Genomic DNA, 115343 nt, shown 5'->3' on the forward strand with positions numbered 1-115343 from the left:
CGACACCGACACGCTCGCCTCGGCGCTCGCGGTTCCCGCATCGCCGAACAGCGACGCCCCCTCGCCTGCGCCGCGCCAGCTCACCGCCTCGGGCGGCACCCCGGCGGCGAGAAGCCCGCGCGCAGCGGCGCGCCATTCGGCAAAATCGCCGGGGGTCTCGAGCACCACCTCCCTCACAGGGCAAGCGCCAATTGTTCGGGCGGCGGCGCGAAACGCGCGCGCAGGTCGGCGCTGTCGGTCAGCATCCCCGGCCGCCAGTCGGGCGTCAGGATAAAGGGAAGCAATTTTTTAACCGATACGGTGATTTTTCCCAGATCGGCGAGGCGAAGTTTACCCAGCCGCCGCGCACCGATGATCCGATCCACCGCGCGTGTGCCCAGCCCCGGAACGCGCAGCAGCATTTCGCGCGGCGCGCAGTTGATATCGACCGGAAAAGCTTCGCGCCGCTGCAGCGCCCAGGCAAGCTTGGGGTCGATCGCCAGGTCGAGCATGCCGCCTTGCGCGCCCGCCATGATCTCGGCGCGCTCGAAGCCATAGAAGCGCAGCAACCAGTCGGCCTGGTACAGCCGATGTTCGCGCATCAGGGGCGGGCGGACCGGCGGCAGGTCGCTGCTCGCGTCGGGGATCGGGCTGTATGCCGAATAATAGACGCGGCGCAGGCGATAGCCCGAATAGAGGTTCGCCGCGCTTTTCAATATATCATCGTCGCGCGCCGCGTCGGCCCCGACGATCATCTGTGTCGATTGCCCCGCAGGCGCAAAACGCGGCGGCTTTGCCTTGCCGATCAACCGGCTTTTCGCGGCGTCGAGCACCTCGGCCTCGCGCGTGCGGACCGACGCCATCGTCTTGCGGATCGTCGCCGGCTTTTTCTCGGGCGCGAAATTGGCCAGCCCCGCCTCGGTCGGCAATTCGACATTGGTCGACAGCCGGTCGGCATAAATGCCCGCGAGTGCGATCAGCGCAGGATCCGCCCCCGCAATTGTCTTCAGATGGATATAGCCCTGAAAGCGATGCTCCTCGCGCAGCAGCCGCGCGACCTCGACCAGCTGTTCCATCGTATAATCTTCGGACCGGATGATCCCCGACGAAAGGAACAGCCCCTCGATATAATTGCGCTTGTAGAAATCGAGCGCGAGCCGCACGACCTCCTGCGGGTCGAAACGCGCACGCGGCACATTGCTCGACGCGCGATTGATACAGAAGCGGCAATCGTAAACGCAGAAATTGGTGAGCAATATCTTGAGGAGCGAGATGCAGCGCCCGTCGGGCGCATAGCTGTGGCAGATGCCCATGCCTTCGGTCGACCCGATGCCCCCGGTCGCGGTCGAGTCCCGCTTGATCGTTCCCGAAGAGGCGCAGGAGGCGTCATATTTGGCGGCATCCGCCAATATCGCGAGCTTGGACAAAAGATTCGGCTTGCTCATTCCTTGGCTTTAGCAGAGAGAACAAAAAAAGAACACTGTGTTTGAGGGTGACGATCCTATTCCAGCAAATTGCGCGACCCCCGGCGAAAGCCGGAGTCCAGAGCGGGACAGCGCTACGCAGCGAAACCCTTGGCCTTGCTCTCTATCTGTGGCCCTAGGGGACAGCGAGAGCCGATCGGCCCCTCACGCCTCCTGCCAGCGCGCAGGCAGGCTGATCTCGCACACCAGCCCCGTCGGCTCCCACCGCCGTTCGATCGTTCCGCCCAGATTGTTGCGGACGCTGCGTTCCATCAGCAAGGTGCCAAAGCTGGTGCGCTCTGGGGGGATCACTTCGCCTTCCCCGCCCGTCTCGGTCCAGCGCAGCCGGAACTGGCGCTGTTCGACATTTTCGTCATCCTGCGACCATTGAACATCGACGCGGCCATGTTCGGTCGACAAGGCGCCATGCTTGACCGCATTGGTCGCCAGCTCGTTGAAGAGCAGCGCCATGGAGACCAGGGCATTTTCCGGTAACAGTAGGTCAGGGCCTTCCCAGCGGATGCGCGGAAAGGCGGCCTCGACCTCGCGCAACAGCGCATGAATCGAGCCGGTGAGGAAATTGGCGCCCAGCAAGACATTTTGCGCACGGTTGAGCGCGTCGAGCCGGCTGCTGATCCGGTCGACATAGTCTTCGACGTCGCGCGAATTATGCCGGGTCAAGGAAATGATGGCGCCCACGGTGGCAAAAAGGTTCCGCATTCGGTGGTGCAATTCGCGCATCAGCAAATTGGCATTTTCCTGGCGGCTCTTCTGCTCGGTAATGTCGATGTTGATACCGGTCAGCACCGCTTCATTGCTGCGCACATCCCAATCCGCCCGCCCGGCAAGCCAGCGCACCCCGCGGTCGGGATGAAGGACGCGGAAATCGCTCGAATAAGGGACACCATTGCCGATGGCGTCGTCGAGCGCGGCGCGCACCTTGTCGCGGTCATCGGGATGAATACGTTCCATGGCCGCGTCCGCAGTCGTCAACCGCTCATAATCGCCGCCCCATAATTCGGCGGTGGCCCCGCGCCATTTCAATCCTCTTTTATCGGGATCAAGCTGCCAGATGGCCACGCTCGAAAAATCAAGCGCGCGCTCCAGCATATGGCGCGTTTCATCGCGCTGGAAAGCGGTGCGGCGCAATTCGGCCTCGGCCATGACAATCGCCGCAAAATCTTCCAGCCGCTGCATTCCCCGCGCATCGGGGGCTTCGCGCGCCTTGCGATCAATGATGCATAAAGTGCCGATGACCGCGTCATTGGGCGCACGAAGGGGAACCCCGGCGTAAAAACGGATGTGGGGATCATCCCTTACCAGGGGATTGTCGCGAAAACGCGGGTCTTCCAGGGCGTTCGAAACCACCACTGGCCGCTCTTCCACCACCACATGCTGGCAAAAGCTGATGTCCCGCGGGGTTTCCGGAACATCCAGCCCATGCACCGATTTAAACCATTGTCGGCGGTCATCGACCAGCACCACCAACGCGATCGGCACATCGAACAAATCGGCGACCAACGCAGTCACCCGGTCGAATGCCTGTTCGGGGGACGTGTCCAGCAGCCGATATTCACGCAGCGTTTCCAGCCGCTCCTGTTCGCGCATATCGTCTTGACGCTGGTTGCTGACTGCCAAATCCCGCCCCTCTTTATCCGTCGAGGCCGTCATATCCTTCTGCCTCTCGGATTGCTCTGCCATGAATCGGGTTCCCAAAAAAGCGTCTCGGACCGTCAATATGGAAAAGCGTTTCATTCCATTTGCTTATCACGGCCTCCTGGCGCCACTGAAGGATTCTACGCATTTCCTCCCTACAAGTTGCAGGAGACAAAGCGTCTTTTGAATTAAATGGGAACCGAAACGCTTCAGCGCGCGTATCTCGCTTTCATTGTGGGAGGCAATCAATGGGTTTGGGCGAAGAGATTCGTGGACATTTACCGTTTCTGCGCCGCTATGCGCGCGCATTGACAGGCAGCCAGCAGCATGGCGATAATTTTGTCCACACGACGCTTGAGGTGATCGTCGCTGCCCCTGAAGAGTTCAGCGCCGGGCATGGAAGCCGTATTGACCTTTACCGTCATTTCCATCGCATATGGGAAAGCGCCTTCCTCACCGATGGCGAAGGTGATGACACCGAGGAAGACCCGCTGGTGCGCGCCGCCAACCGCCGCCTTGCCATCATGACTCCGCTTGCGCGGCAAATCTTGCTGCTTACCGCTCTCGAAGGCTTTAGCGTCGCCGATACCGCCATTATCACGGGCACCGATGACAAAACGGTCGAGCGACTGCTTGAAGAGGCCGTTGCCGAAATCGACAGGGAATCGCGCACCTCGGTCTTGATCATCGAAGATGAACCGCTGATCGCCATGGAACTGGAACAGATTGTCCGCAGCTTGGGGCATGAAGTCGCGGGCATCGCCACCACCCATGACGATGCCGTCGCGGCTTTTGAACGCACCGAAGCCGGATTGGTGCTCGCCGATATTCAGCTTGCCGACGGGTCTTCGGGGATTGATGCAGTGCAGGACATATTGGCGCGCGCGCCCGTTCCTGCCATTTTCATCACCGCTTTTCCCGAACGCTTGCTCACCGGCAATTGCGTCGAGCCCACCTTCCTCATTTCCAAGCCTTTTCGGGAAAATACGGTGCGCGCGGCGATCAGCCAAAGCCTGCTTTTCACCCCCCAGCTTGCAGCCTGAGCAGCGGGCTGGGCCGGCCGTGGCCCGGGCCTTTCCACTTTCACTCACCCCAAGGGCGCTGAAACCATGTCGAAATTATATAATATTTTGATAAATAAAGACAATATCGAAATGTGGCGGCCGCCCCGACCTTACGCTCCATGACACTTTCGCCAACTTCCACACACGAAACGCACGACCGGAAATGGCGACTGCTTATTTACCCAGCACCCGCCCCGTCAGATCCTCTACCTTGTCCATGATCGCGGCAAAGGCTTCGCTCGGCAATATATCGCCGGCCTCCCGGCCGGGCATCATATTTCCTGTGCCGTCCAATATGGACTGCAGCGCACTGCGCGCGCGCGACACGCGGCTTTTCATCGTCCCTACCGCGCAGCCACAGATGGCAGCTCCTTCTTCATAGGAAAGCTGCCCCGCACCGATCAGGATCAGCGCCTCGCGCTGGTCGACTGGCAGCATCAGCAGCGCCCGCTGAACATCGGCAAGATGCAGGCAGTCATCCTGATTGTCAGGCGCGATCAGCAGGCGTTCGGCAGCGATTTCATCATATTCTGCGGTGAATTTACGGCGGCGCAGCTGCGACAGAAAACAATTGCGCAAAATGACGAAAGCCCAGCTTTTCATGCTTGCCGGACCGGGAATATAGGTGGCGCGCGCTTTCCACGCCTTCATCATCGTTTCCTGCACCAGATCGTCGGCCAGGTCTGCATTGCCGCACAGGCTGCGCCCGAAGGCGCGCAAATGCGGCAGCATCGCCGCAAGCTCGCGCTTGAAGCAGTCGTCGTCGAGTGGCTGGGATAAGGTGTCGCTGATAAGATGCCCTTTGTTAAGACGGAGGCTGCCCGAGACGAGCCATAACCGACCGCCGTCCGACACTAGACTAGCGGACCAAAGCGGCGGTGCAAAGCAAAGCGTTACACAATCCGCTGCAATTGCGGAGTGATAACCAGCCTTCTCGCTTGATCAGGCGCCTGGGGTCAGGCGCGAGGCCGGTTCCCCAGTGCCAGAAAATTGGTCATCATTCGCTCGTCTTCTCGGTCGAGCGTCCCGCGGGCGGCAAGCCGCTCCAAATCCTGCACATATTCGCCCTCAACATGATGAAAAAGCATCGACCAACCGGCAAAATCGCGCCGGTCCACTGGCCGCCGCCGCACCTCGACCATGCCCGAATGGCGCGGGTCCATACGAATGATTTGTAAACAGGCTTCGAGCTTTGCCTCCGGCCCTTCCAATATCTGGAAAAAATTGCGGCCGTTGAATAGCAAAGCCCCGGTCAGTCCTGCGCGCTCATTATTCCGCTGCGCTTGCGCCACAAGCCGGGAAATATCCTTTTCGCTGATCATGGGGTCCGCGACGCTGACATAGGCAATGGATAACAATGACGGCTCCTCTTTCGACCGGGTTGGATTCGCCATCATGGTCCGCAAGGAGCCGTGCCGGGAAGGCAAAGCCAAGGAACAATAGGGGCAGGGGTGATGCTCCCATTATGCGGGCTTTTCTTGCGAGGGGCTATGCAAAAATTGCGCAAAGCGCGGAACCAGCGCCGCGCTGCCTCGTTGCTCTACCATGGCTACACACGGCAACAACAGGATGAATGACAGGGCGCCCCCCAGCGGCTCGTCCGGCGCACAGGATTCGCCATCGGGCGGAAGCGCGGCCCATGGCGTAACCAAGGGCAGCTTTCCAGGGACCGACAGCGATCAATGGCACCGAACCCTGACGGGGCGCCAATCGCCCGAGCCTGTGACGGCAAAGCTTCGCATGATTTACGGCAATATTCTTGCCGAAAAGCTTCCCGACCAAATGCTCGACCTTCTGGCCGAGCTCGATCAAAAGAGTGCCAAACAATAATGGCCCATATCCAAGCCGCGCCGCAACCGACCAGTGACACGCGCCTGTCGGACCGTGAGTTCAAGGCTTTGCTCGCCGAGGTCATTCCGCATCTGCGCGCATATGGTCGCAGCCTGTCGGGAAATCCCGATCTCGCCGACGATCTGACGCAGGACACGATGGTCAAGGCCTGGGCCTCACGCGACCGCTTTGAGCGTGGCACCTCGATCAAGGCCTGGACATTCGTGATCCTGCGCAACACCTTCCTCTCGCAAATGCGCCGGAACAAGTTTCGCGGCGATTATGACGAAGCCGTAGTGGAGCGCACCCTCTCTTCACCCGCATCCCAAGAAGATACGGGCGAGATGGCCGATCTTCAGCGCGGACTGATGGAATTGCCGCAGGACCAACGCGAAGCGCTCATCCTCGTCGGCGCAGGCGGGCTTTCCTATGAGGAGGCTGCAGAGATTTGCAATTGTGCGCTTGGCACCATGAAAAGTCGCGTCTCTCGTGCACGCACCGCCCTCGAACAGATCATGGCGCGCGGCCAGTTTTCACAGCGGCGCGCCGATGCGGCCCCGGCGAGCGAAGCCATGGACGCAATCATGAACAGCGTTGAAGCCATCACCGCGCGGCGGAACGGCGCGCTGAGCTAAGGAATAGTTGCTTCAAATCGCTCGACTTCACAGCGGGGGCGCGTAAAACTTCATTCTTCCTTTCCAGCAAAGCGAGTTTTGAAGCGATGAGACGAATATCCGCCGTTGTCCTGCCAATCGCCGCCTTTGCTGCCGCCTGTTCGGCAGGCGCGCCCGACGGCAACGCCGCAGCAAGCAGCACAGTGAACAGCGCGATAGATGGCAATGGCGACCATCCCGCTGCGCCGCTTACGGAAGCGCCCTTTACGGTCACGGAAGTCGCAAGCTTCAACGAACCCTGGGCGATGACTTTCATCCCCGACACGCATTTGGCGCTCATCACTGAAAAATCTGGCCAACTCAAATTATGGCAAGAGGGCGGGGCCGTTCTCGACGTCGCAGGCGTGCCGCCGGTTGCCTATGGCGGGCAAGGCGGCTTTGGCGATGTGATCCTCGCGCCCGATTTCGCGACCAGCCGGATGATCTATCTCAGCTGGGTCGAAGCCGGACCGGAAAACAGCTATGGCGCGGTGGTTGGCCGGGCACGCCTTGCCAAGGGCGAAAGCCCCCGGCTGGAGGGGCTGGAACGCATCTGGGTCCAGCAGCCCAAGGTAACGGGCCGCGGCCATTATTCGCACCGCCTCGCCTTTTCGCCCGACGGCCAATATCTCTTCATCGGCTCTGGCGAGCGGCAGAAATTTGACCCCGCCCAGGATATGAAAGCCAATCTGGGTAAGATCGTCCGGATCAAGCCCGACGGCAGCGTGCCCGCCGACAACCCCTTTGCCGACCGGGGCGGGGTTACGGCGGAAATCTGGTCGCTGGGCCATCGCAATATATTGGGCCTTGCCTTCGACGGCGCAGGGCGCCTCTGGAATCAGGAGATGGGGCCCAAGGGCGGCGATGAAGTCAATCTGGTCGAACGGGGTTCCAACTATGGCTATCCCATTGTCTCCAACGGCGATCATTATAGCGGGGAGGACATCCCCGACCATCCGACCCGCCCCGAATTTGCCGCGCCCAAGCTGTGGTGGAATCCCGCTGTCTCCCCCGCCGGCCTCGCTTATTATGCGGGCGACCTTTATCCGGGCTGGCAAGACAGTCTGTTGATGGGCGCTTTGTCCGGCGAAGGGCTGGTGCGGATGAAGATCGTCGGCGACAAGCTCCACAAGGCGGATCGCTGGGGCTTTGGCGTGCGGATCCGTGAGGTCGAGGTGCGCGACGACGGCACTGTCTGGCTGCTTTCCGACGGGGCGGACGGCAAGCTGCTGAAGCTGGTTCCCAAAAGGTGACGAAGGCGCGCCGATCAAGGCGAGCGAAGGAGGGAGCGGGCCGCGATTTGGTTCTGCGCTCCCACCTTCCTATATGCCGCCGATGATCCGCGCCTTTCTCTCTCGCCGCGCCGAATGGCCCGTCCGCGTCCCCGATCCCGACGCGCCCCCACCACTCGGCCTTTTATGGCGCGAGGCGGCGTCGCTGCTGCGCGCCATGTCGGCGCGCGTGCGTCCCATGCCCCCCGAACCCAATCCTGACAGCGACCATCCCCCGGTGATCGTACTGCCGGGCTTTCTGTCGGGCGATTGGGCGACCAAGGGCTTGCGCGCCGATCTGCGCCGCGCGGGCTTTCGCTGCTATGGCTGGGGGCTGGGCTTCAATCGCGGGGCGACCCCTGACATCATGGAGCGCATCGACAGCCGCGTTCAGTGGGTGATCGACCGTACCGGGCGCGCACCTGCGCTGGTAGGATGGAGCCTTGGCGGCATTTATGCGCGCGAATATGCCAAGCGTCACCCCGACAAGGTTGCGCGGGTCGTCACCCTCGGCTCGCCCTTTTCGGGTAGCCGGCGTGCCAACCGCGCCTGGCGCCTCTATCATCTGATCGCGCGCCACCCTGTCGACAATCCCCCGGTCGATTTCCATCCCGCTCCGCGCCCGGAAATGCCGACCTTCGCCCTCTGGTCGAAACATGACGGGGTGATCGCCGTGAACAGCGCGCGCGGCCAGCCGCATGAAAGCGACCGGCAGATCGAGGTCGACTGCGGCCATATGGGCTTTGCCTATGCCCCCACATCGGTCGCGGCTATCGCCAAGGCGCTGACCGAAGAGGTGCACGAAGAGGCCGGGGCCATCGATGCCATCGTCAGCCGGGCGCGCGGCTGACATTTGGCGGGGGGGGGGGGCGCAGCGGCGCTCAGCACACATCGATCCGGTCCACCGGCGCGGGCAGCCAGGTCATCCGCATCCGTCCCGGCCTGCGTCCGGGGCGCCCCGTCACCGCAAAGCCGATACGGCGCAGCAAGGCGCGCGAGCGTCCATTGTCCGGGTGACATTCGGCGATGATCGTCGCGTCGGGCTGCCCCTCGGCGAGCGAGCGGACCAGCGCGCCAACGGCTTCGGTCGCAATCCCCTGCCCCCGCGCGCGCGCCGCGAACCAGTATCCGACCTCATATTCGCGCGACGCCAGGCGATGCACGCCGATGACGCCGATCAGCGCGCTGTCGGCATCGCGCACGGCGTGAAAGACATCGCCGCCGCCCGACCGCGCGATCAGCGCACAAGCATCGGCAAGGGTGAAGGGTGTCGGCAGGAAATGCACCTGCGACGTCACGCTATCGTCCGTGATCGCTGCCAGCGCCGCCGCATCATCGGCGTGCAGGGGCGCGATGCGGCACCGCGGGGTCGAAAGCGAAAGCAAAGTATCGGTCATGTCGCGTCTTCTTTCAAAAACGCACGCCGTAACCGTTGGGGGGTGGTATGATGATGACCATTCGCCTGTCCGGACACGGCGGCGATGGTCACAGGTTGATGCCATGCCGCTCCTAGATAAAGGAGCGCCAATACGCCTTGAATCGTTGGGTTCGGTCGTTGGTCATCGCCTGCTCCGCTATCAGGGCGCGTTGCAGCGATCAAGCGCATTTGCACCGCCCTGCCTCTGCGATGCAGTTAACAGGCCCGCAACCCTCTTCTGCCATAGGCCGCACATGGCCGCCGACACCGATCTCGACCGCCCGATCGTCGGCGCCGCGCAAAGCAGCCCCGAGGTCCCTGCCCCGCGCTGGAAGCTGGCCGCGCTCGCGGCGCTCCTTCTGATCCTCGTCGTTCAGCTTTTTCTCATGCTCCGTCCCGCCAGTCCCGAGGAACAGGTGCGCCGCGCGATGGAGGAGCTCCATCTGTCGGGCGCCACCATTGCCATAGGGAATGTCGGTGAAACGCGCCCACGCCTTGTCACCATCGACGCTGAGCCAGACGAATTCTACCGCTATTACAGCCTGTCGAAACCGATCACCGCTGCGCTGGTGCTCGATCAGGTGAGCAAGGGAAGATTGAGCCTCGACCAACAAATAGCAGGCGCCAGCGTCCGCCAGATCTTGCAACATCGCGGCGGCTGGGATCGGGAAATGGCAGGCGATCCGGTGCTGGAGCGCTCGGACCATAGCCCCTGCACCCGCCTGCCGCCTCCCACGGCCCGGCAGTTTGAACCCGGTACACGCTTTGTCTATTCGAACATCGGCTACTGCCTGCTGGGCGCGGCGGTAGAAAGGGCTTCGGGACAGGCTTATCCGGACCTGGCCCGCGCCATCCTCCCCGAAACCCGAGCCATGCGCTATGATCCATGGCTCGGTCCGGCGGGCGGCTGGTCGGGTGATGCCGCCACCTATTTCCGCTTCGCCGCGCGGCCCTTGCCCGCGATGACCGCAGCCCGGCCTGTCGGCGAAACAGCTACGGAATATTTCGGGCTTGGCTGGAAAGTCCATGCCGATGGCAGCCTGTCGCATTTCGGCGCCTATCGCACCGGCGATTATGCGCTGGTCCTGCGGCAGGGGACGCGCATCACCCTTGCCCTCTTTCATGGGAATCCACCCGATTATGAAGGCGCGCGCGACCATTTGCGCGGTCCGCTCACCGCCCTGTCCGATAGCATCGACTAGCTTTTCATCGCCGAAGCGCTTGACGACGCGCTATCATGTATTATTTAAAGTTACATGAAACGCGACAGCCGCCTTTCGGGCATATTGCATGTGCTGCTTCATATGGCCGAGGCCGGGCAGCCCCTGACGTCCGAACAGCTTGCGCAGGCGATGCAAAGCAATGCCGCCGTGGTGCGCCGTATTCTTGGTGGCTTGCGTAACAGAGAAATGGTGCGCAGCGAAAAGGGTCATGGCGGGGGCTGGACCCTCGCTTGCGACCTGTCGGCGATCACCCTGCGTGACATTTATGAGGCGATCGGCGCGCCGCGCCTGATGGCGATGAGCAACCGCACCGAAGCCCCCGGCTGCCTGGTCGAACAGGCGGTCAATGCCGCGCTCGACAGCAGTTTTTCTGAAGCGGAAACGCTTCTCCTTACGCGCTTCGAGCAAGTGACACTGGCCGCACTTGCGGCCGACTTTCATGCGCGCATGGCTGCGCGCTCCTCCACTCCGAAAAAGGAAACTCCCGATGGCTGACGGTGCCCGGCATTTTCTCCACATGTTCAAGGACACTGCGGCGGTTGCCCGCTATAATGACGGCCCACGCCGCTTCGTCCCCGGCCTTGATGGTCTGCAACGCATGACGACCCTTTTGCTCGCCGAACGCGTACCCGCCGACGCGCATATATTGGTGTTGGGCGCCGGTGGAGGCAGCGAGATGCGCGCCTTTGCCGATGCTCATCCCGGCTGGCGCTTCACCGGGGTCGATCCGGCCGGGCCGATGCTCGATCTGGCGGCGGAGGTGATGGGGCCGCATCGCGCGCGCGCGCAAATGGTCGAAGGGGTCATCGACGATGCACCCGTCGGCCCCTTCGATGGCGCCGCTTGCCTGCTCACGCTGCATTTCCTCGCCTATGCCGAGCGGGTGCGTACGCTCAAGGCGCTTCGCGCGCGGCTTCGGTGCGGCGCACCCTTTGTCGCCGCCCATGGCAGCTTCCCGCAGGAAGCGGACGCACGCGACCGCTGGCTCGACCGCTATGCCGCCTTTGCAATAGCGTCAGGGGGTGACCCCGAACAGGTTGCCAAGGGGCGACAGGCGGTCGCCGAGCATGTCGACATGCTCAGCCCCGAAGCGGATGAAGCCGCAATGCGCGAGGCGGGGTTCACCGGCATCGAGCAATTTTATCAGGGCTTCACCTGGCGCGGCTGGGTCGCCTATGGCTGAGATGGTTCGCCTTAACGGAAGGGCGGCTCGTTAAAGGCGCGCAATTTGCGGCTGTGCAGCTTGGCGCCTTCATCGCGCATCATTTCGCAGGCACGAATACCAATCTGCAGATGCGCGGCAATGGCTTCCTCGTAAAAGCGGTTCGCCTGCCCCGGCAGTTTGAGTTCGCCATGCAGCGGCTTGTCGCTGACGCAGAGCAACGTCCCATAGGGGACGCGAAAGCGATAGCCTTGCGCCGCAATCGTCGCGCTTTCCATGTCGATGCCGATGGCGCGCGATTGGGAAAAGCGCAGCGCGCTGTCGCTATAGCGCAATTCCCAGTTGCGGTCGTCAGTGGTGACGACCGTGCCGGTCCGCATCCGCTTTTTCAGATCCGCGCCGCTCGTCCCCGATACCGATTCCGCCGCGCTCGCCAGCGCCTGCTGTACCTCGGCAATGGGCGGAATGGGAATTTCGGGTGGCAAAAGCTGGTCGAGAATATGGTCGTCGCGCAAATAGGCGTGGGCGAGCACATAATCGCCGATCCGCTGGCTGGGGCGCAGCCCCCCGCAGTGGCCGATCATCAGCCAGGCTTCGGGGCGCAGCACCGCCAGATGGTCGCAGATCGTCTTGGCATTCGATGGCCCGACGCCGATGTTGACCAGCGTGATGCCCCCGCCATCGGGCGCAACCAGATGATAGGCCGGCATCTGGTGCCGTCGCCATGCGCTGTCCGCAACCAGTGCGCTGGCATTGGTGCCCGGCTGGTCGACATAAAGGCCGCCCGCTCCGGCGAGCGCCGTGTAAAATCCGTGCCCCACCTGCGCGCCGGCCCAGGCGACAAATTCATCGACATAGCGATGATAGTTGGTGAACAGGATATAGCGCTGAAAATGTTCGGGCGCGGTGCCGGTATAATGGCGCAGCCGCGCGAGGCTGAAATCGGTACGCAACGCATCGAACAGCGCCAGCGGTTGCGGCGCGCTGGGATCGAGGCCGAACAGGCCATCGGCCAGCTCATCGCCGATATCGGCAAGCTCGGTGGTCGGAAAATGGCGCGCCAGTTCCAGCGGCGTCACGCTTCCCATATCCGACCCGTCGCTGGCGTCGAGCACATAGGGAAAGGGGATTTGCTGCCCGGTGCGCGTAACCGACAGCGTCACGTCATAATGGCGAACCAGCAGGCTGAGCTGATCGCGCAGATAATCGGCGAACAAATCGGGGCGCGTCACCGTGGTTTCAAAAACCCCGGCGCGCTCGAAACGGCCAAAGGAAAGATTATGCCCCCGCTGCCCCTCGCGCGGCTCGCCCGTGGTGACAAGGCGCAGTGCGGGATAATCGAAAAGGCCCGTGGCAGCCGCATCGGCGGGGGGCAAGGTGCCATCGCGCACATAAGCGGCAATGGCTTTTTTGAGATTGCCTACCGATTCGCGAAAGGCGGCCTGCAATTCGTCGATGATGGCGTCGACGCGTGCGTTGATGTCGGAATTTTCTTGTGATGATGTGGATGTCATCGCGACGCTGTTGCACGAAATTATGACAAAAAGAAAGGGGACGGTCGCCCGCCCCCCTCCTTTTACGTCAAGATGGCGCCGGTCGGCGCCTCTCATATGTCGTGCTTACAGCTGTTCCAGCATATGATCAGCGCTCGACACCTTGAACTCACCGGGCGCCTCGACATTGAGCTGCTCGACGACGCCGTCGTTGACGACCATCGAGAAACGCTGGCCGCGCTTGCCCATGCCGAATGCCTTGCCATCCATGGTAAGACCAACGGCTTCGGCGAAATCGCCATTGCCGTCAGCAAGCATGGTGATCGCATCGGCATTGGCGCCCTTGCCCCACGCGCCCATGACAAAGGCGTCATTGACCGCGGTGCAGGCAATTTCGTCGATTCCCTTTGCTTTCAGTGCATCGGCCTTTTCGACGAAGCCCGGCAGATGCTTGGCCGAACAGGTCGGGGTAAAGGCGCCGGGGACCGAAAAAAGCGCAACCTTGCGCCCTTTGAAATAATCGGCGGTGCTCACCTGTTCGGGTCCATTTTCGGTCGCCTTGACCAAAGTCGTTTCAGGCAGCTTGTCTCCGGGTTTGATCGTCATCGCGGCATCCTTTTGCTAGAGGGGATAATGGTGGACGCAGACATTGGGTGAGCAAGGCGCTGAGTCAAGCGGTGGCATGTTGATGGACGCCCTTGCCCCGCCTGTGCGAGCAGAAAGAGGCGATTAACCATAAAGCAAGGCTTGGCTGAGTAATTTTGTCCAAGTCGCCGCTTTTCCCTTGCGGCGAGGCGACGGCGTTGCCACCTTAATTGTGTGGGGCGGCCCTCCCCGGCCGTCCCCCGCAAGGAGAATGACCCATGCCGTCCTTTTCGGAGAGCCTCGAAAAGACCCTGCACAATGCGCTGAAAGCCGCATCGGAACGTCATCATGAATATGCGACACTGGAACATTTGCTCCACGCGCTGATCGACGACGACCATGCTGCCGAAGTGATGCGCGCCTGCGGCGTCGCGCTGGTCGACCTGCAATCGGCGGTGGTGCATTATCTCGATACCGAACTCGACAGCCTGCGGGTCGAGGGGCATAGCGACCCTTCCCCCACCAGCGGATTTCAGCGTGTCGTGCAGCGCGCGATCCTGCACGTCCAGTCCTCGGGCAAGGATGAGGTGACGGGCGCCAACGTGCTGGTCGCCCTCTTTTCCGAACGCGAATCCTATGCCGTCTATTTCCTGCAGCAGCAGGACCTGACCCGTCTCGATGCCGTCTCCTATCTCAGCCACGGGGTCGGCAAGGGCGGCAAGCCCGCCGCGCAGGCCGAGGCAGAGGAAAAAGAAGAAACAAAGGACAAGGATGCGGCGAAGAACAAGAAGGAAACCGCGCTCGACCAGTTCACCGTCAACCTCAACGAAAAAGCGAAGGGCGGGAAAGTCGATCCGCTGATCGGCCGCAACGCCGAGGTGGATCGCACGATCCAGATCCTGTGCCGTCGCAGCAAGAACAACCCCCTCTATGTCGGTGACCCCGGCGTCGGCAAAACCGCGATTGCCGAGGGGCTGGCGCGCAAGATTATCGAGGGCGAAGTGCCCGACGTGCTCAAGGAAGCGGTCATTTATTCGCTCGACATGGGCGCGCTGCTCGCGGGCACCCGCTATCGCGGTGATTTTGAGGAACGGCTGAAGCAGGTCGTCACCGAACTGGAAGGCCTGCCGCACGCCATATTGTTCATCGACGAGATTCACACCGTCATCGGCGCGGGCGCGACGAGCGGCGGGGCGATGGATGCGTCCAACCTTCTGAAACCCGCGCTGTCGGGCGGCGTCATCCGTTGCATCGGGTCGACGACTTATAAAGAGTTTCGCAATCATTTCGAAAAGGACCGCGCGCTGCTGCGCCGGTTCCAGAAGATCGACGTGATCGAGCCGAGCCTGGAGGACACCAAGAAAATCCTCGCCGGTCTGCGCGACGCCTTTGAAAAGCATCATAGCGTCAAATATACTGCGGATGCGATCAACGCCGCGGTCGACCTGTCCGCGCGCTATATCAATGATCGCAAATTGCCTGACAAAGCGATCGACGTGATCGACGAGGTGGGCGCGATGCAGATGCTCGTCGCCCCGTCGAAGCGGCGCAAGACAATCACCGCCAAGGAGATCGAAGCCGTGATCGCGACCATGGCGCGCATCCCGCCCAAATCGGTATCGAGCGATGACAAGAAGCTGCTCGAAACGCTGGAAACCGATTTAAAGCGCGTGGTGTTCGGCCAGAACACCGCGATCGAAGTGCTATCTTCGGCGATCAAGCTCAGCCGTGCGGGCCTGCGCGATCCCGAAAAGCCGATCGGCAATTATCTGTTCAGCGGGCCGACCGGCGTCGGCAAGACCGAGGTCGCCAAACAATTGGCGTCAATCATGGGCATTCCGCTCCAGCGCTTTGACATGAGCGAATATATGGAGCGCCATTCGGTGAGCCGCCTGATCGGTGCGCCTCCGGGCTATGTCGGTTACGACCAGGGCGGACTGCTCACCGATGCGATCGACCAGAATCCGCATTGCGTTCTGCTGCTCGACGAGATTGAAAAGGCGCACCCGGACCTGTTCAACATCCTGCTGCAGGTGATGGACAATGGCCGCCTGACCGACCACCACGGCAAGACGGTCGATTTCCGCAATGTCATCCTGATCATGACGACCAATGCAGGCGCAAGCGACATGGCGCGCGAGTCGATCGGCTTTGGCAATGCGACGCGCGAGGATGTGCAGGAAGAGGCGGTGAAGAAGATGTTCACCCCCGAATTCCGCAACCGCCTCGATGCTATTGTCCCCTTCGGCTATCTGCCGCCGGAGGTCGTCGCGCGCGTGGTCGACAAGTTCATCCTGGAGCTCGAACTCCAGCTTGCCGACCGCAATGTCCATATCCAGCTCGACGAGGCGGCGCGCGAATGGCTGACCGCCAAGGGCTATGACAAGCTTTATGGCGCGCGCCCCATGGGCCGGTTGATCCAGGAAAAGATCAAGCAGCCGCTCGCCGAGGAACTGCTTTTCGGCAAGCTCGTCCATGGCGGTGAGGTCAAGGTGAAAATGAAGAAGGAAGAGGATGCCAAGGTCGGCAATCCGCTCGCCTTTGAAATCACCCCCACCCCGCCCAAGGGCGCCAAGGGCAAAGGCAAGGCCAAAACCCAGGACAGTGACACCGAAAAGACGGCGGACTGAGCCCATAGCCCCTCCCCAGTGGGGAGGGGCTTACTCCCCTCGCAATCGCCCCCCGTTTCGCCTATATCATTCCCATGTATAATTATGTCTCCGTAACCGCTGCCGAAGCGGGCGCCCCGACCGCCGTGCGCGACGGCACGATCAAGCTGCATGATGCGGCAGGTTTTGCCGGGATGCGCAAGGCCGGGCGGCTGTCGGCCGAAATCCTCGACGCGCTTGTTCCCTTTATCCAGCCCGGCGTGACCACCGCCGCCATCGACGCCAAGGTGCGCGAGATGATGCTGGCGGGCGGCGGCATCCCCGCAACGCTCGGCTATCGCGGCTTTACCCATAGCTGCTGCACCAGCATCAACCATGTCGTGTGCCACGGCATTCCCGACGACAAGCCGCTGCGCGATGGCGACATCATCAATGTCGACGTCACCAGCATCATCGACGGCTGGCACGGCGACACCAGCCGCATGTATCTGGTCGGCGACGTCGGTATCAAGGCGCGGCGGCTGGTCGAGGTGACGTATGAAAGCCTGATGCTGGGCATCGAACAGGCAAAGCCCGGCAACACCATCGGCGACATTGCCCATGCGATCCAGCAATATGCCGAAAAGCATCGCTATTCGGTGGTCCGCGACTTTTGCGGCCATGGGCTGGGGCAATTGTTCCACGATGCGCCCGAGGTCGTCCATGCCGGCCGCCCCGGCACCGGGCCGGAGCTTCGCCCCGGCATGTTCTTCACCATCGAACCGATGATCAACACGGGCAAATATGCGGTCAAGATGCTCCCCGACGGCTGGACCGCGGTAACCCGCGACCGCTCCTTGTCGGCGCAGTTCGAACATAGCATCGGCATTACCGAAGATGGCTGCGAGATCTTCACCGCCAGCCCCAAGGGGCTGAACGCGCCGCCTTGGCAGTAACGGGACACAGCGTCTCCTCAACACTGCCGGGAGCTGCGCTGACCGCTCCCGCCGCCCCTCACCCATCAAATGCCCATAAATTAGGCAGCCTCGCGCCATGCCTGCACAAGCCTTGGGCAGAGGCGCGGGCGGCGGAGTGAAAACTTCGCCAATGGCCGCGATTCGCCAATTGGCACGGCTCTTGATTGGTGCAAGATGGCGGGGACCGCACCGACTCATGGCGCAAGACCGGACCAGGCGGGCCTGATCCGGCCTTGGCTGCGAGCAGCAAAGACCGGCCCAAAGGGGAAGAGAAGCGTGAAGAAAATTGAGGCGATCATCAAACCGTTCAAGCTCGACGAGGTGAAGGAGGCGCTGCACGATGTCGGCGTCAGCGGCATCACCGTCACCGAGGCGAAGGGTTTTGGCCGTCAGAAGGGACATACCGAATTATATCGCGGCGCCGAATATGTCGTCGACTTCCTGCCCAAGGTGAAGCTGGAAGTGGTTGTCGAGGACGGGCTGGCCGAACGGGTGGTCGAGGCGATTGCCGCCGCCGCCCAGACGGGGCGCATCGGCGATGGCAAGATTTTCGTCATGCCCATCGAAGGCGCGCTGCGCATTCGCACCGGCGAACGCGACGAGGATGCGCTTTAAACCCCACCCCATAACCAACAGGTTCAACGTGGCCGGGACAGCCCGGACGATTACGGAAAGAAGGAAGACAAGATGGCGACCAAGCCCAAGGATATCATCGCGCGGATCAAGGAAAATGACATTGAGTGGGTCGACCTGCGCTTCACCGATCCCAAGGGCAAATGGCAGCATCTGACCATGTGCGCCGGCGTGATCGACGAAGATTCGCTGGAAGACGGGCTGATGTTCGACGGTTCGTCGATCGCCGGGTGGAAGGCGATCAACGAAAGCGACATGATCCTGAAGCCCGATCTCGATGCCGTTTATGACGATCCTTTTTCGGCGACGCCGATGCTCGTCATCTTCTGCGACATTGTCGAACCGTCGACCGGCGAAGGCTATACCCGCGACCCGCGCACCACGGCAAAGCGCGCCGAAGCTTATCTGGGCACCACCGGCATCGGCGACACCGTCTATGTCGGCCCCGAAGCCGAATTTTTCATGTTCGATGATGTCCGCTTCGAAACCGGCTATAACAAGTCGGGCTTTGAAATCGACGATATCGAGCTGCCGACCAATACGGGCCGTCGTTATGAAGGCGGCAACCTCGCCCATCGTCCGCGCGCCAAGGGCGGTTATTTCCCCGTCGCGCCGGTAGACAGCGCCGTCGACATCCGCGCCGAAATGGTCACGACGATGCTGGAACTGGGCCTGCCGTGCGACAAGCATCACCATGAAGTCGCCGCCGCGCAGCATGAGCTGGGCCTGACATTCGGCACGCTGACCCAGACCGCCGACCGGATGCAGATTTACAAATATGTCGTGCATCAGGTCGCCCATGCCTATGGCAAGACCGCGACCTTCATGCCCAAGCCGATCAAGGACGACAATGGCAGCGGCATGCACACCCATTTTTCGATCTGGGAAAAGGGCAAGCCCCTGTTCGCGGGCAATGGTTATGCCGGCCTCAGCGACATGTGCCTCTATTTCATCGGCGGCGTCGTGAAGCATGCCAAAGCCCTGAACGCCTTCACCAACCCGACGACGAACAGCTACAAGCGGCTCGTCCCCGGTTTTGAAGCGCCGGTGCTGCTTGCCTATTCGAGCCGCAACCGCTCGGCCTCGTGCCGCATCCCCTATGGCGCGGGCGCCAAGTCGAAGCGCGTCGAATTCCGCTTCCCCGACGCGATGGCCAACCCTTATCTCTGCTATGCCGCACTGCTGATGGCCGGCCTCGACGGCATTCAGAACAAGATCCATCCGGGCGACGCGATGGACAAGAATCTCTATGATCTGCCGCCCGAAGAGCTGAAGGAAGTGCCGACCGTTTGCGGTTCGCTGCGCGAAGCGCTCGACAGCCTGGCGGCCGATTATGACTTCCTGCTGAAAGGCGACGTGTTCACCAAGGACCAGATCGACGCCTATATCGAACTGAAATGGGAAGAGGTTTATGCCTTTGAGCAAACCCCCAGCCCCGTCGAGTTCGACATGTACTATAGCGCCTGATCGTTCGCGATCAGCTTGCGCTTTGGGGCGTCCGGTTCGGGGGGACCGGGCGCCCCTTTTCATGTGGGTAGGATGGTCGCCTCCTTCGCCGCAAGGCGGGCGGGGGACCGAAGTTTGCTTCTGCCTCGTCATCCCGGACTTGATCCGGGATCCACGACGACGGGGAGCCATGGATCCCGGATCAGGTCCGGGATGACGATGATGGTTTTGCCCTCCGCTCCGATATCGAGCCTTGCTGTCGGCAGCCCCCTGCCATCGCAAACCACAGAACGGACTTGGGAAGTCGAGCGGTCATGGCGCTGGCCGATGCGGTTTGGTCAAAAATAAACAGTTCAAGCCTCGATTATTTCAAGCGCGATTGATCGCGCGCGCGGCAGAGGCGATTTCAAAGTTCAGTAAAGTTCAGCCTTGTGCGCACCCCGTTTGCGCCAGCCCGGCGGATGGTCCCGCGGGGTTTGGCCCGCACCGGCAAGACTGGGTGGCGAAGAGTGATGGACAGGTTGAAAGAGCCGGGTTGAAAGCTGTTACAAAGGGATGATGTAGGACAGGCTTTTTTGGGCAGCGAGCGGCAGGGCGGGCGTGGACCAAAGTTTGCCGCCTTACCTCGTCATCCCGGACTTGATCCGGGATCTACGACGACGGTGAGCCATGGATCCCGGATCAAGTCCGGGATGACGATGATGGTTTTGCGCTCCGCCGCGATATCGAGCCTTGCTGTCGGCAGCCCCTGTCATCGCAAACCACAGGAGGTATCCGGGAAGCAGAGCGCTCCGGCTTCTCAGCAGGGCGGTTTGGTCGAAAATAAACAATTCAAGCCGGGATTGAGGAAAAGGTCATGACGTCTGCCTCACCGCCTTTTGCGGATCGGATGAGGCGGGGCGGATGGCGCGCATCTGGCACGCCTGCTCAAGGATAATCCCTATCCGGGCTGACCGCTTGCCTTGAGCGAGCGGCGGCGGCACAAGGGCGGGCGAAGGAGCCTGCTCAAGCCATGACCATGCCGCGCCGCGCCGTCCCTGCCCTCCGCCTGAAAAATCTTGTCCTTGCCGCTGCTTTTGCCTGTGGCCTTGTCGCGGCGCCGTCCGCCGGGGCGCAGCTTACGCCTGCTGAACAAGTGATGGCCGAAACGGTGACGGCGGAGCAGGAGCGCAATATCGCGCTGCTCGAAAAGCTGGTGAACCAGAATAGCGGGTCGCTGCATATCGAAGGCGTCGAGAAGGTCGGTGCGATGATGCGCGCCGAGCTGGAGCCGCTGGGGTTCAAAGTCATCTGGAAACCGATGCGCGAGACGGGGCGCGCAGGCCATCTGATTGCAACGCACAAGGGGCGCGAAGATGGCAAGCGCCTGTTGTTGATCGGTCATCTCGACACGGTGTTTGAGCCGGACTCGCCCTTTCAGCGCTTTGAGCGGATGGGCGACAAGGCGAAAGGCCCCGGCGTCGGCGATAACAAGGGCGGGATGACGGTGATCGTCGCCGCGCTGCGCGCAATGCAGGCGGCGGGGACGCTGAAGGACGCCAATATCGAAATTCACCTGACGGGCGATGAGGAGGATAGCGGCCATCCGCTGGAGGTGGCGCGCGCCGACCTGATCGCGGCGGGCAAGCGCAGCGATGTGGCGCTGGGCTTTGAAGGGCTGGTGCGCGACGGCGGCGCCGACATGAGCTCGATCGCGCGGCGGAGCTCCGAAAGCTGGCAGGTCACCGCCAGCGGCAAGAGCGGGCATAGTTCGGGCATTTTCAGCGCCCATGCGGGCGATGGCGCCATTTACGAACTCACCCGGATCCTTCACCGTTTCCGCACCGAATTGCCCGAGCCCAATCTGACCTTCAACGTCGGGCTGGTCGCCGGGGGGCAGGAGGTTTCGCTCGATGAGGGGAAGATCCGCGCGAGCGCGAGCGGCAAGACCAATATCATCGCAGGCACCGCCATTGCGCGCGGCGACCTGCGCACTTTGTCGGCCGAGCAGGCGGCGCGGGTAAAGGCGAAAATGGCGGCGATTGTCGCCGATCATGCGCCGGGAACCTCGGCGACCCTCGCCTTTGACCCCGGCGGCTATCCGGCGATGGCGCCGACCGAGGGCAATCGCGCGCTGCTTACCCGGCTGAATGCCGTGAACCGCGACCTGGGGCTCGCGGAAATGGCGCCGCTCGACCCGCTGAAACGCGGCGCGGCGGATATCAGCTTTGTCGCGCCCTTTGTCGACAGCCTCGCGGGGCTGGGCAGCTATTCGACCGGCGACCATGGGCCGCAGGAAACGGTCGACCTGCCGAGCATCGAGCGGCAGGCAACCCGCGCCGCGATTTTGATGTCGCGACTGGCGGCGGAGAAACGCTGAGCGGGGATGTCTTTTGAAACGGCACCGGCCCGCTCCCCCGCCCGGCGCCGCCAATCTTAAAGCGATTGCCCGTCGTCGACGGTAATGACGCTCCCCGTGACCCCCAGCGAGGCGTCGGAGCAAAGATAAAGCAGCGGCGCGTGCAGATCGGTTGCCGGACGCATGCGGCGGCGCGGGAAGCTGTCGACCATCTTGCGCCCCGCTTCGCTTTCGAACAGCGCAGCGGTCATTTCGGACTGGAAATAGCCGGGCTGGATGATGTTCACATTGATGCCGCGCCGTGCCCATTCGCGCGCCAGGCTCTTGCCCAGATGGCGCACCGCCGCCTTGGTCGCGCCATAGACGGAGGTGGCGGGGAACAGCTTGTCGGCGGTGATCGAGCCGATCAGGACAATGCGGCCATGCTGGCGCTCGCGGCTGCCCGCGGCATCGAGCCGCCGTGCGCCCTCGGTCGCGGTCAGAAAGACACCGCGGATATTGGCGGCGAGCAGCCCGTCGACATCCTCGACCGAGAGGCCCAGCGCCAGATTTTCGGTGGCGACCCCGGCATTGGCGACGATCGTGTCGACCGTGCCCCATGCCGCCTCCGCCGCGTCAAAGGCGGCGCGGGTCGATGCGGCATCGGTGACGTCGAGGCTGACCGCCATTGCTTCGCCGCCCGCGGCCTTGATCGCGGCAACCTGCTCGGCGAGCCGGTCCGCGCGGCGTGCGGCAAGCACCACCTTCGCCCCGGCGGCGGCGAGCGCCCTGGCAAAGCCCGCGCCCAGCCCCGATGACGCCCCGGTGACAAGCGCAATGCGCCCCGACAAATCGAAAATGGGGTCCTGTGCCATATCATCCTCTCCCTTTTGCGCCCGCCTTGGCGGCTCTTGACGTTTACGTCAACCTGAGGGCGGCCTTCGATGGCGGCGAGGCTTGACTTTGGGCCAGTGTTCTCCTATTGTTCTTTTTGTGCACACACAACCTCATCCCCCGTTGCGGCTGCCGGAGGCGGCGAACGGGGGATAAAGGTGGCCCCCTCCCCTCGCCTGAATTTTTCCTATAACCGGGGCGTGATGCGTCCGGTTGGGCGCGACTCGCGCTTGCGGGCGGCGCGGCTCTCGGCTCGCGCCGGTCAGCGCTGGACGTCGAGCGCCTGCTGCGAGGCCTGCGCCACCGCCGCGCGGCCAAAGGGGGCGAAGTCGCCGCGCAGCCCGTGCTTGAGCCGCGACAGCGCGAGGCCGCGCTGGACGGCGTTCAACCCCTCACCCTGCCACAGACCGTCGATGACCCCGGCGGCAAAGGCGTCGCCCGTGCCCACCCGGTCGACGATCGGCGCGATGATCGCGGGATCGGTCGTCGCGGAATCGACGCGGCTGTCCATGCGCGCGACAATATGATGCTCGCCCGTGCCGACGATATGGCGCGCGGTCGAGGCGACATGGTCGAGATTGGGGAAGCGGTCGAGCAGCGCGAGCGCGGCTTCGCGGCGGCGCCCCGTGCCATCGCCCGAAAATTGGCGGCCCAGCAGGAGGGTCGCGTCGCGGTGGTTGCCGAACAAGAGGCTCGCTTGCTCAATGATCTCGCACAAAATGGCGGCGGGGTCCGAATCCCATTTCTGCCACAGGCGGCCGCGCCAATTGCCGTCAAAGGAGATGCCGAGCCCCTGTTCGCGGGCGAAGCGCACGGCGGCGAGCACCGCCTTTGCCGCATCGGGGCCCAGCGCCGGGGTGACGCCCGAAACATGGAGCCAGTCGGCGCCATCGAACAATTCGGCCCAGTTCCAGTCGGTGGCCGGGGTCGCGGCGAACAGCGTGTCGCTGCGGTCGTAAATCACCTCGGCGGCCTGTCCCGCACCGCCCGCCAGATGATAATAAAGCCCCATGCGCCCCGCGCCCCGCGCGATGCCCGCGACATCGACGCCGTGCCGCCGCAGTTCGGACACCGCGGCCTCGCCAATGGCATCGCCCGGCAGCGCGCTGATCATGCGGCTGCGATGCCCCAGCGCGGCGAGCGCAACCGCGACATTCGCCTCGGCCCCGCCGACATGCACATCCATTTGCGGCACCTGCAAGGGGAAGCTGCCCGGCGGAACCGCGAGGCGCAGGATCACCTCGCCAAAACAGACGATATTGCGGCTTTTAACACTCATGCGATATCTTCACTTTCCGGAACGGCGATACAGTGGATGATGGCCTTGTCGCCGAAACGGGCGGTCGCCGATTGGCCGGGGTCGATGGGATGGACGCCGGTGATCGCGCCCGCCGAAATCCATTGGCCGGCGGCCAGGCGGATCTCGCCGCGAAAATGCAGCGCCATCAGGAAATGCAGCGCACCCCAGGGGCCGTCCAATATGTCGCAGGCGCGGCCCGTTCCGACCACCGCATCGGCGATCCGGGTTTCGACCATTAATTGCTCGCAGCCTTCAGGCTCTAGTTCGGGGCCGATCAGCAGGCCATTGTTGATGCCGACATCGGCGATAATGCCATAGGGTGCATGGTCATGCACATCGGGCGCGGGCGAGCTTGCGACTTCAAAACCCGCACAGATGCGGTCGACGCAGCCGCGCGTGTCATCGGGGGTCGCGGGCAGTTCGGGCGGAAGCTTCGCGAGGCGCAGCATCAGCTCAACCTCAATCGCCGCCGCGCCGCCGACAAAAATATGAGCCTGCCCGGGGGTTTCCCCTGTCAACTGGGCGCTGCGCAGCACGGGTCCGGCCAGCCGGTCGGTGCCGAGTTGGTCGATCAAGGGGACCGGAATACGCCCGACCTTCCAGCCAAGGACAGGCTGCCCCAGCGCGGCGGTCAGCCGGTGCTGGCACGCATAGGCATCGGCCAGTGTGCCGGGCACCGAACCCGGAAAATGGGGCAGCGCCGCCCCGGCGCGTCGTGCGTCAAGAAGGTGAGGCACTGGGTCGCCAGCGCATGTCAAAACCGTCATAGTAGCGACCCAGTCTCCCTTGTATCAGCCCAGCTTTGCGCTCAGCATATAACGTTCGCGGCTTTCAGCGGCGCGCTGTTGCAATTCGACCAACGCCCGCTGTTCGGTTTCGTCGAGCATCGATTCCAGCAAGCGGTGGAAATGACGCCGCATTGCCAATCGTGCGCCCGCGGCATCGCGGCGCCGCAAGGCTTCGACCACATCGGCATGTTCGGCCTGACGCGCCTTGCCATCCTTGCGGCAGACCATCGAATGGCTGGAGCGCACGTCGGGCAATTCCATCCGCATGCGCCACAGGCTGTCGATTACATGGATGATCGCCTTGTTGTTCGATGCCGCCGCAATGGTCATGTGAAATTCGCGGTCGACCGCGCTGATTTCATCCTCGCTGGCATTTTCGTCCGCCATTGCTTCGAGCAAGGCGTCGAGCTTTTCCAGCGTTTCGAGGGAAATGGTCGGCGCCGCGAGCGCCGCCGCCTCGCCTTCGAACAGCGAGCGCGCCTCGGTCAGTTCAAAGGCCCCGACATCGGGCAATATGCGGTGATCATAGGGCAATTCAGCGGCGACATACGCGCCGGCGCCGGTGCGTATGTGAATCCAGCCCATCGCCTGCAGCGCAATCTCTGCCTCCCGGATCGTTACCCGGCTGACCTCAAAGCGTTCCGACAATTCGCGCTCCCCCGGCAGGCGTGCGCCCGGTGGGAAGGTTCCATCAAGGATCAGCCGACGCAATTCGTCCGCAATTTCCTCGAAAAGACGGCGTTCAGCCATGTTCAAGCAACTCCCCAAAATATCTCGGGAGAGATCATACAATCCGGTCTGACAATTTTGAAGCCTGTCCGGCAAAAGGCGATTATTTTTTTATGGGGCATGAGATTGCTTCCAATAATCCCTGCCCGCACAAAAAGGCGACCGCCCGGCGGGATATATCGGCCCGCCATTCGGGGGAGAAGCGGCCATGGCCGCCGCCCGGCACGCGCACCATCTCTGCCGCCACACCCAGCGCATCGAGCCGCTGTTTCAGTGCCACCGACTGATCAAATGGCACCACGGGATCGGCATCGCCATGGACGATGAAGGTCGGCGGCGCATCGGAGGAGAGCCAGTGCAAGGGAGACATATGGCGTTCGAGCCGGGCCGCATCGGCGCCCTCGCCAATCCAGCGCGCGATCGTCGGGTGCCGCCCTGCGGCGGCAGGCCGCCACTGGGTAAGATTGGTGGGCCCGTAAAAGTCGATCAGCGCCGCCGCGCGCGGTGCGCCGCGGCATTCGGCGCTGTCGATATCATTGTCGGGGGGCAGATAGGCGGCCATGGCGGCGAGATGTCCGCCCGCCGACGTGCCGGTGACGATGATGCGCGCCGGGTCGAAGCCAAAGCGTTCGGCATGATCGGCGACCCATTTGAGCGCGCAGCGCGCATCCTGCACCGCCGCCGGCGCCCTGGCCTGCCCGGCCAGCCGATATTGCACCGTCACCAGCCCCATTCCGGCGTTCAGATAGGGGCGAAATCCGGTCCAGCTTTCGGGCCGCTGTCCCCGCGCCCACCCGCCGCCATGAAAATGGACAAGCACCGGCGCGGGACGCGAGGCGCCGGACGGGGGTTCATATACATCGAGCCGCAGCGCGATAGCGTCCACGTCGCGATAAACAATATCCCGCGCTTCGGCGCGCGGCGCCTTTGGCTCGCCCGGCATTGCGGCGGCGCTGGTCGAAACCAGCGCCGCCGCCAAGGCAAGGGGAAGAAGGCGGGCCAAAGGCCGCATCCGGGGTTAGATCCGCGCCCGCAGACCGATGAAATATTTTGCCCCATAATAATGATATTGGCGCGGGTTGCCGTAAACCGGCATGTAAGTTTCCTTGGGATCGTTGAAGATATTCACCGCCTCGACCCGCAGCGAAACGCCTTTCATCAGGGCCAGCGACGCGCGCAGATCGACCGTCTCGCTGGGACCCACATAGCGCAGCTGGTTATTGCCGCCGACAAAGTCCTGATAATAGCTCGACCGGTAGTTATAAATGGCCTGCAGCGACAAGGGGCCGGTTTCATAATAAGCCTGCGCCGACAGCACATGCTTGGAATAGCCCGACAAATTCGCCGGCTCGACAATCCCCGGCTCCACGCTGTCCGTGACCGGATTATAGGTATCGCCAAGGCGAATATCCTGGGTCACAAAATTGGAGTCGGCATAATTATAGCTGACCTTGGCGCCGAACCCGTCGAGCGGCTTGGGAAGGAAGCTGAAGCGCGTCGCCCCCGTCAGTTCAAGCCCATAGATGCGCGATTTGTCGGGGCTGTTGCGCGTCTGCGGAACCGGCACCACAACTTCTTCACCGCCGATGTTGAAGCTTTCATCGATGATGACCGGCTCAAAGCCGCCGTTGAACTGTTTGTAATAGACGGTGGCCGACAGCATGCTGTCCTTGTTCGGATACCATTCAAGCGCGGCATCGGCATTCCACGACATCAACGGTTTCAGACGCGGGCTGCCCGTGGCGATGATGCCGCCGATCGCATCCTCGATCGTATCGAAATCGCTGCCATCAGCCGGGGTGATGGTGCGGCCTGCCCCCAGCGCGCTGGGCGCGGGACGCGACATGGCGCGATAGCCCGCCAGGCGGAACTGGACGTCGGGCGCAACTTCGAAAATCGCATTGATGCTGGGCAGAACGCGGGTCGAAGAGCTTTTGATCGTGACCGTTTCAAATTCGCCCGTCGGGACCAGTTCGATGCCGTCGGTGGTCGTGACGACATCCAGCTCGCTGCGAAGACCATAAGAGGTCACCTGGGTATTGACGACCCGCACCCCGAAATTGCCGCGCACCGGCATATTGCCAAGGTTCGCATCATATTCGCCCATGATATAGCCCGCGAAAGTGCGTTCCATCACATCGCGGTTGGCAATTGCGCGCTTGTCCTCCAGCGGTCCCGGATCGACTGCCCCCACATATTCCTGGAACAAGCAGTCAAGGTCGAAGGTCGCCCAGCTGTGAATGCCATTGGCATCACCCGCTGCCGACAGAAAATCGCGCTGCGGAAAAGCAAGGTTGCGGCACAGATTGTTAATCCGCCGATCCTCTGACATCGCCGGATTATAATTTTCTTCCTTGCGGACGTCATAATCGCGGTAAACCAGCTTGGACCAGCGCCCGCCCGCCGAGATGGCGCTGAGGAAGCCGTCGGTTTCGTAACGGGCATCGGCGCGGCCCGCGAGGATGCGGTTATAGCGGCGGCTCTGATCGCGGCGGAAACGCGCATCGTCCCAGAACAGATCGTGATTGTTGAGGTCGAACCGCGGATCGATGGTGATCGTCGGGACAAAACTGCCCGGCTGCAGCTCATATTTATAGGGGATGCGCTGGTTGTTGATCGCGGTCCGGACGCCATTGACGTCAAAGGCGTCGGTCCGCAGCCGCGCATTGCGCTCATCTTCATAACGAATGGTGCGCGAATAGGAGCCATCGAGCGTGAGCGTCAGACGGTCGGTCGGCGTCCACTCGACCGACAGGCCGCCGCCCAGATATTCTTCAGAACGCGCCAGTTCGATGGTGTTTGATTCAATCGACGAACGCCCGTCAAAGCTGCGAAGCGCGCCATTTTCATCATAGACGGCATTGGTAATGCCATAACGCCCTTCCGACAGATTGAGGTCGGTGCGGTTTTCGACATAGGTACGATCCGAATATTGGACGTCCAGATTGACATTGATCCGGTCCGACGGCTGCCACTGGATGGCGCCGAAGATCGCATCGCGGCGGTCCGTCTCGCTGATCTGGCGGAAAGTGTAGGAATTGGGGGCAAGATAGAAGGGGCGATCTTCCCCATATTGGTCGCGCGTATATTCGGTGCAATTGCCATTGGGGACGATGATATCGGCGCGGCAAGCCGTCCAGGTCGTCGAAGCGGCAAAGGTTTCTTCGGGATTGTTCGTGTCGTTGCGCTGGACGCCAAGGGCGATGCCGATGGTGTCATTCGCAAATTGGTCGACATAGCTGAGCGTCCCGCGCCAGCCGATCCCGCCCTCGCCGACAATGCGGTTGCCATAGGGATTATATTGCGCCTTGATCTCGCCCTGAATGCGGCGCTTGCCGAAATCGAGCGGACGCAGCGTGCCAATTTCCACAGTCCCGGCAACGCCGCCTTCGATCAGGCTGGCCTGCTGCGTCTTGTAGATCTTGATATTGTTGACCAGTTCCGAGGGGAATTGGTTGAAGTTGACCGAGCGGTCGCCGCTGCCATTCGAAGCTTCACGGCCGTTGAAGGTCGAGTTGCTGAGGAAGGGGCCAAGGCCGCGCAGCGCGAGCTCCGACGCATCGCCCTTTTCGCGGTGGGTCGTCGCGCCGGTGATCGTCTGGATCGCCTGCCCCACGGACAGCGCGGGCAGGTCACCGATATCGTCGGCGGATAGCGCATCGACGATGGCCGTTTCCTGCCGCTTGACGTTGATCGAATCCTGAATCGACGCGCGCACACCGCTGACAACAATCGCGTCATCATCCTGCGCCGCGGCCTGATCCGCAACATCGCTTTGCGCCATCGCAGGCGCCGATGCGGCGATAGCGACCAATATCCCGGCGCTGCTCAGCATGGCCGCCCGCATAGCCCGAACGCGAGCCTGTTCCGATGAACTCATTATCCCTCTCCCTGGCGAGTGATTCTGTTATGACTGGTCTGGTCTTATAATATGACCATTATGTCAACCATTATGCATGCGCAAATGGTCATACCACTTTGATATTCGATTAGAGAAATTTTCATTCCATCTCTTGCCGCGCCCCTGAGTGGATCAGGGACGCGGCGAAGATGACTGATCGGCGCCGCGCCCCCTTTCGAAGAGGGCGCTCTCCTCAGCGCGATCGGTTCCCCCTGATCAGGAGAGGAACAGGCCCCCGTTAACGTCCAGATTGACCCCGGCGAGGAAGCTGGAGGCTGGCGAGGCGAGGAAGGTGATCACTTCCGCCACTTCGTCCGGATGGCCTTCGCGGCGCAGCGGCGTGTTGCCGGCAACGGCCGCGCGGCCTTCGGGCTTGGAGAAAATATCGTGGAAGCTGGTGCCGATCAGGCCGGGGCAGACCGCATTGACGCGAATGCCCTGTGGGCCCAGTTCCTTGGCCATCGAGCGGGTATAGGTCATCATCGCGCCCTTGGCCGTGGCATAGACCGATGCGCCCGGCCCACCGCCATCGCGGCCCGCCTGCGACGCGACGTTGATCACCGACGACCCTTCGCCCAGGAAGGGATAGGCCGCCTGCAGCACGAGGAAGGCCGATTTCATGTTCAGCGTCATGACATGATCGAAGAACTCTTCGTCCATTTCCGCCAGCGTCTTGCGCGCGACCATGCCGCCCGCGAGATTGACGAGAATGTCGAGACGGCCGCTGAACGCGACGCCGACTTCTTCCAGCATCGCCTTGACCGCCGCGCTGTCCGTCACATCGGCCTGCACGAGAAAGGCATCGCCGCCCGCATCCTTGATCGCGGCAAGCGTTTCCTCGGCAGCTTCGCGACCGCTCTTATAGTTGATCGCGACCCGCGCACCGGCGCGCGCCAGCGCGATCGAGACCGACCGGCCGATATCGCGTCCGCCGCCGGTTACAAGCGCGGTTTTTCCTTGGAGATTCATTTTACTCATTCCTTATTCTGAGCGTGGGGATGCCCGGTGACGACCGGTTCAACCCGGCCACCAATCAGGCGGAAAGCGAGGAAGGACAGCGGCACAATCGCCGCCGAAAGCGCGAAGATCGGCGCGTAGCTGGCCTTGGTAAGCAGCGGGACGAGCCAGGTGGTGATGAGCGTCCCCGCGACAGCGGCGGTCCCGCTGATCCCGGCGAGGCTACCGACCGCGCCGCCGCCGAAATAATCGCTGGGCAGCGTCTGGATATTGCCGATGGCAGTCTGAAAACCAAAGAGGATGCAGGCAATCAGCAGCACCGCCGACAAGGGATCATCGGCGCGGATCGTCAGCAAAAGCGCGGGCAACATGATCGCGCAGCCCAGCGCAATCGCCGTCGTGCGCGCCTTGTGGACGCTGCCGCCGCCGCCGATGATGCGCCCCGCGAGCCAGCCGCCGAACAGGCTTCCCATCATCGCGCCGACAAAGGGCACCCAGGCAAAAAGCCCGATCTGCTTCACGTCAAAGCCGAAGGTTTCAGCCAGATAGATGGGCAGCCACGACACGAACAGCCACCAGACCGGATCGAGGAAAAAGCGGGCGAGAATGACGCCCCAGCTTTGCCGGTGGCGCAGCAATTCGCCGAGCGGCATGCGGCGCGTTTCACTCTGCCCCGCCTCGGTACGGCCCGACAGAATATAGGCGCGCTCTTCGGCGCTGATATGCGGGTGGTTTTCGGGATCGGCCTTGTAGAACCAGAGCCATGGCACCAGCCAGATAAAGCCGAGAACACCGATCAGCAGAAAGGTGCCGTGCCAGCCGAACTGCACGAAGAGCAGCGCGATCAGCGGCGCCGAAATAATCCCGCCGAGTGATGCCCCGGCGTTGAAAATACCCTGCGCCAGCGCGCGTTCGCGCGAGGGAAACCAGAGCGCATTGGCCTTGGCCGCGCCCGGCCAGTTTCCGGCCTCGCTGACCCCCAGCGTCGCGCGCAACACCATGAGCAAGGGCATGGAACGCACCAGCGCATGCGCCGCGATGGACAGCGACCAGATGACGATCGACACGGTAAAGCCCATGCGCGTCCCGATGGCGTCAAAGATACGCCCGAACAGCGACTGGCCGAACGCATAGAAAATCATGAAAATGGTGACGAGAAGGGCATAATCCTCCTTCGTCGCGCCAATTTCCTTCGACACTTCGGGCCACATTACGGCAAGCGCGTTGCGGTCGATATAATTGATGACGGTGGCCAGGCCGATCAGACCGATGACGCACCAACGCAGACGCCCCTTCATTTGCGTGTCTCCCTTGGTAATTTGATGCGCGCCACAGGGCCGGTCCATTCAAGGCGGCGCCCCTCCAGCATCACGTTATGCCGCGCCGCCGGGGACGCATCATCCGCCACGGCAACCACGAAGCTCTCCCCATTGGCGAGGCTGATTTTCACAAGGTCCGCCGCATCGAGGCGGCGATGGTCAAAGGCGCGCAGACGCGAACTGCTGGCCACCACGGCCTCGGTCGAGGCGTCATAATCGCCATGCGGTTCAAGCAGGCTGACGAAGCTCGCATTTTTCTGCCCATCGGCGCGCTGGATCAGCACCGGTTCGCGGCGCAGGTTGAAATCGGGGTCATTGGCGCCGCTTTCGGCGAGGATGAAATTTGTCCCCGCAGGCGGCCGCATATGATAGCTGTAGAAACGCCGCCCCTTCATCCAGGTAAGGCGCGCGCCATCAGCCTTTTGCCCTTTGCCATCGACCCACAGATGCTGATAGCCATTGGCCGTTCCCAGCACCGAGCGCTCAGCCAGATTGCGGGAAAATTCCACGTCGCTGTCGATGATATGGCCGGAAAAATGCAGCGGCAGATCATAACGGTGCGCGGCGTCGCTGGTGGCGCGCAAGATGTCGAGCGTCAGCGGCTGTGCCAACCCCTCGACCTTGAGGAGGATGAGCGCCCGACGCAGCCCAACGCCGGGATAGGCGGTGTCGATAGCGGCGATCGAATATTGGAGCGGCGCATCGAGCCCCGCGGCTATCTGCTGCGCGGCATGTTCCTCGCCCTTTTTCCAGTCGCCGCCGAACTGATCTTGCTCATCGACGACGAGCATATTGTGCGCGACCGTCGCCTTGGCCCAGCTGTCATTTTCGGGCAGATAGCGCCCGCCTGCCTTCGCCTCGACATTGAGGAAGCGCGCCGCGCCATAATCGGTCACGACCGGGCCGGTTTCGTCATAATAAAGCCAGTTCAGCCGATCGAAATGGCCGTGCCCCATGCCCTGCACACCATTTTTGGCAACCAGCAGCGGCCCGTCGAAACCGGCATCCCCGCGCAGCAGGATCAAGGCGCCCGACTGGCCGTCGGGACCATCGCTCAAGGCACGCGAGGCAAAGGGCCAGGGCTGCGCCTTGCCGGCGGCCAGATCGGCGGCAACCGTCTCGCCTTCGGGGGTCAGGACGGTGCGGCCCTGCCATTTTGCTATCGACAGGAAGGCGGGATCCTGGGTGGCCGCATAAGCGATGGCGACCGCATGATATAATTCCTCGGTCTGCAGGCTCTTTTCGCGGATCGCATCATTGAGCGGAATGAAATAACCATCATGGGTGAGGTCGATGGTCGTCCGCACCGCTTTCAGCAAAATGCCGTCGCGATAATCGAAAATCTTTCGCTGCGGGTCATGCGCCGCAATGGCGGCGGCAAAGACCACAAAGGGCTGAAGCGCGTACCGCTGATAGTAGGGACCTTCGGCATAATAGCCGTCGGGTGAAAAGAGCAGGTCAAGCTGACGGAGGAAGCCCGCCTTGCCGCTTTTGTCGAGGCCGAGCAGCGCCTTGTCGACCAGGTCGCGGTCGTTCAGCAGATAGCCCGACAGGCCGACGCCCGCCGCCGCCCAGGTCGCATGATTATGGATGCGGTTGATCACCTGCGGCGAGCCATCCGAGAGGAAGCGCGCCATGGGACGGATCAATCCATTGTCGATATGGTCACGATCTGCCGCCGGGAGCGATGCGCGGATCTGGGCATAGCCCTGCACCGCATTCACCAGAAAAACGCTGTCGTTCAGGCTTTGCCAGAAAAGACGCCCCGGCACCTGATTGGAGGCGGCAGGATGCGGCCCAAGCCCCGGAAAGAGATCGGCATAGGCCTTAAGCAAGTCGCGCGCATGGTCGCGATAGCGGACATCGCCGGTCAGGCGGTAAAGCTGGCCCGCCTCAAAGATGATGCGGTAATTTTGCTTGTGCTTTTCATGGGTGAAACCGCCGCCCGGATCCCTGGGCACCGGCACCTGAATCCCTGCGCGGATCGACGCTTCGACATTGCGCGCGGCGCGCTCCATTTCGGCGGCAAAAAGCGGCGCCTGCTCGCGCGCGCCCGGCGCGCGCGGCGCGCTATCAGCGGCGATGGCAGCGGCCGGCAGGGCAACGCTGAGCGGCATCCCGCCCGCAAGGACTAGGGCAAGAAGCGGCCTCATGGACGCCCTTCCACCACATTATCCGCAAGGCGCCCGCGCTTCTCTCCCTTCCAGACAAGTTCAAGGACGCTGGGCGCGGGCGTGTTCACAAAGCGATTGGCGGTGATTTTCGTGTCGGGAGTTCCGACGCTGTGGATCACCTCCAGCCTCGCCGAGCGGGTGAAGATATTGCCTGTGATATCGACATGCTGCGCGCCCGAAACGCGGAGCGAGGGCGCGTCGCCGACGCCGCTTTCGACAACGCGCGAGCCGTGCATCGCAAACCAGGGGCCAAAGGTGCTTTCGTCTGTGCCCTTGCGCAACAGATCGGCCACCATCGCGACGCGGTTGAAATCGCTATTTTCAATCTCGAGCCGCTCGACCGGATACCAGCCCTTTGGCTCCTGCTCGCCCGTGCCGTCAACGACGATGCCCATGTTCGAAAAATGGCTGTTCGCAAGGCGCATCTGATCGGCGAAGGTCGAAGCCGCCGCGCGGATTCCGGCAAAGGCAGACGCCTTCCCCGGTCCGGTGACGCGCACCCCGTCGAACAGGAGTTCATAATTGGGGGCGACCCCGGCGGCGACCTTGACCAGCGTTCCGTCCGGGCTGGCGCCGGTCGCATCGACCGAAAGATTTTTAAGCTGCAAACCGCCGCCGCGCGCGACAAGGGCAAGGCCCTCGCCTTGCAGACGCACGACGGGCGCTGCCCCTTTGCCCCCAGCAAGCGTGATGCGGTGACGGATGACGAGCGGGGCCGAAAGCTGATGAATGCCCGCGCCCAGGATCAGCGTGTCGCCCGCACTGGTTGCCTGCAGCGCCTCTGCCAGCTGCTGCGGCTGGACAGCGACGGTCTTGCCGCTGCCAAAGGCGGCTTCCTGCGCGGCGGAACGATACCAGCTTGCCCCAACTTCTTCGCGGCGCACCGGCTGAAGGTCGCGCGGGGCGCCCACATCGGCAAGCGCCGGGTCGACCGGATAGAGGAGGCCGTTGGCGGCGCGCTCCAATGCGATGTCGCGATAGGCGATGCCGTCGGTGAAGCGCGGCTGCGCCACCGATGCCGCGACATTGCCGGCCATGGCGATCCCCGAAATATCGCCTTCGGCGCGCAGCGGGTCGCGCCCGTCCATCCCGCTGATCAGATTGCGCTCGAACCGCGTGTCGACAGGGGCCGCCGACCGTTCGGCATCGGCCCCGGCGGCCAAAGTGATCCGCGCGCTGTCGAGGATGCTATTGCCCTCGATCCGCGCATTGGCGACCTGATGATAGCGGTTGATCACCGAATTGGGGACGCCGTTCATCACGCTGATGGCGCTTTTGAAGGAGTTGCCAGCCAGACCTTCGAAATAATTGTCGCGCACGACCTGGTCGCGATTGATCACGCGCACGCCGCCGGTGTCGGCTATGCCATCGCCGAGGAAGATGTTGCGCTCGACCAGATTGCCATTGCCGTGACGCAGGACGAAGGCGCCCTGCGAGCGCAGGACAAGGTTTTCGCGCAAAATATTGCCGCCCGCCTTGACCGAAACAATCTCGACCTCGCCGCTCGCGCGGTCGAATATATTGCGTTCGATAACAGTCTTGCTGTCGGTCAGCGATTCATCGCTGGTGCCGATGCGAACCGTTTCCCCGCCATTCGATCCCAGCGGCGGGCGCGGGCCGAAATAATTATGGTCGATGCGGTGGTTGTTGGCCTGCGGCTGCCCCTTGGGACGGATGACCGCCAGGGTGACACCGGCATTGGTCTTGCCCTCGAAATGCGAATGATCGACGCGGTTATCGCTGCCATAAAGCGCGACCCAGATGTCCTCTGCCCGGCGGTCGGGGTTGCTGAAACCGTCGATGACAATTTCGGTCAGGCGCGAATGATGCGCGGGTTGCTTCGAATCGCGGCGAAAGGAAATGACTTCGCGCGTGGGGCTGTAGCCATCGCGAAAAACCAGCCCGCGCACGACCAGATGTTCGCCGCCCAGCCGCAGATTGGACTGGCCGGTCAAAAACACCTTGCCGCTGTTTTGCGCCGCGAGAGTGATCGGCCTTTTCGCGGTCCCCTTGCCGGTAAACACCGCCTGGAAATCGCGCCATTCGCCATCGGCGAGCAGGATAGCGTCGCCGGGCTGGGCGGCCTTCACCGCTGCTTTGAATTCGGTGGCATCCTTGACCAGAAGATCACGTGCCTGTGCCGTGCAGGATGCCGACACCATCAGCGTTACCGCCAGAAGCTTTTGAAATGTCACTGCCGCTCCCCACTTATGCTATTTTCATTTTGGCCTACACAAGCGGTAGGACAATATCAATGAATTCTTGCAGACAAAATGACCAGCCTGAAAATCAGCTTATGCATGGCCTGCGATGAAACGCTGTAGACGAAAGCGCCCGCAGCGGTTCCGGCAGCACAGTCTGGACGGAGACCGGCTGCCGGAGAGTCTGACGGCGCGCGCGACGGCGCGCCACCGTCAAGGTCAGAAGCGAAGTGATGCGCCAAAGGTTATGCGGCGGTCGGGCAGACCTTCGCCGCACAGCAAGGCGCCGTCATTGACGCAATATTGGGAGATTTTGGATTTGGTCAGATTGACCCCCTCCACCCCGATATTGAGAAAGTCTGTAACATCATAGTTGATGCTGGCGTTCAGCTGCCCGCGCGCCGAGGTGACGACGGGGAAACCGAAGGTGCTCGAAAGCGTCGCTCCGCCGACGGTGTCGAGGGTGCGGAAGGCGCTGCGCCAAGTGTAGCGCGCACGCGCCGACAGCCCGTATTTTTCATAATAAAGCGTCACATTATAAGCGTGCTTCGAAAAATCGAGCAGGCCCTGTTTCGCGGTTACGGGCACGAAATTGGCATTATTATAGATGCCGTTGATCGCGTTGAAGATATCGGTACCGCGCTCTGCCGATTCATTTACAGCTTCGCCGCCACCAAAATCCTGATAGGTATAGTTGGCGAGGACACCAAAGCCCGAAGCAAAGCCGAGCGTATCTTCAAATTGCGACAGGTCGTATTGAACGGCAACTTCGATGCCCGTCTGCGTGGTATTGCCCGTATCGTTGATTGTCGACAAAATCGGAACGCACATGCCCGATCCGCCAATGGGCGACAGCTGGTTGCGGAACGCGATGGGGTTATAGATCCCCCCGCCTTCACACGGCGGCGTGATGTCGCGATGGCCATTGGCATCGAGCGGAGCATCCTCCAGCTGCGTCACGAACAGATCGGTGCGCTTTTTGTGGAAGACGCCAACGCTGATCACCGAAGCCGGGGCGAAATACCAGTCGACCGACGCGTCATAGGAAGTGACGGTTTCGGGGCGCAAATTGGGATTGCCAAGCGAGACAGCGGCATTTTCGCTCGTCACGAATGATACCGAAGTGGAGAGAAGGTCGAAGTCCGGACGATTGATGTCACGGCCCCAGCTTGCTCGCAGCGCCAGATTGTCGCTGAGATCGGCGACCATATTCACGCGCGGCAATAATTTGCTGTAGCCGCCGCGATTGTTCGTCGGGACGACATTAGCGCCAGAGACCGAATAGCCCATGGAATTGAGCCTCGTGTCGAGCCAGCGCAAACCGACATTTCCTCGGATCGGGCCGGTTTCGAAATTGGCCTGACCATAGACGGCGTGCGTTTCCTCCTTGATCGTGTAAAAGCCTGCCCAATTGGGCTCGGCATCCTTGAGTATGCGATTGCCAGGAGCAGCGGCCAGCGCTTCCCGCAATTTTGCGATGGTTCCGGCGCGGTCGCTGAAAGCGCGATTGGGGTCGATGACCAGAAAATCCTTGAAAAACAGGTCGCGTCCGTCGCCGTCCCCGAAATTATTCGGACCCGGAACGAGCAGGTCAGCGAAATGGGTGCCCCGCGGGCTGTCGTTCAGACTGCTCAGGGTCAGCGTGGTCCCGACATCGTTAAAGCTGTTCACAGCCTTGTTGTAGCGATAGCCGATATCGAAGGAGGTGAAGAAGGGCGTAAGATCTTCTACATCGAGCGACATGTCGACGCGGAAGGCGTCTTCCTTGTTGCGGCTGCTGTCATCTCCGATCACCACCTGCTGCAACACGACATTATTGGGGTCGAGCAATTGATCGACGGTTGGCGCCAGCGGGGAATCGAAATTGATCCCGAAACGCAGTGACCCGCCCGACAGATCGTAACGGAAGGGCACCGCATTATCATTGCCCGTAAAGATCGGCGCATTGGGATTGAGGAAGTTTACCGTCGTGCTGAGGTCGGGGCTGGACGTATTGGCAATCGAGCGCGACGCCTCGACCCGGCCCCAGAAACGACCCGAATTAAATTCAGTGCCCAGCCGGTAAATCTCGCTTGTTGTCAGGCGCGCGCCGACATCGCTGGAAAAACGCATATTGGGATCGTCGCGATCAAAGGCGAGATCGGGTTCGAGAACGCCGGTCTCGGCCACCTGAATGCTGCCGAGCTTCACGCCATCGAGCGTCCCGAAATCAACCGTACGGAAGGAGGTGGGGACGCTGCGATTGACGAGCACGCTAACCCCGGAGCCCTGCACGCGCGAGCTGTCCTGCCGCCGTTCCTGGTCGTTATAGACGGTATCGAAATAGAATTTCAGATTGTCGCTGGGCGCCCATTCGATGGTGCCGGCGAAATTCTTGGTTTCATATTCGAAATTTTCCAGTTCCTGATTGAGAAACTGGATGCCGACAAAGTCAAAAGACTGTGCGGCAGGGCGATCAGCGGGACTTTCCGTTTTTCCGTCCCTGACAACAACCGCGTTTACATTTTCTACCAGGCCGCCGTCGAGGTCGACGCGCGGGCGGAAGGAGGTCGCCTCCTGCTTGGCATAGCTGCCGCTCAGCACGATACCGATTTCACCCATGCCGGTGGACCAGCGATTGCCCAGCGTCGCCGAAAAACGCGGCATCACGCTTTTTGACAATTCGCTATATTCGCCCTGGATGCGCCCGGCGATCAGCGGTTCCTTGAGGTCAAGCGGACGAATGGTGCGAAGGTTGATCGTACCACCCACCGATCCTTCGATTGTCTTGGCTTCGGGCGCCTTGATCACTTCGACCGAAGAAATGATCGAGGCGCTGACATCTTCAAAGCTGATGCCGCCGCGGCCCGACCCCGACCCGACGGTCGAGACGCCATTGATCTCGACGCGATTGTCATTGGTGCCGCGAATCTGGACGCCGGTGCCAACGCCGGCCTCACGCGTGATCTGAACCCCGGTGACATTTTCCAGGACCTCGGCGAGATTCTGGTCCGGAAGCTTGCCGATGTCCTCGGCCTGAATGACTTCGATCAGACTGTCGGCATTGCGCTTTTCGGAAAGCGCATTTTGAAGCGAACCCCGGATGCCCGTCACGACAATGGCGTCGTCCGCAACGGCCTCGGCAGGCCGCTCCTGCGCCAGCCCCGCACCGGGAACCAGCAGGGTCCCCAGGGCGGTGCCCATCAGCAGTTTCGGCAATAGACGAAAATTGGGCGCACCCGAACGGGCGCCGCCGACGCATATCGACATTCTCACTCTCCCTTGGTTGATTATTTTTGTCAGGCATAGTGGTATGACGATGATCGTCAAATGAAAATTTCACAAAAGCAAAATTGGTATAGATAATTTGGTATAGGCAAATGGTACGCATCCTTGGATTTGCGGATACAAGGCAGCTGGGCCTCCTGTCTGCAAGCCCTTTAAAATCCTGGATTTTTTTGACTATTGGGCATGGCCTAGCGCTCGCGATCCCCCGCTTGTGCTTCTCAGACGACGCGGCATATCGTTATGGAAAGCCACCCGCCTCGCCATTCGGCTCAAGGATCATCCACGGCTCGGCCTGATCGAAAATTACGAATCGCCGCTACCAACCATCAAAAAAATGCGACAGACAGGAATGGACTGGAAGATTCATATCACCCGTCTTAAACAGCCGCGCATGCGGATCGCTATTATCGACACCAGTGCAACGCGCGCGGCGATCATCTGCGAAGGCTTGCGTGAGGCTGGAATCGACGATCTGATCTTGATCGATACGGCGGAACCTCTGCTACGGCAGATTGAAGAGTCGCGGCCCGAAGTCGTCCTGGTCAATCTGGAAAACCCCAGCCGCGACATGCTCGAAGATTTCTTCGCCATGTCGCGCGCGCTTGCCCGGCCCATTGCCATGTTCGTTGATCAAAGCGATGCCGAAACAACAAGCGCGGCCATCGACGCCGGGGTTTCAGCCTATGTCATCGACGGCCTTTCAAAACAGCGGATCAAGCCGGTCATCGACCTTGCCATCCGTCGTTTTCAGGCCTTTTCGCGGCTGCAGCGCGAATTGGAGGAAGCGAAAAGCGCCCTTGCCGACCGCGCCGCGATCGACCGAGCCAAAGCGATTGTAATGAAGCGCCGCCAGATCGACGAGCCAGCGGCCTATGCCCTGCTGCGCGGGCAGGCGATGCGAACCAACCGCCGGATCGCCGATATTGCCGAAGCGATCATCACGAGCGAAGAATTGATGGGGGACCAGCCGTGAGCCGCGAAACTTTCCGTATCGGCTTTCTCCCTCTCGTCGACGCCGCGCTGCCCATCCTCGCGCGCGAACTCGGCTATGCGGCGGACGAAAACGTCGACATCCAGCTTGTACGGGACATGACGTGGGCGACGGTGCGCGACCGGCTTCTCTATGGGCACACCGATGCTGCGCATTTGATTGCCCCCCTCGCCATCGCCACCGCATTGGGCCGCGACCGCCCGCCGGTCGATCTGGCCGTCCCCTTCGTTCTCGGCCTCAATGGCAATGCCGTCACTTTTTCGACCGCGCTAGCAAAGGAAGTCGGCCTGGAGACCACTTTGGGCGACCCGGCGGCGATCGGCGAAGCGCTACGCACGGTTGCCCTCGCGCGAAAAACGTCGAGGCTGCTCCGCTTCGGCGTCGTTCACCGCTATTCGAGCCATAATTATATGCTTCGCTATTGGCTCGCGGGCGTGGGGATCCGGCCCGACGAAGATGTCGAGATCATCGTCACCAGCCCGCCCTTCGCCGCCGACGCGCTCGCAGCGGGTGAGGTCGACGGAATTTGCGTGGGCGAACCGTGGAACTCGGTCGCTGTTGACCGCGGCGTCGGCCATATCGCGCTTGCCACGGCGCAAATCTGGCGGCGCGGGGTCGAAAAGGTGCTTGCCATGCGGACCGCGGTCGCCGACGAACGCCGCGATGCCGTACTCGCGCTGATCCGCGCACTCCATAAGGCAGCGGCGCATTTCGTCGATCCCGATGCTGCCGAAGACTGCGCCGCGATCCTCGCGCGAAGCGAATATCTCGACGCGCCGAAGGATGCGGTGCTGCGCGCGATCACCGACCATATTCGCATCGTCCCGGGCGGCGAACCCGTTCATTACCCCGATTTCATGTTCCAGTATCGCGAGGCGGCTAATTTCCCGTGGCGCAGCCAGGCGGCGTGGCTCTATTCGCAGATGACGCGGTGGGACGGGCTTTCCTATTCGCCGGGCGATGCCAAGGCGGCGGCGGGCGTGTTCCGGCCGGACCTCTATCGCGCCGCGCTTGCCGGGTCGGGCGCGCCGCTACCGGGCGCAAGTTCAAAGCTTGAAGGGGGGCTTGAAGGCCCCACGGGTGCGGGGTCGACACAGGGGCGCCTGATGCTCGGCAGCGACCGCTTTTTCGACGGACGCGCCTTTGATCCTGACGATATTGAAGGCTATCTTGCGGAATTACCGTGACTAAATGCCCGTCTGAAATTTATGCTGCACCTGCGAAATAACCGCTTGCGACAAATCCGCGAATCAGGCAGGTTAAGCCCACTCGGCAAGGCTGCCGGGGCAGGATAAGGCGGAAGGGGCTCCAGCGTCGGGGCCGGTCCGCAGGCGGACGGGGAGCCTTTTCCCCGATTTCCCACAGGCAATGAAGCCGTCAGGATGCGCCCGCGTGGCCGCCGTCCTGGCGGCTTTTTTATTGCCCGTCGCAAAGGGGACGGACGATGGCAGACACGGGTGACAGTGCAACGGGTGGAAAGTCGAGCTTTTGGTCGAGTGGGCATTTGCCGACGCTGATTGCCGCCTTTCTCTATTTTGATCTCGCCTTCATGGTGTGGGTTGTGCTCGGCCCGCTCGCGCCGCAGATTTCGGAAAGCCTGGGGCTGACCCCCGCGCAAAAGGGGCTGATGGTGGCGGTTCCCACATTGGCGGGCGCCTTGCTGCGGGTCGTCAACGGCTTGCTCGTCGACCGCATCGGGCCGAAACGGTCGGGCGCGATCAGCCAGGCGATTGTTATAGCGGGCCTGTTCACCGCCTGGGTCATGGGGGTCAACAGCTTTGAAGGCACGCTGGCACTGGGCGTCATCCTCGGCTTTGCCGGGGCGAGCTTTGCCATCGCTCTGCCGCTCGCGAGCCGCTGGTATCCGCCCGAACATCAGGGCAAGGCGATGGGCCTCGCCGGTATGGGCAATTCGGGGACCGTGCTCGCCGCGCTTTTCGCGCCGGGTCTTGCGAAGATTTTCGGCTGGAATGCGGTGCTTGGCCTTGCCTGCATCCCGCTTTCCATCGTCTTTCTCCTCTATCTCTTCATGGCGAAAGACGCGCCGAACGCGCCCGCGCCCAAGAAGCTGGTCGATTATTTCCAGCCGCTCAAAAGCGCCGACGCCTGGTGGTTGATGGCCTTTTACGCGGTGACATTCGGGGGCTTTGTCGGCCTTGCCGCGTCGCTGACGATCTATTTCACCGACGAGTTCGGACTGACGCCGGTGCTGGCGGGCTATTGCACCGCAGGCTGCGTCTTTGCCGGATCGCTGGTACGTCCCTTGGGCGGCGCGCTCGCCGACCGGATCGGCGGGGTGAAGGCGCTGATGATGGTCTTTGTCGTCGCCGCGCTCGCGCTCGCCGGGGTGCCGCAGGCGGGTAGCCTGCCCGCAGCGCTCGGCCTGTTCGTGATTGCGATGCTCGCGCTCGGCACCGGAAACGGGTCGGTGTTCCAGCTCGTCCCGCAGCGTTTTTCGGCGGAAATCGGTGTGATGACGGGCCTTGTCGGCATGGCCGGCGGCGTCGGCGGTTTCTACCTCGCTTCCTCGCTCGGCTTTGCCAAACAGTGGAGCGGCAGCTTCGCGCCGGGCTTCTACATTTTTGCGGGGCTCGCGGTCGCGGCGCTTGTCGCGCTGATATTCGTCAAGGGCCAGTGGCGCGCGACCTGGGGCGCCGCCGAAGGCGTGCGGATCTGATCCATGAACCGCACGCTCATCCTGCTGCTGGCGCTCGCGCCGGCCGGGGCGGCTCACGCCCAGACTATCGGCCTCACACCGCTCGGCGAAGCGCGGCTGCGCTATGAAAATGTCGATCAGGTCGGCATCGCCGCCGACGCCGACGCGCTGACCCTGCGCCTTCGCGCCGGGGTCGAGGCGAAGGCCGGGCGCTGGTCGGCGCTGGTCGAGGGCCAGGGGAATATCGCGGTCGTTGACGATTATTTCGATGGCCTGCACGGCCCGGCGACCGAGCCGCTGGTCGCCGATCCCCAGAATATCGCCCTCACCCGCGCGCAGCTTCGCTATGCTTCGCCTGGCTTTGCGGTCACCGCCGGGCGGCAAAGGCTGGGCTTTGACGATGAACGCTTCGTCGGCGGCGTCGGCTTTCGACAAAATGGCCAAAGCTATGACGCGCTGCGCGCCGAGATCATGCCGGTAAAGGGCGTGAAGGCCGATATCGCCTATGCGTGGAGCGTCCGCACCATCTGGGGCATCGACGGCGCGGGGGCCCGGCAGCAAGCGGTGTCGGGCGACAATGTCTTCGCCAATCTGAGCGCGCAGACGCCCGCCGGGAAGGTCACGGGCTTCGCCTACCTCGTCGATCAGGACGAGGCGGCGGTTCAGGGCTTTCGCCTGTCGAGCCAAAGCTACGGCGTCCGGCTCGACGGCAGCCAGCCCATCGGCAAGGCGAAGATCGCCTATCAATTCAGCCATGCGCGCCAGTCCGACTGGCAGCGCAACCCCAATGATTATTCCGCCGACTATTGGCTCGCCGACGTTGCGCTCGACCTTGGCGGACCGCGCCTGGGCGTCGGCTATGAAATACTCGGCGCCGATGACGGCGCAGCGCTGACCAGCTTCCAGACCCCGCTTGCGACCGGGTTCAAATTTCAGGGCTGGGCCGACAAATTCCTCGTCACCCCGCCCGACGGGGTGCGCGACCTCTATGCGACCGCAGGCTGGAGCTGGAAGGCGGTCGGGCCTTTGAAAGCGGTGACGCTGCAGGCCGCCTATCACGACTATCGCAGCGACCGCGCACACAGCGCCTATGGCGACGAGATCGACCTGCTCGCGAGCGCGAAGCTGGGCAAGCTGACGGGTTCGGCGCGCTACGCCCGCTACCGCGCCGATGGCTTCGCCACCGACACCGACAAATATTGGCTGCAACTGGACTGGACACTCTGATGGAACATCGCCCGATCAAGGCGGATAGCGACACGCGCGAGCATCTCGTCGTGATCGGCAACGGCATGGCCGGCTGCCGCGCGGTCGAGGAATTGCTGGCGCGCGACCCGGCGCGTTACCGCGTCAAGATCTTCGGCGCCGAGCCGCGCGTCAATTATAACCGCATCATGCTCTCCCCCGTGCTCGCGGGGGAGAAAAGCTTCGACGATATCGTGATCAACGACGCCGACTGGTATGCGAAGAACGGCATAGCGCTGATCGCGGGCGACCCGGTGGTCGCCATCGACCGCGCGGCCAAGACGGTGACGACGCGCGGCGGGGTCAGCGAAAGCTATGACAAGCTGCTCATCGCGACCGGCTCCGACCCGTTCATCATCCCCGTGCCGGGCAAGGATTTGCCCGGCGTCATCGCTTTTCGCGACATGGACGATGTCGCCGCGATGCTGGACGCCGCCGAAAAGGGCGGCAGCGCGGTGGTGATCGGCGGGGGCCTGCTGGGCCTCGAAGCCGCGCACGGCCTGTCCTTGCGCGGGATGAAGGTCACCGTGCTGCACCTGATGCCGACGCTGATGGAACGCCAGCTCGACGAGGCGGCGGGCTGGCTGCTCAAGCAGGCGCTTGAAGCACGCGGCCAGACGATCCTGACCGGCGCCGACACCGCCGAAATCGTTGGCGACGGCAGGGTTGAGGGCGTCATTCTGAAGGACGGAACGCTGATCCCCGCCGACCTTGTCGTCATGGCGGTCGGCATCCGCCCCTCGACTGCGCTCGCGCGCGAGGCGGGGCTCGCGGTCGGGCGCGGCATTCAGGTCGACGACCATATGGTGACGAGCGATCCCGATGTGCTCGCCGTCGGCGAATGCGTCGAGCATGACGGGCAGGTATACGGCCTCGTCGCGCCGCTGTGGGACATGTGCCGCAGCCTCGCCGACGGGCTCGTCGAAAAACCGACCGGCTATCGCGGTTCGGTGACCTCGACCAAGCTCAAGGTGTCGGGCATCGACGTCTTTTCGGCGGGCGATTTTTCGGGCGGCGACGGGTGCGAGGATATCGTCCTGCGCGACGCGAGCCGCGGCGTCTACAAGCGCGTCATCGTCAAGGACGACCGCATCGTCGGCGCGGTGCTCTATGGCGATACCGCCGACGGCAATTGGTATTTCGACCTTTTGAAGAAGCAGGAGGATGTGTCCGACCTGCGCGACGTGCTGATCTTTGGCCAGGCCTTCGCCTCCGGGGGTGGGCAGGCGGACCCTAAGGCGGCCGTTGCGGCGCTTTCCGACGATGCGGAAATATGCGGCTGCAACGGCGTCACCAAGGGCCAGGTCGTCTCGTGCATCGCCAAGGGCGCGCACAGCCTCGACGCCGTGCGCGGAACTTGCAAGGCATCGGCGAGCTGCGGAAGCTGCACCGGGCTTGTCGAAAATCTGCTCGCACTCACACTGGGCGACGATGTGCAATCGGGCCCCAAGACGATGTGCAAATGCACAAGCTTCGGCCACGACGATGTGCGCCGCGAAATCGTCGCGCAAGAGATGCGCTCAATCCCCGAGGTGATGCAGAAGCTGCACTGGGCGACTCCCGACGGCTGTTCCTCGTGCCGCCCTGCGCTCAACTATTACCTCCTGTGCGCGCTGCCCGGCGACTATGTCGACGACCAGCAAAGCCGCTTCGTCAACGAGCGGCTCCACGCCAATATCCAGAAGGACGGCACCTATTCGGTGGTCCCGCGCATGTGGGGCGGGCTTACCAACCCCACCGAGCTGCGCGCGATTGCCGATGTAGTCGAGAAATACAATGCGCCGATGGTCAAGGTGACCGGCGGCCAGCGGCTCGACATTTTCGGGATCAGGAAGGAGGATCTGCCCGCGGTGTGGGCCGACCTCAATGCCGCGGGCATGGTGTCGGGCCACGCCTATGGCAAGGCGCTGCGCACGGTAAAGACCTGTGTCGGGTCCGAATGGTGCCGCTTTGGCACGCAGGATTCGACCGGGCTCGGCGTCAAGCTCGAGCGGATGAGCTGGGGCAGCTGGATGCCGCACAAGTTCAAGATCGCCGTATCGGGCTGCCCGCGCAACTGCGCCGAAGCGACGATCAAGGATTTCGGCGTCGTGTGTGTCGACAGCGGTTATGAACTGCACGTCGGCGGCAATGGCGGCATTCACGTCCGCGCGACCGACCTGCTGTGCAAGGTCGCGACCGAGCAGGAGGCGATGGATTACTGCGCCGCCTTCATCCAGCTTTACCGCGAGGAAGCGCGCTATCTGGAACGCACCGCGCCGTGGATCGAGCGCGTCGGGCTCGACCATATCAAGGCGCGCATCGTCGACGACGAGGCGGGCCGCGAGGCGCTCCGCGCGCGCTTCCTTTATTCGCAAAGCTTCAGCCAGGACGATCCCTGGGCACAGCGCGCCGAGGGCGCCGAGGCCGAACATCATGCGCCGATGGCGCGCTTTACCCCGCAAAAGGAAATCGCATGACCAGCACCGCCGAATGGCTCGACATCGGCTGGGTCGACCAGATCCCCGTGCGCGGCAGCCGCACCGTGCAGGTCGAGGGCGGCGATGATATCGCAGTCTTTCGCACCGCCGAGGGCAAGGTGTTCGCCCTCCTCGACCGCTGCCCGCACAAGCATGGCCGCTTGTCGCAGGGCATTGTCCACGGCGGCGCGGTCGCCTGCCCCTTGCACAATTGGCGGATCAGCCTGTCGACGGGCGAAGCGCTGGGCGATGACAAGGGCTGTACGCCGACCGTGCCGGTCAAGATCGACGGCGGGCGCGTGCTGATTTGCCGCGCGAGCACCTTGAAGGCCGCCGCCTGATGCCCGATGCGGTCCGCACCACCTGCGCCTATTGCGGCGTCGGCTGCGGCATCCGCGCGACGGTGACGGGCGAGCGGCGCGTCGACATCGCGGGCGACCCCGATCATCCCGCGAACCACGGCCGCCTCTGTTCCAAAGGCACGCATCTCGGCGAGACGGTCGGCCTCGAAGGCCGCCTGCTCCATCCGATGATCGGCAAGAAGCGCGCGAGCTGGGACAAGGCGCTCGACCTCGTTGCGAAAAAATTTCGCGACACGATCGCGCGTCACGGCCCGAACAGCGTCGCCTTTTACGTGTCGGGGCAGTTGCTGACGGAGGATTATTATGTCGCCAACAAGCTGATGAAGGGCTTCATCGGTTCGGCGAACATCGACACCAATTCGCGGCTGTGCATGTCGAGCGCGGTCGCCGCGCACACGCGCGCGTTCGGCGAGGATATCGTCCCCGCCACCTATGACGACCTCGACGCCGCCGACCTGATCGTCCTTGTCGGCAGCAACACCGCCTGGTGTCATCCGATCGTCTATCAGCGCATCCGCGCCCGCTGCGACGCGGGGGCGAAGCTTGTCGTCATCGACCCGCGCCGCACCGAGACCGCCGACGAGGCCGACCTGCATCTGGCGATCCGCCCCGGCAGCGACGTCGCGCTGATGAACGGGCTGCTCCGGCATTGCCGCGAGGCGGGCGCAGTCGACGAGGCCTATCTGGCGGCGCATGTCGCGGTGCCGGAGGATTTCTGGGATCAGCTTGGAGAGGGGAATGACCTGTGGTCGGTCGCACGCACCTGCGACGTGCCCGCCGCCGACCTCAGGCATTTCTATGACCTGTTCGCCGCGACGCCGCGCACCGTTACCCTGTTCAGCCAGGGAGTGAACCAGTCGACGAGCGGCACCGATCAAGGCAATGCGATCCTCAACCTGCACCTTGCGACGGGGCGCATCGGCAAGCCCGGTGCCGCGCCCTTCTCAATCACCGGCCAGCCCAATGCGATGGGCGGACGCGAGGTTGGCGGGCTCGCCTCGACGCTTGCCGCGCATATGGACTTCGCGCCCAAAAACCGCGCGCGCGTCGAACGCTTCTGGGCGGCACCTGCCGTCGCGGAAAAGCCGGGGTTGAAGGCGGTCGACCTGTTTCGCAGCATCGGCGAGGGGCGCGTCAAGGCGCTGTGGGTGATGGCGACCAATCCCGCCGTATCGATGCCCGATGCGGGCCGCGTGCGCGAGGCGCTCGCCGCCTGCCCCTTCGTCGTCGTCAGCGACGTGATGGAGGAAACCGATACCGGTTCTTTCGCCCACGTCCGGCTGCCCGCCGCCGCTTGGGGCGAAAAGGACGGCACGGTAACGAACAGCGACCGCACGGTGAGCCGCCAGCGCGCACTCTTTCCCTTGCCCGGCGAGGCGATGCCCGACTGGTGGATCGTCAAGGAGGTCGCGCGGCGGATGGGGTGGAAAAACGCCTTTGCCTATGATCGGCCCGCCGACATCTGGCGCGAACATTGCCGCCTTTCGACCTATGAGAATGAGGGCGCACGTTTTTTCGCTCTTCCCGGCGCGGCGCAGGGCGGCAACGCTGCCTATGACGCGATGACACCCTTTCGCTGGGGCGGCGAACGGATGTTTGCCGACGGGCGCTATCCGACCGAGGACGGGCGCGCGCGGTTGGTGCCCGTTGCGCAGAAGCCGCTACCCGAACCGCTGGAAAAATGGCCGCTCACGCTCAACACCGGGCGCTACCGCGACCAATGGCACAGTATGACGCGCACCGGCCTTGCCCCCAAGCTCGCGCGCCACCGCGAGGAGCCGCTGGTCGAGGTGCATCCGGGCGATGCTGAGCGGCTCGGTCTTACAGACGGCGGTCTGGCGCGCGTTTCGACGCCGCAGGGCGACAGCATCTTTCGCGTCGCGCTCCACGATGGACAGCGCCCCGGCGAACTCTTCGTGCCGATCCACTGGACCGACCGCACGTCGAGCGGCGGGCGCACCGGCCTCCTCCCCCGCCCGCTCGTCGATCCGATATCGGGCCAGCCGGGGTTCAAGCGCACTCCGGCCGCAATCGAGCCGGTCGCGGTGCGCTGGCGCGGTTTCATCCTCTCGACGGGCGAGCTCGCCGAACGCCCCCCGTGCCTGTGGGCAACGCGTGTCGCCGTGCCGTCGGGGGTGATGTGGGAGGTCGCTGGCAACGACGATCCCAAACGGATCGAGGCGCTTCTTCCCCCCGGACAGCGCGTCGAAGCGGTCGATGCGGGACGCGGGACGCGCCGCGTTGCAGTGATCGCCAAGGACCGGCTCGCCGCCGCGCTGTTCCTGACCGAAAGCGGCGAACTGCCGCCGCGTGACTGGCTGATCGCGCAGCTTTCGGCGCCCCAGGTCGCGCCGACTTTGCTCGCAGGCCGCGCGCCGGGCGTGCAGGCCGACCGCGGGCCGATTATCTGCGTCTGCTTCGACGTCGGGCTGAAAAGCATCGTCGCGGCGATCCGCGATCAAGGCCTTGCCGATGTCGCGGCGATCGGCGGAGCAATCGGCGCGGGCACCAACTGCGGATCGTGCCGCCCCGCGCTCGCGCGCATCCTGACCGAGGAGACGAGCAATGCAGCCTGATGAATTCGCCCCCGGCACCGTCTGGCTCGTCGGCGCAGGTCCGGGCGATCCCGACCTGCTGACGATGAAGGCGGTGCGGCTGATCGAGGCCGCCGATATCGTCTTTTACGACGCGCTGGTCGGCCCCGCCATCCTTGACCTCATCCCCGCATCCACGCGCCGGGTGAATGTGGGCAAAAGATCGGGTCGCCATTCGAAGGATCAGAAAAGCATCGACGCGCTGCTGGTCGAGGCCGCTGCGGCGGGATGCCGCGTCTTGCGGCTGAAAGGCGGAGACCCATCGCTTTTCGGACGCTCGGCAGAGGAGATGGCCGCGCTGAACAAGGCCGGACACCCCGTTTTCATCTGCCCCGGCATCACCGCCGCCAGCGCCGCCGCAGCCTCGGCAGGTGTCTCGCTCAGCTTGCGCGGCGCCGCGCGCGAGGTGCGCTTCATCACCGCGCACAGCCGGCGCGGCGCGGCGCTCGACCTTGACTGGGACGATCTCGCGCGCAGCGGAACGACGCTCGCCTTTTACATGGGCCGCGCGGCTGCGCCGCTTATCGCGAGCAAGCTGATCGCCGCTGGATTGGCGGGCGCAACACCGGTCCTGATCGCTTGCAACATCAGCCTGCCCGGCGAGACGATGCTGGCGACCCGGCTCGACCTCCTCGGCCTTGCGGTCAAGTCGGTGGCCGCCGACGCGCCCACTCTTATTCTGGTCGGCGAAGCTGTGCGGCAGGGGGCCAGCGCCGCCGCCGCGCGGTTCGGCGTTGCGGCGCGCGGCTGAGATGCACAGCGCCTCCATCCTCGGCGCGCTGCTGGCGGGCGGGCAATCGCGGCGCTTTGGCCGCGACAAGGCGCAGGCGCTGCTGAACGGCCAATATCTGATCGACCATATCATCCATGGCCTTTCCAAAGAGGTGGACGATCTGGTCATTTGTGGCCGGTCGTGGCGGACCATATACACCATCAACGACCGCATCGGGCCGCAGCAGGGACCGCTGGCGGGGCTGGAAGCCGCGCTTTACCACGCCCGGCAGCGCGGCTATTCGCACCTTGCCACCGCACCGGTCGATGTCATGCCTTTTCCGGCAGGCATAATTCGCCATCTGGTCGGGCCGCAGCCAGCCGTACTGGCGGATCAATTTTTGATCGCTGTATGGCCGACCTCACTCGCCGACAGGCTGAGGCGCCATATGGATGCAGGCGAGCGATCCTTTCACTCCTGGATCACCCATTGCGGCGCCCGGCGCCTGACCTATCCCGGCCAGCGGATCAATATCAACCGCCCCGATGATTGGCAGCATCTGATGCAAATCGCCTGACCGGTCCGAAAACCATGTTCGACATTTTTTCGCTGGGTAAAGCTGGATGCCCCGCGAGGATTCGAACCTCGATAGACGGAATCAGAATCCGTAGTCTTACCATTAGACGACGGGGCAATGCGGGGGGCGCAATATGATTGCGGCGCTGGCCTGTCAAGACCAAGGGGTCGCGCCGCCGCCTCAGATGATCGCTTGCCCTTGCGCCATTCGGCGTTAGCATTGCTCCTCAAGCACAAGGCGCCGCGCATGGACGCGAGCGACGGGCAAGGAGAGACGGATGCGTCATGTGGCGATCGTGGGGTCGGGTCCGGCAGGCTATTATACCGCAGAGGCGCTGCAAAAGGTTCCGGATGTCGCGGTTGATGTTATCGACCGCCTGCCCGTTCCCTACGGCCTGATCCGCACCGGGGTCGCCCCCGATCACCAGTCGATCAAGGCGGTGTCGCGCCGTTATGAAGGGGTGGCGCTGACCGATAATGTCCGTTTTGTCGGCCATGTGTCGATAGGAACCGACGTCAGCATCGAGGAGCTTACCCGGCTGTATGATGCGGTGGTGCTCGCCACCGGTGCGCCGCATGATCGCGCGCTGGGGATCGAGGGCGCCGATCGCCCGGGGGTGATCGGCAGCGCCGCCTTTGTCGGATGGTATAATGGCCATCCCGATTTTGCCGATCTCGCCCCGCCGCTGGATGCGCCGGGGGTGGTAGTGATCGGCAATGGCAATGTCGCGCTTGATGTCGCGCGCATCCTTGCCAAGACGCCTGAGGAATTTGCCGGAAGCGATATCGTCGCCCATGCCCGCGAGGCGCTGGCGCAAAGCGGTGTGCGCCACATCCATATATTGGGACGGCGCGGTCCGCACCAGATTGCGATGACCCCCAAGGAACTGGGCGAGCTGGGCCATCTGGAGCGCGCCAGCCCGCGCGTCGACCCCGCCGACCTGCCCCCCGAAAGCGATGATGCGATGCTGGAGCCGGGGATGCGCAAATCGGTCACCCATTTACGCGGCTTTGCCGCCAATCCTGTCGCCAAGCCGCTGACCATTGATTTCGATTTCTTCGCCATGCCGGTGGCGATCGAGGGCGATGGCAAGGACGGCGCGGTGACACGGGTCATTGTCGAGAAAACCACGCTCGACGCCGATCTACGCAGCCGGGGGACGGGCGAGACCTATGCGATTGATGCGGGGCTGGTGATCAGCTGCATCGGCTATCAAACCCCGCCCATCGCCGGGGTCCCCTATGAACATGGCCGCGGGCGCTTTGCCAATGACGAGGGGCGGATATTGCCCGGCCTTTACTGCGTCGGCTGGGCGCGGCGCGGGCCGACCGGAACCATCGGCACCAACAAGCCCGATGGCGTGCGCATCGCCGAGTTGATTTTGGAGGATATACCCCACAGCCGCGGGCGCGTCGGGCGCGCCGGACTCGACCGTTTGCTCGCCAGCCGGGGGATCGCCCCCGTCACTTTCCGGGACTGGCGCCGGATCGAAGCCGCAGAGGCACGCGCCGCCATCAATGGCGCCCCGCGCGAGAAATTTGTCCGTATCGAGGAAATGCTGGCGGCCATCGGCCGGTGAGCGGCGCGGCCTTCCGCTTGCGTGGAAGGGGGAGCGGGCCGGTGCCGCCCTGTTTCCGTTCTAGGGAAACAGGCCTTGGATAGAACGCCGCTTATAAAACCGCAGGGCTTTCCAGCGGCGGCTGCCCCTTTTGGCTCGCGGCATAGGCTTCGACCGCTTTCAGCACGCGGATCATGTTACGGCTGGAGATTTTCTCCATTTCGGCCTGACTATAGCCGCGCCGCGCCAGTTCGGTGAACAGCGCGGGATAGCCCGACACATCTTCCATGCCGACCGGCGCCGAACCCATGCCGTCATAATCGCCGCCCAGCCCGATATGATCGACGCCGATGGTCTTTTTCAGATGGTCGATATGATCGGCCACCTTGGCGACATGGGTGGAGGGCGTGGGGTTTGCCTGATCCCAGGCCTTCAGCGCCGCCGCTGCGCCTTCGGGATTGCCGAGATATTGCGCGTCGATCCGCGCCTTTTCCGCCGTGCGTTTCAGCCCATGTTCGCGAACCTCTGGATCGAGGAAGGCGGGCAGGAACACCACCATGACAATGCCCCCATTGGCCTTGACCGCGGGCAGCACGCTGTCGGGCACATTGCGCGGATGATCGTTAACCGCGCGCACGCCCGAATGGCTGAACATCACCGGTGCGCGCGATACCGCCAGCGCATCCTTCATCGTCGCTTCGCTGACATGGCTCAAATCGACGATCATGCCGATGCGGTTCATTTCGCGCACCACCTGTTCGCCAAAGGGGGTCAGCCCGTCATGCTGGGGCGCATCAGTCGCGCTGTCGGCCCAGGGCACATTCTTGCCATGGGTCAGCGTCATGTAACGCACGCCCATGCCATGCATTTCGCGCAGCACCGCGAGCGAGGAGCCGATCGAATGCCCCCCCTCGATCCCCAGCATTCCGGCGATCTTGCCCGCCTTCATCTGCCGTTCGAGTTCGGCGGCGTTTTCGGCCAGCGCAAGATCCTGCGGGTAGCGGGCGACCAGCCGCTTCATCACGTCAATCTGTTCGATCGTCTGCTGAACCGCCACTTGTTCATTGCTGTTCGAGGGGACATAGACCGACCAGAATTGCGCCCCCACATGACCCTTGCGAAGCCGCTGAAGATCGGTGTGCATCGCAATTTCATCGGCGGTCGCGGTGCCGGTGGTGTCGTGAAAATCGAACTTGTTGATCATATTGTCCATGCGCCCGCGCAGCGCCCAGGGCACATCATTATGCCCGTCAAACACCGGCGCGCGGCTGAGCGCAGCCTCGGCGGCCTTTTCAGGCGACGTCTGGGCAGCCGCAGGAGCGGACAAAAGGGCGAAAGCGGCAAGGCCGGCGAGCAAGGTCGATCTGGTCATGGCGCGCGACCCTAAAGGCTTGATCGCGGGGCGCAAGTGCGCGTTGATCTGGATAATCGGCAGGTCGTGCCAAATTTTTCACACAAAGACACAAAGGCACGAAGACGACCATATTCGCTTACCCCTTTGCGCCGCGCCTGACCTCGCATCTCGCTTGTTGGTCGGAGACGGTGAACGTCCATTTGTTGACGGACGCCACAGATTGTAGAAACGTTGCGCAATGAGTGTAGCTCCAGAAATACCGCTAGATATACGAGAATTGCTGCATGACTGCATTCTGAGAATTTTCTGGCCGAAGCTAAAGATAGTCGAGTTTCTCAGGAGCGCGGGATGCCCAGAACGGCATATCCAAGGCTTCGACTTAGCGCAGACCGCCACGACTCGTCACCATATCGTTATGGAAACCTTTTCTCGACTGTCCGCACAACCAGATCGCGGCTTCATCGTTTTTCAAACGATGATTGACCGGCTCTCGAACTGGTCTCATTTTGATCCCTATTGGTTCGACGATAAGCAGAAGCTCGACCGCCAAGAGGCTGAAGCGTCCATCGCCAAGCTGAAGGGTGCGATCAAGACGCGTAACGCAGAAACAGAGAGGCGACGCGACAGTTCTAAAACTGCGCAATCGCGTCGCGCCAAGCAAAGCGACCTCTCCGCCCTCACCTCCGCATTCCAAAAAATGTTTGGGTCAGGAATGACCCCTCAAGCGCGCGGGAAGCTTTTCGAATTGTTTCTGAAAGAATTATTCACTCGGCAATCGATCAGAATGGGCGACCCCTTTAACATCAAAGGCGAGCAGATAGACGGAACCTTCAAATTTGAAGGGGAAAACTACATCGTCGAAGCAAAATGGCAGGATCCATCCACGAGTACCGGCGACCTCTACAAATTTGCATACAAGGTGGACGGCAAGATGCATGGCAGAGGTGTGTTTATATCCGTCAATGGGTTTTCGAACGACTCCTTGGAAGCCGTGGTCCACGGGAAACATATTCAGACGATTTTGATCGATGGTGAAGACATTTCGAACGTTCTCGATGGACGTATTTCGCTAGAAAAAATGCTAGATTTTAAAGTTCGCGCTGCGCAAACGCGCGGCGAGATCTATGTTTGCGCAATTAGACAGGCAGCTAAAATATGACGTCGCTTGAACATCTTTCAGCTTGGCCCGCCGAGGCGGAGGCTCTTCTTGGTGATCTGGTCGATCTGCGGCGCGCGATCCACCGCGAGCCCGAACTCGGCCTGCAAAATCCCAAGACGCTCGCGAAGATCAAGGAGGCGCTCGCGGGGCTGCCGCTCGAATATCGCGAGGGGCCATCGACGACCGGGCTGGTCGCGATCCTGCGCGGGGGAATGGCCGCAGAGGGGACCAATGGGCGCACCGTGCTGCTGCGCGGCGATATGGATGCGCTGCCTTTGCTTGAGGATACCGGGCTCGACTTTGCGTCTGAAACGACGGGCGCCATGCATGCCTGCGGCCATGACACGCATGTCGCGATGCTCGTCGGCGCGGCAAAGCTGCTGTGCGCTGCGCGCGACCGGCTCGCGGGGACGGTGATGTTCATGTTCCAGCCGGGCGAAGAAGGCCATCATGGCGCGCGTTTCATGCTGGAGGACGGGCTGATCGACCCGCTGCCCGACGCGGCCTTTGCGCTGCATATCATGCCCAATGCGCCGCATGGCATTTTTGCGGGGCGCGCGGGGCCGCTGCTCGCCTCGTCCGACGTGCTGTCGATCAGCGTCAAGGGCGCGGGCGGCCATGCCTCCATGCCGCAGGATGCGATCGATCCCATTCCGGTCGCCTGCGAAATCGTCTCGGCCATTCAGACGATGGTGACGCGCAAAATCTCGGTCTTTGATCCCGCCGTCATCACCATCGCTAAGATCGTCGCCGGGACGACCAACAATATCATCCCCGAAACAGCAGAGATGCAGGGGACGATCCGTACCCTGTCGCCCGAACGCCGCGCCATGGTCGCGCGCGAGCTTGGGCGCCTCGTCCCCGCCATTGCGGAAGCGCATGGCTGCTCAGCTCAAGTGACCATCGAAGAGGGCTTCCCCGTCACCGTCTGCGACACGCGGGCGGTTCAGTTCGGCCAGGGAGTGGTCGAGGATGTTTTCGGCGAGCAGGCCTGGCTGACGATGGACAATCCGGTGATGGGCGCCGAAGATTTCGCCTATGTGCTGGAAAAAGTGCCCGGCGCGATGTTCTGGCTAGGCGCCAGCGAAGAAGGCAGCGACTGGCGCAGCTGCTGCGGTCTCCATTCGAACCGCATGGTCCTCGACGAAAAGGTCATGGCCCGCGGCGCGGCGCTGCACGCCGCGCTGGCGGAGCGCTTTTTGAAGGAAGGATTTGAAGCATGATCAACATCATCGGCGCCATCATCTCGGGCCTGATCATTGGAGCGCTTGCCCGCTTTTTCTATCCGGGCGCCGTCCACATGGGCCTGTTCGCGACGATCTTTCTCGGCATCTGCGGCTCGCTGCTCGCGGGGATGGTGACGACGCGCGGCGTGCGCGGCGAATTTCACCGCGCAGGCTGTCTGGCGTCGGTGATCGGCGCGATAGTGCTGATTTTGGTTGGGCGGTTGCTGGGGGTTGGCGGCTGACGCCTGTGCGCACCCTTCCTGCACCGCCCCTATTCGATCATCGCCTCGACCATGATGTGGGGATAGGAAATAAATTCGCGATACAGGCGGTAATGCGCCGTTTCCTCCAGCGTTGTTGGCGCGATCATATGGGGGGTGATCTGCCACAGGTCGGCATCGGGCAGCGCCATCAGGATTGGCGAATGGGTCGCCATGATGACCTGGCTGTTGTTCGTGCGCTGAATGCGGCGCAGCAATTTTAGATATTCAAACTGCCGCGATGGCGACAGCGCCGATTCGGGTTCGTCGAAAATATAAATGCCCTGCCGATCCGCGCGCTCCTCAAAAAAGCCGAGGAAGCCTTCGCCATGCGACCATGACAGATAGTCGGGCGGGGCAAAGCCCGCATCAACCGCCGACTGATCGACATAGCGGGCAAGGGTGAAAAAGGTTTCGGCGCGAAAGAAGAAGCCATAGCCAATCTTTGGCAACCAGGCGGCGCGCAGTGCATCCGCCAATATGCCGCCGTCGGTCCCCGAAACATTCGACCGGTCGACGGCGCGATGGCCATAGCCGCCGCCGCCTTCGCTGAACCCCGCCAGCACCGCGATCGCTTCGAGCAGGGTCGATTTTCCCGACCCATTTTCGCCGACCAATATCGTGACCGGCTTGTCGAACCGAAGATCAAATTCCGAGTCGCCAAACAGCGGGATGTTAAACGGATAGGTTTCGCGGTCGATTGCGGATTTGCCACTGTCAACGGCGGTTTCGGGCATCCAGAGTCGCCGCAAATAAGGCGGCGGCAACTTGGTCCGCGACCCGTTCCGCGCCACCGATCAGGGCACCAGCACGGTATCGACCGCTTCCGCCGCCATGTCGGGATAATCGAGCGTATAGTGTAGCCCCCGGCTTTCCTTGCGGTGCAGCGCGCTTTTGACGATCAGTTCGGCGCATTGGAGGAGGTTGCGTAGCTCGATCAAATCGGTTGTCACGCGGAAGTGGCCATAATAATCCTCCACCTCATGCGTCATCATCTGGATGCGGTGCTGCGCGCGTTCCAGCCGCTTGGTGGTGCGGACGATACCGACATAATTCCACATGAAGCGGCGGATTTCGGTCCAATTCTGCTTGATCACCACTTCCTCGTCGGAGTCGGTGACGCGGCTTTCGTCCCAGGGGCGCACCGGCGGCGGAGTGTCGAGATCGTCCCAGCGGGCGATGATATCGCGCGCCGCCGCTTCGCCGAACACGAAACATTCGAGCAGGCTGTTCGACGCCAGCCGGTTCGCGCCATGCAGCCCGCTTTCGGTGACTTCGCCCGCGGCATAGAGGCCCGGCAGGTCGGTGCGTCCGGCGAGGTCGATCAGCACCCCGCCGCAGGTATAATGCTGCGCGGGCACCACCGGGATCGGCTGTTTCGTCATGTCGATGCCCAGCCCCATCAGCTTTTCATAGATGTTGGGGAAATGGCCCGCGACGAAATCGGGGTCCTTGTCGCTGATGTCGAGATGGACATAATCAAGGCCAAAGCGCTTGATCTGGTCGTCATTGGCGCGCGCGACGATATCGCGCGGCGCCAGCTCTGCCCGTTCGTCATAATCGGGCATATAGCGATGCCCGGTTTCGGGATGACGCAAAATGCCGCCTTCGCCGCGTACCGCCTCGGTAATCAGGAAATTTTTGACTTCCAGATTATAAAGACAGGTCGGGTGGAACTGCATCATTTCCATATTGGAAACGCGCGCGCCCGCGCGCCACGCCATGGCGATGCCATCGCCGGTTGCTCCTCTGGGAGCGGTAGAAAATTGATAGACGCGGCCCGCGCCGCCGCTCGCGAGGATCGTCGCGCGGGCGACATGGGCATGGACCTTGCCGCTCGCCTGATCGAGCGCATAGACGCCCCACACACGCCCTGATCCTGAATAGCGTTCCTCATGCCGTCCGGTGATCAGATCGATGCACGCTTGCCCTGGAAGCAGGGTGATATTCGGGTGCGCCTCTGCGGTTTTCAGCAGCGCGGCCTGCACCGCCCAGCCGGTCGCATCATCGACATGGACGATGCGGCGGTGCGAATGGCCGCCCTCGCGCGTCAGATGCAGCGCGCCTTCGTCCATGTTGAAGGGCACGCCCATCTCGACGAGCCGCTCGATCGCCTGGGGCGCATTTTCGATGACAAATTCGACCGTCTCACGCCGGTTAAGCCCTGCGCCTGCGACCATTGTGTCGTTGATATGATTGTCGAACGTGTCGCCTGCGTCGAGCACGGCGGCAATCCCGCCCTGTGCCCAGGCGGTCGATCCTCCGGTCAGTTCGCCCTTGGCCAGCACCAGCACGCGGCAATGATCGGCGAGCGCGATGGCCGCGGTAAGACCAGCGGCGCCGGAGCCGATGATGATGATATCGCTCTCGTTCATCGTCCCTCTCTTGCATAGAGCGGCGCGACAGGACAGGGGGATTCATGCGTCCCGAAGCAAGGAAATAAACCATGTCGCCCCAATCCGAATTTGAACGGCGTGGCCTGCTGGGCGGGCTCATCACCCTCTCTCTCGCCGCCTGCACGGGACAATTGGCGCCCCGGGCCACCGCCCCGCGCGAAGGCTTGACGCTCGCAACCTTCAATATCTGGCACGATGCCGGCGGGCAGTGGCCCGCGCGGCTGGATCTGATCGTCACCGCGCTGCGCGCCGCCGATCCCGACGTCATCGCCTTGCAGGAAGTTTTGCAGGACGCCAGCAAGGGCCTGCCCAATCAGGCCGAAACCATCGCGGAGCGGCTGGGCTATCCGCATGTCTTTTTCGTGGGAGCCGAACCCGAAACCGCGTCCAAACGCTATGGCAACGCCATTATCAGCCGCTTGCCGGTGGTGGATGTGGCGCGGCGCAAGCTGGAACCGCTTGACGATTATCGTACCGCCATCCGCGTTCGCGTGCAGAAAGAGGGCAAGCCGATCGACGTCGTCGCCACGCATCTGGCCTGGCAGCCGGAGGCGGCGGCGGTGCGCGCGGCGCAGATCGCCGACCTTCTCCACTGGATTCCGGACGACGGGGTTCCGGCGCTTCTTCTCGGCGACTTCAACGCGCCGCTCGATGATCGCGGGCTTGACGCCCTGAGCCCGCGCTTCGTCTCCGCGCTGCCTCCCAAAGCGGTCGCCACGACACTCAACCCGGCGCATGGCCATGAAGCGCGGGTCATTGATCATATTTTCGTCGAATCGACCGCCTTTGGCATCCGCAAAGCCCATATCATCGGCGACAGGCCGGTGAACGGCCTCTACCCCTCGGATCATTTCGGCGTGGTGGCGCAGATCAGCCTGCGCTGACCCCACAAAAACCTATCCCGCAGCCGCCCGCGTCAGGTTCAAAAACACATCTTCGAGATCCGCCTCGCGCGTCGACACATCGACAATGCCGTGGCCCATGGCATTGACCGCGGCGAGCACCTCGCCCGCATTCACCCGGTCCTTGTTATAATGGATCGCCAGCGCGCGCTCACCGTCGCGCTCCACCTTGTCAAAGGCGGGATGTGAGGGAAGCTCGGCGACATCGGCGTCGAGGGTCACAACGACCACCTTCTCGCGCGCCATATCGACGAGTTCGCGCGTCGGCTTGTTCGCGATCAGCCTGCCATGATTGATGATGGCGATGCGGTCGCAAAGTTCTTCGGCCTCTTCGAGATAGTGCGTCGTCAGCACCACGGTCACGCCGCGATCGTTGAGGCTTTGCACATAGTCCCAAAGCTGCTGGCGAAGTTCGATATCGACCCCGGCGGTCGGCTCATCAAGGACGATGATCGGCGGCGAATGTACCATCGCCTTGGCAACCAGCAGACGGCGCTTCATCCCGCCCGAAAGCGTCCGCGCATAGGCGTCGCGCTTGTCGCTCAAATGCACAGCGGCGAGCAGTTCGTCCGAAATCCGCTGCCCCTTGGGCACGCCATAAAGGCCCGCCTGATTCTCCAGCGTTTCAAAGGGCGTGAAAAAAGGGTCGAAGACTATTTCCTGCGGCACAATGCCAATCGAATATTTGGCGTTGCGCGGATTGGCGTCGATGTCGAAGCCCCAGATGCTGGCATGGCCGCTCGTCTTGTTCACCAGACCGGCGAGAATATTGATCAGCGTCGACTTTCCCGCGCCATTGGGGCCGAGCAGCCCGAAAATCTGGCCGCGGGGGACGTCGAAACTCACATTGTCGAGCGCTTGCTTGCCGCCAGCATAGATTTTGGAGACGGCGTCGATGCGGATGGCGGCTTCAGTCATCGCGCTTCCATAGCCGCCCGCCCCCCCAGGGGAAAGGGGGACGAACGCATAGTTTGCCTGCAATGCGCAGAGCCGATTGCCGAGGCGCGAGACGCTTGCTATGGGCGCCCCTTATGAACCAGCCTGCGCCCGCCCCCGAAACGATCCGCACGTCAAAGCTCCGCGTTGCCTGCGATGGCACCGGCGATGGGCTTGTCAATGCCGCGCTCGGCCATCCGCGCGTGTGGCTGGAAATCGACCCCGATGACGGCTTTGTCGATTGCGGCTATTGCGACCGCCGCTTCATCGCAATCGGCGGCGTCGCCGACAAAGGCTGAGCGGCCCGCTCGCGCCCCCTCATCCTAAAGAATTGGCGAAACGCTCTGCCGCGCCTATATCGGCAGGGATGACAAGCCCTACAGACCCCCGCCGCTTTCTCTATCGCGCCGATGCGCTCGACCCCGATCTTGCGCAGCAACTCGCGCGCGAGGCGCTGGCCAAGGCCGACGATGGCGAGCTTTACCTACAATATAGTGCGACCGAGAGCTTCGGCTTCGACGATGGCCGTCTGAAAACCGCCGATTATTCGACCGATGCGGGGTTTGGCCTGCGCGCTGTTTCGGGCGAGATGACGGGCTTTGCCCATGCCAGCGACATCAGCGCCGGCGCGATTCGCCGCGCGGCGGAGACGCTGGCGCTGCTCGATCCCGCAAAGGCGCCGCACAGCCCGCCGCCGCCGCGCACCAACCGCCATCTCTATGACGAAGCCAATCCGCTCGACCTCGTCCCTTTCAAGAAAAAGGTTGCGCTGTGCGAACAGATTGACGCCGCCGCCCGCGCGCGCGACCCGCGCATTGTGCAGGTGTCGGTCAGCCTTGCGGGAAGCTGGTCGGTCGTTGAAATCGTCCGCGCCGACGGTTTTCTGGCCACCGATATCCGTCCGCTTGTGCGGCTGAATGTCAGTATCGTGGTCGAAGAAAATGGCCGCCGCGAATCGGGCTATTTCGGGCTTGGCGGCCGTTATATGTATGACCATCTGTTCGAAGAGACACAGTGGAACCGCGCCATCGACGAAGCGCTGGCACAGGCGCTGGTCAATCTGCGCGCGGTCGATGCCCCGGCGGGTGAAATGACCGTGTTGCTCGGCCCCGGCTGGCCCGGCGTTCTGCTCCACGAAGCCGTCGGCCACGGCCTCGAAGGCGATTTCAACCGCAAGGGCACCAGCGCCTTTTCGGGCCGTATCGGCGAGCGTGTGGCCGCCCCCGGCGTCACCGTTGTCGATGATGGCGCGATGGCCAGCCCCGTGGGCGGCGGACGGCGCGGGTCGCTGTCGATCGACGATGAAGGCACGCCGACGCGCGAGACGGTGCTGATCGAGGATGGCATATTGAAAGCCTATATGCAGGACCGGCTCAACGCGCGATTGATGGGGGTCGAGCCCACGGGCAATGGCCGCCGCGAAAGCTTTGCCCATGCCCCCATGCCGCGGATGACCAACACCTTCATGCGCGGCGGAAACGACGATCCCGCCGAACTGCTGGGCCGCGTCAAGAACGGTATTTTCGCCAAAAGCTTTGGCGGCGGACAGGTCGATATCGTGTCGGGCAAGTTCGTCTTTTCCTGCACCGAGGCGTATCGGATCGAAAATGGCAAGCTGGGCGACCCGATCAAGGGCGCGACGCTGATCGGCGACGGGCCGAGTGTGCTGACCAAGGTTGCCGGCATCGGCAATGACATGGCGATCGACGAAGGCATCGGCATCTGCGGCAAGGGCGGACAAAGCGTCCCTGCCGGGGTTGGCCAGCCGACGCTGTTGGTGAGCGGGCTGACGGTGGGCGGCACGGCATAGCCGACCGCCCCGCTTTACCGCTTGCTCCCCCGCACGCCCTTCTTGGTCGCAAGGATGGCGGGATCGGTCGCAACCCCCTCCCCTAAAGGCTGCAAGTCTCTCTTTGGCGCTGCGCGCGGCGGGCCGATGTCCTGCCGCCGCCACCGCGATTCGCGGCAGACCGCGCAGTGCGGTCCTGCAAAGGGAGAATGAAGATGCGCCAGTCCTTGCATTATGCCGCCGCAACCGCCGCGATTGCGGCGATGCTCGCCACCGTTCCTGTCTTCGCACAGCGCACCAGCGGTCCCAAGCAGCGTTACGAGATGGATGTTGCGACGATGTCGGGGATGGGCGCGCCGGGCAGTGGCGGGGCGGCCATGGGCAGTATGGTGGGGATGATGCTGGGCGGACGGGAAAATCCGGTCACGCACATGATGCAGCTTCGCCTTGGTTCCGGGCAAACCCCCGCAACGCCGCCCGTGAAGGCCGATCATTTTTTCGAACCCCAGGCGAAGCTGGGCGCCTCGCTTCCCCTCTGGTCGCCCGAACGCAGCCAGCCGGGGACCAGCGACATGCCGTTTGATCCGCCCAAGGGGCGCCTGCTCCTCTATTGGGGATGCGGCGCGAAAGCGGGGCCGGGGCAACCGGTCGTGATCGACTTTTCCAAGCTGGCGGCGGGACAGACGCCCCCCAATTTGTTCAGCACGGCCGCCCCCCTTATCCGGACCGTGTCAGAGGCGAACAGCGCCGCCTATGCCGACTGGCCCAATCGCAAATCGGGCAAGGCGATTCCGCGCGGCAGCTCGCTGCTCGGCACGCACCGCATTGCCAGCAATGTGGGCACCGATATCCGCTTCACCCTCGACCAGGATTATATGCCGGGCCTGCGCGTCTCGACACAGGAACAAGGCGATGGGTCGGTCCTGCTCCGCTGGGATCCCGTTGCCGCCGCCACCGGCTATGTCGCCTGGACATTCGGCAGCACCGACCGCGGCCAGGGCGACATGATATGGTGGACCAGCAGCAACAGCCGCGAATTTGGCGGCGGGCTGTGGGACTGGTTGCCGCCCGCCACGGTTGCCAAGCTTGTGGCGCAGAAAATCGTGATGCCGCCTGCACAGACAAGCTGCCAGATTCCCGCCGAAGTCAAAAAGGCATCGGGCGAGATGATGTTCGGCAATCTCAACGCCTTTGGCCCCGAAGCGCAATTTTCCTATCCGCCCAAGCCCGCGGGCAATGCACCCTGGATCATCGACTGGACGGCCAAAGTGCGTTTTCGTTCGGCAGCCACGCTGATGATCGGTGCCGATTTCGGCGGTCTGTCCGGCGGCGGCGATACCGGCGGCAGCGATAACGCTGACCGCGAGGACGAAAACAGCGCGCCGCGAAAGAAGAAGAAGAAGTGCAAGGGACCGCTGGGCATCCCCCTGCCCGATGCGGCCTGCTGACGCGAGTCAGCAACGGTTCATCCCGGTTGCCTTATGAAACCCATCAGGGAGGCCATGTTTTATAAGGAGACCTGTCATGCGTCTGCTGATTGCATCCGCCCTGACCGCACTGGCTCTTGTTGCCGTTCCGGGCGCCGCCAAGGAAAAATTATCGCCCGAAGCACAGCTCGACAAGATGCTCGAAGGCCGTGTGGCGGGGGAACCGCAAAGTTGCATTCCCCTGTCGGCCACCAACTCGACAATCATCGACGGCACGGCCCTTGTCTATCGCGTGGGCAACACTTTGTGGGTCAATCGTCCGCGCAGCGGCGCCGAAACCCTCGACGAAGATGATATTTTGGTAACCCGCACCAGCGGCAGCCAACTTTGCAGCCTCGATTCGGTGCAGCTTTATGACCGTAGCGGCCATATGTGGCGCGGCTTTGTGTCACTCGACCAATTTGTTCCCTATCGCAAGGCGAAGTCGGCTCAGCTAGACTGAGCCTTATGACCGATCCGAACAGCGACCCCGCCGCCCCGCCTGTCGACTGGCCCGCGCAGCTTTTGCGCTTCTGGTTTCAGGATCATGGGCGCGAACATTGGTATGGCGGCGGGGCCGCCTTCGACGATGCGGTCCGCGATCTCGCGGGCGATTGGCACGCCGCGCTGCGATCGCAGCCTGCCGAGGCCTTTCTGACCGACAGCGACAGGGCGCTTGCCGCTATCATCCTCTTCGACCAGGTGCCGCGTAACATTTTCCGCGGCCATGCCGATGCCTTTGCCACCGACAGTCTCGCCCGCGCCATCGCGCGCGGCCTTGTGGCGAAAGGATGGGACGAGGGCTGGGACGATAAGCGGCGCATGTTCGCCTATATCCCCTTTGAGCATAGCGAAGATATTGCCGATCAACGCGAATCGCTGCGCCTGATGAGCCAGCTTTCGGACCCCGAGGCGTTGGATTATGCGCAAAAGCATTTCGACATTATCGACCGTTTCGGCCGCTTCCCCCATCGCAACGCCGCCCTCGGCCGCACGAGCCGCCCCGACGAAGCCGCCGCGATAGAAGAGGGCAGCAAATGGTGATAGCAGACAAGGACCACCCCGGGCGGAGCGCGACATGGCCGAATTCACCGACACGCTGACCGACAAACATATCGCCTTTATCGAGAAACAGCCGATCTTCTTCACCGCCACCGCGGCCGAGCAGGGGCGCATCAACCTGTCGCCCAAGGGCTATGGCGACAGTTTCCGGGTGCTGGGGCATGACCGGGTCGCCTATCTCGACCTTGGCGGATCGGGCAATGAAACCCATGCCCATCTTGCCGCCGATGGCCGCATCACGCTGATGTTCTGCGCCTTTGACCGCAGCGCGCTGATCCTGCGCATCTATGGCCGGGGTCGCCCCGTCTTGCCGCAGGATGCCGATTGGGAGGATCTCGCGGCCCAATTCACCCTGCTCCCCGGCACGCGCCAGATTTTCCTGATCGACGTGGAAAGCGTGCAGACCAGTTGCGGCTGGGGCGTGCCGCTGATGCAGCTGAAGCGCGAGCGCGACACGCTGCAAAAATATCATCGCCAAGCCGACCCCGCCCTGTGGGTGGAAAAATTCAGCCAACGCGACCGCAGCATCGATGGCCTGCCCACCCGCCCCACCGACCGCTTCATTGCAGGCGAGGCTGGCTGATGGCGCTGGTTGAACTGGTGCGCCTGCCCAATGGCGCGGAGGCCGAGTTGCTGCGCGGACGCCTCGAAAGCGCGGGCGTCCGTGCGGTGTGCTTCGATGCGGGCATGAATATCGCCGAAAGCGTGGGACTGATGATCCCGGTGCGGATCATGGTGCTCGACGAGGATCTGGACGAAGCCCGGCAATTGCTCGCCGAATTTGACGCGCCCGCCAGCGGCGCCCGTCCCGGCTGATCCTTGTCGTTCCGATGATCAAGGTGGTTTCCTATAATATGCGCAAGGGCATCGGCCTCGACCGTCGCCGCGACCCGGCGCGCGTTCTGTCGGTGTTGGGCGAGCTCGACGCCGATATCGTCGCGCTGCAGGAAGCAGACCGTCGTTTTGGTAACCGCGCCAGCGCCATCCCGCCGCATATGTTCGACGATTATAGCGACTATGTGCCCGTCCCCCTCACCGACCGGCCGCACAGCATCGGCTGGCACGGCAATGCCTTGCTCGTGCGCCAGGGCGTCGAGGTGGAGGAAAGCCACGCGCTCCATCTGCCGACGCTCGAGCCGCGTGGCGCGGTCGCGGCGACCTTGCGCGTGGGCGGTACGCGGCTGCGCGTCGTTGGCATGCATCTGGACATTTCGGGGCTGCGCCGCCGCCATCAGGCCCGCGCGATCCTCGAACATATCGCCGATGGCGAGGATCTGCCGACCATTTTGATGGGCGATTGCAATGAATGGCGCGCGGCGGGCGGATGTCTGGCCGATTTCGGCGAGCGTCTTTGTCCGATAGAAACCGGCAACAGTTTTCACAGCCGCCGCCCCATTGCGCGGCTCGATCGCATTTTTGCCTCCCCCGAATTGCAACTGGTCGACGCCGGCGTCCACCACAGCCTGCTCGCCGCGCGCGCATCGGACCACCTGCCGATCTGGGCACGCTTTACGCAGGACGGAGGAGACAGCCCGGATGACGCTGCCTAAAATATAGGCACGAACGACGCGCGCCTGCCCAAGAATGCGACCGAAACTGTCGCACGGCGCCATCAAATCTTCATAAACTGTTAAATTTGCGCCCCCGCGCGAAATGGCACGGCTGTTGCACCGCAGCATGAAGCCATAAGCGAAAAGGGGGCAATATGAAGCTGATCCTGGCTATCATCAAACCGTTCAAGCTCGACGAAGTGCGCGAAGCGCTGACCGGGCTGGGCATTGCCGGCATGACCGTGACCGAGGTCAAGGGGTTCGGACGGCAAAAAGGGCAGACCGAAATTTATCGCGGCGCCGAATATGCCACCAACATGGTGCCCAAGGTGAAAATCGAACTTGTCTGCGACGACGCCCTCGCGGCGCGCGTCGTCGAGACGCTCCAGCAAAGCGCCGGCACCGGATCGATCGGCGACGGCAAGATCTTCGTTCTCGACGTCGGCCAGGCCGTGCGCATCCGCACGGGCGAAACCGGCGAAGCGGCGCTGTAAAAAGATGAAGGGGGACAATATGACATTCGCAAACAAGATTGCGGCAAGCGCGGGGGCTGCCGGCCTGTCGCTGTTCGCCGCGCTGCCCGCCTGGGCGCAAGAAGCGGCGGCGCCGGTCGCCGAAGCGGCGGAAACCGCCGCCGCGGCCGTTCCCAATCCCGGCAACAACGCCTGGATGATGACCGCCACCTTGCTGGTGCTGATGATGATTCTGCCGGGCCTTGCGCTCTTCTATGGCGGTCTCACGCGCACCAAGAATATGCTCTCGACAATGACGCAGGTCGGGGCGGCGGCCTGTCTCGCGATGCTGATCTGGGTCACCTATGGCTATGGCCTCGCTTTCGGTCCCGAAGGCAATGCCTTCATCAGCTGGGGCAAATTCTTCCTCGCCGGGGTCAGCGCCGATTCGACCGCCGCGACCTTCACCGATGAAGTGATCAGCGAATATGTGTTCATCTCTTTCCAGATGACCTTTGCCGCCATCACGCTTGCGCTGGTCGTCGGCGCGGTCGTCGAACGCATGAAATTTGCCGCCCTGATGATCTTTGGCATCATCTGGCTGACCATCGTCTATTTCCCCATCGCCCATATGGTGTGGGCAGGCGGCGGCCTCTTCTTTGAAATGGGCGCGCTCGATTTCGCCGGGGGCACGGTGGTTCACATCAATGCAGGCGTCTCCGCACTGATCGCCGCGCTGATCCTTGGCAAGCGCATCGGCTATCAAAAGGAAGTGATGGCGCCGCATTCGATGACGCTCACCATGGTCGGCACCGGCCTGCTCTGGGTGGGCTGGTTCGGGTTCAACGCCGGATCGGCGCTCGAAGCCGATGGCTCGGCGGGCCTCGCCATGATCAACACCTTTGTCGCCACCGCCTCTGCCGGTCTCTTCTGGATGGTCGCCGAACGGGTGAGCGGGCACAAGCCTTCGGCGCTCGGCTTTTGCTCGGGCATCATCGCCGGGCTGGTCGCGGTCACCCCCGCAGCGGGCAATTCGGGGCCCTTTGGCGCCATCCTGCTCGGCGCGATCTCCTCGGTCGTCTGTTTCTATGCGGTGACCAAGATCAAGACCAAGCTTGGCTATGACGATGCGCTCGACGCATTCGGCATTCACGGCGTTGGCGGCATCGTCGGCGCGGTCGGCACCGCCTTCACCATGATTCCCGCGCTCGGCGGTCCCGGCGACGCCGACTATGCGCTGGGTGGCCAGCTCACCACGCAGGTCATCGCGGTGGTCACCACCATCGTCTGGGCGACGGTCGGCACCGCCATCGCGGTCTTCATCGCCAAGCTCTTCACCGGGCTGCGCGTCAGCGAAGAGGTGGAGCGCGAAGGCCTCGACCTCGGCGAGCATGGCGAGCGCGCCTACAACTACTGATTATACGAGACAGGATACCCGCCGCCGCACTCTTCCTCTTTCAACGGGGCGGCGGGGTCCTACCGAGGTTCCTCCTGCGAACCACTGGCCGGGGTGTCATGCCCCGGCCATTTTTTGGTGCAGCGCAGCACGAAAATACCCCTTTTCATCATGGCATTAATATGGCATTCAGCCTGTCAACAGTTTCAGGAGGGGAGAGCCTGAAAGGCTGGGCCGGGACGCAAGTTCCGGCCCTCTTTTTTTGCCCCCCTCTTCAAGGGCGGAAATTTACCCTTATCTTTCAATATATTGCTGCGGATCGACAGCCGCCACGCGCCGCCGACGGCTGCGCAGGGCGCCCGGCTCGAATCATCGCAAAGTCGCCGGTCAATTCGACATTTCCGATTCTGAGAACATGAAGCAATTACCATCGGGATCATAAAAGCTGAGTAAGCGAACCATTCCCGGAACATGTTGAATATCGCCATCCTGCCGGACCCCATGGGAATCCAGATGCGCCTTGGCCGCAGCAATATCCGCCACCTCGAAAACATTGGTCGCGCCGCCGCCCTGCGGCACCGCTTCGACCTCGCTCAGCCCGATATTCACCCCCGGCATCGGCGTCGCCAGCTCGCACCATCCCATATCGTCCATCCGATAGAGCGGCTTGCAGCCCATCACCTTTTCATACCAGCCAATGGACGCATCCATATCGGTGACTCCCAGCGAACAGGTCATTTCCGCCTTCATCTCCAACGCCATTTCCATTCCCTTCCCTATCAGCGGAATCGCCGCTGCCCACATCAAGACATTTGCCTTGACGGTCTGGTTTGTATATTTAGTTGAATATGTCGTCAATCGTCGCCGACCCACTTCTGCTTCAACTCAGCAGTCACCGCTGGTTGATACCCTTGCTCGCCGATCTGGCGGCGCGTCGCGGCGCGCGCTTCGTCGAGTTGATCCATCGGCTGGGCATATCGCGCGACAGCCTGACCCGCACCCTGGCCGCCGCCGCCAATCTGGGGTGGGTGACCCGCAATCCGGGCCATGGCCACCCGCTCCGCCCCGAATATCTGCTGACGGCCGCCGGACAGGCCGCCGCCCTGCGCGCAGCGAGAATCGCGCATGCCCAAGGAAACATCGGCCTTTCGCTGGGCACCGGCACACGCTGGGGCCTGCCCATCGTCGCGGGCATCGAAAGCGGGGCCGACCGCTTCAACGCTCTGTCACGCTTGCTCGTGCCGGCGACGCCCCGCGCGCTGTCGCAAGGGCTGGTCGCGCTTGATCGTCAGGGGCTGGTGACGCGCGCGATCCTCGACCACAGACCGCCGGTCAGCCGCTATGCCTTGACCGACAGCGGCCACGCCCTCGCCGCCGCCTGCACCTTATAGGCCGGGGGGCAGCTGCGCCCCGGAGAGCAGCCTCAGGCGATGGCTGCCGCCACAAAATCCGCCGCACGCTCGCCGATCATGATGCTGGGCGCATTGGTATTGCCGCTGACCAGCCGGGGCATAATGCTCGCATCGGCGACCCACAGCCCGTCGATGCCACGCAGCTTCAGCGTCGGATCCACCACGGCGTCCGTATCGCTGCCCATGCGGCAGGTACCGACGGGGTGATAGACGGTGTCCGCCCGGCTGCGGATCAGCGCGTCGAGCGCCGCATCATCGTCCATATCGACCGGATAGCGGTTGCGCCCCGCATAGTCGGACAGCGGCGGGGTTTCGACGATCCGGTGCATCATCCGCACGCCTGCGCGCAGGCTGTCCATGTCGCGATCATCGGTCAGAAAGCCGGGGTCAATCGCCGGGGCCGCCGCGGCATCGGGCGCGGCGAGCCGCACCGTCCCGCGGCTTTCGGGGCGCAGCACACAGGCATGACAGGAAAAGCCATGCCCCTTCACCTTGGTGCGGCCATGATCTTCCAGCATCGCGGGAACGAAATGATATTGAATATCGGGCACGGGCAGATCGGGCCGCGATTTCCAGAAGCCGCCCGCTTCGGCGAAACAGGTGGTCATGATTCCGGTGCGCCGCATGCGATGTTCGAAAATCGCCTTCACCATGCGCCATGTCCCGCCCAGACTGTTGCCAATAGGATCGGTCGAGCGCGTTTCCCAGCTCGAAACATAGTCGATATGGTCTTGCAGATCTTCGCCGACGCGGGCGCGGTCCGCCACAACATCGACCCCCATGTTGCGCAGATGCACGGCGGGCCCGATGCCGGAGAGCATTAATATCTGCGGGCTGCCAAAGGCCCCCGCTGACAGGATGACACCCGCCCGCGCGTGCAGCCTCTCGTGCCCCGCGCCGCGCCGGATAATGACGCCGGTCGCGCGCCCTTCTTCTACGACGATTTTTTCCACCAGCGCGCCGGTGCGAATATCCAGATTGGGCTTCCCACGCAGCGGCTCGACATAGGCGCGCGCCGCCGACCAGCGCTCGCCGCCCTTTTGCGTGACCTGATAGAGGCCAAAGCCTTCATTATCGCGGCGATTGAAATCATCGGTGCGTGGCAGTTGCAGCGCGGCCGCGCTTTCGACAAAGCGCCGGCTCGTCACATTGGGCCAGCGCTGGTCGACGACACTGAGCGGGCCGTCGCCGCCATGAAATTCATCACCGCCGCGCTCATTGCCCTCGCTACGCTTGAAATAGGGGAGGACGTCGGCATAGCTCCACCCCGCCGCCCCCAGCGCCGCCCACTGATCATAGTCAAAGGCCGTGCCGCGAATATACAGCATGGCGTTGATCGCGCTCGATCCGCCCAGCCCGCGCCCGCGCGGCTGATACCCCCGCCGTCCGTTCAACCCCTTTTGCGGCACGGTTTCATATTGCCAGTTCGACGCCTTGGGGATGAAGGGCATCAACCCCGGCGTCTTGACGGCCAGAATATCATTATGCCCCCCCGCCTCGATCAGGCAGACGCGCCGCCGCCCGTCCGCCGCAAGCCGTCCCGCCGCCGCGCTGCCCGCGCTGCCGCCACCGATGATGATGATATCAAACTGGTCCAATGCCGCTCTCCCACTGCCCCTTCGGGGGTCTGCTTGTCGCTTACATGAATGTCATCAGCGCGCGAAGCAAGGAGAAGATGGCCGCATGACAGCCCTCGCGCGCCAAGGCGCGACAGGCGGAACGTCGGGAAAAGCGAGAAGAGATGGAGCCGAGCCGGAATCGAACAACTTAAATTTTCTGATTTGATTACAATCGGTTGTTCTGTTACACGTGGCATGGGTGCCCCCAATTAGGCCCCGAGAATTCCTTCCTTCAAAGGTAATCGAACCGGCTCCGGGCACGGCGCAGTAATGGATGCGCGATCCTACTCCCGATGCGCGAGCGCGACTCTACGACACCGTGCGAGTGCGCGTCCGATATGCTTCTCGACGGCCTTGTTGCTCATGCCAAGTTCGTCGGCGATATTCCGATATGTCATGCCACGCAGGCGGTGCATTAGGAATATGCGCCGGGTCTTTCGTGACAGCGGGCGAAGCGCTCGCCGGAAGGCCCTCCGCAATTCCATCGCCTCGACGTGCCGTTCCTGCTCGGGCGCCACGGGTGCATCGCAGGTTTCGTCGAACTGACAAGCGGCGCCTCCCTCGCGCATAATCTTACGCGCTCGCTCAATCAGCAGATTGTGCGCTATCCGCGCCAAATAGGGGCGCGGATATTCCACCCGATCAAACGCGCCGCTGCGAAGCAGACGCGTGAAAGCTTCCTGCACAAGATCGGACGCGGCATCAGGCCCGATCCTCCTCCGGAAATAATGAAACAACCACACTCGCTCGGCGCGATAGAAGGTCGCGAAATCATTTCCCGAACCGGGCGAGGCAAGAGTTTCCTCCCGTATTCGAACGCCGGAAACGTGTTCGCGTACGACAAATGCGCCCGTCACCATTGCGCGGCGACTACAGCGCGGCAGCGCGCGAGAGCCCGCACCATATGGTAATCGACGGTCGCGATGCTGATGCCCAGGCCCGCCGCGATCTCCTTATAGCTCATGCGCTTCACCCGGCGCATCATGAATACGCGCCGGGTCTTCGGCGGCATGGCGCGAATGGTCTGCCGGTAGAGTCGAAACAGGTCGATCGCTTCGATTCGCCGTGTCTGGTCGGCCCGCGACGCCGCGTCACGCTCGTCGTCGAAGGGAAAGAAAATCGGCATGTCGTGCCGTTTCCTGCGCGCGCGATCGATCAGTAGGTTGCGGGTAACCCGCGATAGATAGGCGGCCGGGTTATCGACGCGACCCAGCGCCTCGCGGCGCAGAAAGCGCGCGAACACCTCTTGCACCAGATCGGGTGCCTCGTCGGAGCCGACCCTGCGCCGCAGCTTACGCAACAGGCGCCGATACTCGGTGCGATATAGGTCCTCGAAGGCGGCGGTCGAAGCGGGGGCGGTCATAGCCGCGCTCCCTTGCGTTCGCGCTCGTTGAGCGGCGCATCGCGCGAGGCCCGGTAAAGGGTGATGCCTGCTTCGATCCGGTCGAGGATGAAAGTGTCACCCTCGGCCTTGGCAATGCGAATGTCGGCGCGGGAATAGAGTTCGAGGCTGACCGCGCAGCGATCGCCAAGCTCGCTGCCGATGATTTCGCGGGCGCGCCTCCAGCAACATTCCTCTTTGAAGAGCGGGTGATTGACGACGATCCACAGTTCGTAATCGGAAAAGTTGATCGTCTTTTCGTCTTCGTACCAAGATCGTCGCGCATAGGGGCCGATCAGGATGATCCGCCTGATCTGCCCCGGTTCGGGGGCCTGCACCTGATCGGGATCGAAGAAAGCGCGCAGGATGCGCGTGATCCGCTCGATCTCACCCTGCTTGCGGCGGATGAGATGGTCGACGCGCGTCATCACGACTTCGCGCGCGTAGAAGTCCTTCGGTTTGGGGAGTGTCATTTGCAGCTCGCACAGCGGCGGTCCGCGCCATCGTGCGCGGGTGTGCAAGCGGTGTCCGCTGCGCGCCGCCAATGCGGTCTACAGCAACTGCCCGACCCTCGGCCGGACCTGCATGATGCTGGCAGGATAATCCTCGGGATGGCCGCCAGTCATTCCATCCCGTGCGCGAGATCATGCCATTTTCTGAACGTTCCGGCAAGCGAGGCGTAAACGATGATGCCCCTCCACGGTCCGGATGGCGAATATTCACGCTTGCAGGGCAAAACACTTTAAGATAAACACAAAAATGTGCAGTGCAGGAAAAACGTTGAAGGGCTGGAATCGCATGGACGCTTACGAGCTATTGAAAGCAACGGCCAGCGGGATGATCGTGCGCGACATACCGATGGCATTCTGGTCAGACCTGCGCGCTTTGACGGTCATCGCCTATGCAGATGCATTCGCTGAAGTTGACGCAGACAAGACCGTTCTGCCCGACCAAAAGATCGATGACCTTCTGCAGCGTCGGCATTTCAAGATGGAGAAGCTGATTGTCGATCTCGCAGTTAGGCATGGTCTTTCGCATTCGATGAGCCTCATCGTTCAGAACAACCGCCGCCATGCCTATGTGTTCAAGGGTGACGTAGCGATGACGCAGTCTTACGTTCAGGCTATCGGCATGATGCCGCAGCCAGCGAAATTTCGCGAGCGGCTTGCCAACTCGATGGACTTGCCTCGTCTCGATCTTGGCGACGAGCCGGACGGCGCGTTTCTGATGCCGACGCTGTATGGGCTAATCGCCCACAATCCGGTAGGACGTCGCTTCCGCGCCGATGAACAAAAGTTGGGCATGATCCAGTTTTGCCTTCCTGCTGCGGACTGCCGCGCGTGGGCTGTAGAATTTGCGATAGCCGAAATTTTGGATGCTTACCCTGCAACGCCGAAAAAGGACGCTCCGAAGCGGTCCATGCCCTGGAAGACGCCGAAGCGTGATGGCGATACTGGGACGGACGGCAAAAAGTGAGTGTAATTGCACAAGGTTTTGTTGGGGAACGTCTGACCGAAGCGCGAATGGCGCTTGGCATCAGCGCGACGGTGTTTGCCGATTTAGTTGACCTGAGCGTCCAATCCGTATCGAAGTATGAAAATGGCCGGCAAACGCCAAAGCTAGATGGCGTTCACAAGTTCGCTGCAATTCTCAAGGTTCCTTACGATTACTTCTTTCGCCCAATGGTTACAAAGGATGAAAAGCCGATTTTTTGGCGCGCGCGCCTGTCAGCGCCGCCGTCCGCACGTGATCGAGCGGAAGTTCGTCTCGAATGGATGAAAGAGGTTGTCGATTATCTTGCGTCGTATTTCGACCTTCCCGCGCTCCACGTCCCTCGTTTCGATTTCTCCGAAGAGAGTTTCGGTAACTCCGATTTTATAGAGCGCGTGGCTCGCGAGATTAGGGAGTACTGGGACATTCGGCCTGGCCCAATGCCGGACACCATCGAACAACTCGAAACCAATGGCATACTGGTATCCCGTATCCATGTTCGCGCCGACAAGCTGGATGCGTTTTCACAATGGTCGGATCGTTTCAATGTGCCATTTGTGATGCTGTCGCGCGACAAGGCCAGCGCCTGCCGCCAGCGGTTCGACGTGCTGCACGAATTAGTCCACATCGCCTGCCACGCCAATGTCTCGCATAAGCGGTTGAATGATCGAGCCTTCTACAAGGCGATTGAGAAGCAGGCCGATCAAATCGCATCGGCCATGTTGCTGCCAGAAGCAGAGTTCGTCGGCGAACTCTACGCTCCTTCGCTGGACGGGTTTTTGACCCTGAAGGAACGCTGGGGGGCGTCTGTTGCCGCCATGATTATGCGCAGCAAGCAGCTCGATCTTATAGATGACGATGATGCGCGGCGCCTCTGGATAAACTACAATCGCCGCGGCTGGCGCAACGGCGAGCCACTGGATGGAAAACTCGAAAAGGAAGAACCTCACCTAATTCGACGCAGCTTCGAGCTTCTCATGGAAGAAGGTGTGCAATCGGCTTCTCAAATCGTGAAAGCTCTCCCGTTCCCGACAGCTGACTTGGAAGAGTTGGCGGACCTAGAGCCGGGAGCCCTTTCGGGAGAAACTCAATCTCGCGCTGCACCAATCTTGAAGGACGAGTTTCGTCAAGATTCCAATGTGGTGAGTATTTTCGGGAGAAAGGGCTAGACCTACCTTCATCGCTTTTCAGCCAGCTTGTGTGAGATCTCTGCCCACCGCTCTGCCGTTATGTTCTGAGCACGCTTCTTGCCGTGTTTGCTGCCAAGCCGAGCGGCGGTGCTTTTCAGCTCGTTGCGGTCGTCCTCGTCGATCTCGCCTGTCGCAATCTTCCGACCATGACAGCAAGGCCGATGGCGTCGCTCGGGTGCTTCTGTCCTTGTGGGCCTTTAGGCATCGCTCTCGCTGTTGTCATGTTTCGCCGACTCAAGGGAAGCCAGATAATCATCGCGCCACGGCAAATCATCGAAAGACGGCTCATAGCCTCTTTCACGATATTCCGATTCCGAAAGCGGCATGTCTGACCCGCCATGAACATCTTGGACTTGCGCGTCCGCTTCCAACGGCGCGGGATTCTTGTATCGATAAATGCCGCGTCGAAGCGTCCTAGGGTCAACAGTCATACGGCCTCCCATGCTTTCCGCTAAGTATCTAGCTGATGCACGGCCGGATTGAAACCGCAAGCCCTTATAATACTCAAGCATGCGCATTATCGGCGCAACGTGATTATGTGCGGGCGGCCCTTTCCAGTTCCACGATCTTGTCGGAGCAGACCCGATGCACAACGCGGCTGAGTTCTTCGATGCGCTCCCCGAGCCAGATCAGTTCCTCTTCGCTGATCCGGTAATGTTTTGAATATCGTGCCTTCGTGTATGCTTCTTTCAGTTTTTGAAACATCGCGCGCTCAGCACGATTGGTCTCGGGCCAAACACCGTGCAGCCGACGGTCGAGTCCTTCGGCAAGCGAACGCAGGAAGGCGATATTGTGGTTGTATGGGGTGTAGTAGGTCAGTGTGAGAAGGAGGCCTGAATATAAGCGTTCGGCTGCCTGGTGCAGTAAGAAGGCGGCTTCCTTGGGACGTTTCTGCTTCGTTAAATCCCGCGACGTATTCAACCACACGACCGCTCCGGGGTAGTAATCCTCGAAGTATTCCTTCGCTGCCGCGAGAGCCTGCTTTGGCGTTTTGGGTTTGGGCGTTGCCAGTTCCCGATCATCCGCTTCGTAAAGAGCAATCCCGTCTTTCGCGACCTCCATGAAGAAGACGCGGCCATGCGCGAGTCCGTCATTCACCTCATGCAGCGAATGGACGATGAAGTTGACGGGCGTTGGAAGCGTTTTCTCGATCGTATAGGCCCGGATCAACCGCTCCTCGGCCTTCGCCCAGTAGGCGGCACGATCGGTCAACTCTTTCTGGCTGACGATGACGAGGATGTCATAGTCGGATTTATACTGGTTCGCCGATGCGGGCGCATCGACCCAATCGCCGCGCGCATAGCTACCGAACAGGATGATTTTGAGGATGCGGGCGCCCTTTCGCGGGCCGGTCGCATTTTCCGTAGCCGCACCGAATTCGTCGAAGATGATCGCGACGATGCGCTCAAGCTCGCGCTGCTTCGCGGCAGGAAGGTGATCGAGGTCAGTGCGCATGACTATGAATCTTTGGGCATTCCCTGTCCCTTGGCAAGGGCAATCGCTACGACGCACCGTGATATAGCGTCATCGAATGGTGAGATTCGCCAAGCCACGCTTCGTAGAATCATCATATGGCATGCAGGGGCTTGAACTGGGCTGGCAGTTGGTCGAACACATCCTTAGCGAACGAGCCTTGCCGTTCAAAGGGAAGGTTTAACGATAGGGGCGATGACACAGTCGGTTATGAAATCTGGAATTCGTGACAATCGCGGTCGAGGTTCGGCTGCCAGCTTCCTTATAGAAAAGGCCAGAGCCGGAAGTGAGCTTTCGGTGGTCTCCGCCTATTTCACTAGCTTTGCGTATGCACGACTTGCCGAAACTTTGGACGGAATTGGCAAACTCCGATTTTTGTTCGGGGAGCCGCGCTTCATCGACAGCGTTGAAAGTGAAGATCTTTGCCCCCCAGCCTTTTCGTTGGAGGAGGACCGCCTAACTCTAACGGATGGCCTGCGGAAGCCAGGTGCCGCAATTCAATGCGCCGATTGGATCAGAGAGAAGGCAGAAATTCGTTCGATCAAGCGAGCGGGCTTGATGCATGGCAAGCTTTATCACGTTCACGACGGTAAGCGCGATCATGCGCTTGTCGGCAGCTCGAACTTTACGATCAAAGGTCTCGGCCTGACTGATGAACCAAACATCGAGTTAAACCTGATCGTCGATTCTGACCGTGATCGCGATGATCTGCTAGCATGGTTTAACGAACTCTGGTCGGACGATGAGCTGACCGAAGACGTTCGCGACGAAGTGCTAGAGCGACTTGAACGGCTCTATCGCCACAACAGTCCTGAATTCGTTTACTTCAAAACGCTGTATCACATCTTCACTCAATTCCTTGCCGACCAAACGGTCGAGGATGCCAAGCTCGACGATGCCCGGTTTAGCGAAACTGCGATCTGGAAGACATTGTTTGAGTTTCAGCGTGACGGCGTCAAAGCCGTGCGCTCCAAATTGGATCGGTATGGCGGATGCATCCTGGCTGACAGCGTTGGCTTGGGAAAAACCTTCATTGCGCTGGCTGTCATAAAATGGTTTGAACTGCGCAATCAGCGGGTGCTCGTCCTGTGCCCGAAGAAACTCCGCGACAACTGGACAGAATTTCTTGCCCAGAACAACCATGAAACTAACCCACTTCTCGCCGACCGGTTTTCTTATACGGTCCTTTCCCACACGGATTTGACCCGGTCGTCTGGCAAGGTTGGGGACATCAATCTAGCCTCGTTCAACTGGGGCAACTACGATCTCGTCGTCATCGACGAATCTCATAACTTCCGCACAGCGTCGCGCGGAAAATCAAACGGTGGATCGGATTATCGGCCAAGCCGTTATGAAAAACTGATCGATGAGGTTATAGGATCGGGCTTAAAGACCAAGGTCTTGATGTTGTCGGCAACGCCGGTCAACAACGATCTATCCGACTTGAAAGGTCAACTCGATCTGGTGCTGGCCAGCAAACCTGACGCATTTCTCGACCTTGGAATTTCAAACCTATCGGGCGTGATCGGCGACGCGCGCCGTAAATTCAAAGACTGGCTCAAGGCAGGCGGGAAAGATCGCAATTCTTTGATCGGGCGGCTGCCGCCTGCGCTTTTCGGCCTGCTCGATGGGGTGACCATTGCAAGATCGCGACGCCATGTCGAACGACATTACGCATCGGCAATGGCGGCAATCGGTCATTTCCCTGAACGAGAGCGCCCAGAATCTGTATTCGCGCAAATCGACACCGAAAGCGAATTTCCAGCCTTTGCCCATGTCCACGATGAGATCAACTCTCTGCGGCTGGCCCTCTATAATCCGCTCATGTTCGTCCATGATGAACACAAGCACCGCTATGATCTCGGCGGTAATTTCGATCAGGCTAACCGCGAACGGTTCTTGATTGGGATCATCAAGACCGGCCTGCTGAAGCGGCTGGAAAGCTCGGTAAATTCGTTCGGGACTTCTATGGCACGGCTTTGTGACCGCATAGACGCCCGCCTCGCGGACATTGAGACGTTTAAGACCGGCCAAGCGAAAACGCTGTCTGCAACCGACCTGCCTGACGAGGCAGAGGGCGACGAGGAATTGGAAGTAGCCTTCGAAGTCGGTGGCGCGCTCAAATACAATCTAGCGCACATGGATGTTGAAGGCTGGGCCAACGCGTTGCGGGGCGATAGGGAGCGCCTAGAGAAGTTGAAGGACGCGTCATTCGACGTGTCCCCGGTCCGAGATGCCAAGCTGGCCGAACTCAAGAAAATTCTAGCCAAAAAATTCAGCGATCCAACGATCAACCGTTCGGGCGAGACCATCCGCAAGGTTATCGTGTTCACGGCATTTTCCGATACAGCGCAATATCTATACCAGGAGCTCATGCCGTTTGCACACGCGCATGGGGTGCACAGCGGTCTCGTGACTGGTGGCGGTGATACGATGGCGACAATCGGCAAGGCCCGATATCAGGACATACTCACTAACTTCGCACCGCGTGCGAAGAATCGCGCCGCGATGAAAGGACTACCCCAGAACGAAGAAATCGACCTGCTCATTGCGACCGATTGTATCTCAGAAGGGCAGAATCTTCAGGATGCGGACCTCCTTATCAACTTCGACATCCACTGGAACCCGGTCCGGCTGATTCAGCGGTTTGGTCGCATCGATCGGATCGGCAGCCTCCACGACAGCATCAGGATGATCAACTTCTGGCCGACGCCCGATCTCAACCACTACATCAATCTCAAGGGCCGGGTGGAAGCACGCATGGCGCTGGTCGATCTCTCCGCAACCGGCGAAGACAACATTCTTGCCGATGCCAAGAATGCGGCGGAAGCCGATCTCAAGTGGCGCGACAAACAGTTGCTGCGCTTGAAGGATGAAGTTTTTGATCTGGAGGATGAGCAGGAAGGCGTTACCCTCACCGAATTCTCGCTCGAAGATTTTCGCGCCGATCTCCTCCATTTCTCGCGCCAGAATCAGGCCCAGCTTGAGGGTGCCCCCCTCGGCATCAGCGCGATTGTGCCGCCGAATGGTGACGGCACGCCCTTCGATCCCGGCGTGATCTTCTGCCTCAAACGCAACGGCAAGCAGCTTGCCGAGGACCAGAAGCCGGTCGGCGGTCTCGATCCTTTCTTCCTAATCTATGTTCGCGATGACGGCTCGATCAGGTATGGCTTTGCCGCTCCCAAGACCATCCTCGATGCCATGCGCGCACTTTGTGTTGGGCGGACCGAACCAATTGCGACGCTTTGCGAGGCCTTTGACCGGGAGACCGACAAAGGTCAGAACATGGAGGGCTACGATAGCCTGGCATTGTCAGCCGTCGAAGCCATCAAATCCAGCTATGCCGGTCGGGCGCTCAGCGCGCTAGCTGCAAACAAGGGCGGCAAGTTGGCCGATGCAACGGCGCAGCCGCGCAGTGAAGGGGACTTTGAGCTGATTACCTGGCTGATCATCAAGCCGGACGGGGATGCGGCATGAACGCCCAACGCTCGGCTATCGATGATGCCATCCGCGCCTTTGCGGACGCGCCGTTGCAGGAAGCGGGCCTCGGTTTACTCGATACGCTCGGATATCGCAGCGCCAAGACTATCGCGCTCGACGGCAGTCCGGCAACCTTTGCCCGCGAAGTCGATCACGAAGGAAAGCTCTCTGCCAAGCCCGCCTGCTTTGACCGATGGCAGGAAGTCCAGTTCCTGTTCCAGCTCACCAATGACGAAATTCCGATGTTGGCTCACGGCCAATCGGCCTTTGACCTCCAAGAGAAATATGGTCGCAGCATCGTCGACAGCTTCGTCTTCCTCGCGATCGCGCTCGAAGGCGATGACTGGAAGCGCGGTGCCCTGGCGGGGATCACTCGCGCGGTAAACGCCATGTTCGCCATGCCGGTGATCATCCTGTTCAAGCATGGCGCACGCTTTTCGCTGGCAGCGAGCGAGCGCCGTCCCAATCGTCGTGACGCGAGCCGCGACGTGCAGACGGGCCGTATCTCAATTATCCTCGGCGTCTCGACCGAGCGCCCCCATCGCGGCCATCTCAGCATCTTGGCCAAGCTCGATTGGCGCGCGATGCGCTCGCGGCCTTCAAATTTCGAGGAACTCTACGCGTGTTGGCGTGCCGCGCTGTCGACCAAGACGCTCAACGAGGCCTTCTACAAGGAACTCAGCCACTGGTTCTTCTGGGCGCGCGACTGCGTCACCTTCCCCGAAGGGGCGGGTGAAAAGGCTGAAGTTCCCCTTATCCGCCTGCTCACCCGCGTCATTTTCTGCTGGTTCATCAAGGAGCGCGGCCTGATCCCAGACAGCCTGTTCCGAATCGAAGGCGTGCGCCCGCTGCTAAGGTCCGATCCCGCGAAGGCGGGTGACGAAGGCAACTACTACCGCGCCATTCTGCAAAACCTGTTCTTCGCCACGCTCAACACCGAAATGGGCGAGGGTCGCAAATGGCGCTCGAAGAGCAGCGGGAGCGGACAGGATGGGCACCACATGGTGCACAGCCTCTACCGCTACCAGGAGCTGTTCGCCGACCCCGATGCGGCGCTGGCGCTGTTCCGCACCGTGCCCTTCCTCAACGGCGGCCTCTTCGAATGCCTCGACCGCGAAGTCACGGCAAAGGAGCTGGAACGCGACCCCGACCTGGCTAAGCGGGCGCCGGACGGCAAGCGCCTGCGCGTCGATGGCTTCTCGGATCACCCCAAGAACCCGCTGCATATCCCCAACCGGGTATTCTTCGGCGACGAAATCAAGGTCGATCTCAATGCCATCTACGAGACCAAAGGCAAGGATTATAGGGCGAGAGGCCTGTTCACCCTGTTCGACGATTACGTCTTCACGGTTGAGGAGAACACCTCGGTCGAGGAAGAGGTTGCGCTCGATCCCGAGCTGCTGGGCAAGGTCTTCGAAAACCTGCTCGCGTCCTACAACGAGGAAACCAGTACTACCGCGCGCAAGAAATCCGGCGCGTTCTACACCCCGCGCTATGTCGTCGATTACATGGTACGCGAGACGCTGGCGCACCAGTTCACCCGCTCACTGATGGCTGCGCGCCCGGCCGACAACGGCGGTATCAGGCCCAATGCGCAGACCTTCGATCTTGGGCCTGCTCCGGGTGAGCTGGCGATGGAACCGGGCAAGCTGCGCGGAAAGGTGGACGATGCGGGGTCGGAATTTGCCGACCGGGTTGCCGCCCTGCTCGATCCTACCCAGCCCGTGCCAAACTTCACCGACAAGGAGGCGGAAACGCTGATTGCCACCATCGAGGATTTGAAAGTGCTCGATCCGGCATGCGGATCGGGTGCCTTTCCGATGGGCATGTTGCAGGCGTTGATGGAAGTACTGCGCCGCCTCGATCCCGACAATGCTCGGTGGAAGGCGACCTTGCGAGCACCATTGCAGCGCCGCGTGTCCGACGCGCGCAATTACGATATCACTCGGCGCGAAACCGAGCTGGAAGAGGCCGAAGCTGCGCTCGCCGCCTTCGATGAAGAATTCGCCGACAACGACCTCGCAGATTATGTCCGCAAGCTGCACCTGATCGAAAAGTGCCTCTACGGCTCGGATATTCAGCCGATCGCCATCCTGATTGCCAAACTGCGCTTCTTCATCAGTCTTGCGGTCGAACAGAAGCCGCATAAGGAAAGGCCCAATCTCGGCATCAAGCCGCTGCCCAACCTGGAAACCAAGCTGGTCGCCGCCAACAGCCTGATTCCGCTTGAGCGCCCAAAGCAGGACGACCTGTTCGCCAATCCGCGCATTCGCGAGCTGGAGCGCCTGACCGAGGACGCAACCCAGCGCCACTTCGGCGCGCGGACGATGAAGACCAAGCGCAAATACCGCGACTTGATCCAGTCCTACCGCGACGAACTGTCAGAAATCCTTGAACACGAGCATTCACTCAAACACGAGGATGCTCTGAAGGCCGCCGCCTGGAATCCGTTCGATCAGAACGCCAGCGCGCCTTTCTTCGATCCGCTGTGGATGTTCCAGATGCACGACGGGTTCGATATCGTGATCGGCAACCCGCCCTATGTCCGACACGAGAAGATCAAGGATCAGAAGCCTGCGCTGGAAAAGGTCTACGGCCAGAAGGACAGCAAGGGCATCCCGCTCGGCAGCTATGCCGGAACTGCGGATTATCTGGTCTATTTCATCGAACGCGGCCTGCGCCTGCTCAAGCCCGGTGGAGCCTTCAGCTACATCACTTCGAACAAGTGGTATCGCGTCAAATATGGCGAGAACCTGCGTTTCTGGGTCACACGCAACACCAGACTGATCAGCATCATCGATTTCGGTGATGCCGACGTGTTTGAGGCCGTCGCCTATCCCACCATCCTAGTCGCAGAGCGGCGCGATGGTGCAGGCCCATTGCCTGATGATCGATTCCGCGCGCTAAATTGGCAGGACCTTGGTGAGGATGCCGATAAGGAACACTTTTGGACATATCTCGAACGTGCCGGCTTCGAGATGCCGCAAGTCGCTCTGGAAAAGGACGGTTGGCAAATCGAGCCGACCGTCAAGCGCGATCTCCTTGCCCGCATCCGGACGCGGGGGCGGCGGTTGCTCGACTACACCGGCAGTACAGTTTTTCGAGGTATCACTACGGGGCTGAACCAAGCCTTCCTGCTGAGCCAAGAGGAAATTGCAGAACTTGACGACAATTCGGTAAAGCTCCTTCGACCCTATCTAGGCGGAAAGGATCTTCGCCGCTGGGCGGCCAATCCATCCCGTCAATGGATGCTCAAAATACCCTCCTCAGCCAATGAACAGCACCCGTGGACGGGGAAGCTGTCCGTTGAGGCGGAGAGGATATTTGCGGAGACTTATCCCGCCGTTCATCGGCGATTTGCGACGAAGGAAATGCGGAAGGCTCTCATTGATCGTGATGATCAAGGCCATTTCTTCTGGGAATTGCGGTCCTGTGATTACTGGGCCGATTTCAATCTACCGAAAGTCTGCTCGAACAAGGTCACTAGCAAGCCCACGTTTTGCGTCGATCTCAATGCAAGCGTGCTCGGCAACACCGCTTACTTTTTCGCGCATCACGACAGCGCCTATCTCTGTGCCGTACTAAATTCCAGCGTAGCGGACTTCTTGTATCGTTCGACATTTTCGAGCAAGCAGAATGGCTTCTATGAAATTCAGCCTGGCCCGCTGGGCGATTTTCCAGTGGCCGTCGCCGGGGAGCAGGATCATCAAATAGTGGTTGTCCTTGCCAATGCACTGCAGGCCCTTGAAGGAAACCCCGCCCTCGAACAGCTACTCAACGGCCTAGTGTACGAACTCTATTTCCCCGACGATCTTCACGCGCACGGACTGCGCCTGTTCGACGCAGCGCGCGAGGCCGGGCTTGACCGCCTCTCTGGCCTCGAAGGCGAAGAACTCGCCACCGCCTCCGCCGACTTCACCAAACAAAAACTCGCCCCCGGCCAACCCCTCCGCGTAATGCTCTCCGATCTGCAAACGCTGGACGTGGTGCGGATCATAGAGGGGAAGGCGTGATGGTAGACGGTGCCGAAGCGACCGAAGGACAGGCAGAAGAGATTCCGCTCGCTGATCCGCCGCCTCCTCCCCGCATCAAGGAATTGCGACTTTCGAATTTCCGAGCCTTTCCTGGCCCCGCTACGGTCACGATTCCGACAGGCGGCAAGAACGCCGTAATCTTCGGTGAGAATGGCTCCGGCAAATCCACCATCTTTCACGCCCTTGATGGCTTCTTTTCCGTCGCTGAACGCAACCGCGGCCAGCGGCGCCGACGGCTTGAGGACAATGTAAACCTCTTCAGCCCGGATTTCGCCGACAAGACGTGGGTGGAAGTGGAGTTCACCGACGATGTGGTGGAACGGTGGGATCAAACCCGCCATCCTTGCGACCCGGGAGAGCAGAGGAGCCAACGTGTCTACGCGGCCGGATATCGGAAAGCATTCTTGGATTACCGCGCCCTGTTGGAGACGAACTTTCGGCACAGCAGCGGCGCGATAAACCTGTTCGATGTTTGCGTCCACGGCGCACTCCGGGATTTTCGAGCGACGCATGAAGGCTCGGAAACATCGCTGCGCGAACTTTGGCGGGTGCTGGAAAAGCACATCAATCCGCCTTGGGGGAATATGGCGGTCGGACGCGATGAAACGGAGCGCAATCTATACCGCACGAGTTTTAACACGGGGCTTGCAGAGGCACTTGATGCGATGCTGCCGTTGATAAACGAGATGCTCGCAGCGCTACACTGGGATGATATTCTCGTAGAAAGTTTTGATTTCCCTCGACTTACCTACAACAACGAATGGACGCTTCGTCACCGAGATTTTGACGGCAAGCGAATTACGCCTCGAATCAAATTCAGTGGAGAAGAGTTGGATACTCCGCACCTTTCGCTCAACGAAGCCCGCCAATCCGCATTGGCACTCGCCATCTATTTCGCAGGCCGCAAACTATGTGGCGAAACCACCTTGGCGGATGTACCGAAGCTCATGGTTCTCGACGATGTGATCGTGGGTCTCGATCAATCCAACCGTTTGCCAGTTCTCGATCTTCTCGCCGAAAAATTCAAGGACTGGCAAATTATCATTCTGACGCACGATCGCGTCTGGTTCGATATGACTCGCAGCTATCATCGTCGTCACCAGGCGGATCGATTCTGGGCTTATTCGGTACTCAACGCAGCGCCCAACCTCCTGACCTGCCCGACGCCGCTATCCGTCAGCTCCAGTGCGCCAAAAGAGGCCATTGGGCTCGCACGAACATTCCTCGCTGAAGGGCACATTAGTGCTGCAGGCAATGCGACCCGCATCGCAGCCGAACGGGCTATTCGGGAGTTTTGCGAGGAGAAGAAGATTCCCGTTAAGTACCAAGTCGACCACGAAAAAATCGCCTTCTCGGATTTCTACAAGGCAGCTCGGGAATGGAGCAACAAGAGTAGTCAAGGCATCTACCGCGATGTGCTCGATAACCTGCAGATGTATGTCGAGATTTTGCTGAACCGTCTATCGCACGGCGGCACGCCTCAGCTTGAGCGGTACGACGTAGAAGGGGCGATCACGGCAACCGATGCGCTAATTCTCGCCCTAAAAGTGGTCTCGAAGTATGAGCAGAATTAGCTGATGCCCATTCGCAACGCCCTCTGGACCGTCGGCAATTCGCCCGAGGCATTGCCGGAAGCGCGCCTGCCCAGTGAGCGCGTGCTGGAAGAGATGATTGTCGCCGCGCCGCGCATACTGTCCGACGAATGGATGCTGATCGGGCGGCAAGAACGCACCGGGATGGGCGGCATCGTTGACCTGCTCGCCATCGCGCCCGATGGCGCGCTGGTGCTGATCGAGCTGAAGCGCGACCGCACCCCGCGCGAAGTCGTGGCACAAGCCATCGACTATGCCTGCTGGGTCGAAAGCTTGGGAGCAGATGACATCGCGGCGATTTACGGCCGTTTCGCCCCCTCGCGCGACCTCGCCGCCGATTTTCAGGCGCGTTTCGGTCAGCCACTTGACGAAGACACGCTCAACGACAGCCACCAGATCGTTATAGTCGCCACTCATCTCGACGACAGCAGCGAACGGATCGTAGGCTATCTCAACCAGCGCGACATTGCGATCAACGTGCTCTGTTTCCAGATTTTCGAGCTAGGCGGGCAACAACTCCTCAGCCGATCCTGGCTGCTCGATCCGGTACAAACCCAAGTCAGCGCCGCAACGCCCGTTACAAGGGGACCGCGAGAGCGTGAGCCGTGGAATGGCGAATTCTACGCCTGCTTCGGCCATGGTGAGAGCCGCGACTGGGAAGAAGGGCGGCGCTATGGCTTCATCTGTGCAGGCGGCGGGAGCTGGTACAGCAACACGCTCAATTTACTAAATGTTGGCGACAAGGTTTGGGTCAAGGCTCCTGGCTTTGGCTTCGTCGGCGTTGGCGAAGTCATCGGGCCGCGCGAACCAATTACTGAATTCAAGGTGCTGACCGACGCCGGGGAGGTTGCCGCCATCGAAGCGCTAACCAATGCGTCCTATCATCGCGAATTTGCGGACGATCCGGACCAGATGGAATATTTTGTACCCGTGCGATGGCTGCACACCGTGCCGCTGGCGGAAGCAATCAACGAAATTGGCTTGTTCGGAAATCAGAATACAGTCTGCAAACCGACTACGCCCAAGTGGCGGACGACGGTCGAGCGGCTCAAGGAGCGGTGGGGCCTTTGAAGATTTTTCGCCGCAGAAAATGCGGTGAATAGGTCGGTTAATCCCCGCCTTGGTCGCAAACGGCGCTAGAAGGGGCGCAGTCATCCCAAAGCCGCGGCGAGAGATTTGCCAGCAGTAGGCGTTACCATCGCGGTGCCGCTAATAGCTGTTTGCGCCAAGCCCGTTCGATCGCTGATCGCAGACACCAGCTTCGCCCGATCGTTGGTGTAGATCGCGATCGATTCCTTGGCTCGGGAAATCCCCACATAGAAGCTCTTTTGATCGACGAGATTGGTCGCCTTGCTGTCAGCATGAATGATGACATGATCGGCAGTGCGCCCTTGGGCGGCAAACGCGGTGTCGACATAGGCATGGGCGATATGGCGGTCGCGGGCCGCGTCGAGATTCAATGTCTCGATCTTCCCGTCCCGTGTTTGGATGAGAGCGGTGCGGGCCTGCTCGTCTACCGCGACGACCTCGCCGCGCCCGCCATTAACGCGGCCTGCTTCACGATCGTTGCGGGCAAACCGGATGCTGTCCCCAGATTTCAAATCCAGCGCCTTCGGCGCAAACGCTTGGCTTTTGCCCGCTCCCCATTGTTTGAGCCGCCAATCCACCTCGCGTCCATCCTCCGATCTGAGCGCGATGGCACTCTTGGCCGGATCGATCGAATCGACGCGATAGGCTTCCCCGCGCGCCACCCCCTTGTCGGCATAGTCGCGAGTGAACCGCACCACATCTCCTTTTTCATAGCTCGTCGGGTCGCGTGCCTCAGCGCGAGTCAGCCCCTTGTTGGCGAGGCTCTGTATCGCGACGGCGGGGCCGGTCAGCGCGCCCGATCTGGCGAGCGCAGCACGAATGTTGGCTGTCAGCGCATCGCGCCCCTCGCGCGACGGCTCGATAACAAGGGTGCGAGCGCGGGCCTCCTTGTCCAGTCCGGCATATCGCTCCGCGATGGCAGCGAACCGATCGGCGCGATCGGCATTCTCGATGATTTGCCCGCCGCCTCGATCCAGCGCGGCAAGCGCCTTGCGGGCATCGCCCTCGATCGACGCCAGCACGGCCTCCTTGGTCGCCGTGTTCGTCTGCCGGACGATCTCGCCGAGCTTGGCGGTTTCCATGCCCGCGTTCTGCAACTGCGCGAATGCAGCGCCCGCCTCGACCGATCCAAGCTGTTTCACATCGCCGACAAGGATTATGCGGGCATCATGCTTGTCGGCCAGGTCGAACAGCCGCGCGGTATCGCGGGCCGACAGAAGCGATGCTTCGTCCACGATCCACGCGGCGGGCTGGCCCGGATGCGGGCGCGCGGGGACAAGCAGATGTCGCGCCACGGTATCGCTGCGCGCGCCAAGCGCTTCGCCCAGCACCAACGCCGCCGACGCTGTGGGAGCAAGCGCCACGACAGGCACGCCCCGCACTTCAGCCTCGCGGGCAAAGGTCGCGAGGACCGTCGTAGTCTTGGCGGTGCCCGCATAGCCCTGAACGGCGGTGATGCGGTTGCGGCTGGTCAGAAGCTGCTCGGTCGCAGCGCGCTGATCGGCGTTCCAGCTATGGCCCGCGCGCTCGGCCTGCGTTGCCGCGCTGGCAACGGCCTTGGCGGCGGCAAGCGGCGAAGCGATGGGCGCAAGCGCACCGCGCCCCTCCGCCTCGATCCGCAGCACCTTGGCTTCGGTTTCGAAATTCTGGCGGGTGGTGAACCCGGCAAACTCCGCCCCGCGCCGGTCAAGAAAGGTCCGGTCAATCAATTCGCCCTGTTTCGTGGCGGTGTCTATGGCAGCGCCGATCTCGGCGTAACCGATCTGGCCTAGCCCGATCCGTCCAGCTTCCTCCTGCAAAGCGGCGGCAGAAAAGACCGATTGCCGCTCGCCGAGCTTGTCGGCAGCGTAAGCGACGGCGCGATCCGCCATTATCGCCTGCTCCGCCATGTCGGCGCGATGCGTGGGGCTGGCGGCATGGGCTTCGGCCTGCCTGACCATCGCCAGCCGCGCGTCCGGCCCGAACCCGGCTGCGCTCGCCGTCTCCCGCCAATCGGCAACAAGGGCGGCATGGTCCGTCGCGACCTTCGCTTGCCGGGTGTCGAGTGCCGCCATCTGCTTTTCGGCGGCGCTGGCGGCGTCGCGGGTTGTGCCGCGCTCTTCAAGCGCCACCTCGATCTCGGCGCTGCGGGTGCTGAATGCCCCGATGACCTCGCCGGACACGCCCTTGATCTCGAACAGCGAGTCCTTGCCCACCTCGATCTCATAGCCGAGTTCCCGGACCTTCAACGCCAGCTCCTGCCGATAGATCGCGCCGATCTGCTTCTGAAGCTGGTAGATGGCGCGCGGTTCAAGGCTGCGCCATGCGCCGTCCTTTCCGCGCGTCGCATTCAGAATGACATTGTGGGTATGAAGCTGAGGGTCTTGCGCGCGGCTGGTGCCGTGCTGGAAACTCGCGACGACGAGATTGCCGGTCGCCTCGCGGGTTACAGCGCCGCCATCACGGAGACGGGTCGCAGCCATATGCGTCTCGACATGCGCCATCGCGGTTTCGACGGCTTGCCCGTGCGCCGCGATCAAGCGCCGGTCGCCCGCGACCTCGGCCACGATCGAGACCGACTTGGGCGCGCTCAAGGTCACGTCCCAGCCGGGACGATGCTCCAACTGACCGTCGCGATAGGTGCCAAGCTGCTGGTCGCCGATCCTGCCGTCCAGCAATTCGCGGAAGTGGTCGCGATCCACCTCGCCCGAGAGGCCCAGCGTTTCCGCGCCAGCGCCCTGCCATTCGGACGGCGACAAGCCGCCCTCGGCATAATAGTCATCGGCCTCATAGTAGCTGCTGGCCTGCGCCGAGCTGGTCAGCGCCGATACCGACGCCACCATCAGACCGGCCCCCGGTTCTTGGGTGGCGGCGACGACCGCGCCGATGGGGGCCGAGACGGAGACGACGGCGCGGCCTGCACCGCCTGCCGCCAAAGCGTGGTTTTCGGATCGCCCGCGACAAACCCCGGCTGGCGCGCTTTCCCGCGCCGCGCGATATGATCGGCGGTGAGCTTGATCCGCGCGACCGGCAAGCCATCGGGGAACAGTAAATAGCCCTCAAACTTCGGCAGGCGAAGTTCGCTTTCGAGAACAGCGGGCCGCATCTTCCGCATCCGGCCCAAGGTCGTGCGCGCCGCATCGTCGCCCTCGGCGAGCGCGTCGGTCATCGTCTGGATCTCGACTTCGCATCCGCCGATCGTCTGGCTCGCCCAGACGCGGGTCTCGCTGTCGATGGTCTGGAGGAACAGCTTGGTATTGCAGCAGCCCAGCATCGACTCCGCGATCTGCGGTCCATAGCGATGACGCATCTGCCCGATAGCCTGGAAGGTCAGCACGACCGCCGCGCCGAACTTGCGCCCCTCGGGCAAGAGCCGTGCAAGGTTATCGACGCGCGGCAGGTCGGCCAGCTCGTCGAGCACGAACCAGATGCGCCGGTCGGGCGATGGGGGAAGCCCCAGCACGGCGCTTGCCGCGCATTCGAGCCAGCAGGCGAGAAGCGGCTTCGACGCCTCGAAATAATCCTCCTTGCGCGGCACGAATACCCACGGGCGGGCGCCGGTGCGCTTGTCGAAGCCCGCGATGAAATCGCGGAAAGCGAAGGGATTCTCACCATCCTTCGGCATTCGCAGGAACTGGATGAGATTCGCCGCTTTCGCGAGCATGAAGAGCACGCTGCCGGTGGCCCGGTCGGCATCGTCGGAGAATGTCCGGGCCGACGACGTGTCTTTCAGCCAGCTCTTAAGCTTGTCCTTGTCCCATTTCTGAAGCGCTTCGAGCAGGTCCGGCAGCGTGCATTTCTCCTCCTTCCACAATTCCCGGATCATGTTGGCGACGAGGATGCGGCTGGTTTCCAACCAGACATCGCGATCATGCTGGCCGGTTTCGGTGATAAGCTGCTGCGCGATGCGGTCGGCGTCTGCGGGGTGCGCGATCTCGGCGAAGGGCGACCAGAAGGCGCAGCGGGCGTCGAACGGGTTCAAGATGAGATCGCCGCGCTCGGGGTCGTAGTAGTGGGCGATGAAATCGCCGCTGGTATCATAGACCAACGCCGCCTCGCCGCGCGCTTCGATCCCATCAAGCATTTGGCGCAGCGCCGTGGTCTTGCCGCTGCCGGTCGTGCCGATCATCGCCATATGGCGCGTCTCGAGCCGCGACGGGATCGGCACCGCGCCGATGGCGAGCGCACGGGGTCCGGCTTCGGCGGCGGTTAGTGCCGCAAGCTGCTTCTCGGTGGTAACGAGGGTTCCGGCGATGACACGATCGCGCAAGGCGCGCTCGCAACGCCGCGCCCTGACGCCGCGCAAGAGAAGTAGGCCGGACAGCCAACCGACGAAGCCGAGCAGACCGCCTTTGACCGACAGCGACAAGAGGCGTGATACCGATCCGCGATAATATGGGTGCGCGACCACATCACCGGCGGGGACGCGATATTGCCTTCCATCATATGTGACGGTGATTGCCGGATCGGGACTGAAGGCGATCCAAAGCGCTCCGCGCGCATAGGCATAGACGCCGATCGCCCATTGCTCGTCCTTGTCGAGCATCGCGTAGGGCGCGCCGACCACACCCAAGGCGACCGATGCGAGCATGACGCCCACCTGTCGCTTGAACCGCTGCCAATGGCTCAGCCGATGATGCCGACGCAAGGCGTCGGCATGGACGCGGCGATCGTTGGATACGGTCATGGACGCTTCCCCTGCGAGAGCCGCCGCTGGCGATCATAGGCCTCGTTGATCTCGGCGACGGCGATCTCATCGGTGGTGCGCTCACCCAACCCCGCGCTGCGGGCGTAGCAATAGGCGGCGCAGGCGGTGAACAGCGCCCGGTCCAGCATATGTTCGACATCGATAATGCGGTTGCTGATCGACGCCAGTTCGGAGACCAGTTCCCCCGATATGGCATCGCGCGCGGCGGGGTCGGCGAGCGTCGCAACGCCCGCCTTCACGCTGCGCTGGAGCATCGCATAGACGCTGATGCCTCGGCGCTCGGCGAGCGCGCGAAGCGCTTTGTCGAGCGATACCGGCACGCGGATAGTGTGGCGGACGAGTTTCATTGGCCGCCTCCCATGCGACAGCGATCCGCTGTCTCTTCCAAAGGCGGAAATCCGCGCTTTCCAAGATTGCGGTAAAAGCCGCCGTCGGATCGCCGCCTCAAAAAGTGGTGGAAAAGCTGGATGCACCCGTGCGTGAGGTGTGTATCCAATTTACGGGTCCGATGCGTAGCATCGTGGCCCTGCGGCCTCGCCATAAGGGCGGCCGGATCAGGCATGGTCCGAACCTTTCCGGCAAGCGTCGCACAAGGAGCCGCCGGGTTCGCCGGAGCAGCAATCGCCGGGTCGATCGCTCGCGTTCGGCATGGCGCCAGTTGCCCGTTTGGCGGAATGCTCGTCCACCCATCGGGCGATTACCGCACGGGCTTCTCTGTCGGTCTTGGGGCGGTCGATCTCGCGGCGCTGGCGCGGCTGATCGTAAAGACCATGTTCGACTATCCAGTCGCGTATTGCTCGCTCGACCGCTTCCTGCACTCGCCCGTCGAGCCGATGGGCTTCAATCGGATCGAGATGCGTGGTCACCCCGGGAGACTCGATCAACCCGCCCAGCGGAAGATAGCTCACGCCCGCCTTCTGCAACGGCCCGTCGATCCGCAAACTTGAAACCTCGCCCTGGTGGATATGGAGCGACGGGCGCTCATTGAGCGTCCAATGCGCGATGGAACTGCGATAGGTTTCGCCGTCCTCGTCGTCCGCGAGCAGCCGCTCGATGAGCGGTAGGGTGAATCGGGCGATACGATAGTCGGCGGTGAAGTGGAGCGTGACCTCGCGGCCACCCCACAAGTGATGGGCCCGCCGATCCATGACGCGGTGAAAAATGGACATAGGGAATCCTTTCGTGAAATCACGATGCAAAGCTCTCGGGTGCTTCGGGGAGCAGGCGCGGAGTGGCCCGCCAGTTCAAAAGGCTGGGGCCGTGGAGCGCCTGCGGGTCAGATGGTTGTGCGGGACTGCGCCAATCGCCGGATGGATTCGGTGGTCAGCAGGGTTCGTCTGCCGATCTTGATGGCGTCGAGGCCACCGGATTTAATCAGGGCGTAAACCGACGACCGCCCGACGCCGAGCGCCTTGGCGGTGTCATTAATCGATATGGCAATGGGTTCCATGTGCGTGCCTCCTTGCTGCCGATTCGCGGCGAGAGACATGCCAAGTTGCACATGGTTGCCGGTGTGTCGTCCAGCAATGGGAAAGCCCTAGAAGTCTGCCGATGGCGCGCTTTACAGGAATGCAGGGACAGGTCCGAAAATCCGTTCGCGGCGATCGAAAAACGAAAACGCTGGTCAGCGGGCTTTGACGGACGCATTCACCTCCAAATGCGTGCAGATTTTTTCAGCATACCGCGTCAACTGATCGCGGCGCGGCACGTCCCCGGACTCATCGGCATTGTTTTCGAGCCATTTGTACAGCCAATCTTTGACGGTGCTGATGGCCGCCGTTCGATCGCTCATATCCAATGTTGCTAGCCGGGGATCGCCGATCAGGGCGATAATCGCATCGTCATACCGGTATTTTCTGTTTCGGCCGGGTCCGCCTCGGCGCTTCGGTCTGCTCGTCGCGAGCATCAACTCGACATCATCGCGATGAAGATAAAGGTCGGCGGGTAGCGCCATAGCGGTCGGGTAACGCATGACCATCCCCCGATCCTTGCTGTGTTCGGAGAACAGGAAATAGCGCAGCCTGCCGAAAAACTGCCTGCGCTTGAGAGGAACCCGCTGCTTGCGGAAGCGGGAAAGATAATAGGCTTTCGGGCCGTCCACCTTCTGCAAATAGCCCAGCACCTCATCAAAGAGCCTGTCCGGCGCGTGGGGTAGTTTCAACGGCGCGTCGGGAATTTTGAGGCCGTATTGATAAGCCTGCCGCCAAAGGTGCGGCGCTATCGTGGCGGCCAGCGTGCCCAATGCGAGGTAGAAGAAAAGGTCCGTCGCTGTCGAATGGCCTGAGACCAGGAGGCCGATCAAAAGGAGGACAGACAGGAATCCGAAGGCAAAGCTGATGACGAAGGCTAGGTTATAATATCGAACCGGCGACGGCTTGGCCTGATTGATGATCGCCGCGTTCAAGCTCAAGCCTTCGTCCAGATCGTCCGACCTGAATTGGGCCAACACTTTCCAGAGCGGCACGTCGTCGGCTTCATCCCCATCTGCAAAGATTTTCCAACCTTCTCCGGGGCGACCTGTCATCTGTTCCCTCCTTTGCGCAGTTCGTCCAGATAGTCGCTCCACCACTGCGCCATTTCAACACGCTCAGTCCAATAGGCAGACTGGTTGTATATGCGCCGGACGCTGCCCGCGACCATGTGCGCCAGCGCCCGCTCGATCGCGTCGGGGTTCCATTTACCGGATTCGTTCAAAAGCGATGATGCAGATGTGCGAAAGCCGTGGGCCGTCATCTGGTCCTTGGGATAACCCATCCGGCGGAGCGCCGCATTGATCGTATTCTCACTGATCGGCCGAGCCCGCGATCTGATCGACGGGAACACGTAGCGGCCAGAACCGGACAGGGATCGCATATTGGTAAGGATCGCGAGAGACTGCCGAGACAAGGGTACTGAATGAGGCTGGCGCATCTTCATCTTCCCTTCCGGAATGATCCAGACCGCCTTGCCAAAATCTACCTCCGTCCATTCCATATGACGGATTTCGCCGGGGCGCTGGAACACATGGGGCGTCAACTTCAGCGCGTGCATCACGGCTGGGTCGCCTTGATAATCTTCGATCGCGCGAAGCAACGCCCCGAATGTGACTGCATCGGTGATTGCCGGGAAATGCTTGACCCTCGGGGTTGTCAGCGCGCCGATCAGCAACTGAGCCGGATCGCGTTCCGCGCGCGCCGTCGCAACTGCATAGCGAAACACTCGACTGGCGAAGGCACGCAAAAGATTTGCCGTCTCCAGTCGGCCCCGGCGCTCGTGCTTTCGCAATTCGTGCAACAATTCCTGCGGTGTGATCTCGGCCACCGGGCGTTTGCCGTAATCGTTCCCGAGCAGTTTCACGAACCAGCGCATCTTTGCCAGCGTGGGCTCCGCCATCCCCTCCCGCGCCTTCTTCTCGATCAGCTCCTGCGCTACACTGGAAAAGCTGTTGCTGGCGCGAATGCCCGCCTCGATGCGCTCTTGACGCTTAACAAAATTGGGATCGATCGAATGAGCCAGTTGCCTTCGTGCTGCATCGCGGGCGCTACGCGCTTCGGCCAAGGTTATTTCAGGGTAGGAGCCTAACGCCAATTTCCGCTCCACGCCGTTCATCCGATATTTGACGCGCCACAGCTTGCTACCCCTTGGATTGATCAGCAGGTATAAGCCCTGCGAATCCGAGACCTTGTAAGGCTTTTCCTTGGGCTTCGCCTTTCGAATTGCGGTGTCGGTTAGCACGATGGGGGCCTCGCTTTCATGGAGGCTCAGCGAAGCCCCCTGATTAGGCCCCCAACGTCTGCAACTACAGGCAAACAGAGGCCATCACTGGCAATCAGCGAATGGCCCTAAACTATCGGAAATCAGGGTTTTTTTCAACCATCAGCACACCTCGGCTGACAGGATTATGGAGGCCCGAGCCGGAATCGAACCGGCGTATACGGATTTGCAGTCCGCTGCGTCACCACTCCGCCATCGGGCCTCATGCGGTGGGTTCCGCCCACTAGCCGCCTGTGTTTCGCATTGCAATCGGCTTATTGCTTCCGCCTCCGTCCCATATGCGGGGTTGGCGCATTCCTGCCGGGCGGCTATGCGCGACAGGACGCGGCCCGAGACTGTATTATTATTGCAATACAGCACAACCTGGGCTAAGGCCGCGTTGAAACAGGATGATGCCCGAGGGAATCGGAACAAGGCTGATGGCAACGAAATATAGCGAAATCACTGGAGCGGAGATGCGGGCTGCGATGATCGACAGCCAGCTGCGGCCCAATGATGTGATCGATCCCACCGTTCTGGCCGCGATGGCGAGCGTTGCGCGCGAAAAACATGTGCCGGAGGCGCTGGCGAGCGTCGCTTATATGGATCGCCCCCTTTCGCTGGGCGCGGGCCGCGCGCTCAATCCGCCGCTGGTGACGGGGCGTATGCTGGTTGCGGCCGAAATCCGCCCCGGGCTGCGTGTACTGCTGATCGGCGGCGCCAGCGGCTATATGGCCGCGCTGCTCGCCCATATGGGAGCAGAGGTGCATGCGGTGGAAGAGGAAGAGGCGCTTACGACCCTCGCGCACGGTGCGCTTGCGGATTCGCGCATTCAGTGGGTGAAAGGCCCCCTGGCGGCTGGCGCCCCCGACGCAGCGCCCTTTGACCGGATCATCATTGATGGTGCGGTCGAAGTGGTTCCCGATGCGCTTGTGGCCCAGCTTGCGGACGGTGGCCGTCTCGTCGCCGCGCGCCGTGAATCCAGCGTGACCCGCCTCGTATTCGGCGTGAAGGCTGGCGGCACAATATCGCTGCGCAGCTTTGCCGACATGGGCGCGAGCCCGCTTCCCGGCTTTGCCGCACCGGCGGGCTTTCGTTTCTGACCCCTCCCTTTCTTTCCAGGCTGACAGCGATGACCCACAGACAGAAGAGCAAGACGACCCTCCGCAGCCGCTGGCTGGGCGGGCTGGCGCTTGGCGCCCTCTTGCTGCCGGGAATCGCACAGGCGGAAACATTGCGGGGCGCACTGGCCAAAGCGTACGAAAATAACCCGACCCTGACAGCAGCACGCGCTGGCCAGCGCGCCAATGACGAAAATGTCCCCATTCAGAAGAGCTATGGATTGCCCGATGTCGGCGCGCGCGCCAATTATGAGGAAAATCTGATCATCCCGGGCAATGCCTTTAACTCGCCCGTCCGGTCTTTCAGCAGCAACGCGCAATTGTCGGTGCCCATTTATCAGGGCGGGGCGGTACGCAATGCCGTGCGCGCCGCCAAATATCGCGTCGAAGCGGGGCAAGCCGATCTGCGCGCGACCGAGGCGAGCATCTTTTCGCAAGTGGTCGCCGCCTATATGGACGTCATCCGCGATCAGGCCATTGTCCGCCTCAACCGGAACAATGTGTCGGTTCTGCGCACCAATTTGCAGGCGACAAGCGATCGATTTGAAATCGGCGACTTGACCCGCACCGACGTTGCCCAGTCAGAGGCGCGCCTCGCGCTGGCCGAAAGCGAATTGCGCCGCGCCGAAGCCAATCTGATTGCCAGCCGGGAGGCTTATATTCAGCTCGTCGGCGAAGCGCCCGTCGATCTGGAGCCGCCGCCGGCACTCCCCAATCTGCCCGCCACCGCCGATCAAGCCGTGGCCGTGGCGCTGGAAAACAACCCCGATATCGAGGCCGCCAATCTTGCGGTCGAAGCCTCGCGCTCTGATATCGGCGTCGCCAAATCGGCACGCTCGCCCAAGGTTTCAGCGACATTGGGCGGCGGCTATAATAATTTCCTCGGCTCGCTCGACAGCGGCGTTCCGGGGGTCGACGTCCGGCAGGAAACCTCAAGTGCCGCCGCCGGGATCAGCGTCACCCTGCCCATTTTCAGCGGCGGGCGCAGTTCGGCCCAGGTGCGGCAAGCCCAATCGCGCAGCAGCCAGGCGATCGAAAATTATGTCGCGACCGAACGCAATGTCATCGCGCAGACGCGCGGCGCCTATGCCGCGTGGCGCGCCAATGAGCAGGTGATTTCGGCAACCCAGCAGGCGGTCGGCGCCAACGCTCTCTCGCTTGAAGGGGTGCGCGCCGAAAACAGCGTCGGCACGCGCACCATCCTCGACATTCTGAATGCCGAGCAGGAATATCTGAACACGCAAGTCCAGCTGGTTTCGGCGCAGCGCAATTCCTATGTCGCCGCCTTTTCGGTACTCGCCGCCATGGGCCGGGCCGAGGCGCGCGATCTCGGCATAGAGGGCGGCCCGCTTTACGATCCCGCCGTCAATTATGAGCGCGTGAAAAATGAAATCTGGGATTGGGCCGACGATCCGACCCCGCGCCAGCAGGCCACCGACACGCGCGACATTCCCGCGGCCGATGCCAGCCTGCCTGCCGACACGCCCTCGGCCCGCCGATAAGGGGCCCTGCGAATAGGGCTTGGCAAATCCGCCCCCCAGCCGGTAAGAGATGGTTAACCGTCCTTCGCGGGCGCAATTCAGGGGGCCTTTAATGGGCGATATGTCGCGGGAACCGTCGATGGAAGATATTTTGTCGTCGATTCGGCGCGTCATTGCCCGCGACGAAGCCCCCGGCACCGTCAAGGCGCCCCGACCCGACCCTGCGGTCGGCGCGAACCCCGGCGATATACTCGATCTTCGCAAGGAAGCCTTGGCGCCAGAGGCGGAGACCGAGGGCGAGGAAGAGCTGATCTCGAACGAAAGCGCCGCCGCAACGCGCCAGTCGCTCGAAGCGTTGAGCGCCGCTATGGCGGCCCCCGCGCCCGCGGGCGGCAATAGCAGCGGCGCCCGCTCCATCGAAGACGTCGTGGTCGATGCGCTGCGTCCCATGCTCAAGGAATGGCTCGACGCCAATCTGCCGCAGATGGTCGAAACGATGGTGGCCAGGGAAATCGCCCGCATCACGGGTCGGCAGGATTAGCCAGCGGCGGCTCTGGTGCCGCTCTCCCATGATGTAATCGCCAACGCGCGGGGATCAGCCCCCGCTTTCACCTGCCCATATTTCCAGCAAATGCCGCGCGATCGCCAGCGGCGGCGGCACGACAAAGGGGGCGTTCATATCGCCCGCAAGCGCAGCACGCACCTCGGCGCGGTCGACCCAGATTGCCGCCTCAATCTCCGTTTCGTCGAGCGTCAGCGCGGGGTCGAGCGCGCGCGCACGGCACCCGATCATCAGCGACGATGGGAAAGGCCAAGGCTGGCTCGCAACATAGCGGACATCCTCGACACGAATCCCCGCTTCCTCGAACAACTCCCGCGCCACCGCTTCTTCGAGTGATTCGCCGGGCTCGACAAATCCGGCAAGTGCGGAAAAGACTGCGGGGGGAAAAGCCGCTTGGCGGCCGACAAGGACCCGGCCTCCATATTCAGCGAGCATGATCACCACCGGATCGACCCGCGGGAAATGTTCGGCCCGGCACGCGTCGCAGCGGCGACCCCAACCAGCGCGAAACAAGGCGGTCGGTGCGCCGCAGGCCGCGCAGAAACGGTGGCGCGCATGCCAATCGACCAGGCTGCGCGCCCCGCCATAAAGCGCGAGACCCTGCCCGCTCAGCAGCGACAGCCGCCGCATCACCGTCCGCGAACGCCCATCGATCCGTTCGGCGGGATGCGGTTCGCGCACGAAATAGGCGGCGCCCTGCGCATCGCGGCCCAGTAGCATAGGGCTGCGCTGGTCGGCGGGGTCCAGCGGCTCCCAACACAGGCCCCCGCCCTCCCCCGGCACGAAATCAATGCCGTCGAGCACCAGACAGCGCGACCGGGGATCGGCCACCGCTTCGGCAAAAGCCGCCGCATCGCTTCGCAAGGGATCGGCGCGGTCTAGCCACGCCCCGGTAAAGCCAAGCGGTCCCGGCATCAGCGCAGCACATCCTTGTAAAAGGCCTTGGGGAAATCGCGCTGAAAGGGCAGCGCTTCGGCTGGCATATATTGGGTATAGCCGCCCACGCGATAACCGCGTGTGCGATCGACGAAACCGATGGTTCCCGCCGCGCCGCCCCAGCCGAACACGCCTTCGCCAGTCGGCGATCCGGGCAGCGACACGCGCCCGCCCGCGCCAAAGCCTTCGCCCTCGACAAAGGTACCGCGCCGGTCAATCTTGTCGTCGAGCAGGTTCGACATGGCGAGCCGCGCGGTCTCCCGCTTCATGATCCTTACCCGGCCGGTTTCGCCTTCGCCCAGCAGCATGGCGAGGAAGCGATCATAATCGCGCGCGCTCGACACCAGCCCGCCGCCGCCATAGGGCATGGGCGGCGGGTCGAGATAGATGGAGGCCGCAGCCGGATCGATCGGCACGAGCGCGGGGCCAAGCGGGAAATAGTTGGTCGAAAGCCGCCCCACATCCTTTTGCGCCACTTGAAAACCGGTGCTCTTCATACCCAGCGGATCAAAAATGCGCGTTTTCAAAAAGGCATCGAAAGCCTGCCCCGATGCGACCTCGATCACCCGGCCGAGCAGATCAAGGCTCAGCGAATAGCTCCAGCGGGAGCCGGGTTCATAAACCAGCGGCAACGTTGCGAGTCGGTCGGCAAAGACTTTGAGGCTGGGCGCCGGGGTGATCGGCGGCATCCCCGGCACGGGCAGGCGGCTGACCTGTCCGCCCACCAGCCCATTACGATTATAGGCCTCGCGGATCGGCCCTTTCTGGATGATATTATAGCCAAAGCCCGCCGTATGCGTAAGCAACTGCCGCACCGTAATCTGCGTTTGCGCGGGCCGCACGTCGGTCAGCGAGCCATCGGGCGTCACCTGCACCTTCATCTTCGCAAAGTCAGGCAGGAAATCGGCAATCGGCTGATCGAGCCGCATCTTGCCCTCTTCGATCAGCAGCATGGCGGCAATGCCTGTCACTGGCTTGGTCATCGAATATAAGCGCCACAACGTATCGGGGCCGACCGGCGTGGAAGAATTCATCGCCAGCGTTCCGGCGCCGAAAAAATTGGCCGCCGCCTGCCCTTTGCCGATGGCGGCGAGCGTCCCGGCAAGCTGGCGCTTGTCGACAAAGGCTTTGATGAACGCATGGGTCGCGGGGTAAAGCACCGCGCCATCGGCTTTCCACGCCAGCGCCGCGCGCGGCATCAAGCCCGCTGCGCCTCCCATGGCAAGGCCGCCCAGCAAGGCCCGGCGCGAGATCATCTGGTTCATGCCTTTTCCTTCCGCATCCTGTCGGTCAGCTTGCGATAGAGCGTCGGCAGACCCGCATCGTCAAGCGCCGAAAGCGGCCACCATTCGCCTTCCGCTGCGGAATGCTGGGGCTCGCGCCGCACCAGTGTCAGCGTCAGGTCAAAATGGGTAAAGCTGTGATCAACAACGGCTACCCCCGATTCGCCCGGCGGCGCATCGTCCCACGGACCGCCGGGAAGCGCGCGCATCCCGCCCAGCATTCCCCGCTCGGGCCGCCGCACCAGCCAAAGCTGCCCATCCTTCTCGATCCAATGAGCAAGGCCATAACGGCGCGGCTTCGCCTTTTTGGGCGGCTTGACCGGCAAGGCTTCAACATCCGCCCGCCCCTTGGCGCGGCAGTCGGCGGACAGCGGACAGCGCGCACAGGCTGGCGCGCGCGGGGAGCAAATGGTCGCGCCCAGATCCATCATCGCCTGCGCGAAATCGCCCGGCCTCTCCTGCGGCACCAGCGGCGCCAGCGCGCGGCGAATCTCCTTCTTGGCGGCGGGAAGCGGGGTTGCAATCAGCCGGTGGCGCGCCATCACCCGCTCGATATTGGCATCGACGACCACCGCGGGCCGTCCAAAGGCAATCGCCGCGACCGCCGCCGCGGTATAATCGCCAATGCCGGGAAGCGCGCGCAGGGCCGCCTCGCTATCCGGGAAGCGCCCGCCATGATCCGCCGTCACAACCCGCGCACAGGCCAGCAGATTGCGCGCCCGCGCATAGTAGCCCAGCCCCGCCCAAGCGGCCATGACATCGGCATCCTCTGCCCCGGCCAACGCCTCGACCGTCGGCCAGCGCCCGACAAAACGGCTGAAATAGCCCGCCACCGCCGCCACTGTCGTTTGCTGCAACATGATCTCGGCGAGCCAGACGCGATAGGGGTCGGGAACCGCGCCACTGCCCGGCGGAACGCGCCATGGCAGGACGCGCGCGGCCCGGTCATACCAGCCAAGCAGACGCGGCGCGAAATCGGAAAGGCATTCGGATGGCTGGACGCTCACCCCCCGCCTATGGCATGAGCAGCGCCATGACGAAAGCAGCGAGCGGCAAAGGTGCACCGTCAAAAGGCGGAGCAAAGCCCGGCGCCAAAAAGGGCGCAAAGGGAAAGGCGGCTGCGCGCCCCTATGAACGGCCGCGCGGCGGCGAGGCGCGCGCCATCGCCGATCTGGTCCCCGGAATCGGGCGCACCGCCTTTCGCAAATTCGGCTTTATCCAAAGCTCGGTCGTCAGTCGCTGGCGCGAAATCGTGGGGCCAAAGCTCGCCGATGTGACCCAGCCCGCAATGATTCGCTTTCCTGCCGGGGAGAAGGCAGGCGGCACGCTCCACCTGACGATCAGCGGCGCGCATGCCCCGATGCTCCAGCATATCGCCCCCGACATCATCGCGGCGGTCAACCGCTTCTTTGGCTATGCCGCGATCAAGGCGGTGCGGATGACCCATGGCCAGGTCACGCCCAGTGCGCCCCCGGCCCCGCCGCCAATGCTCAAGCCCGTGCCAGCCGAACTTGGCGACAGCCTGCGCGATATTGGCGATCCCGAACTTCGCACCGTGCTCGAACGCATGGCGGCCGGGCTCGCCGCCCCGTCCAAATTGCCCCGCATCAGCTAGGAAATTTTCCGATGAACCCTTTCCCCGCTCTTCCGCGCCGCGCCGCCATCATGGCCTTTTCGGGCGGCGCGTTGGCGCTGCTGGTCGCCGCCGCACCCTGGTCGGCCTCCACCCAGACCAATGACCTTGGCGCCCATGTCGTCGGCAATCCCGCCGCCAAGATAAAGCTGGTCGAATATTTCAGCTATACCTGCGGCGCCTGCGGCCATTTCGCCCAGGAATCGGCTGCCCCGCTCAAAAGCCAATATGTGGACAAGGGGTTGGTCCAGGTCGAATATCGCAACCTCGTCCGCGACCCCGTCGATGCGACCGCCGCCCTCCTTGCGCGCTGCGGCGGCAAGGCCAAATTCGTTGGCAATCACAACGCCATTTTCGCCAAGCAGGCTGATTGGCTGGGCCGGGTGCAGGGGGCGAGCGAGGCGCAGATGAAAAGCTGGAACGAAGGGCGGATTGAGGAACGCACACGCAAGATCGCCAAAGATGTCGGCTTGATCACGCTGATGCAGGCGCGGGGATATACGCCCGCGCAGTTGAACGTCTGCCTTGGCGACGCTGCCGCCTTGAGCAGCCTGGTGGAAATGACAAAAGCGGGCCAGAAGCAGGGAGTACGCGGCACCCCCAGCTTCTTCATCAACGGTAAACAGGCCGAAGGGCATCAGTGGCCCGCGATCAAAACCTCGCTCGACCTCGCGCTCAAGGGCGCCTAGAAACGCGCGCAACAGGAAACCTGCACGACTTTTATCTGGAGAGATGCCGACCATGAATGGAAAATTGCCCCTCATCATCCTGTCCTCGCTCAGCGCGCTGGCGCTCGCAAGCTGTGGCGGCGCGGGCGACGACGCCAAGGAACAGGCGGCGATTGAGAATATCGCTGCACCCGACGGGAAAAGCTGGTCACAAGTGGTCAGTTTCGACGCGGATGGCGGTGCGGTGATGGGCAATCCCGAAGCGCCGATCCAGCTTCACGAATTTGGCGCCTTCACCTGCGGACATTGCGCGCAGTTCACCAAGGATTCGCACGAAGAGCTGAAGCGCGATTTCGTCGATACGGGCCGCGTCTCCTATAAATTCACCACATTCATGCTTCACCCGCTCGATGCCGTGGCGGGCGCGATTGCGAAATGCGCAGGGCCCGACCGCTTCTTCCCTCTCGCCGACGCGACTTTCCTCGAACATGACGCCTTTCTGAAGGGCGCGCAGGAGGCCGATCAGGCGAGTATCGAACAGGCGATGAAACTGCCCCCCGCGCAGCGGTTCAACGCGCTGGCCAAGGGCTGGGGTCTCGATCAATTCTATCAACAGCGCGGGGTGCCCGCTGCGACCATTCAGCAGTGCCTGGCCGATGTCGACAATCTGACCGCGGTTGAAAAAGGCACCAACAAGGGCGTCGAGGACTATAATATCACCGGAACCCCCGCTTTTGTGATCAATGGCCAGGTCGCCGACGGCATTGCGAGCTGGGGCCCGCTGCGCGACCGCCTCCGCACGATGGGCGCCCGCTAGGGCCGGATTTGTCAGGGCCGTCTATCCCGGCCCGCCCCGGGATCCGCCTTCCTGCAGAGGGCGCAGGCCAAGGCGGCCCTCCTTCTTCGTCATTGCGAGGAACCCGGACTTGTCCGGGTGACGAAGCAATCTCCAGCCATCATCGGCCCACACAGGGCGCCGCTCCCCCTTGCGACTCCTCCCGCCGCGCGGCATGAATGGCCGATGGGGGAAATGTGACGTCCGCATGGCAGCCTTTGACTGATTCGCCTCCGGGAGCGCATCCGTGCAGATAAAGCGGCTGCGCCTCACCGGTTTTAAAAGTTTCGTTGAGCCGACTGAGCTGCGGATCGAGCCGGGGCTGACCGGCGTCGTCGGCCCCAACGGCTGCGGCAAATCCAATCTTCTCGAAGCCATTCGCTGGGTGATGGGCGAATCGAGTCCCAAGTCGATGCGCGGCGGCGGCATGGAGGATGTGATTTTCGCTGGCACCAGTTCGCGCCCCGCGCGCGACTTTGCCGAAGTCGCGATCCATTGCGACACCAAAGGCGCTCTCGTCGCCGGCCTTTCCGACGCAGCGGACGGCGATGAACTGGAAATCATCCGCCGGATCGAACGCGGCGCAGGCAGCGCCTATCGGGCCAATGGCCGCGACGTGCGCGCCAAGGATGTCGCGCTGATCTTCGCCGACGCCGCCACCGGCGCGCACAGCCCCGCGCTGGTCAGCCAGGGCAAGATCGCCAACATCATATCGGCCAAGCCGACCGAACGCCGCGCCATGCTGGAGGAAGCCGCCGGAATCGCTGGGCTGCACGTGCGCCGCAAGGATGCCGAACAGAAATTGCGCGCGACTGAGAATAATCTGACGCGCCTCTCCGAAATTGTGAACGACATGGAAGTGCGCGCCAATGCGCTCCGTCGCCAAGCCCGCGCCGCCGAAAAATATAAAAGCCTCAGTGAAAATATCCGCATCGCCGAAGCCCGCCTCATCTATGCGCGCTGGCGCGCCGCCGCCGCCGCCGCCGATGAAGCGAAACGCGAAGCTCAGGAGGCGGAGGCCGCGGTCAGAAACGCGCAGGCGGAACTGGAGGCGCTGTCGAACAATCAGGCAGAGGCGGCGAAGCAGTTAGCGACCGCGCGGGCAGAGGCACAGCTTCGCCGCGATGCGCTCGCCGACATCACCGCTACCCAAGCGCGGCTGCAAGGCGAAGAACGCGCGGCGCGTCAGCGGCTCGACGATGTGACAATCCAGCAGCAGCGGCTGGCGGACGACCGTGCCCGCGAAAGCGAACTGGCGCGCGACGCGCACAGCGCCCTCACCGCGCTCAAGGAAGAAGCAGAAGAATTGACGCGCAGCCTGTCGGCCCAGGCCGAGGGCCGGGGCGCGCTCGTGGAGGCCAGCCAGGCCGCCCAGGCCCGGCTACGCGATGCCGAAATCGCCTTGGCGCAAACCCATGCAAGGGTCGCGAGCGAAGCCGCCGATCGGCGTATCGCCCTGTCCGAACGCGACACAGCCGCCGCCGCGGTTGAGCGCGTCGCGCAAGAAAGCCGCAAGTTGGAAGCAGAGCTCGCCGCCCTTGGCAATGAAGCGGATCTGGCCGCAAAACAGGAAGAAGCCGCCCGCCTGGCTTCCGGCATCGAAGCCGACATCGCCGCGGCCGAAAAGGCGCTTGCCCTCGCCGAAGCCGAACGCACAGCCGCCGCCGGCGCGCTTTCCGCGATCGACGCGCGCCTTGCTGATGCCCGCGCGGCGCTGATCGCCGCCGACAGCGAAGCCGCCGCGCTGGAGCGCGATTTTACGGCAGCCCAAAGCGATGCTGCCCCGATCCTCGACGCACTGCGCGTCGAGCCGGGCTATGAGGCCGCGCTCGCCGCCGCGCTCGGCGACGATCTCAACGCGGGCAGCGATGCATCCGCCCCACGCAGCTGGACGAATGCGGACCCCCAGCCCGACGACCCACCCCTGCCCGATGGCATACGCGCGCTCGCCGATCTCGTGCAGGCGCCGGCAGCGCTCATGCGGCGGTTGCAGCAGATTGGCGTGGTTGAAGAGGACCGGGGCCAGCCCCTCACCGTGGGGCAAAGGCTTGTCACCCGGGACGGCAGGATGCGGCGCTGGGACGGCTTTGTCTCGCATGGCGACGGCGCGACGGCGAGCGAAAGACTAGTTCGCAAGAACCGGCTTGACGCGCTTACCGCAGAGCGCCCGCGCAAACAAAGCGTCGTCGATGCCCTCGCGGCCGATCATGCAGGGTTGAAGGACAGGATTGCCGAGCGCACCGACGCGGCAGCGCAAGCACGCAAGGCTCTCGCCGATGCCGATGAGGCACGCCGCGCCGCTTTGCGCGCGGCCGATCAGGCGCAGGCAGCGCTGGATCGGCATCGCGATGCCGTTGCGCTCTTTGCCCGGCGCCGCGAGGAAATAAGCAGCGCCGCTGCCGAAGCGCAGGAAATATTGAAACGCCAGGAGGCTGCGCTAGCCACCCTGCCCGATGAAAGCCTCGCGCGTCAGGCCCTCCAGCGCGAGGAGGCGGCAGCCAGCAGCGCGCGCGGTGAGGCGCAAAGCGCACGCGAAGCCTTGGCGGGCCATGATCGCGCGTTGGCATCGCTGAAGGAACGTCAGGCCGTCATCCAGGCTGAGACCAAAAGCTGGAAAGCGCGCGCTGGCGAAGCCGTGCGCCGCGTCTCCGATATGGATAAGCGCGCCGAGGCGCTTGGCGAAGAAGCGAAGAAACTGGCAGACCTTCCCGGCGCGTTGGCGAGGGAAAGAGAAGCCGCCGAAGCAAAGCAGGCCGAGCTGCGCGATGCGGTCGCCGCCGCTGAAACCGACGAAAGAGAAGCCGAAACCGCCGTTCGCGAGGTGGAAACCGCGCTTTCTGCCGTTCGGGAACGCGTGGCGACGGCGCGCGAGGGGCGGGCGGGTGCCGTCGCTCGGTCCGAAAATGCCGAACTGCGCCGCATCGAAATGGGGCGGCTGTCCGGCGAGCGCTTTGAATGTCCACCCCCGCTCCTCCCGCAAAAAGCGGGCTTTGAAAGCGACAGCATAGAGGATTCGGGAACCGAATCGGCGCAGCATGACCGGCTGCTTGGCGAGCGCGATCGTCTGGGGCCTGTCAATCTGGTCGCGGCCGATGAGCTTGCCGAACTGGAAGAAGAGCGAACCCGCAGCGCCAATGAAATTGAGGAATTGCAACAGGCGGTCAACCGGCTGCGCGGGTCCATCGGCAATTTGAACCGCGAAGGCCGCGTGCGCCTGCTCGCCGCTTTTGAAACAGTGAATGACAATTTTCAGCGCCTCTTCACCACCTTGTTCAACGGCGGGCAGGCGCATCTCGAACTGGTCGATTCCGACGACCCGCTCGAAGCGGGGCTGGAAATCATGGCCCAGCCCCCCGGAAAACGCCTCGGCTCGCTGACCCTCTTGTCGGGCGGGGAGCAGGCGCTGACGGCTGTGGCGCTGATATTCGCGCTCTTTCTAACCAATCCGGCGCCGATTTGCGTGCTCGACGAGGTCGATGCGCCGCTGGATGATGCCAATATCGAGCGGTTTTGCGACCTTTTGGACCGGATGACGCGGGAGACCGATACGCGCTATCTGATCGTCACCCATAATGCGGTGACGATGGCGCGGATGCACCGTTTGTTCGGTGTGACGATGATTGAACGCGGAATCAGCCGTCTTGTATCGGTCGATCTGGGCGGCGCGGAGGAGTTGCTCGCCGCCGAATGATCAGCCCGCGCTGCCCACCACGAGCATCGCAGCAAAGACGAGCAGCCCCGCGAAACGGTTGCTGCGAAATTTGGCAAGCGCATCACCGCCATTGCCGGGATCGAGCGTGACAATCTGCCCGGTCAGTTGCAGCGCCGCCGGAAGCAGCGCGAGCAGCACCAGCGGATCGGGCCGCACCGCCCACAAGGCCCCCGCCCACAACAGCAGCGCAAAGCCATAGCAGAGCGCGACCCCGGCGCGGACATGCGCCCCCATCGCCCGCGCCGCCGACTTCACGCCGACCAGCGCGTCATCCTCAATATCCTGCAGCGCATAGATGGTGTCATAGCCGATCACCCAGGCGATGCAGCCCGAATAGAGGAGCGGCAACGCCAGCCCCGGCGGCCCGCCCACCGCGGTCCAGGCGACGAGCGCGCCCCAGCTGAAGACAATGCCCAGCCACGCCTGCGGCCACCAGGTAATGCGCTTCATGAAAGGATAGGCGGCAACCGGAAGCAGGCTGGCGAGCGCGACAATCTGCGCGCGCCAGGGAAGCTGCACAAGGACGAACAGGCCGACGAGCGACAGCGCGACCATCCAGACCAGTGCCGCGCGCACCGACACCGCCCCGCTCGCCACCGGCCGCGACGCGGTGCGCGCGACACGCACGTCCAGATCGCGGTCGACAATGTCATTATAGACGCAGCCCGCGCTGCGCATCGCAATCACCCCCAGCATCAGCCACAGGAACAAGGGCCAGTGGCTGACCGCCCCGCCCGCCAGCGCCACGCCAAAGGCACAGGGCCAATATTGCAGCCAGATGCCAATGGGCCGGTCAAAACGGGCGAGCAGCGCATAGGGCCGCGCGGCACGCGGCAACAGCGCGACAAGGCCGCTATGCTGGCTGTCGGGCGGATGGGTTGCAGGCGGGTGCGTCGCAGTCATCGCCTGCGCGATAGCAGCAGTCGCCCCCGCGATAAATGGCGAATGGGAAACCCGGTGGCAGGAAAGGGGCAGGCAAAACGCCCCCGCCCCTTTGCCTATTTACATTCGGCGACCGGTGCCTTGGGCGCATCATTATAGATTTCGCGAAGGTCGCGGCCCTCGCGAATGTTGAAAGCGGCACTCGACCGGATGGTTTTCGGCCCCAGCCAGCTGCCATAGGCAATGGGCTGATATTGATAGACGACCTCGACGAACATCACCGCGCTGTCGGCGGGGGCCTTCAGTTCGCTTCCCGCCGGGCCCATGCCGGGGAAGGATTTGCCCTTTTTACCGTCGCCCTCTTTGCCGAAGGAGGATTGGACCTTCAGGTCGCCGAAGCAGCGTTGCCAGTGAATCCATTGCCCGCCATCGGAATTGGTTTCGAGGCTGGACAATATCAGTCGCCCATTCTTCTTGAAATCGAGACCCCCCGCCTGCTTGTCGATGCCAGCGAAAATCTCGTTGATATCAAGCTCGCGGATGCGCGGCAGCGTCATATTGCTGCCCACCGCAACGCGCGCAGCATTATCGGCCACGGTCAGCCCCATCTGGCTGATCCGCGTATTGGCGAGCGTCAGATTGGCGATTTCCAGCCCGCCGAACCCCAGCAGGATCAGGAAGGGAATGGCAAAGGCCATTTCGACCATCAAGGCGCCGCGCACGTCGCGGACAAGCGCGCGCACGGAAAAGCTGCGAGCACGCCGCGATAAGGGAGATATCAGCTTCCGCATATGATCTTGCTCGGTGAGCCCTGCGTTGCAAAGGGCTGGTTTCGCAAAACGGTGGAGGATTGCAGCACGGCTTCCTGCGACTGGCCCAGCATTTTCCAGACCGGCAGGACGCGGTTGAACCGCATCGTCACTTCATAAAGGACGACGTCATCGGCCCCGCCATTGCCCGCACGCCCGCGATCAGTATCCCATGACCCATTGCCGTTGACATCCTCGAAACATTCGCCGCTGTCATAGCGGCTGTTGCTATTGGCGTCGGTGAAGTTTTCGGGCTTTCCGACCTTGTCATAGCCTTCATAGGCCTTGCGGGAAAAAGTCAGATTGGCGCTCGCCATCACATCCTTGACCCGCTTTGCGACTTCGGCATCGAGCCCTTTCTGGTCGAGCGCATTGCGTTCCAGCGTCGAGGCGCGCGCCGCATCGGCAACCGCGCCCTGCAGCACCTGCTTGGCATACATTTGCCAGCTATAATCCATGATGCCGAGCAGCAGCAGCAGGAAGATCGGACCGGTCAGCGCAAATTCGACCGCCGACACCCCGTCCTGTGCGCGGCGAAAGCGCTGTAGCAGGATCCAAAAGTGCCTCATTTCGACAACCTCAGCTTGGAAATCTGATTGGCGATCTGCTGAAAGACTTTCTCCAGCTGTTCATTGGTACCCGCCTGATAGGCCCGCCCTTGCGACGCGCAATTGTTGAGCGGTTCGTCATCGCCGACATCGTCGCCAAAGCCGATCACCCAAACCACAATGCCCTTCGCCTTCGCGCTCTGGCAAAGCTGGACAAAGCGATTGGTGTGGCGCTTATTGGCTTCGCTGTTGCTCCACGCGCCGATGCGCTCGATCACCCGTTCCATCCCCTGATGCGAATAGTTGGCGATCGGCGTGTTCATCTCGCCGTCGGTCATGAAGATGATATGGCGACCGATGGGGCGGCCATTTTCAGCCGTCGCATTTTCGTTCGCGAACAGGCCATCGGGCGAAATCAACCGCGCGCCCCACACCATGCCCGCGTCATGATAAGTATATCCCTGCGCTTGCAGATCCTTGATCTTGTTCTTGAAAGCCGTTTGCCCGGACGAATCCATGACAGTCAGTTTCATCACCTCCGCCGTGGGACAGGCGCCATAGGAACTGCCGCTATCATTCTGTTCGCCGATACTGTTATTGTCGCTGCTGGTGCGCGTATCCCAGCTGCTGGTCCGCGAATAGACGAGGTGCGGCAGAAAGCGCTTCCACTTGGTGGCGTCGTCGCTCGTCGGCACCATGTCGATATTCATGTCATAGGCGGCGGACGGGGCTTGGCTGGTGGAGCCGAAAGCCGTCGTCTGGCGCTCGGTCACACAGCCGCGCCAATAGACACGGTCATTGCCACCCTTGCGCCCCGTATCGAACGTCTTCGAGCCGCCAACATCCATGGAACTGACGTCGAAGGTGCGATTGGTGTGCACATAATCCTTGTTGCTGCTGTCCCAATAACGCGACGGCAGCGTGACCTGGTCCGACAGCCACTTGCTATTCGCGCTGTAAAGAACCCGCCCGACATTGACCGCACCGCTATAGGGCACCACGCCGACGCGCAGTCGGCCATCACCCATTTCCGCCGAGGTCAGCGTCGACAGAAAGACGTTGGAAGCATTCTGCAACCCTTTGAGGGGCGAACCCGCCATCGAACCGGTGACGTCGAGCACCAGCATCACATCGGTATTGGAAATTTCGAGCTTGGCCGTGCAATCGACCTCCAGATCGAACCCCGAAAAGCCAAAAGGGAAAATATGCATGATCGCGGTGGGCAGACTGGCCTTTGCCTTACCGGTCACATCGGTTGTCGAGGGCGAGGTTGGAGTGAAGGAAACGCTGTGGCTTCCATAAAGATTGGCAGGGTAGTTGAAAGCGAACATCTTGTTCGCTTCCGCCTTGGCCGCGTCGGTCCATTGTCCGGCCGCCATCGCGCGGCGCCCGGCCAGCACGCCGGCGTCGCACGCCTGCTGCAAGCGCAGTTTCGCCATATAGCCGCGACCGATATCGACGCTGGAGCCGACAAAGCCGATAATCGGAATCAGCGCCGCAGCCGTCAGAATGAAGGCGTTGCCGCCCTGATCGCGGAGAAATTTTCGCGCAGCCAATCGAATATGGCTGCTGAAGGTCCCTCGCATGGTCACAAAACCCCCTTGCGCCCTGTCGCACGGATCGCGAAAAAGACGCGACCGGCGGCATGACCTAAGGCCGGTCTGCTTACCAAAATGCTAATTGCCTCCCGCTGCGCCCGCTTTGCAGCCGCTGAACTGCGTCATTTTGAAACAGCGCGGCGGGTGCGCTATGGCCGGTGCAAGCGCGCGTCGCTTCTGCTATCGCCGCGCCATGCCTGCCACTCCCGCCTGGCCGCCCGCCAGCACGCCCCGCCTGTTCATCGACCAGCCGCTCGCCCCCGATGCCGAGGCGGTGGTGGAGGGGGCGGCGGCCCATTACCTCATTAACGTCATGCGGCTGAAGCCCGGCGCGCCGCTGCTCCTCTTTGACAATCGCAGCGGCGAATGGCTGGCTTCGCTGGTGGAGGGGAGCCGGAAATCGGCCCGCCTGCACGTGGAACGGCAGATGCGCGCGCTGGAACAAGTGCCCGACCTTTGGCTCTGTTTCGCGCCGGTGAAAAAGGCGCGGCTCGACTGGATCATCGAAAAGGCGACCGAACTTGGCGTCAGCCGCCTGCAGCCCGTGATCACCGACCGCACCATCGTCGAGCGCGTGAAGCAGGAAAGGCTGGAGGCGCAGATTATCGAGGCGTGCGAACAATGCGGGCGCACCGCGCTGCCCGCCCTCGGCGAGCCGGTGAAACTCGCCGCGCTGCTGGAGGAATGGCCACAGACGCGCAAATTGCTGTTCGCCGATGAGGCGGGCGGCGCGCCGATGGCCAGCCTCGATGCCCTCCCGCCCGCGGCGATCCTGACCGGCCCCGAAGGCGGCTTTACCGACCGCGAGCGCGCGCTGCTGATCGAGCATCCTGCGGTGCGCCGCATGGCGCTCGGCCCCCGCATCCTGCGCGCCGAAACCGCCGCCATCGCCGCCATCGCGCAATGGATGGGACAGGCGGGCGATTGGGGGGACGGGGCCTAGCTACCTCGTCCTTGCGAGGAGCCCGGCCTTGCCGGGGGACGAAGCAATCTGTTGCTATCGGCCATGCAGGAACGCCCGCTGGAGATTGCTTCGCCAGCGCGCAATGACAAGGGGGATATTCGCGCCGTCCAGCCAAGATTGATGCGTTGCCAATTGCAATTTTCTCCCGGCCCCCTACTTCCCCTTCCATGAGCACGCGGACGGTCTCGGATCAGGACGATCCTTTCATCGAAAATCCGGGCCAATTGGCCGCCCCCATGATCAAGGGCGAAAAGCCGCGCGAGCGATGGCGCATCGGCACCGAGCATGAAAAATTCGTCTATCGGGTCAGCGATCATCGCGCGCCCAGCTATGACGAGCCGGGCGGTATCCATGATCTGCTGATGGCGCTGACGCGCTTTGGCTGGGAACCGGTGCTCGAAGGCGGGAAGGTCATCGCGCTGTCGGGAAGCGACGGGACGATCAGCCTCGAACCCGCAGGCCAGCTCGAACTGTCGGGCGCGCCGCTGGAGAATCTGCACCAGACCTGCGCCGAGACGGGGCGCCATTTGAAGCAGGTGAAGGAAGTTGGCGCCGAACTCGGCCTTGGCTTTCTGGGGCTGGGCATGTGGCCCGACAAGCGCCGGGACGAACTGCCGGTCATGCCCAAGGGACGCTATGGCATCATGCTCGACCATATGCCGCGCGTGGGCAATCTGGGCCTCGACATGATGCTGCGAACCTGCACCATCCAGACCAACCTCGACTATGGGTCAGAGGCGGATATGGTGCAGAAATTCCGCGTGAGCCTGGCTTTGCAGCCGCTGGCGACCGCATTGTTCGCTTCCTCGCCCTTTACCGAGGGCAAGCCCAATGGCTATTTTTCCTATCGCAGCCATATCTGGACCGACACCGATCCCGCGCGCACCGGTATGTTGCCTTTCGTCTTTGACGAAGGGTTCGGCTATGAACGCTATGTCGACTATATGCTCGATGTGCCGATGTATTTCGTGTTCCGCGACGGGCGCTATATCAATGCCGCGGGGCAGAGTTTCCGCGATTTCATGAAGGGCGAACTGCCTGCGCTGCCGGGCGAATTGCCGCGTCTGTCGGACTGGAACGATCATCTTTCGACCGCCTTTCCCGAAGTGCGGCTGAAAAGCTTTCTGGAAATGCGCGGCGCCGATGGCGGCCCGTGGAACCGCATTTGCGCGCTGCCCGCGCTGTGGGTCGGGCTGCTTTATGACCAAGGCGCGCTCGATGCCGCGTGGGATATCGTCAAGAACTGGACGATCGAGGAACAGCAGGCGCTGCGCGATGCGGTGCCGCGCGAGGGGCTGTGCGCGCCCGCGCCGGGCGGCGGCACGATCCGCGATCTGGCCGGGCCGGTGCTCGACATTGCGGCGGCGGGGCTCGCGGCGCGCGGCGAGGTCAATTCGATGGGCGACAATGAAGTCGGCTTCCTTGAGCCGCTGCGCCAGATCGTCAAAAGCGGCAAATCGCCCGCAGACGACCTGCTCGACCGCTATCATGGCGCGTGGAAGGGCGATTTCTGCCCGCTATATGAAGAATTGAGCTTTTAAAGATCATCTCACCGGCTCGCTCCCCCTTCCGGCCTCCCCGCGGGCAGTAAGCTATGGGAGGCCGGGAGGGGGAGCGGGCCGGTGCCGCAAAAAGAAAGGGCGCCGCCCTTTCAGGCAGCGCCCCTTTTTCAGCCGTCCGGCGCCTTAGCGCGCGGCGGCGACGTCGGATTGCGTCACCGGGGTGATGCGGATTTCGACGCGGCGGTTGCAGCGATAATCGGCTTCGGTGCGTTCCGGCGTACATTTCAGCTGCGATTCGCCATAGCCGAGCGTTGCCATGCGCGCGCGCTGCACCCCGCGACCCGCCAGATAATCGGCAACCGAAACCGCGCGGCGTTCGGACAGGCCCTGGTTATAGCTGTCGCTGCCGGTCGAATCGGTATGCCCATAAATGTCGATATAGGTGCTGGGATATTCGGCGAGCGTTGCGGCGACATTGTCGAGCACGCCGCGGAACTGCGAGCTGACCATCGCGCTATTGTGATCGAAGGTCACATCGCCCGGCATGTTCAGCACCAGCTCGTCGCCCTGACGGTCGACGTCAATGCCCGTGCCGGCGGTGCGTTCGCGCAGCTTCTTTTCCTGCTGATCCATATAATAGCCGGCGCCCGCGCCCGCGATGGCACCGATGCCCGCGCCGACGATTTCCTCGGTCCGGCTGTTCTTGCCGCCGATCAGGTCGCCGAGCAGATAGCCGCCCAGTGCGCCGCCGACACCCCCGATGGCGGCCTTGGAAATCTTGCGCTCGCCTGTCACCGGATCGGTAACGCAGCCCGTCAGTGTCACGGCGCCCACGGTGGCGAGGGCCACCAGCTTGATGCTGTTCATGTTCATTGGATCGCTCCCTTATTTCAGGCCACACGTCGCCTGTTGCGACGGTCGCCTCGCACAGCGATAACATATCCCGCGCCATCTGGTTCCAAAAACTGGCTAAAGCGCAAAATGATGAACATGGGCGGGGCCATTGTGAGCCCATGGCATTTCGCCTATAGGGACAGCATGAACGAAGCTGAGAGGGGCTGGGCGCCACCGCGCCGGACAAATATACGATGACCCCATTTCCCTGGGGCGATGTCGCCATCATCGCGATCCTCGTCCTTCTCAATGGCGTTTTTGCCATGTCCGAACTGGCCATTGTGTCGGCGCGCGACCCCCGGCTGCAAGCCGCGGAAAAGCGCGGTAGCCGCGGCGCCCGTATCGC

General features: G+C 62.3%; 98 protein-coding genes and 2 tRNA genes (2 of these 100 only partly in view). 54 read left to right on the forward strand and 46 right to left on the reverse strand.

Translation table 11 applies throughout. From position 1 onward, the window contains the following. The 3 genes from JV18_RS0107595 to JV18_RS0107605 form a co-directional block, all read right to left on the reverse strand. Positions 1-177 carry the 5' portion of a UdgX family uracil-DNA binding protein gene (locus tag JV18_RS0107595; RefSeq protein WP_033074037.1) on the reverse strand. Its footprint begins 1251 nt before the window's first position, so 177 of the gene's 1428 nt are visible here — the first part of the coding sequence; it begins with the start codon at positions 175-177; its stop codon lies beyond the left edge, outside the window. After that, positions 174-1424, reverse strand: coding sequence for a putative DNA modification/repair radical SAM protein (locus tag JV18_RS0107600; RefSeq protein ID WP_033074038.1), 1251 nt, complete (start codon positions 1422-1424; stop codon positions 174-176). Before JV18_RS0107600 ends, JV18_RS0107595 begins: the two co-directional genes overlap by 4 nt. 183 nt (positions 1425-1607) lie before the next feature. Next, complete coding sequence (locus JV18_RS0107605; protein WP_235302956.1) at positions 1608-3080, reverse strand: sensor histidine kinase; 1473 nt, start codon at positions 3078-3080, stop codon at positions 1608-1610. 266 nt (positions 3081-3346) lie between these two features. Between JV18_RS0107605 and JV18_RS0107610 the strand changes: the two genes are divergently transcribed. After that, the gene (locus JV18_RS0107610) at positions 3347-4141 is read left to right on the forward strand and encodes a response regulator (protein WP_033074039.1); all 795 of its coding nucleotides are present in this window, start codon (positions 3347-3349) and stop codon (positions 4139-4141) included. Positions 4142-4336: 195 nt separating this feature from the next. On the opposite strand, the gene JV18_RS0107615 is transcribed toward JV18_RS0107610, so the two are convergent. Together JV18_RS0107615 and JV18_RS0107620 are read right to left on the reverse strand one after the other, a co-directional pair. Then, on the reverse strand, positions 4337-4894 hold the full coding sequence (locus tag JV18_RS0107615) for a sigma-70 family RNA polymerase sigma factor (protein ID WP_081944832.1): 558 nt from the start codon (positions 4892-4894) through the stop codon (positions 4337-4339). Between the two features lie 224 nt (positions 4895-5118). After that, positions 5119-5559, reverse strand: coding sequence for a BLUF domain-containing protein (locus JV18_RS0107620; RefSeq protein ID WP_327195757.1), 441 nt, complete (start codon positions 5557-5559; stop codon positions 5119-5121). A gap of 172 nt (positions 5560-5731) precedes the next feature. On the opposite strand from JV18_RS0107620, the gene JV18_RS0107625 reads away from it, so the two are divergent. The 4 genes from JV18_RS0107625 (at position 5732) to JV18_RS0107640 (ending at position 8766) form a co-directional block, all read left to right on the forward strand. Further along, the gene (locus JV18_RS0107625; RefSeq protein ID WP_033074040.1) at positions 5732-5992 is read left to right on the forward strand and encodes a NepR family anti-sigma factor; all 261 of its coding nucleotides are present in this window, start codon (positions 5732-5734) and stop codon (positions 5990-5992) included. Continuing rightward, on the forward strand, positions 5992-6627 hold the full coding sequence (locus JV18_RS0107630; RefSeq protein WP_033074041.1) for a sigma-70 family RNA polymerase sigma factor: 636 nt from the start codon (positions 5992-5994) through the stop codon (positions 6625-6627). Before JV18_RS0107625 ends, JV18_RS0107630 begins: the two co-directional genes overlap by 1 nt. Positions 6628-6713: 86 nt before the next feature. Further along, on the forward strand, positions 6714-7898 hold the full coding sequence (locus tag JV18_RS0107635) for a PQQ-dependent sugar dehydrogenase (protein WP_033074042.1): 1185 nt from the start codon (positions 6714-6716) through the stop codon (positions 7896-7898). A gap of 73 nt (positions 7899-7971) precedes the next feature. Continuing rightward, positions 7972-8766 (forward strand): esterase/lipase family protein, encoded by a 795-nt coding sequence (locus JV18_RS0107640; protein ID WP_235302959.1) that lies wholly within the window; start codon positions 7972-7974, stop codon positions 8764-8766. A 31-nt stretch (positions 8767-8797) separates the two neighbouring features. Here JV18_RS0107640 and JV18_RS0107645 read toward each other — a convergent pair whose 3' ends face one another. Continuing rightward, positions 8798-9313: a GNAT family N-acetyltransferase gene (locus JV18_RS0107645; RefSeq protein WP_033074043.1), complete on the reverse strand. Its 516-nt coding sequence runs from the start codon at positions 9311-9313 to the stop codon at positions 8798-8800. Positions 9314-9587: 274 nt separating this feature from the next. Between JV18_RS0107645 and JV18_RS0107650 the strand changes: the two genes are divergently transcribed. From JV18_RS0107650 to JV18_RS0107660, 3 genes are read left to right on the forward strand one after another with little or no spacing between them, the layout of a single operon-like run. Next, the gene (locus JV18_RS0107650) at positions 9588-10535 is read left to right on the forward strand and encodes a serine hydrolase domain-containing protein (RefSeq protein ID WP_033074044.1); all 948 of its coding nucleotides are present in this window, start codon (positions 9588-9590) and stop codon (positions 10533-10535) included. A 54-nt stretch (positions 10536-10589) separates the two neighbouring features. Further along, complete coding sequence (locus tag JV18_RS0107655) at positions 10590-11051, forward strand: Rrf2 family transcriptional regulator (protein WP_033074045.1); 462 nt, start codon at positions 10590-10592, stop codon at positions 11049-11051. After that, positions 11044-11739 carry a class I SAM-dependent methyltransferase gene (locus JV18_RS0107660; protein ID WP_033074046.1) on the forward strand — a complete coding sequence of 232 codons (696 nt, stop codon included), beginning with the start codon at positions 11044-11046 and terminating at the stop codon, positions 11737-11739. The genes JV18_RS0107655 and JV18_RS0107660 overlap by 8 nt, the downstream gene beginning before the upstream one ends. An 11-nt stretch (positions 11740-11750) precedes the next feature. On the opposite strand, the gene JV18_RS0107665 is transcribed toward JV18_RS0107660, so the two are convergent. Beyond that, positions 11751-13232 carry an AMP nucleosidase gene (locus tag JV18_RS0107665; protein ID WP_052071815.1) on the reverse strand — a complete coding sequence of 494 codons (1482 nt, stop codon included), beginning with the start codon at positions 13230-13232 and terminating at the stop codon, positions 11751-11753. Between the two features lie 105 nt (positions 13233-13337). After that, positions 13338-13817: a peroxiredoxin gene (locus JV18_RS0107670; RefSeq protein ID WP_033074047.1), complete on the reverse strand. Its 480-nt coding sequence runs from the start codon at positions 13815-13817 to the stop codon at positions 13338-13340. Between the two features lie 257 nt (positions 13818-14074). Here JV18_RS0107670 and clpA point away from each other — a divergent pair, with 257 nt between their 5' ends. From clpA to JV18_RS0107695, 5 genes are all read left to right on the forward strand, one after another. Beyond that, positions 14075-16426: an ATP-dependent Clp protease ATP-binding subunit ClpA gene (gene clpA / locus JV18_RS0107675; protein ID WP_033074048.1), complete on the forward strand. Its 2352-nt coding sequence runs from the start codon at positions 14075-14077 to the stop codon at positions 16424-16426. Positions 16427-16500: 74 nt separating this feature from the next. Next, positions 16501-17340, forward strand: coding sequence for a type I methionyl aminopeptidase (gene map / locus JV18_RS0107680; protein ID WP_033074049.1), 840 nt, complete (start codon positions 16501-16503; stop codon positions 17338-17340). Between the two features lie 297 nt (positions 17341-17637). Continuing rightward, positions 17638-17976, forward strand: coding sequence for a P-II family nitrogen regulator (locus tag JV18_RS0107685; protein ID WP_033074050.1), 339 nt, complete (start codon positions 17638-17640; stop codon positions 17974-17976). Between the two features lie 72 nt (positions 17977-18048). After that, positions 18049-19461, forward strand: a complete 1413-nt coding sequence (glnA, locus tag JV18_RS0107690; protein WP_033074051.1) for a type I glutamate--ammonia ligase — start codon at positions 18049-18051, stop codon at positions 19459-19461. A gap of 991 nt (positions 19462-20452) precedes the next feature. Continuing rightward, the gene (locus JV18_RS0107695) at positions 20453-21799 is read left to right on the forward strand and encodes a M20/M25/M40 family metallo-hydrolase (RefSeq protein WP_033074052.1); all 1347 of its coding nucleotides are present in this window, start codon (positions 20453-20455) and stop codon (positions 21797-21799) included. A 56-nt stretch (positions 21800-21855) separates the two neighbouring features. Here JV18_RS0107695 and JV18_RS0107700 read toward each other — a convergent pair whose 3' ends face one another. The 11 genes from JV18_RS0107700 to JV18_RS0107750 all read right to left on the reverse strand — a co-directional run bounded on the left by JV18_RS0107700 (position 21856) and on the right by JV18_RS0107750 (position 39203). Continuing rightward, positions 21856-22632, reverse strand: a complete 777-nt coding sequence (locus JV18_RS0107700) for an SDR family NAD(P)-dependent oxidoreductase (protein ID WP_033074053.1) — start codon at positions 22630-22632, stop codon at positions 21856-21858. Positions 22633-22913: 281 nt separating this feature from the next. Continuing rightward, positions 22914-23930, reverse strand: a complete 1017-nt coding sequence (locus JV18_RS0107705; protein ID WP_033074054.1) for a sugar kinase — start codon at positions 23928-23930, stop codon at positions 22914-22916. Beyond that, positions 23927-24688 (reverse strand): 2-keto-4-pentenoate hydratase, encoded by a 762-nt coding sequence (locus JV18_RS0107710; protein WP_144243897.1) that lies wholly within the window; start codon positions 24686-24688, stop codon positions 23927-23929. The genes JV18_RS0107705 and JV18_RS0107710 overlap by 4 nt, the downstream gene beginning before the upstream one ends. 54 nt (positions 24689-24742) lie before the next feature. Continuing rightward, positions 24743-25489, reverse strand: a complete 747-nt coding sequence (locus JV18_RS0107715; protein ID WP_033074055.1) for a FadR/GntR family transcriptional regulator — start codon at positions 25487-25489, stop codon at positions 24743-24745. A gap of 82 nt (positions 25490-25571) precedes the next feature. Beyond that, complete coding sequence (locus JV18_RS0107720) at positions 25572-26471, reverse strand: alpha/beta hydrolase (protein WP_160174182.1); 900 nt, start codon at positions 26469-26471, stop codon at positions 25572-25574. Positions 26472-26486: 15 nt separating this feature from the next. Then, complete coding sequence (locus JV18_RS0107725; RefSeq protein WP_033074056.1) at positions 26487-29348, reverse strand: TonB-dependent receptor; 2862 nt, start codon at positions 29346-29348, stop codon at positions 26487-26489. A gap of 237 nt (positions 29349-29585) precedes the next feature. Further along, the gene (locus tag JV18_RS0107730) at positions 29586-30338 is read right to left on the reverse strand and encodes an SDR family NAD(P)-dependent oxidoreductase (RefSeq protein WP_033074057.1); all 753 of its coding nucleotides are present in this window, start codon (positions 30336-30338) and stop codon (positions 29586-29588) included. Positions 30339-30343: 5 nt separating this feature from the next. Beyond that, the gene (locus JV18_RS0107735) at positions 30344-31624 is read right to left on the reverse strand and encodes an MFS transporter (RefSeq protein ID WP_144243898.1); all 1281 of its coding nucleotides are present in this window, start codon (positions 31622-31624) and stop codon (positions 30344-30346) included. Beyond that, the gene (locus JV18_RS0107740) at positions 31621-33798 is read right to left on the reverse strand and encodes a heparinase II/III domain-containing protein (protein WP_033074058.1); all 2178 of its coding nucleotides are present in this window, start codon (positions 33796-33798) and stop codon (positions 31621-31623) included. Before JV18_RS0107740 ends, JV18_RS0107735 begins: the two co-directional genes overlap by 4 nt. Next, entirely contained in the window at positions 33795-36014 is a 2220-nt protein-coding gene (locus JV18_RS0107745; RefSeq protein WP_200879078.1) for a polysaccharide lyase 6 family protein, read from the reverse strand. The genes JV18_RS0107740 and JV18_RS0107745 overlap by 4 nt, the downstream gene beginning before the upstream one ends. A gap of 225 nt (positions 36015-36239) precedes the next feature. Further along, entirely contained in the window at positions 36240-39203 is a 2964-nt protein-coding gene (locus tag JV18_RS0107750) for a TonB-dependent receptor (RefSeq protein WP_052072151.1), read from the reverse strand. A 475-nt stretch (positions 39204-39678) separates the two neighbouring features. Here JV18_RS0107750 and JV18_RS0107755 point away from each other — a divergent pair, with 475 nt between their 5' ends. From JV18_RS0107755 to mobA, 9 genes are all read left to right on the forward strand, one after another. Then, positions 39679-40260: an ANTAR domain-containing response regulator gene (locus JV18_RS0107755; protein ID WP_033075103.1), complete on the forward strand. Its 582-nt coding sequence runs from the start codon at positions 39679-39681 to the stop codon at positions 40258-40260. Then, positions 40257-41465: an ABC transporter substrate-binding protein gene (locus JV18_RS0107760; RefSeq protein ID WP_033074059.1), complete on the forward strand. Its 1209-nt coding sequence runs from the start codon at positions 40257-40259 to the stop codon at positions 41463-41465. Before JV18_RS0107755 ends, JV18_RS0107760 begins: the two co-directional genes overlap by 4 nt. Positions 41466-41722: 257 nt before the next feature. Further along, on the forward strand, positions 41723-42955 hold the full coding sequence (locus JV18_RS0107765; protein ID WP_033074060.1) for a nitrate/nitrite transporter: 1233 nt from the start codon (positions 41723-41725) through the stop codon (positions 42953-42955). A 3-nt stretch (positions 42956-42958) separates the two neighbouring features. After that, a complete protein-coding gene (locus JV18_RS0107770) occupies positions 42959-44161 on the forward strand; it encodes a hypothetical protein (protein ID WP_033074061.1) in 1203 nt (400 codons plus the stop codon). Then, the gene (gene nirB, locus JV18_RS0107775) at positions 44161-46638 is read left to right on the forward strand and encodes a nitrite reductase large subunit NirB (protein ID WP_033074062.1); all 2478 of its coding nucleotides are present in this window, start codon (positions 44161-44163) and stop codon (positions 46636-46638) included. Before JV18_RS0107770 ends, nirB begins: the two co-directional genes overlap by 1 nt. After that, the gene (gene nirD / locus JV18_RS0107780) at positions 46635-46979 is read left to right on the forward strand and encodes a nitrite reductase small subunit NirD (protein WP_033074063.1); all 345 of its coding nucleotides are present in this window, start codon (positions 46635-46637) and stop codon (positions 46977-46979) included. The genes nirB and nirD overlap by 4 nt, the downstream gene beginning before the upstream one ends. After that, positions 46979-49576 carry a nitrate reductase gene (locus JV18_RS0107785; protein ID WP_033074064.1) on the forward strand — a complete coding sequence of 866 codons (2598 nt, stop codon included), beginning with the start codon at positions 46979-46981 and terminating at the stop codon, positions 49574-49576. The genes nirD and JV18_RS0107785 overlap by 1 nt, the downstream gene beginning before the upstream one ends. After that, on the forward strand, positions 49566-50345 hold the full coding sequence (cobA, locus tag JV18_RS0107790) for a uroporphyrinogen-III C-methyltransferase (protein ID WP_033074065.1): 780 nt from the start codon (positions 49566-49568) through the stop codon (positions 50343-50345). Before JV18_RS0107785 ends, cobA begins: the two co-directional genes overlap by 11 nt. A gap of 1 nt (position 50346) precedes the next feature. Further along, on the forward strand, positions 50347-50883 hold the full coding sequence (mobA, locus tag JV18_RS0107795; protein ID WP_033074066.1) for a molybdenum cofactor guanylyltransferase: 537 nt from the start codon (positions 50347-50349) through the stop codon (positions 50881-50883). 43 nt (positions 50884-50926) lie between these two features. Here the strand turns inward: mobA and JV18_RS0107800 are convergent. Beyond that, positions 50927-51000: transfer RNA gene (locus JV18_RS0107800), tRNA-Gln, on the reverse strand. A gap of 160 nt (positions 51001-51160) precedes the next feature. Between JV18_RS0107800 and JV18_RS0107805 the strand changes: the two genes are divergently transcribed. Next, positions 51161-52462, forward strand: coding sequence for an FAD-dependent oxidoreductase (locus tag JV18_RS0107805; protein WP_033074067.1), 1302 nt, complete (start codon positions 51161-51163; stop codon positions 52460-52462). A gap of 91 nt (positions 52463-52553) precedes the next feature. On the opposite strand, the gene JV18_RS0107810 is transcribed toward JV18_RS0107805, so the two are convergent. Continuing rightward, complete coding sequence (locus JV18_RS0107810) at positions 52554-53813, reverse strand: dipeptidase (RefSeq protein WP_033074068.1); 1260 nt, start codon at positions 53811-53813, stop codon at positions 52554-52556. A 397-nt stretch (positions 53814-54210) separates the two neighbouring features. On the opposite strand from JV18_RS0107810, the gene JV18_RS0107815 reads away from it, so the two are divergent. The 3 genes from JV18_RS0107815 to JV18_RS0107825 are packed head-to-tail and all read left to right on the forward strand — an operon-like array spanning position 54211 to position 56422. Then, positions 54211-54954 carry a restriction endonuclease gene (locus JV18_RS0107815; protein ID WP_160174183.1) on the forward strand — a complete coding sequence of 248 codons (744 nt, stop codon included), beginning with the start codon at positions 54211-54213 and terminating at the stop codon, positions 54952-54954. After that, the gene (locus JV18_RS0107820; RefSeq protein ID WP_033074069.1) at positions 54951-56177 is read left to right on the forward strand and encodes a M20 metallopeptidase family protein; all 1227 of its coding nucleotides are present in this window, start codon (positions 54951-54953) and stop codon (positions 56175-56177) included. Before JV18_RS0107815 ends, JV18_RS0107820 begins: the two co-directional genes overlap by 4 nt. After that, entirely contained in the window at positions 56174-56422 is a 249-nt protein-coding gene (locus JV18_RS0107825; RefSeq protein ID WP_033074070.1) for a GlsB/YeaQ/YmgE family stress response membrane protein, read from the forward strand. The genes JV18_RS0107820 and JV18_RS0107825 overlap by 4 nt, the downstream gene beginning before the upstream one ends. Before the next feature lie 29 nt (positions 56423-56451). On the opposite strand, the gene JV18_RS0107830 is transcribed toward JV18_RS0107825, so the two are convergent. Both JV18_RS0107830 and nadB read right to left on the reverse strand, forming a co-directional pair. Further along, on the reverse strand, positions 56452-57177 hold the full coding sequence (locus tag JV18_RS0107830; RefSeq protein ID WP_052071820.1) for an AAA family ATPase: 726 nt from the start codon (positions 57175-57177) through the stop codon (positions 56452-56454). 60 nt (positions 57178-57237) lie between these two features. Continuing rightward, positions 57238-58815, reverse strand: a complete 1578-nt coding sequence (gene nadB / locus JV18_RS0107835) for an L-aspartate oxidase (RefSeq protein ID WP_033074072.1) — start codon at positions 58813-58815, stop codon at positions 57238-57240. A 71-nt stretch (positions 58816-58886) separates the two neighbouring features. On the opposite strand from nadB, the gene JV18_RS0107840 reads away from it, so the two are divergent. Next, a complete protein-coding gene (locus JV18_RS0107840; protein WP_033074073.1) occupies positions 58887-59720 on the forward strand; it encodes an endonuclease/exonuclease/phosphatase family protein in 834 nt (277 codons plus the stop codon). 12 nt (positions 59721-59732) lie between these two features. Here JV18_RS0107840 and JV18_RS0107845 read toward each other — a convergent pair whose 3' ends face one another. Further along, a complete protein-coding gene (locus tag JV18_RS0107845; protein WP_033074074.1) occupies positions 59733-60656 on the reverse strand; it encodes an ABC transporter ATP-binding protein in 924 nt (307 codons plus the stop codon). A 113-nt stretch (positions 60657-60769) separates the two neighbouring features. On the opposite strand from JV18_RS0107845, the gene JV18_RS0107850 reads away from it, so the two are divergent. The 10 genes from JV18_RS0107850 to JV18_RS0107895 all read left to right on the forward strand — a co-directional run bounded on the left by JV18_RS0107850 (position 60770) and on the right by JV18_RS0107895 (position 68410). Then, positions 60770-60973, forward strand: a complete 204-nt coding sequence (locus JV18_RS0107850) for a zinc-finger domain-containing protein (RefSeq protein WP_033074075.1) — start codon at positions 60770-60772, stop codon at positions 60971-60973. A gap of 68 nt (positions 60974-61041) precedes the next feature. After that, positions 61042-62484, forward strand: a complete 1443-nt coding sequence (tldD, locus tag JV18_RS0107855; protein ID WP_033074076.1) for a metalloprotease TldD — start codon at positions 61042-61044, stop codon at positions 62482-62484. A gap of 194 nt (positions 62485-62678) precedes the next feature. Continuing rightward, positions 62679-63911, forward strand: a complete 1233-nt coding sequence (locus tag JV18_RS0107860) for a hypothetical protein (RefSeq protein WP_033075105.1) — start codon at positions 62679-62681, stop codon at positions 63909-63911. Between the two features lie 76 nt (positions 63912-63987). Further along, on the forward strand, positions 63988-64392 hold the full coding sequence (locus JV18_RS0107865) for a hypothetical protein (protein ID WP_033075106.1): 405 nt from the start codon (positions 63988-63990) through the stop codon (positions 64390-64392). 5 nt (positions 64393-64397) lie between these two features. After that, positions 64398-64973 carry a DUF924 family protein gene (locus JV18_RS0107870; protein ID WP_144243899.1) on the forward strand — a complete coding sequence of 192 codons (576 nt, stop codon included), beginning with the start codon at positions 64398-64400 and terminating at the stop codon, positions 64971-64973. A gap of 34 nt (positions 64974-65007) precedes the next feature. Beyond that, positions 65008-65574, forward strand: coding sequence for a pyridoxamine 5'-phosphate oxidase family protein (locus JV18_RS0107875; protein ID WP_033074077.1), 567 nt, complete (start codon positions 65008-65010; stop codon positions 65572-65574). After that, a complete protein-coding gene (locus JV18_RS0107880; RefSeq protein WP_033074078.1) occupies positions 65574-65807 on the forward strand; it encodes a putative signal transducing protein in 234 nt (77 codons plus the stop codon). The genes JV18_RS0107875 and JV18_RS0107880 overlap by 1 nt, the downstream gene beginning before the upstream one ends. Before the next feature lie 14 nt (positions 65808-65821). Further along, the gene (locus tag JV18_RS0107885; RefSeq protein ID WP_033074079.1) at positions 65822-66541 is read left to right on the forward strand and encodes an endonuclease/exonuclease/phosphatase family protein; all 720 of its coding nucleotides are present in this window, start codon (positions 65822-65824) and stop codon (positions 66539-66541) included. 155 nt (positions 66542-66696) lie between these two features. Then, positions 66697-67035, forward strand: a complete 339-nt coding sequence (locus JV18_RS0107890; RefSeq protein WP_033074080.1) for a P-II family nitrogen regulator — start codon at positions 66697-66699, stop codon at positions 67033-67035. Positions 67036-67054: 19 nt separating this feature from the next. Further along, positions 67055-68410: an ammonium transporter gene (locus JV18_RS0107895; protein ID WP_033075108.1), complete on the forward strand. Its 1356-nt coding sequence runs from the start codon at positions 67055-67057 to the stop codon at positions 68408-68410. Positions 68411-68776: 366 nt separating this feature from the next. Here JV18_RS0107895 and JV18_RS0107900 read toward each other — a convergent pair whose 3' ends face one another. Then, a complete protein-coding gene (locus JV18_RS0107900) occupies positions 68777-69151 on the reverse strand; it encodes a VOC family protein (protein ID WP_033075109.1) in 375 nt (124 codons plus the stop codon). An 86-nt stretch (positions 69152-69237) separates the two neighbouring features. On the opposite strand from JV18_RS0107900, the gene JV18_RS0107905 reads away from it, so the two are divergent. Then, entirely contained in the window at positions 69238-69780 is a 543-nt protein-coding gene (locus tag JV18_RS0107905; RefSeq protein WP_144243901.1) for a winged helix-turn-helix transcriptional regulator, read from the forward strand. Between the two features lie 32 nt (positions 69781-69812). On the opposite strand, the gene JV18_RS0107910 is transcribed toward JV18_RS0107905, so the two are convergent. The 4 genes from JV18_RS0107910 to JV18_RS0107925 all read right to left on the reverse strand — a co-directional run bounded on the left by JV18_RS0107910 (position 69813) and on the right by JV18_RS0107925 (position 73274). Continuing rightward, on the reverse strand, positions 69813-71399 hold the full coding sequence (locus JV18_RS0107910; RefSeq protein ID WP_033074081.1) for a GMC family oxidoreductase: 1587 nt from the start codon (positions 71397-71399) through the stop codon (positions 69813-69815). 305 nt (positions 71400-71704) lie between these two features. Then, positions 71705-72280, reverse strand: coding sequence for an RNA polymerase sigma factor (locus JV18_RS0107915; protein ID WP_081944739.1), 576 nt, complete (start codon positions 72278-72280; stop codon positions 71705-71707). Beyond that, on the reverse strand, positions 72274-72783 hold the full coding sequence (locus JV18_RS0107920) for a sigma-70 family RNA polymerase sigma factor (RefSeq protein WP_081944740.1): 510 nt from the start codon (positions 72781-72783) through the stop codon (positions 72274-72276). The genes JV18_RS0107915 and JV18_RS0107920 overlap by 7 nt, the downstream gene beginning before the upstream one ends. After that, positions 72780-73274: a hypothetical protein gene (locus tag JV18_RS0107925; protein ID WP_235302967.1), complete on the reverse strand. Its 495-nt coding sequence runs from the start codon at positions 73272-73274 to the stop codon at positions 72780-72782. Before JV18_RS0107925 ends, JV18_RS0107920 begins: the two co-directional genes overlap by 4 nt. Before the next feature lie 235 nt (positions 73275-73509). Here JV18_RS0107925 and JV18_RS0107930 point away from each other — a divergent pair, with 235 nt between their 5' ends. Together JV18_RS0107930 and JV18_RS0107935 are read left to right on the forward strand one after the other, a co-directional pair. Beyond that, positions 73510-74277 (forward strand): hypothetical protein, encoded by a 768-nt coding sequence (locus JV18_RS0107930; RefSeq protein ID WP_235302969.1) that lies wholly within the window; start codon positions 73510-73512, stop codon positions 74275-74277. Next, complete coding sequence (locus JV18_RS0107935; RefSeq protein ID WP_033074084.1) at positions 74274-75461, forward strand: XRE family transcriptional regulator; 1188 nt, start codon at positions 74274-74276, stop codon at positions 75459-75461. Before JV18_RS0107930 ends, JV18_RS0107935 begins: the two co-directional genes overlap by 4 nt. Before the next feature lie 555 nt (positions 75462-76016). Here the strand turns inward: JV18_RS0107935 and JV18_RS0107940 are convergent. Next, positions 76017-76937, reverse strand: a complete 921-nt coding sequence (locus JV18_RS0107940; RefSeq protein ID WP_033074085.1) for a HEPN domain-containing protein — start codon at positions 76935-76937, stop codon at positions 76017-76019. A 213-nt stretch (positions 76938-77150) separates the two neighbouring features. On the opposite strand from JV18_RS0107940, the gene JV18_RS0107945 reads away from it, so the two are divergent. Genes JV18_RS0107945 through JV18_RS0107960 form a run of 4 tightly spaced genes read left to right on the forward strand, consistent with a single transcriptional unit; the run spans position 77151 to position 87132 of the window. Next, positions 77151-80432: a helicase-related protein gene (locus JV18_RS0107945; RefSeq protein WP_033074086.1), complete on the forward strand. Its 3282-nt coding sequence runs from the start codon at positions 77151-77153 to the stop codon at positions 80430-80432. Further along, positions 80429-84448, forward strand: a complete 4020-nt coding sequence (locus JV18_RS0107950) for an Eco57I restriction-modification methylase domain-containing protein (RefSeq protein ID WP_052071824.1) — start codon at positions 80429-80431, stop codon at positions 84446-84448. The genes JV18_RS0107945 and JV18_RS0107950 overlap by 4 nt, the downstream gene beginning before the upstream one ends. Beyond that, positions 84448-86043, forward strand: a complete 1596-nt coding sequence (locus JV18_RS0107955) for an AAA family ATPase (RefSeq protein ID WP_033074087.1) — start codon at positions 84448-84450, stop codon at positions 86041-86043. The genes JV18_RS0107950 and JV18_RS0107955 overlap by 1 nt, the downstream gene beginning before the upstream one ends. A 3-nt stretch (positions 86044-86046) precedes the next feature. Further along, on the forward strand, positions 86047-87132 hold the full coding sequence (locus tag JV18_RS0107960) for an endonuclease NucS domain-containing protein (RefSeq protein WP_033074088.1): 1086 nt from the start codon (positions 86047-86049) through the stop codon (positions 87130-87132). Between the two features lie 80 nt (positions 87133-87212). Here the strand turns inward: JV18_RS0107960 and mobF are convergent, their stop codons facing one another. From mobF to JV18_RS0108000, 8 genes are all read right to left on the reverse strand, one after another. After that, a complete protein-coding gene (gene mobF / locus JV18_RS0107965; protein WP_033075114.1) occupies positions 87213-89972 on the reverse strand; it encodes a MobF family relaxase in 2760 nt (919 codons plus the stop codon). Next, positions 89972-91816 carry a type IV secretion system DNA-binding domain-containing protein gene (locus JV18_RS0107970; RefSeq protein WP_033074089.1) on the reverse strand — a complete coding sequence of 615 codons (1845 nt, stop codon included), beginning with the start codon at positions 91814-91816 and terminating at the stop codon, positions 89972-89974. The genes mobF and JV18_RS0107970 overlap by 1 nt, the downstream gene beginning before the upstream one ends. Continuing rightward, on the reverse strand, positions 91813-92184 hold the full coding sequence (locus JV18_RS0107975) for a hypothetical protein (RefSeq protein WP_033074090.1): 372 nt from the start codon (positions 92182-92184) through the stop codon (positions 91813-91815). Before JV18_RS0107975 ends, JV18_RS0107970 begins: the two co-directional genes overlap by 4 nt. A 207-nt stretch (positions 92185-92391) precedes the next feature. Continuing rightward, positions 92392-93006, reverse strand: a complete 615-nt coding sequence (locus JV18_RS0107980; protein ID WP_144243902.1) for a hypothetical protein — start codon at positions 93004-93006, stop codon at positions 92392-92394. Between the two features lie 107 nt (positions 93007-93113). Further along, complete coding sequence (locus JV18_RS0107985) at positions 93114-93287, reverse strand: helix-turn-helix domain-containing protein (protein ID WP_033074091.1); 174 nt, start codon at positions 93285-93287, stop codon at positions 93114-93116. A 174-nt stretch (positions 93288-93461) separates the two neighbouring features. Further along, complete coding sequence (locus JV18_RS0107990; RefSeq protein ID WP_033074092.1) at positions 93462-94361, reverse strand: hypothetical protein; 900 nt, start codon at positions 94359-94361, stop codon at positions 93462-93464. Then, positions 94358-95554 (reverse strand): tyrosine-type recombinase/integrase, encoded by a 1197-nt coding sequence (locus JV18_RS0107995; protein WP_033074093.1) that lies wholly within the window; start codon positions 95552-95554, stop codon positions 94358-94360. The genes JV18_RS0107990 and JV18_RS0107995 overlap by 4 nt, the downstream gene beginning before the upstream one ends. Before the next feature lie 164 nt (positions 95555-95718). After that, a tRNA-Cys gene (locus tag JV18_RS0108000) sits at positions 95719-95792 on the reverse strand. A gap of 217 nt (positions 95793-96009) precedes the next feature. On the opposite strand from JV18_RS0108000, the gene JV18_RS0108005 reads away from it, so the two are divergent. The 3 genes from JV18_RS0108005 to JV18_RS0108015 all read left to right on the forward strand — a co-directional run bounded on the left by JV18_RS0108005 (position 96010) and on the right by JV18_RS0108015 (position 98712). Next, the gene (locus JV18_RS0108005; RefSeq protein ID WP_033075116.1) at positions 96010-96672 is read left to right on the forward strand and encodes a protein-L-isoaspartate O-methyltransferase family protein; all 663 of its coding nucleotides are present in this window, start codon (positions 96010-96012) and stop codon (positions 96670-96672) included. A 29-nt stretch (positions 96673-96701) separates the two neighbouring features. After that, positions 96702-98192 (forward strand): TolC family outer membrane protein, encoded by a 1491-nt coding sequence (locus JV18_RS0108010; RefSeq protein ID WP_033074094.1) that lies wholly within the window; start codon positions 96702-96704, stop codon positions 98190-98192. A 91-nt stretch (positions 98193-98283) separates the two neighbouring features. Continuing rightward, the gene (locus JV18_RS0108015; RefSeq protein WP_033074095.1) at positions 98284-98712 is read left to right on the forward strand and encodes a DUF2497 domain-containing protein; all 429 of its coding nucleotides are present in this window, start codon (positions 98284-98286) and stop codon (positions 98710-98712) included. Between the two features lie 54 nt (positions 98713-98766). Here the strand turns inward: JV18_RS0108015 and nudC are convergent, their stop codons facing one another. The 3 genes from nudC to JV18_RS0108030 are packed head-to-tail and all read right to left on the reverse strand — an operon-like array spanning position 98767 to position 101959. Continuing rightward, complete coding sequence (nudC, locus tag JV18_RS0108020; RefSeq protein WP_033074096.1) at positions 98767-99648, reverse strand: NAD(+) diphosphatase; 882 nt, start codon at positions 99646-99648, stop codon at positions 98767-98769. After that, on the reverse strand, positions 99648-100934 hold the full coding sequence (locus JV18_RS0108025; protein ID WP_033074097.1) for a serine hydrolase domain-containing protein: 1287 nt from the start codon (positions 100932-100934) through the stop codon (positions 99648-99650). The genes nudC and JV18_RS0108025 overlap by 1 nt, the downstream gene beginning before the upstream one ends. After that, the gene (locus tag JV18_RS0108030) at positions 100931-101959 is read right to left on the reverse strand and encodes an A/G-specific adenine glycosylase (protein WP_033074098.1); all 1029 of its coding nucleotides are present in this window, start codon (positions 101957-101959) and stop codon (positions 100931-100933) included. The genes JV18_RS0108025 and JV18_RS0108030 overlap by 4 nt, the downstream gene beginning before the upstream one ends. Positions 101960-101985: 26 nt before the next feature. Between JV18_RS0108030 and JV18_RS0108035 the strand changes: the two genes are divergently transcribed. The 4 genes from JV18_RS0108035 to smc all read left to right on the forward strand — a co-directional run bounded on the left by JV18_RS0108035 (position 101986) and on the right by smc (position 107779). Further along, positions 101986-102567, forward strand: a complete 582-nt coding sequence (locus JV18_RS0108035) for a DUF721 domain-containing protein (protein ID WP_033075117.1) — start codon at positions 101986-101988, stop codon at positions 102565-102567. Between the two features lie 11 nt (positions 102568-102578). Continuing rightward, on the forward strand, positions 102579-103274 hold the full coding sequence (locus tag JV18_RS0108040; protein WP_033074099.1) for a DsbA family protein: 696 nt from the start codon (positions 102579-102581) through the stop codon (positions 103272-103274). 43 nt (positions 103275-103317) lie between these two features. Then, positions 103318-104070 (forward strand): thioredoxin domain-containing protein, encoded by a 753-nt coding sequence (locus tag JV18_RS0108045; protein WP_235302971.1) that lies wholly within the window; start codon positions 103318-103320, stop codon positions 104068-104070. A 265-nt stretch (positions 104071-104335) separates the two neighbouring features. Beyond that, positions 104336-107779 (forward strand): chromosome segregation protein SMC, encoded by a 3444-nt coding sequence (gene smc / locus JV18_RS0108050; protein ID WP_033074100.1) that lies wholly within the window; start codon positions 104336-104338, stop codon positions 107777-107779. Here the strand turns inward: smc and ubiA are convergent, their stop codons facing one another. The 4 genes from ubiA to JV18_RS0108070 form a co-directional block, all read right to left on the reverse strand. Beyond that, on the reverse strand, positions 107780-108703 hold the full coding sequence (gene ubiA / locus JV18_RS0108055) for a 4-hydroxybenzoate octaprenyltransferase (protein WP_033074101.1): 924 nt from the start codon (positions 108701-108703) through the stop codon (positions 107780-107782). It abuts the gene before it with no gap. A 95-nt stretch (positions 108704-108798) separates the two neighbouring features. Next, positions 108799-109425: a TadE/TadG family type IV pilus assembly protein gene (locus JV18_RS0108060; protein ID WP_235302973.1), complete on the reverse strand. Its 627-nt coding sequence runs from the start codon at positions 109423-109425 to the stop codon at positions 108799-108801. Positions 109426-109460: 35 nt separating this feature from the next. Then, entirely contained in the window at positions 109461-110060 is a 600-nt protein-coding gene (locus tag JV18_RS0108065; RefSeq protein WP_033074103.1) for a TadE/TadG family type IV pilus assembly protein, read from the reverse strand. After that, complete coding sequence (locus JV18_RS0108070) at positions 110057-111595, reverse strand: TadE/TadG family type IV pilus assembly protein (protein WP_235302981.1); 1539 nt, start codon at positions 111593-111595, stop codon at positions 110057-110059. The genes JV18_RS0108065 and JV18_RS0108070 overlap by 4 nt, the downstream gene beginning before the upstream one ends. Before the next feature lie 235 nt (positions 111596-111830). Between JV18_RS0108070 and JV18_RS0108075 the strand changes: the two genes are divergently transcribed. Together JV18_RS0108075 and JV18_RS0108080 are read left to right on the forward strand one after the other, a co-directional pair. Continuing rightward, on the forward strand, positions 111831-112580 hold the full coding sequence (locus JV18_RS0108075) for a 16S rRNA (uracil(1498)-N(3))-methyltransferase (RefSeq protein ID WP_033075119.1): 750 nt from the start codon (positions 111831-111833) through the stop codon (positions 112578-112580). Between the two features lie 188 nt (positions 112581-112768). Then, positions 112769-114142: a glutamate--cysteine ligase gene (locus JV18_RS0108080; protein WP_033074105.1), complete on the forward strand. Its 1374-nt coding sequence runs from the start codon at positions 112769-112771 to the stop codon at positions 114140-114142. Positions 114143-114286: 144 nt separating this feature from the next. On the opposite strand, the gene JV18_RS0108085 is transcribed toward JV18_RS0108080, so the two are convergent. Further along, positions 114287-114976 (reverse strand): OmpA family protein, encoded by a 690-nt coding sequence (locus JV18_RS0108085; protein ID WP_033074106.1) that lies wholly within the window; start codon positions 114974-114976, stop codon positions 114287-114289. Positions 114977-115191: 215 nt separating this feature from the next. Here JV18_RS0108085 and JV18_RS0108090 point away from each other — a divergent pair, with 215 nt between their 5' ends. Continuing rightward, a protein-coding gene (locus JV18_RS0108090; RefSeq protein WP_033074107.1) for a hemolysin family protein crosses the window boundary here: on the forward strand, positions 115192-115343 show its start. It continues 1171 nt past the right edge of the window; the window shows 152 of its 1323 coding nt (coding positions 1-152); the start codon lies at positions 115192-115194; its stop codon lies off the right edge, out of view.

Source organism: Sphingopyxis sp. MWB1 (assembly GCF_000763945.1).
Classification (GTDB): domain Bacteria; phylum Pseudomonadota; class Alphaproteobacteria; order Sphingomonadales; family Sphingomonadaceae; genus Sphingopyxis.

Excerpts from the sequence above, each read along its gene's own strand:
- glnA (WP_033074051.1), top strand. The coding sequence starts at position 18,049 with ATGGCGACCAAGCCCAAGGATATCATCGCGCGGATCAAGGAAAATGAC.
- JV18_RS0107665 (WP_052071815.1), bottom strand. The coding sequence starts at position 13,232 with ATGACATCCACATCATCACAAGAAAATTCCGACATCAACGCACGCGTC.
- JV18_RS0107840 (WP_033074073.1), top strand. The coding sequence starts at position 58,887 with ATGTCGCCCCAATCCGAATTTGAACGGCGTGGCCTGCTGGGCGGGCTC.
- JV18_RS0107600 (WP_033074038.1), bottom strand. The coding sequence starts at position 1,424 with ATGAGCAAGCCGAATCTTTTGTCCAAGCTCGCGATATTGGCGGATGCC.
- JV18_RS0107770 (WP_033074061.1), top strand. The coding sequence starts at position 42,959 with ATGAACCGCACGCTCATCCTGCTGCTGGCGCTCGCGCCGGCCGGGGCG.
- JV18_RS0107625 (WP_033074040.1), top strand. The coding sequence starts at position 5,732 with ATGAATGACAGGGCGCCCCCCAGCGGCTCGTCCGGCGCACAGGATTCG.
- JV18_RS0107950 (WP_052071824.1), top strand. The coding sequence starts at position 80,429 with ATGAACGCCCAACGCTCGGCTATCGATGATGCCATCCGCGCCTTTGCG.
- JV18_RS0107990 (WP_033074092.1), bottom strand. The coding sequence starts at position 94,361 with ATGACAGGTCGCCCCGGAGAAGGTTGGAAAATCTTTGCAGATGGGGAT.
- nirD (WP_033074063.1), top strand. The coding sequence starts at position 46,635 with ATGACCAGCACCGCCGAATGGCTCGACATCGGCTGGGTCGACCAGATC.
- JV18_RS0107945 (WP_033074086.1), top strand. The coding sequence starts at position 77,151 with ATGACACAGTCGGTTATGAAATCTGGAATTCGTGACAATCGCGGTCGA.
- JV18_RS0107825 (WP_033074070.1), top strand. The coding sequence starts at position 56,174 with ATGATCAACATCATCGGCGCCATCATCTCGGGCCTGATCATTGGAGCG.
- JV18_RS0107610 (WP_033074039.1), top strand. The coding sequence starts at position 3,347 with ATGGGTTTGGGCGAAGAGATTCGTGGACATTTACCGTTTCTGCGCCGC.
- JV18_RS0108010 (WP_033074094.1), top strand. The coding sequence starts at position 96,702 with ATGACCCACAGACAGAAGAGCAAGACGACCCTCCGCAGCCGCTGGCTG.
- JV18_RS0107895 (WP_033075108.1), top strand. The coding sequence starts at position 67,055 with ATGACATTCGCAAACAAGATTGCGGCAAGCGCGGGGGCTGCCGGCCTG.
- cobA (WP_033074065.1), top strand. The coding sequence starts at position 49,566 with ATGCAGCCTGATGAATTCGCCCCCGGCACCGTCTGGCTCGTCGGCGCA.
- JV18_RS0108005 (WP_033075116.1), top strand. The coding sequence starts at position 96,010 with ATGGCAACGAAATATAGCGAAATCACTGGAGCGGAGATGCGGGCTGCG.
- JV18_RS0108075 (WP_033075119.1), top strand. The coding sequence starts at position 111,831 with ATGCCTGCCACTCCCGCCTGGCCGCCCGCCAGCACGCCCCGCCTGTTC.
- JV18_RS0107635 (WP_033074042.1), top strand. The coding sequence starts at position 6,714 with ATGAGACGAATATCCGCCGTTGTCCTGCCAATCGCCGCCTTTGCTGCC.
- JV18_RS0107725 (WP_033074056.1), bottom strand. The coding sequence starts at position 29,348 with ATGAGTTCATCGGAACAGGCTCGCGTTCGGGCTATGCGGGCGGCCATG.
- JV18_RS0107655 (WP_033074045.1), top strand. The coding sequence starts at position 10,590 with ATGAAACGCGACAGCCGCCTTTCGGGCATATTGCATGTGCTGCTTCAT.
- JV18_RS0107705 (WP_033074054.1), bottom strand. The coding sequence starts at position 23,930 with ATGAGTGTTAAAAGCCGCAATATCGTCTGTTTTGGCGAGGTGATCCTG.
- JV18_RS0107755 (WP_033075103.1), top strand. The coding sequence starts at position 39,679 with ATGCGGATCGCTATTATCGACACCAGTGCAACGCGCGCGGCGATCATC.
- JV18_RS0107660 (WP_033074046.1), top strand. The coding sequence starts at position 11,044 with ATGGCTGACGGTGCCCGGCATTTTCTCCACATGTTCAAGGACACTGCG.
- JV18_RS0107940 (WP_033074085.1), bottom strand. The coding sequence starts at position 76,937 with ATGCGCACTGACCTCGATCACCTTCCTGCCGCGAAGCAGCGCGAGCTT.
- JV18_RS0107785 (WP_033074064.1), top strand. The coding sequence starts at position 46,979 with ATGCCCGATGCGGTCCGCACCACCTGCGCCTATTGCGGCGTCGGCTGC.
- JV18_RS0107870 (WP_144243899.1), top strand. The coding sequence starts at position 64,398 with ATGACCGATCCGAACAGCGACCCCGCCGCCCCGCCTGTCGACTGGCCC.
- map (WP_033074049.1), top strand. The coding sequence starts at position 16,501 with ATGTATAATTATGTCTCCGTAACCGCTGCCGAAGCGGGCGCCCCGACC.
- JV18_RS0107640 (WP_235302959.1), top strand. The coding sequence starts at position 7,972 with ATGCCGCCGATGATCCGCGCCTTTCTCTCTCGCCGCGCCGAATGGCCC.
- JV18_RS0107980 (WP_144243902.1), bottom strand. The coding sequence starts at position 93,006 with ATGTCCATTTTTCACCGCGTCATGGATCGGCGGGCCCATCACTTGTGG.
- JV18_RS0107765 (WP_033074060.1), top strand. The coding sequence starts at position 41,723 with ATGGCAGACACGGGTGACAGTGCAACGGGTGGAAAGTCGAGCTTTTGG.
- JV18_RS0107930 (WP_235302969.1), top strand. The coding sequence starts at position 73,510 with ATGGCGAATATTCACGCTTGCAGGGCAAAACACTTTAAGATAAACACA.
- JV18_RS0107695 (WP_033074052.1), top strand. The coding sequence starts at position 20,453 with ATGACCATGCCGCGCCGCGCCGTCCCTGCCCTCCGCCTGAAAAATCTT.
- JV18_RS0107820 (WP_033074069.1), top strand. The coding sequence starts at position 54,951 with ATGACGTCGCTTGAACATCTTTCAGCTTGGCCCGCCGAGGCGGAGGCT.
- JV18_RS0107645 (WP_033074043.1), bottom strand. The coding sequence starts at position 9,313 with ATGACCGATACTTTGCTTTCGCTTTCGACCCCGCGGTGCCGCATCGCG.
- JV18_RS0107975 (WP_033074090.1), bottom strand. The coding sequence starts at position 92,184 with ATGAAACTCGTCCGCCACACTATCCGCGTGCCGGTATCGCTCGACAAA.
- ubiA (WP_033074101.1), bottom strand. The coding sequence starts at position 108,703 with ATGACTGCGACGCACCCGCCTGCAACCCATCCGCCCGACAGCCAGCAT.
- JV18_RS0108045 (WP_235302971.1), top strand. The coding sequence starts at position 103,318 with ATGCCGACCATGAATGGAAAATTGCCCCTCATCATCCTGTCCTCGCTC.
- mobF (WP_033075114.1), bottom strand. The coding sequence starts at position 89,972 with ATGGTGGCGTCGGTATCGGCGCTGACCAGCTCGGCGCAGGCCAGCAGC.
- JV18_RS0107630 (WP_033074041.1), top strand. The coding sequence starts at position 5,992 with ATGGCCCATATCCAAGCCGCGCCGCAACCGACCAGTGACACGCGCCTG.
- JV18_RS0108080 (WP_033074105.1), top strand. The coding sequence starts at position 112,769 with ATGAGCACGCGGACGGTCTCGGATCAGGACGATCCTTTCATCGAAAAT.
- JV18_RS0107885 (WP_033074079.1), top strand. The coding sequence starts at position 65,822 with ATGATCAAGGTGGTTTCCTATAATATGCGCAAGGGCATCGGCCTCGAC.
- JV18_RS0107805 (WP_033074067.1), top strand. The coding sequence starts at position 51,161 with ATGCGTCATGTGGCGATCGTGGGGTCGGGTCCGGCAGGCTATTATACC.
- JV18_RS0107815 (WP_160174183.1), top strand. The coding sequence starts at position 54,211 with ATGGAAACCTTTTCTCGACTGTCCGCACAACCAGATCGCGGCTTCATC.
- JV18_RS0107620 (WP_327195757.1), bottom strand. The coding sequence starts at position 5,559 with ATGATGGCGAATCCAACCCGGTCGAAAGAGGAGCCGTCATTGTTATCC.
- JV18_RS0107700 (WP_033074053.1), bottom strand. The coding sequence starts at position 22,632 with ATGGCACAGGACCCCATTTTCGATTTGTCGGGGCGCATTGCGCTTGTC.
- JV18_RS0107970 (WP_033074089.1), bottom strand. The coding sequence starts at position 91,816 with ATGACCGTATCCAACGATCGCCGCGTCCATGCCGACGCCTTGCGTCGG.
- JV18_RS0108065 (WP_033074103.1), bottom strand. The coding sequence starts at position 110,060 with ATGAGGCACTTTTGGATCCTGCTACAGCGCTTTCGCCGCGCACAGGAC.
- JV18_RS0108025 (WP_033074097.1), bottom strand. The coding sequence starts at position 100,934 with ATGAACCAGATGATCTCGCGCCGGGCCTTGCTGGGCGGCCTTGCCATG.
- JV18_RS0107920 (WP_081944740.1), bottom strand. The coding sequence starts at position 72,783 with ATGACCGCCCCCGCTTCGACCGCCGCCTTCGAGGACCTATATCGCACC.
- JV18_RS0108015 (WP_033074095.1), top strand. The coding sequence starts at position 98,284 with ATGGGCGATATGTCGCGGGAACCGTCGATGGAAGATATTTTGTCGTCG.
- JV18_RS0107905 (WP_144243901.1), top strand. The coding sequence starts at position 69,238 with ATGTCGTCAATCGTCGCCGACCCACTTCTGCTTCAACTCAGCAGTCAC.
- JV18_RS0108040 (WP_033074099.1), top strand. The coding sequence starts at position 102,579 with ATGAACCCTTTCCCCGCTCTTCCGCGCCGCGCCGCCATCATGGCCTTT.
- JV18_RS0107890 (WP_033074080.1), top strand. The coding sequence starts at position 66,697 with ATGAAGCTGATCCTGGCTATCATCAAACCGTTCAAGCTCGACGAAGTG.
- JV18_RS0107925 (WP_235302967.1), bottom strand. The coding sequence starts at position 73,274 with ATGACACTCCCCAAACCGAAGGACTTCTACGCGCGCGAAGTCGTGATG.
- nadB (WP_033074072.1), bottom strand. The coding sequence starts at position 58,815 with ATGAACGAGAGCGATATCATCATCATCGGCTCCGGCGCCGCTGGTCTT.
- nirB (WP_033074062.1), top strand. The coding sequence starts at position 44,161 with ATGGAACATCGCCCGATCAAGGCGGATAGCGACACGCGCGAGCATCTC.
- JV18_RS0107960 (WP_033074088.1), top strand. The coding sequence starts at position 86,047 with ATGCCCATTCGCAACGCCCTCTGGACCGTCGGCAATTCGCCCGAGGCA.
- JV18_RS0107750 (WP_052072151.1), bottom strand. The coding sequence starts at position 39,203 with ATGGGCACCGCCCTGGGGACCCTGCTGGTTCCCGGTGCGGGGCTGGCG.
- tldD (WP_033074076.1), top strand. The coding sequence starts at position 61,042 with ATGACAAGCCCTACAGACCCCCGCCGCTTTCTCTATCGCGCCGATGCG.
- JV18_RS0108085 (WP_033074106.1), bottom strand. The coding sequence starts at position 114,976 with ATGAACATGAACAGCATCAAGCTGGTGGCCCTCGCCACCGTGGGCGCC.
- JV18_RS0107650 (WP_033074044.1), top strand. The coding sequence starts at position 9,588 with ATGGCCGCCGACACCGATCTCGACCGCCCGATCGTCGGCGCCGCGCAA.
- JV18_RS0108035 (WP_033075117.1), top strand. The coding sequence starts at position 101,986 with ATGACGAAAGCAGCGAGCGGCAAAGGTGCACCGTCAAAAGGCGGAGCA.
- JV18_RS0107865 (WP_033075106.1), top strand. The coding sequence starts at position 63,988 with ATGCGTCTGCTGATTGCATCCGCCCTGACCGCACTGGCTCTTGTTGCC.
- JV18_RS0107810 (WP_033074068.1), bottom strand. The coding sequence starts at position 53,813 with ATGACCAGATCGACCTTGCTCGCCGGCCTTGCCGCTTTCGCCCTTTTG.
- JV18_RS0107730 (WP_033074057.1), bottom strand. The coding sequence starts at position 30,338 with ATGAATCTCCAAGGAAAAACCGCGCTTGTAACCGGCGGCGGACGCGAT.
- JV18_RS0107900 (WP_033075109.1), bottom strand. The coding sequence starts at position 69,151 with ATGGCGTTGGAGATGAAGGCGGAAATGACCTGTTCGCTGGGAGTCACC.
- mobA (WP_033074066.1), top strand. The coding sequence starts at position 50,347 with ATGCACAGCGCCTCCATCCTCGGCGCGCTGCTGGCGGGCGGGCAATCG.
- JV18_RS0107830 (WP_052071820.1), bottom strand. The coding sequence starts at position 57,177 with ATGCCCGAAACCGCCGTTGACAGTGGCAAATCCGCAATCGACCGCGAA.
- JV18_RS0107715 (WP_033074055.1), bottom strand. The coding sequence starts at position 25,489 with ATGGCTGAACGCCGTCTTTTCGAGGAAATTGCGGACGAATTGCGTCGG.
- JV18_RS0107740 (WP_033074058.1), bottom strand. The coding sequence starts at position 33,798 with ATGAGGCCGCTTCTTGCCCTAGTCCTTGCGGGCGGGATGCCGCTCAGC.
- nudC (WP_033074096.1), bottom strand. The coding sequence starts at position 99,648 with ATGCCGGGACCGCTTGGCTTTACCGGGGCGTGGCTAGACCGCGCCGAT.
- JV18_RS0107875 (WP_033074077.1), top strand. The coding sequence starts at position 65,008 with ATGGCCGAATTCACCGACACGCTGACCGACAAACATATCGCCTTTATC.
- JV18_RS0107850 (WP_033074075.1), top strand. The coding sequence starts at position 60,770 with ATGAACCAGCCTGCGCCCGCCCCCGAAACGATCCGCACGTCAAAGCTC.
- JV18_RS0107845 (WP_033074074.1), bottom strand. The coding sequence starts at position 60,656 with ATGACTGAAGCCGCCATCCGCATCGACGCCGTCTCCAAAATCTATGCT.
- JV18_RS0107615 (WP_081944832.1), bottom strand. The coding sequence starts at position 4,894 with ATGCTGCCGCATTTGCGCGCCTTCGGGCGCAGCCTGTGCGGCAATGCA.
- JV18_RS0107860 (WP_033075105.1), top strand. The coding sequence starts at position 62,679 with ATGCGCCAGTCCTTGCATTATGCCGCCGCAACCGCCGCGATTGCGGCG.
- JV18_RS0107985 (WP_033074091.1), bottom strand. The coding sequence starts at position 93,287 with ATGGAACCCATTGCCATATCGATTAATGACACCGCCAAGGCGCTCGGC.
- clpA (WP_033074048.1), top strand. The coding sequence starts at position 14,075 with ATGCCGTCCTTTTCGGAGAGCCTCGAAAAGACCCTGCACAATGCGCTG.
- JV18_RS0107880 (WP_033074078.1), top strand. The coding sequence starts at position 65,574 with ATGGCGCTGGTTGAACTGGTGCGCCTGCCCAATGGCGCGGAGGCCGAG.
- JV18_RS0107670 (WP_033074047.1), bottom strand. The coding sequence starts at position 13,817 with ATGACGATCAAACCCGGAGACAAGCTGCCTGAAACGACTTTGGTCAAG.
- JV18_RS0107915 (WP_081944739.1), bottom strand. The coding sequence starts at position 72,280 with ATGGTGACGGGCGCATTTGTCGTACGCGAACACGTTTCCGGCGTTCGA.
- JV18_RS0107735 (WP_144243898.1), bottom strand. The coding sequence starts at position 31,624 with ATGAAGGGGCGTCTGCGTTGGTGCGTCATCGGTCTGATCGGCCTGGCC.
- JV18_RS0107955 (WP_033074087.1), top strand. The coding sequence starts at position 84,448 with ATGGTAGACGGTGCCGAAGCGACCGAAGGACAGGCAGAAGAGATTCCG.